Annotated in this window: 103 protein-coding genes, 1 tRNA gene and 1 pseudogene (1 of these 105 only partly in view); 45 read left to right on the forward strand and 60 right to left on the reverse strand. The window is 65.6% G+C overall.

Annotated elements, in window-relative coordinates:
- The 3 genes from ruvC to htpX all read left to right on the forward strand — a co-directional run.
- On the forward strand, window positions 1-318 hold the 3' portion of the coding sequence (gene ruvC / locus JL811_RS01310; RefSeq protein WP_202686415.1) for a crossover junction endodeoxyribonuclease RuvC. Its footprint begins 195 nt before the window's first position; the window shows 318 of its 513 coding nt (coding positions 196-513); the start codon falls outside the window, past its left edge; it ends in the stop codon at window positions 316-318.
- Complete coding sequence (gene ruvA / locus JL811_RS01315) at window positions 315-1,004, forward strand: Holliday junction branch migration protein RuvA (RefSeq protein WP_202686416.1); 690 nt, start codon at window positions 315-317, stop codon at window positions 1,002-1,004. The genes ruvC and ruvA overlap by 4 nt, the downstream gene beginning before the upstream one ends.
- A 71-nt stretch (window positions 1,005-1,075) precedes the next feature.
- Window positions 1,076-1,987, forward strand: a complete 912-nt coding sequence (gene htpX, locus JL811_RS01320) for a zinc metalloprotease HtpX (protein ID WP_202686417.1) — start codon at window positions 1,076-1,078, stop codon at window positions 1,985-1,987.
- 36 nt (window positions 1,988-2,023) lie between these two features.
- On the opposite strand, the gene JL811_RS01325 is transcribed toward htpX, so the two are convergent.
- Together JL811_RS01325 and JL811_RS01330 are read right to left on the reverse strand one after the other, a co-directional pair.
- Complete coding sequence (locus tag JL811_RS01325) at window positions 2,024-2,647, reverse strand: hypothetical protein (protein ID WP_202686418.1); 624 nt, start codon at window positions 2,645-2,647, stop codon at window positions 2,024-2,026.
- Window positions 2,648-2,651: 4 nt separating this feature from the next.
- On the reverse strand, window positions 2,652-3,413 hold the full coding sequence (locus tag JL811_RS01330; RefSeq protein WP_202686419.1) for a hypothetical protein: 762 nt from the start codon (window positions 3,411-3,413) through the stop codon (window positions 2,652-2,654).
- Between the two features lie 361 nt (window positions 3,414-3,774).
- Between JL811_RS01330 and ruvB the strand changes: the two genes are divergently transcribed.
- On the forward strand, window positions 3,775-4,803 hold the full coding sequence (ruvB, locus tag JL811_RS01335; protein WP_202686420.1) for a Holliday junction branch migration DNA helicase RuvB: 1,029 nt from the start codon (window positions 3,775-3,777) through the stop codon (window positions 4,801-4,803).
- 70 nt (window positions 4,804-4,873) lie between these two features.
- The gene (locus tag JL811_RS01340) at window positions 4,874-5,524 is read left to right on the forward strand and encodes a hypothetical protein (RefSeq protein WP_202686421.1); all 651 of its coding nucleotides are present in this window, start codon (window positions 4,874-4,876) and stop codon (window positions 5,522-5,524) included.
- On the opposite strand, the gene JL811_RS01345 is transcribed toward JL811_RS01340, so the two are convergent.
- Window positions 5,515-5,799: a hypothetical protein gene (locus JL811_RS01345; RefSeq protein ID WP_202686422.1), complete on the reverse strand. Its 285-nt coding sequence runs from the start codon at window positions 5,797-5,799 to the stop codon at window positions 5,515-5,517. The genes JL811_RS01340 and JL811_RS01345 overlap by 10 nt on opposite strands.
- Before the next feature lie 122 nt (window positions 5,800-5,921).
- Between JL811_RS01345 and ybgC the strand changes: the two genes are divergently transcribed.
- From ybgC to folD, 14 genes are all read left to right on the forward strand, one after another.
- Complete coding sequence (gene ybgC / locus JL811_RS01350; protein ID WP_202686423.1) at window positions 5,922-6,344, forward strand: tol-pal system-associated acyl-CoA thioesterase; 423 nt, start codon at window positions 5,922-5,924, stop codon at window positions 6,342-6,344.
- A 208-nt stretch (window positions 6,345-6,552) separates the two neighbouring features.
- A complete protein-coding gene (gene tolQ / locus JL811_RS01355) occupies window positions 6,553-7,248 on the forward strand; it encodes a protein TolQ (RefSeq protein WP_202686424.1) in 696 nt (231 codons plus the stop codon).
- 3 nt (window positions 7,249-7,251) lie between these two features.
- Entirely contained in the window at window positions 7,252-7,725 is a 474-nt protein-coding gene (tolR, locus tag JL811_RS01360) for a protein TolR (protein ID WP_202686425.1), read from the forward strand.
- Between the two features lie 7 nt (window positions 7,726-7,732).
- Window positions 7,733-8,890: a cell envelope biogenesis protein TolA gene (locus JL811_RS01365; protein ID WP_202686426.1), complete on the forward strand. Its 1,158-nt coding sequence runs from the start codon at window positions 7,733-7,735 to the stop codon at window positions 8,888-8,890.
- Window positions 8,887-10,221 carry a Tol-Pal system beta propeller repeat protein TolB gene (gene tolB / locus JL811_RS01370; RefSeq protein ID WP_202686427.1) on the forward strand — a complete coding sequence of 445 codons (1,335 nt, stop codon included), beginning with the start codon at window positions 8,887-8,889 and terminating at the stop codon, window positions 10,219-10,221. The genes JL811_RS01365 and tolB overlap by 4 nt, the downstream gene beginning before the upstream one ends.
- Window positions 10,222-10,308: 87 nt before the next feature.
- A complete protein-coding gene (gene pal, locus JL811_RS01375) occupies window positions 10,309-10,836 on the forward strand; it encodes a peptidoglycan-associated lipoprotein Pal (RefSeq protein WP_202686428.1) in 528 nt (175 codons plus the stop codon).
- Window positions 10,837-10,843: 7 nt separating this feature from the next.
- Complete coding sequence (ybgF, locus tag JL811_RS01380) at window positions 10,844-11,683, forward strand: tol-pal system protein YbgF (RefSeq protein ID WP_420496760.1); 840 nt, start codon at window positions 10,844-10,846, stop codon at window positions 11,681-11,683.
- On the forward strand, window positions 11,670-12,941 hold the full coding sequence (gene tilS, locus JL811_RS01385; RefSeq protein WP_237684720.1) for a tRNA lysidine(34) synthetase TilS: 1,272 nt from the start codon (window positions 11,670-11,672) through the stop codon (window positions 12,939-12,941). The genes ybgF and tilS overlap by 14 nt, the downstream gene beginning before the upstream one ends.
- Window positions 12,942-13,018: 77 nt before the next feature.
- Window positions 13,019-14,926 (forward strand): ATP-dependent zinc metalloprotease FtsH, encoded by a 1,908-nt coding sequence (gene ftsH / locus JL811_RS01390; protein WP_202686431.1) that lies wholly within the window; start codon window positions 13,019-13,021, stop codon window positions 14,924-14,926.
- Window positions 14,927-15,156: 230 nt separating this feature from the next.
- Window positions 15,157-15,930 (forward strand): methyltransferase domain-containing protein, encoded by a 774-nt coding sequence (locus JL811_RS01395; RefSeq protein ID WP_202686432.1) that lies wholly within the window; start codon window positions 15,157-15,159, stop codon window positions 15,928-15,930.
- Window positions 15,931-15,932: 2 nt separating this feature from the next.
- Window positions 15,933-16,526, forward strand: coding sequence for an MOSC domain-containing protein (locus JL811_RS01400; RefSeq protein WP_202686433.1), 594 nt, complete (start codon window positions 15,933-15,935; stop codon window positions 16,524-16,526).
- A 374-nt stretch (window positions 16,527-16,900) separates the two neighbouring features.
- Window positions 16,901-18,577 carry a formate--tetrahydrofolate ligase gene (locus JL811_RS01405; protein WP_202686434.1) on the forward strand — a complete coding sequence of 559 codons (1,677 nt, stop codon included), beginning with the start codon at window positions 16,901-16,903 and terminating at the stop codon, window positions 18,575-18,577.
- A gap of 69 nt (window positions 18,578-18,646) precedes the next feature.
- Window positions 18,647-18,958, forward strand: a complete 312-nt coding sequence (locus JL811_RS01410; RefSeq protein ID WP_202686435.1) for a chorismate mutase — start codon at window positions 18,647-18,649, stop codon at window positions 18,956-18,958.
- Between the two features lie 122 nt (window positions 18,959-19,080).
- Window positions 19,081-19,971, forward strand: a complete 891-nt coding sequence (folD, locus tag JL811_RS01415) for a bifunctional methylenetetrahydrofolate dehydrogenase/methenyltetrahydrofolate cyclohydrolase FolD (protein WP_202686437.1) — start codon at window positions 19,081-19,083, stop codon at window positions 19,969-19,971.
- 18 nt (window positions 19,972-19,989) lie between these two features.
- On the opposite strand, the gene JL811_RS01420 is transcribed toward folD, so the two are convergent.
- The 6 genes and pseudogenes from JL811_RS01420 to JL811_RS01445 all read right to left on the reverse strand — a co-directional run bounded on the left by JL811_RS01420 (window position 19,990) and on the right by JL811_RS01445 (window position 25,497).
- Window positions 19,990-20,406 carry a PaaI family thioesterase gene (locus tag JL811_RS01420; RefSeq protein ID WP_202686439.1) on the reverse strand — a complete coding sequence of 139 codons (417 nt, stop codon included), beginning with the start codon at window positions 20,404-20,406 and terminating at the stop codon, window positions 19,990-19,992.
- Window positions 20,407-20,414: 8 nt separating this feature from the next.
- Window positions 20,415-20,981: pseudogene (gene pdeM / locus JL811_RS01425) on the reverse strand (ligase-associated DNA damage response endonuclease PdeM); the annotation flags it as partial.
- Between the two features lie 161 nt (window positions 20,982-21,142).
- Entirely contained in the window at window positions 21,143-21,889 is a 747-nt protein-coding gene (locus JL811_RS01430; protein WP_202686443.1) for a YebC/PmpR family DNA-binding transcriptional regulator, read from the reverse strand.
- 82 nt (window positions 21,890-21,971) lie between these two features.
- Window positions 21,972-23,750 (reverse strand): SLC13 family permease, encoded by a 1,779-nt coding sequence (locus JL811_RS01435; protein ID WP_202686445.1) that lies wholly within the window; start codon window positions 23,748-23,750, stop codon window positions 21,972-21,974.
- 20 nt (window positions 23,751-23,770) lie between these two features.
- Window positions 23,771-24,688 (reverse strand): DMT family transporter, encoded by a 918-nt coding sequence (locus tag JL811_RS01440; RefSeq protein ID WP_237684721.1) that lies wholly within the window; start codon window positions 24,686-24,688, stop codon window positions 23,771-23,773.
- Complete coding sequence (locus JL811_RS01445; protein ID WP_202687150.1) at window positions 24,685-25,497, reverse strand: TIGR00282 family metallophosphoesterase; 813 nt, start codon at window positions 25,495-25,497, stop codon at window positions 24,685-24,687. Before JL811_RS01445 ends, JL811_RS01440 begins: the two co-directional genes overlap by 4 nt.
- A gap of 123 nt (window positions 25,498-25,620) precedes the next feature.
- On the opposite strand from JL811_RS01445, the gene JL811_RS01450 reads away from it, so the two are divergent.
- Window positions 25,621-28,041 carry a ligase-associated DNA damage response DEXH box helicase gene (locus tag JL811_RS01450; protein WP_202687151.1) on the forward strand — a complete coding sequence of 807 codons (2,421 nt, stop codon included), beginning with the start codon at window positions 25,621-25,623 and terminating at the stop codon, window positions 28,039-28,041.
- Window positions 28,042-28,061: 20 nt separating this feature from the next.
- Here the strand turns inward: JL811_RS01450 and JL811_RS01455 are convergent, their stop codons facing one another.
- Window positions 28,062-28,943 (reverse strand): LysR family transcriptional regulator ArgP, encoded by an 882-nt coding sequence (locus JL811_RS01455; protein ID WP_202686448.1) that lies wholly within the window; start codon window positions 28,941-28,943, stop codon window positions 28,062-28,064.
- Window positions 28,944-29,028: 85 nt separating this feature from the next.
- On the opposite strand from JL811_RS01455, the gene JL811_RS01460 reads away from it, so the two are divergent.
- Window positions 29,029-29,652 carry a LysE/ArgO family amino acid transporter gene (locus tag JL811_RS01460; protein WP_237684722.1) on the forward strand — a complete coding sequence of 208 codons (624 nt, stop codon included), beginning with the start codon at window positions 29,029-29,031 and terminating at the stop codon, window positions 29,650-29,652.
- 110 nt (window positions 29,653-29,762) lie between these two features.
- Here the strand turns inward: JL811_RS01460 and JL811_RS01465 are convergent, their stop codons facing one another.
- The gene (locus JL811_RS01465) at window positions 29,763-30,551 is read right to left on the reverse strand and encodes a 3-deoxy-manno-octulosonate cytidylyltransferase (RefSeq protein ID WP_202686454.1); all 789 of its coding nucleotides are present in this window, start codon (window positions 30,549-30,551) and stop codon (window positions 29,763-29,765) included.
- 10 nt (window positions 30,552-30,561) lie between these two features.
- Window positions 30,562-31,539 (reverse strand): KpsF/GutQ family sugar-phosphate isomerase, encoded by a 978-nt coding sequence (locus JL811_RS01470; RefSeq protein WP_202686457.1) that lies wholly within the window; start codon window positions 31,537-31,539, stop codon window positions 30,562-30,564.
- Window positions 31,540-31,752: 213 nt separating this feature from the next.
- On the opposite strand from JL811_RS01470, the gene galE reads away from it, so the two are divergent.
- The 5 genes from galE (at window position 31,753) to JL811_RS01495 (ending at window position 36,408) form a co-directional block, all read left to right on the forward strand.
- Entirely contained in the window at window positions 31,753-32,748 is a 996-nt protein-coding gene (gene galE / locus JL811_RS01475) for a UDP-glucose 4-epimerase GalE (protein WP_202686459.1), read from the forward strand.
- A 1-nt stretch (window position 32,749) separates the two neighbouring features.
- The gene (locus tag JL811_RS01480; protein ID WP_202686462.1) at window positions 32,750-33,754 is read left to right on the forward strand and encodes an NAD-dependent epimerase/dehydratase family protein; all 1,005 of its coding nucleotides are present in this window, start codon (window positions 32,750-32,752) and stop codon (window positions 33,752-33,754) included.
- 34 nt (window positions 33,755-33,788) lie between these two features.
- Window positions 33,789-34,679: a DMT family transporter gene (locus JL811_RS01485; RefSeq protein WP_273542477.1), complete on the forward strand. Its 891-nt coding sequence runs from the start codon at window positions 33,789-33,791 to the stop codon at window positions 34,677-34,679.
- 109 nt (window positions 34,680-34,788) lie between these two features.
- Window positions 34,789-35,376 (forward strand): heme NO-binding domain-containing protein, encoded by a 588-nt coding sequence (locus JL811_RS01490; RefSeq protein ID WP_202686465.1) that lies wholly within the window; start codon window positions 34,789-34,791, stop codon window positions 35,374-35,376.
- A 63-nt stretch (window positions 35,377-35,439) separates the two neighbouring features.
- Window positions 35,440-36,408, forward strand: coding sequence for a GGDEF domain-containing protein (locus JL811_RS01495; protein ID WP_202687153.1), 969 nt, complete (start codon window positions 35,440-35,442; stop codon window positions 36,406-36,408).
- A gap of 405 nt (window positions 36,409-36,813) precedes the next feature.
- Here JL811_RS01495 and JL811_RS01500 read toward each other — a convergent pair whose 3' ends face one another.
- The 12 genes from JL811_RS01500 to JL811_RS01555 all read right to left on the reverse strand — a co-directional run bounded on the left by JL811_RS01500 (window position 36,814) and on the right by JL811_RS01555 (window position 49,492).
- Window positions 36,814-37,020 (reverse strand): cold-shock protein, encoded by a 207-nt coding sequence (locus JL811_RS01500; protein ID WP_202686468.1) that lies wholly within the window; start codon window positions 37,018-37,020, stop codon window positions 36,814-36,816.
- Window positions 37,021-37,232: 212 nt separating this feature from the next.
- Window positions 37,233-37,691, reverse strand: coding sequence for a D-aminoacyl-tRNA deacylase (dtd, locus tag JL811_RS01505; protein WP_202686471.1), 459 nt, complete (start codon window positions 37,689-37,691; stop codon window positions 37,233-37,235).
- Window positions 37,688-38,608 (reverse strand): carbohydrate kinase family protein, encoded by a 921-nt coding sequence (locus JL811_RS01510; protein ID WP_202687154.1) that lies wholly within the window; start codon window positions 38,606-38,608, stop codon window positions 37,688-37,690. The genes dtd and JL811_RS01510 overlap by 4 nt, the downstream gene beginning before the upstream one ends.
- Window positions 38,609-38,675: 67 nt before the next feature.
- Entirely contained in the window at window positions 38,676-39,653 is a 978-nt protein-coding gene (locus tag JL811_RS01515; RefSeq protein WP_202686473.1) for a phosphoribosylaminoimidazolesuccinocarboxamide synthase, read from the reverse strand.
- Window positions 39,654-39,827: 174 nt separating this feature from the next.
- Window positions 39,828-40,928 carry a TFIIB-type zinc ribbon-containing protein gene (locus JL811_RS01520; protein ID WP_202686475.1) on the reverse strand — a complete coding sequence of 367 codons (1,101 nt, stop codon included), beginning with the start codon at window positions 40,926-40,928 and terminating at the stop codon, window positions 39,828-39,830.
- A 4-nt stretch (window positions 40,929-40,932) separates the two neighbouring features.
- Complete coding sequence (locus tag JL811_RS01525) at window positions 40,933-42,051, reverse strand: SPFH domain-containing protein (protein ID WP_202686477.1); 1,119 nt, start codon at window positions 42,049-42,051, stop codon at window positions 40,933-40,935.
- A 24-nt stretch (window positions 42,052-42,075) separates the two neighbouring features.
- The gene (locus JL811_RS01530; RefSeq protein ID WP_202687155.1) at window positions 42,076-42,993 is read right to left on the reverse strand and encodes a DUF2927 domain-containing protein; all 918 of its coding nucleotides are present in this window, start codon (window positions 42,991-42,993) and stop codon (window positions 42,076-42,078) included.
- 77 nt (window positions 42,994-43,070) lie between these two features.
- Entirely contained in the window at window positions 43,071-44,240 is a 1,170-nt protein-coding gene (locus JL811_RS01535; RefSeq protein WP_202686479.1) for a toxic anion resistance protein, read from the reverse strand.
- Window positions 44,241-44,294: 54 nt separating this feature from the next.
- The gene (locus JL811_RS01540; protein WP_202686481.1) at window positions 44,295-45,185 is read right to left on the reverse strand and encodes a 5-bromo-4-chloroindolyl phosphate hydrolysis family protein; all 891 of its coding nucleotides are present in this window, start codon (window positions 45,183-45,185) and stop codon (window positions 44,295-44,297) included.
- A 199-nt stretch (window positions 45,186-45,384) separates the two neighbouring features.
- Window positions 45,385-46,530 (reverse strand): pseudouridine synthase, encoded by a 1,146-nt coding sequence (locus JL811_RS01545; protein WP_202686483.1) that lies wholly within the window; start codon window positions 46,528-46,530, stop codon window positions 45,385-45,387.
- Window positions 46,531-46,888: 358 nt separating this feature from the next.
- Entirely contained in the window at window positions 46,889-47,629 is a 741-nt protein-coding gene (locus JL811_RS01550; protein WP_202686485.1) for an SDR family oxidoreductase, read from the reverse strand.
- Between the two features lie 81 nt (window positions 47,630-47,710).
- The gene (locus JL811_RS01555; RefSeq protein ID WP_202686487.1) at window positions 47,711-49,492 is read right to left on the reverse strand and encodes an IlvD/Edd family dehydratase; all 1,782 of its coding nucleotides are present in this window, start codon (window positions 49,490-49,492) and stop codon (window positions 47,711-47,713) included.
- Between the two features lie 171 nt (window positions 49,493-49,663).
- Here JL811_RS01555 and JL811_RS01560 point away from each other — a divergent pair, with 171 nt between their 5' ends.
- Window positions 49,664-50,383: an AzlC family ABC transporter permease gene (locus tag JL811_RS01560; RefSeq protein ID WP_202686489.1), complete on the forward strand. Its 720-nt coding sequence runs from the start codon at window positions 49,664-49,666 to the stop codon at window positions 50,381-50,383.
- Window positions 50,380-50,703, forward strand: coding sequence for an AzlD domain-containing protein (locus JL811_RS01565; protein WP_202686491.1), 324 nt, complete (start codon window positions 50,380-50,382; stop codon window positions 50,701-50,703). Before JL811_RS01560 ends, JL811_RS01565 begins: the two co-directional genes overlap by 4 nt.
- Here JL811_RS01565 and JL811_RS01570 read toward each other — a convergent pair.
- The 5 genes from JL811_RS01570 to JL811_RS01590 all read right to left on the reverse strand — a co-directional run bounded on the left by JL811_RS01570 (window position 50,685) and on the right by JL811_RS01590 (window position 65,162).
- Complete coding sequence (locus JL811_RS01570; RefSeq protein ID WP_202686493.1) at window positions 50,685-51,332, reverse strand: 4'-phosphopantetheinyl transferase family protein; 648 nt, start codon at window positions 51,330-51,332, stop codon at window positions 50,685-50,687. The genes JL811_RS01565 and JL811_RS01570 overlap by 19 nt on opposite strands.
- Window positions 51,325-55,926 carry a MupA/Atu3671 family FMN-dependent luciferase-like monooxygenase gene (locus JL811_RS01575; RefSeq protein WP_420496753.1) on the reverse strand — a complete coding sequence of 1,534 codons (4,602 nt, stop codon included), beginning with the start codon at window positions 55,924-55,926 and terminating at the stop codon, window positions 51,325-51,327. The genes JL811_RS01570 and JL811_RS01575 overlap by 8 nt, the downstream gene beginning before the upstream one ends.
- A gap of 1 nt (window position 55,927) precedes the next feature.
- On the reverse strand, window positions 55,928-56,944 hold the full coding sequence (locus tag JL811_RS01580; RefSeq protein ID WP_202686495.1) for a glycosyltransferase: 1,017 nt from the start codon (window positions 56,942-56,944) through the stop codon (window positions 55,928-55,930).
- 5 nt (window positions 56,945-56,949) lie between these two features.
- Entirely contained in the window at window positions 56,950-63,372 is a 6,423-nt protein-coding gene (locus tag JL811_RS01585; protein WP_202686497.1) for a type I polyketide synthase, read from the reverse strand.
- Between the two features lie 377 nt (window positions 63,373-63,749).
- A complete protein-coding gene (locus JL811_RS01590; protein ID WP_202686499.1) occupies window positions 63,750-65,162 on the reverse strand; it encodes a hypothetical protein in 1,413 nt (470 codons plus the stop codon).
- A gap of 379 nt (window positions 65,163-65,541) precedes the next feature.
- On the opposite strand from JL811_RS01590, the gene JL811_RS01595 reads away from it, so the two are divergent.
- Window positions 65,542-66,306: a WecB/TagA/CpsF family glycosyltransferase gene (locus JL811_RS01595; protein WP_420496754.1), complete on the forward strand. Its 765-nt coding sequence runs from the start codon at window positions 65,542-65,544 to the stop codon at window positions 66,304-66,306.
- Here JL811_RS01595 and JL811_RS01600 read toward each other — a convergent pair whose 3' ends face one another.
- Window positions 66,307-67,344 carry a glycosyltransferase family 2 protein gene (locus JL811_RS01600; protein WP_202686503.1) on the reverse strand — a complete coding sequence of 346 codons (1,038 nt, stop codon included), beginning with the start codon at window positions 67,342-67,344 and terminating at the stop codon, window positions 66,307-66,309.
- Window positions 67,345-67,689: 345 nt separating this feature from the next.
- On the opposite strand from JL811_RS01600, the gene JL811_RS01605 reads away from it, so the two are divergent.
- Together JL811_RS01605 and JL811_RS01610 are read left to right on the forward strand one after the other, a co-directional pair.
- Entirely contained in the window at window positions 67,690-68,640 is a 951-nt protein-coding gene (locus tag JL811_RS01605; RefSeq protein WP_202686505.1) for a CpsD/CapB family tyrosine-protein kinase, read from the forward strand.
- Window positions 68,641-68,643: 3 nt separating this feature from the next.
- Window positions 68,644-70,074 carry a GumC family protein gene (locus JL811_RS01610; protein ID WP_202686507.1) on the forward strand — a complete coding sequence of 477 codons (1,431 nt, stop codon included), beginning with the start codon at window positions 68,644-68,646 and terminating at the stop codon, window positions 70,072-70,074.
- Window positions 70,075-70,184: 110 nt separating this feature from the next.
- On the opposite strand, the gene JL811_RS01615 is transcribed toward JL811_RS01610, so the two are convergent.
- From JL811_RS01615 to JL811_RS01630, 4 genes are all read right to left on the reverse strand, one after another.
- Window positions 70,185-70,865 (reverse strand): sugar transferase, encoded by a 681-nt coding sequence (locus tag JL811_RS01615; RefSeq protein WP_202686509.1) that lies wholly within the window; start codon window positions 70,863-70,865, stop codon window positions 70,185-70,187.
- Window positions 70,846-71,019 carry a hypothetical protein gene (locus JL811_RS01620; RefSeq protein ID WP_202686511.1) on the reverse strand — a complete coding sequence of 58 codons (174 nt, stop codon included), beginning with the start codon at window positions 71,017-71,019 and terminating at the stop codon, window positions 70,846-70,848. Before JL811_RS01620 ends, JL811_RS01615 begins: the two co-directional genes overlap by 20 nt.
- Window positions 71,020-71,398: 379 nt before the next feature.
- Window positions 71,399-71,602 (reverse strand): hypothetical protein, encoded by a 204-nt coding sequence (locus JL811_RS01625; protein WP_202686513.1) that lies wholly within the window; start codon window positions 71,600-71,602, stop codon window positions 71,399-71,401.
- A 145-nt stretch (window positions 71,603-71,747) separates the two neighbouring features.
- A complete protein-coding gene (locus JL811_RS01630; protein WP_202686515.1) occupies window positions 71,748-73,094 on the reverse strand; it encodes an oligosaccharide flippase family protein in 1,347 nt (448 codons plus the stop codon).
- Between the two features lie 132 nt (window positions 73,095-73,226).
- Between JL811_RS01630 and JL811_RS01635 the strand changes: the two genes are divergently transcribed.
- Entirely contained in the window at window positions 73,227-74,393 is a 1,167-nt protein-coding gene (locus tag JL811_RS01635; protein ID WP_202686517.1) for a mandelate racemase/muconate lactonizing enzyme family protein, read from the forward strand.
- Between the two features lie 50 nt (window positions 74,394-74,443).
- Here the strand turns inward: JL811_RS01635 and JL811_RS01640 are convergent, their stop codons facing one another.
- The 7 genes from JL811_RS01640 to JL811_RS01670 form a co-directional block, all read right to left on the reverse strand.
- Window positions 74,444-76,336, reverse strand: coding sequence for an acyl-CoA synthetase (locus JL811_RS01640; protein ID WP_202686519.1), 1,893 nt, complete (start codon window positions 76,334-76,336; stop codon window positions 74,444-74,446).
- Between the two features lie 260 nt (window positions 76,337-76,596).
- Window positions 76,597-78,240 carry a chaperonin GroEL gene (gene groL, locus JL811_RS01645; protein ID WP_202686521.1) on the reverse strand — a complete coding sequence of 548 codons (1,644 nt, stop codon included), beginning with the start codon at window positions 78,238-78,240 and terminating at the stop codon, window positions 76,597-76,599.
- Window positions 78,241-78,309: 69 nt separating this feature from the next.
- On the reverse strand, window positions 78,310-78,597 hold the full coding sequence (locus JL811_RS01650) for a co-chaperone GroES (RefSeq protein WP_202686523.1): 288 nt from the start codon (window positions 78,595-78,597) through the stop codon (window positions 78,310-78,312).
- A gap of 184 nt (window positions 78,598-78,781) precedes the next feature.
- The gene (locus JL811_RS01655; protein ID WP_202686525.1) at window positions 78,782-79,441 is read right to left on the reverse strand and encodes a pseudouridine synthase; all 660 of its coding nucleotides are present in this window, start codon (window positions 79,439-79,441) and stop codon (window positions 78,782-78,784) included.
- Window positions 79,442-79,553: 112 nt separating this feature from the next.
- Window positions 79,554-79,630: transfer RNA gene (locus JL811_RS01660), tRNA-Arg, on the reverse strand.
- A gap of 47 nt (window positions 79,631-79,677) precedes the next feature.
- Window positions 79,678-80,139, reverse strand: a complete 462-nt coding sequence (locus JL811_RS01665; RefSeq protein WP_202686527.1) for a GNAT family N-acetyltransferase — start codon at window positions 80,137-80,139, stop codon at window positions 79,678-79,680.
- Between the two features lie 134 nt (window positions 80,140-80,273).
- Window positions 80,274-80,585 carry an ETC complex I subunit gene (locus JL811_RS01670; protein WP_202686529.1) on the reverse strand — a complete coding sequence of 104 codons (312 nt, stop codon included), beginning with the start codon at window positions 80,583-80,585 and terminating at the stop codon, window positions 80,274-80,276.
- 451 nt (window positions 80,586-81,036) lie between these two features.
- On the opposite strand from JL811_RS01670, the gene uvrB reads away from it, so the two are divergent.
- Window positions 81,037-83,217 (forward strand): excinuclease ABC subunit UvrB, encoded by a 2,181-nt coding sequence (gene uvrB / locus JL811_RS01675; protein ID WP_202686531.1) that lies wholly within the window; start codon window positions 81,037-81,039, stop codon window positions 83,215-83,217.
- 62 nt (window positions 83,218-83,279) lie between these two features.
- On the opposite strand, the gene carB is transcribed toward uvrB, so the two are convergent.
- Window positions 83,280-86,621 carry a carbamoyl-phosphate synthase large subunit gene (gene carB, locus JL811_RS01680; protein WP_202686534.1) on the reverse strand — a complete coding sequence of 1,114 codons (3,342 nt, stop codon included), beginning with the start codon at window positions 86,619-86,621 and terminating at the stop codon, window positions 83,280-83,282.
- A gap of 208 nt (window positions 86,622-86,829) precedes the next feature.
- On the opposite strand from carB, the gene JL811_RS01685 reads away from it, so the two are divergent.
- The gene (locus JL811_RS01685) at window positions 86,830-87,942 is read left to right on the forward strand and encodes an aminodeoxychorismate synthase component I (RefSeq protein WP_420496761.1); all 1,113 of its coding nucleotides are present in this window, start codon (window positions 86,830-86,832) and stop codon (window positions 87,940-87,942) included.
- Window positions 87,909-88,547: an aminotransferase class IV family protein gene (locus JL811_RS01690; RefSeq protein WP_420496755.1), complete on the forward strand. Its 639-nt coding sequence runs from the start codon at window positions 87,909-87,911 to the stop codon at window positions 88,545-88,547. Before JL811_RS01685 ends, JL811_RS01690 begins: the two co-directional genes overlap by 34 nt.
- 12 nt (window positions 88,548-88,559) lie before the next feature.
- Here the strand turns inward: JL811_RS01690 and JL811_RS01695 are convergent, their stop codons facing one another.
- From JL811_RS01695 to JL811_RS01705, 3 genes are all read right to left on the reverse strand, one after another.
- A complete protein-coding gene (locus tag JL811_RS01695; protein ID WP_202686540.1) occupies window positions 88,560-89,432 on the reverse strand; it encodes a DMT family transporter in 873 nt (290 codons plus the stop codon).
- Window positions 89,433-89,587: 155 nt separating this feature from the next.
- Complete coding sequence (locus JL811_RS01700; protein WP_237684724.1) at window positions 89,588-89,878, reverse strand: HU family DNA-binding protein; 291 nt, start codon at window positions 89,876-89,878, stop codon at window positions 89,588-89,590.
- Between the two features lie 200 nt (window positions 89,879-90,078).
- The gene (locus JL811_RS01705) at window positions 90,079-91,560 is read right to left on the reverse strand and encodes an AMP nucleosidase (RefSeq protein ID WP_202686542.1); all 1,482 of its coding nucleotides are present in this window, start codon (window positions 91,558-91,560) and stop codon (window positions 90,079-90,081) included.
- A gap of 212 nt (window positions 91,561-91,772) precedes the next feature.
- Between JL811_RS01705 and JL811_RS01710 the strand changes: the two genes are divergently transcribed.
- Window positions 91,773-92,615: an SDR family oxidoreductase gene (locus JL811_RS01710; protein WP_202686544.1), complete on the forward strand. Its 843-nt coding sequence runs from the start codon at window positions 91,773-91,775 to the stop codon at window positions 92,613-92,615.
- 45 nt (window positions 92,616-92,660) lie between these two features.
- On the opposite strand, the gene JL811_RS01715 is transcribed toward JL811_RS01710, so the two are convergent.
- Window positions 92,661-93,716, reverse strand: a complete 1,056-nt coding sequence (locus tag JL811_RS01715; RefSeq protein WP_202686546.1) for an NAD(P)/FAD-dependent oxidoreductase — start codon at window positions 93,714-93,716, stop codon at window positions 92,661-92,663.
- A gap of 47 nt (window positions 93,717-93,763) precedes the next feature.
- On the opposite strand from JL811_RS01715, the gene mnmC2 reads away from it, so the two are divergent.
- The 5 genes from mnmC2 (at window position 93,764) to JL811_RS01740 (ending at window position 98,547) form a co-directional block, all read left to right on the forward strand.
- The gene (mnmC2, locus tag JL811_RS01720) at window positions 93,764-94,450 is read left to right on the forward strand and encodes a tRNA (5-methylaminomethyl-2-thiouridine)(34)-methyltransferase MnmC2 (protein WP_202686548.1); all 687 of its coding nucleotides are present in this window, start codon (window positions 93,764-93,766) and stop codon (window positions 94,448-94,450) included.
- Window positions 94,447-95,343, forward strand: coding sequence for a DMT family transporter (locus tag JL811_RS01725; RefSeq protein WP_202686551.1), 897 nt, complete (start codon window positions 94,447-94,449; stop codon window positions 95,341-95,343). Before mnmC2 ends, JL811_RS01725 begins: the two co-directional genes overlap by 4 nt.
- Before the next feature lie 24 nt (window positions 95,344-95,367).
- Window positions 95,368-96,234, forward strand: a complete 867-nt coding sequence (locus JL811_RS01730) for a DMT family transporter (protein WP_202686553.1) — start codon at window positions 95,368-95,370, stop codon at window positions 96,232-96,234.
- Between the two features lie 78 nt (window positions 96,235-96,312).
- The gene (gene ccoS, locus JL811_RS20225) at window positions 96,313-96,471 is read left to right on the forward strand and encodes a cbb3-type cytochrome oxidase assembly protein CcoS (protein ID WP_202687158.1); all 159 of its coding nucleotides are present in this window, start codon (window positions 96,313-96,315) and stop codon (window positions 96,469-96,471) included.
- A gap of 66 nt (window positions 96,472-96,537) precedes the next feature.
- Window positions 96,538-98,547: an NADPH-dependent 2,4-dienoyl-CoA reductase gene (locus tag JL811_RS01740; protein WP_202686555.1), complete on the forward strand. Its 2,010-nt coding sequence runs from the start codon at window positions 96,538-96,540 to the stop codon at window positions 98,545-98,547.
- 60 nt (window positions 98,548-98,607) lie between these two features.
- Here the strand turns inward: JL811_RS01740 and JL811_RS01745 are convergent, their stop codons facing one another.
- A complete protein-coding gene (locus JL811_RS01745; protein ID WP_237684725.1) occupies window positions 98,608-98,853 on the reverse strand; it encodes an EF-hand domain-containing protein in 246 nt (81 codons plus the stop codon).
- A 364-nt stretch (window positions 98,854-99,217) separates the two neighbouring features.
- On the opposite strand from JL811_RS01745, the gene JL811_RS01750 reads away from it, so the two are divergent.
- Window positions 99,218-100,123 (forward strand): LysR family transcriptional regulator, encoded by a 906-nt coding sequence (locus JL811_RS01750; RefSeq protein WP_202686557.1) that lies wholly within the window; start codon window positions 99,218-99,220, stop codon window positions 100,121-100,123.
- Between the two features lie 130 nt (window positions 100,124-100,253).
- Here JL811_RS01750 and JL811_RS20230 read toward each other — a convergent pair whose 3' ends face one another.
- From JL811_RS20230 to JL811_RS01765, 3 genes are read right to left on the reverse strand one after another with little or no spacing between them, the layout of a single operon-like run.
- Window positions 100,254-101,330: an OmpA family protein gene (locus tag JL811_RS20230; RefSeq protein ID WP_202686559.1), complete on the reverse strand. Its 1,077-nt coding sequence runs from the start codon at window positions 101,328-101,330 to the stop codon at window positions 100,254-100,256.
- 37 nt (window positions 101,331-101,367) lie between these two features.
- Window positions 101,368-102,087, reverse strand: a complete 720-nt coding sequence (locus JL811_RS01760; protein WP_202686561.1) for a GNAT family N-acetyltransferase — start codon at window positions 102,085-102,087, stop codon at window positions 101,368-101,370.
- Window positions 102,084-102,806: a competence/damage-inducible protein A gene (locus tag JL811_RS01765; RefSeq protein ID WP_202686564.1), complete on the reverse strand. Its 723-nt coding sequence runs from the start codon at window positions 102,804-102,806 to the stop codon at window positions 102,084-102,086. The genes JL811_RS01760 and JL811_RS01765 overlap by 4 nt, the downstream gene beginning before the upstream one ends.
- 135 nt (window positions 102,807-102,941) lie before the next feature.
- On the opposite strand from JL811_RS01765, the gene map reads away from it, so the two are divergent.
- Complete coding sequence (gene map, locus JL811_RS01770) at window positions 102,942-103,748, forward strand: type I methionyl aminopeptidase (RefSeq protein WP_337924697.1); 807 nt, start codon at window positions 102,942-102,944, stop codon at window positions 103,746-103,748.
- A gap of 71 nt (window positions 103,749-103,819) precedes the next feature.
- Here the strand turns inward: map and JL811_RS01775 are convergent, their stop codons facing one another.
- From JL811_RS01775 to JL811_RS01790, 4 genes are read right to left on the reverse strand one after another with little or no spacing between them, the layout of a single operon-like run.
- A complete protein-coding gene (locus tag JL811_RS01775) occupies window positions 103,820-104,146 on the reverse strand; it encodes a hypothetical protein (protein WP_202686568.1) in 327 nt (108 codons plus the stop codon).
- A complete protein-coding gene (locus JL811_RS01780; RefSeq protein WP_202686570.1) occupies window positions 104,143-104,796 on the reverse strand; it encodes an HAD family hydrolase in 654 nt (217 codons plus the stop codon). The genes JL811_RS01775 and JL811_RS01780 overlap by 4 nt, the downstream gene beginning before the upstream one ends.
- Window positions 104,793-105,362, reverse strand: coding sequence for a 16S rRNA (guanine(966)-N(2))-methyltransferase RsmD (gene rsmD, locus JL811_RS01785; protein ID WP_202686572.1), 570 nt, complete (start codon window positions 105,360-105,362; stop codon window positions 104,793-104,795). Before rsmD ends, JL811_RS01780 begins: the two co-directional genes overlap by 4 nt.
- Window positions 105,362-106,600, reverse strand: coding sequence for an NAD(P)/FAD-dependent oxidoreductase (locus tag JL811_RS01790; protein WP_202686574.1), 1,239 nt, complete (start codon window positions 106,598-106,600; stop codon window positions 105,362-105,364). Before JL811_RS01790 ends, rsmD begins: the two co-directional genes overlap by 1 nt.
- A 133-nt stretch (window positions 106,601-106,733) precedes the next feature.
- Here JL811_RS01790 and JL811_RS01795 point away from each other — a divergent pair, with 133 nt between their 5' ends.
- Both JL811_RS01795 and rnd read left to right on the forward strand, forming a co-directional pair.
- The gene (locus tag JL811_RS01795; protein ID WP_202686576.1) at window positions 106,734-107,222 is read left to right on the forward strand and encodes a peroxiredoxin; all 489 of its coding nucleotides are present in this window, start codon (window positions 106,734-106,736) and stop codon (window positions 107,220-107,222) included.
- Window positions 107,223-107,370: 148 nt separating this feature from the next.
- On the forward strand, window positions 107,371-108,528 hold the full coding sequence (rnd, locus tag JL811_RS01800) for a ribonuclease D (RefSeq protein ID WP_202686578.1): 1,158 nt from the start codon (window positions 107,371-107,373) through the stop codon (window positions 108,526-108,528).
- A 135-nt stretch (window positions 108,529-108,663) separates the two neighbouring features.
- On the opposite strand, the gene JL811_RS01805 is transcribed toward rnd, so the two are convergent.
- The 6 genes from JL811_RS01805 to JL811_RS01830 form a co-directional block, all read right to left on the reverse strand.
- The gene (locus JL811_RS01805) at window positions 108,664-108,963 is read right to left on the reverse strand and encodes a 4a-hydroxytetrahydrobiopterin dehydratase (protein ID WP_202686580.1); all 300 of its coding nucleotides are present in this window, start codon (window positions 108,961-108,963) and stop codon (window positions 108,664-108,666) included.
- Window positions 108,960-109,562, reverse strand: coding sequence for a glutathione S-transferase family protein (locus tag JL811_RS01810; protein ID WP_202686582.1), 603 nt, complete (start codon window positions 109,560-109,562; stop codon window positions 108,960-108,962). The genes JL811_RS01805 and JL811_RS01810 overlap by 4 nt, the downstream gene beginning before the upstream one ends.
- 34 nt (window positions 109,563-109,596) lie before the next feature.
- On the reverse strand, window positions 109,597-110,778 hold the full coding sequence (locus JL811_RS01815) for a GNAT family N-acetyltransferase (protein WP_202686584.1): 1,182 nt from the start codon (window positions 110,776-110,778) through the stop codon (window positions 109,597-109,599).
- A gap of 156 nt (window positions 110,779-110,934) precedes the next feature.
- Window positions 110,935-111,705 carry a glycerophosphodiester phosphodiesterase family protein gene (locus JL811_RS01820; protein ID WP_202686586.1) on the reverse strand — a complete coding sequence of 257 codons (771 nt, stop codon included), beginning with the start codon at window positions 111,703-111,705 and terminating at the stop codon, window positions 110,935-110,937.
- A 41-nt stretch (window positions 111,706-111,746) separates the two neighbouring features.
- The gene (locus tag JL811_RS01825) at window positions 111,747-112,217 is read right to left on the reverse strand and encodes a RidA family protein (protein WP_202686588.1); all 471 of its coding nucleotides are present in this window, start codon (window positions 112,215-112,217) and stop codon (window positions 111,747-111,749) included.
- A 168-nt stretch (window positions 112,218-112,385) separates the two neighbouring features.
- Entirely contained in the window at window positions 112,386-114,590 is a 2,205-nt protein-coding gene (locus tag JL811_RS01830) for a transglycosylase domain-containing protein (RefSeq protein ID WP_202686590.1), read from the reverse strand.
- Window positions 114,591-114,848: the final 258 nt, after the last annotated feature.

The raw sequence follows: 114,848 nt of genomic DNA on the forward strand, positions 1-114,848 counted from the left end.
GCGGTTGAACATACATTCGTGAACAAGGATGCGGTGGCGACGCTGAAATTGGGGCAGGCGCGCGGCATCGCGCTGCTGGTTCCGGCGCAGGCGGGGCTTGTGGTGGGGGAATATGCGCCCAATGCGGTGAAGAAAACCGTGGTGGGGGTCGGCCATGCCGCCAAGGCGCAGGTCGATCACATGGTGCGGCTGCATCTGCCGGGGGTGACGATTGCCGGGCCGGATGCGGCGGATGCGCTGGCCATCGCGATCTGCCATGCGCATCACCTGCAATCGGCGGGCCGGTTGCAGGATGCGCTGCGGAGGGCGGCGGGATGATCGGCAGGATTGCGGGGCGGTTGGAGTATCGCGGCAGCGATCATGTGCTGATCGATGTACGCGGCGTGGGCTATATCGTGCATGTCTCGGACCGCACCCTTGCCGCAATGCCGGGGCCGGGAGAGGCGGTGGCGCTTTATACCGAGCTTCTGGTGCGTGAGGATCTGCTGCAGCTTTTCGGCTTCCCGACGCTGCTGGAAAAGGAATGGCACCGGCTGCTGGTCACGGTGCAGGGGGTCGGGGCCAAGGCCGCGATGGCCATTCTGGGCACGTTGGGGGCCGAGGGCGTGGCGCGCGCCATCGCGCTTGGTGATGCGCGGGCCGTGCAAGCCGCGCCGGGCATCGGCCCGAAGATCGCGCAGCGCGTGGTGCTGGAACTGAAATCGAAGGCGCCTGACGCCATGGCGCTGGCCGCCAATCCCGCCCTGACCACCAGCACCGCCGCCGGTGACGATGTGCTGGAACCCGTAACTGCCGCCGAACCGCCGCGCCGGACCAAAGCCGCCGCCCCGGTGGCCCCGACCCGTGCCGCCCATAGCGCCGAGGCGCTTTCGGCGCTGCTGAACCTTGGTTACGGGCAGGGCGATGCGGCGCAGGCGGTGGCACAGGCCGCGGGTGAGACGCCTGAGGCCGGAACGGCCGATCTGATCCGCGCAGCCCTGCGCCTGCTGGCCCCGAAGGGCTGAGCCCGCAACCGGCAGGTCTTGCAGCCCTGCCGCTGCCCGCCCATATCCTGCACCGTGCAAGGGAGTGTGCGATGACCGGATATGCCAAGACATTCATGCTGATGGCGGCGCTGACAGCGCTGTTCATGGGGATCGGCGCGCTGATCGGCGGGGCGGCGGGCGCGATGATCGCGCTGCTGGTCGCGGGCGGCATGAACCTTTACGGCTGGTGGAACTCCGACAAGGCCGTGCTGCGGATGCATGGCGCGCGTGAGGTGACCGAAGCGACCGCGCCCGATCTGGTGCAGATGGTCCATGGGCTGGCCGACAAGGCCGGAATGCCGCGCCCCAAAGTCTATGTCATCGACACTGATCAGCCCAATGCCTTTGCCACCGGGCGCAACCCCGAAAACGCCGCTGTCGCCGCGACCACTGGCCTTCTGCGCAGCCTGACGCCCGAAGAGGTGGCGGGCGTCATGGCGCATGAACTGGCCCATATCGCCAATCGCGACACGCTGATCATGACCATGACCGCCAGTTTCGCGGGGGCGATCTCTATGCTGGCGAATTTCGCGATGTTTTTCGGCAGCCGCGACCGGCCCGGCGGGATCATCGGCACATTGGCCCTGATGATCCTTGCCCCGCTTGCGGCGGCACTGGTGCAGATGGCGATTTCCCGGTCCCGCGAATATGAGGCCGACCGCGTGGGGGCCGAGATCTGCGGGCGGCCCGACTGGCTGGCTTCGGCGCTGGCCAAGATCTCGCAACTGGCCGCACGGGTCGAGAACCCGGCGGCCGAGCGGAACCCTGCCACTGCGCATATGTTCATCATCAACCCGCTGCATCCCGAAACGCATACGGCAGACAAGCTGTTCTCGACCCATCCCAATACCGCGAACCGCATTGCCGAACTGCGCAAGATGGCGCCTTCCGGGCCGGTCGCCGGTTCGATGCCCCGTTCCGGCACGCGATCAGGTGCTGCAAGGCCCGGGCCCTGGTCCTGAGCCCGGGTATCGCGCGGCGGTGCTGACCGGGTCCGGTCAGGTCGAACGCAGCAGAACCTTGGCCGAACCGACGGCACCCGCGATGCGGCGATAGCCTTCAATTGAGGGGGCGCCCCCGGAAGACCGCAGAAGCAGCGTTTCCGTACGTTCAAGGATCGCGGCAGCCTGCGATTTCACGGCGGCCTGCCGGGTCGGATTGACCGGCACCAGCGGGCGGCCGGTGGCGATGCCGCCGGGAATGCGCGCCCGGGCCGGGGGCAGGGCGCTGTCGGCATTGGCGCGGGCCAGATCCGACAATTCGCGCGACGCCTCTGCAAGCTGCGACCGGGCCTCGGCCAGATCGGCCGTCGCGGGCATATCGCGCGCTATGCGGTCCAGACGCTCGGCCATGCAATCCAGCGTATAGGCATCGCCGGGCAGGCTGGCGCAGAAACTGGTCGCGGCCTCGATCTGCGAGGCGACCTGTGCGGCATTGGCCGAGGTCGCCGCACTGCCCGTGCCGCCGGTCGTCGGATCGGGTGTCGGTGCAGGTGTGGGGATGACCGGCACGAAAACGGGAAAACCGCCAACGCCGCCGACCGGGGTCTTGCCCGCAAGGGCCGGTCCCGACAGGGCAAATGCTGCCGTCAGGCCAAGGATGATACGTGCTTGCGCGGCCATGGTCCTATCTCCCGAAAACATTGGCGACAGCCCAGGTGGCGGTCAGCGTGACACGGCGGCTGTCCCTGCGGTCGGTGACATCATTGACCGCGAAGGTGAAGTTCAGCCCCTCGACCCCCGGCGCCTTGACGCCGAGCCCCAGATCCAGCGCCTCACTGGTCCAGGCGGCGCTGGCGGCCAGATGCGGCGTCAGCCCGATCCCGACCCCCGCGAAGATCCCCGGATCATTGTCATTGTTGCGGATATGAGATCCGCCCCCGAGGGTCAGCATCAGCGGATGCACATCCGCGCCGATCCGCACCGAGGTGAAGCTGGTCAGCGCCACGGTGCCCGACACATCCTGCCCCTTCACATCGCCCCAGGGGGCAAGATAATCGGCGGACGCGCCCAGATAGGTGGTCCACTGGCCGGTGCCAATGCGGCGCGATGCCTTGATGCTGAAGGATCCCGCATCGCCGAAATCGCGGCTGAGCGAGGCGATGGAGGCGGTGACCTGAACACCGATACCGTCTTCGGCACTGCCCAGTCCGAAGCCAAGCGCAAGCGAGCCGTCATTGTCGCGGATCGCGGTGCCTGTGCGTCGGTCCGTCAGGGCAAGCGAGCCAAAGACCATGCCACCCGGTGCAACCGTGCCCGAGGGAATGCCGATCAGGGTCAGGTGTTTGCGACTGTCCTGTGCTGCAGCGGGCAGCGCCGTGGCGATCAGCGCCGTGGCGGCCAGCGTCAGCGCGGTAAGGGAAACGGGGCGTTTCGGGCCATGGGCCATGTTCTGCCTTTCAAAAATACTGAACCTGAATGGGCCGGGACCAGTGTGCCCTGGGATGCGCGGGAACGGCCGGGGTTCCGACCGTGGTATCAATGCTGCAAGGATTGCAAAGGAATGCGGGCCATATCAACCGTTGCTTGTGTGCCCGGCGCAATTCCGCCTGCCCTCTGTGGCAGCTTTGCAAAGGCTTTCGCTGCCGTGCAGGCAGGGGCGGGGTGCAAGGCGGGCGAGACAGCACCGCAAGCAAGCAGGCGCGACCGGGCTGCAACAGGCTGGGCTCCGGCGCGCGCGTCTGAAAGGCATGATCCGGCATCCCGTCCCCCACTGGACAAAGCCCGCGCGTTCCGCGATTGTTCCCGTCATGATCGCCTCTGACCCGACACTGCGCGCAGCACCCCTGCCCGAAGATACCGATCGTGCCCTGCGGCCGCAGGTGCTGGAGGATTTCGTCGGTCAGGCCGAAGCGCGGGCCAATCTGCGCATCTTCATCGAAAGCGCACGGATGCGGGGTGAGGCGATGGACCACACGCTGTTCCACGGTCCCCCCGGTCTGGGCAAGACGACGCTGGCGCAGATCATGGCGCGCGAACTGGGGGTCGGATTCCGCATGACCTCGGGCCCTGTTCTGGCCAAGGCGGGCGATCTGGCGGCGATCCTGACCAATCTGGAACCGCGCGATGTGCTGTTCATCGACGAGATCCACCGCCTGTCCCCGGTGGTCGAGGAGGTGCTGTATCCGGCGATGGAGGATTTCGCGCTGGATCTGGTGATCGGTGAGGGGCCCGCCGCGCGCACCGTGCGGATCGAGTTGCAGCCCTTCACGCTGGTCGGGGCGACCACCCGGCTGGGCCTGCTGACGACCCCGCTGCGCGACCGCTTCGGCATTCCCACGCGGCTGCAATTCTATACCGAGGATGAGCTTGACCTGATCGTGACGCGTGGCGCGCGGCTTCTGGGCGTTTCAAGTGTGCCGGAGGGCACGCGTGAGATCGCGCGCCGCGCCCGGGGCACGCCGCGTATCGCCGGGCGGTTGTTGCGGCGGGTCGTCGACTTCGTGACGGTTGAGGGCGATGGCTGCCTGACGCAAGAGATTGCCGACCGCGCCCTGACCCGTCTGGGCGTCGATCATCTGGGCCTTGACGGGGCGGACCGGCGATACCTCATGCTGCTGGCCGAACATTATGGTGGCGGGCCGGTGGGTGTGGAAACCATCGCCGCCGCCCTGTCCGAGGCGCGCGACGCGATCGAAGAGGTGATCGAGCCTTATCTTCTGCAACAGGGCCTGATCCAGCGCACGCCAAGGGGCCGGATGCTGGCGGCACGGGCGTGGCGGCATATCGGACTGGAGGCGCCGAAAGCGCCGGGGCAGTCGGATCTGTTCGGGGGGTGAAGGGGGAGCAATGGTTGAGTGCGGTTGGCGCAGCGGCTAAACAGGCGCCGCGAACCGAATGAGGCCCCCCATGACTCCCGCCGAGATCGAAGTCCGTTTCACCCGTTCCGACGGCCAGTTTTTGTTCGCCCGCTGGGGACGGCCCATCGTGCCGGTTGTCTTTGGCGTCGAGGATGAAACCCTGCGCATCGTCAAGGGCGCGGTTGAGGCGGTTGTCGCGCTGGCGGGGCACCGGATGGCGGAAACCGATCCCGAGCTTGGCGCGAACCTTATGGTGTTTTTCTGCCGTGACTGGGCGGAACTGCCGCAGGTGCCCAATCTGGACCGGATGATCCCCGATCTGGGGCCGCTTTGCGCGCGGCTTGAGGCGGCGGAGGCGAACCAGTATCGCATCTTCCGGTTTGATGAACGCGGTGCGATCCGGGCCTGTTTCGTCTTTCTGCGGATGGATGCGGCTCTGGCTGGGCTTCCGGCTGCGGATCTGGCGCTGGGGCAGGCGGCACAGATGATCCTGCTGTGGTCTGACCGGGCCTTTGCCGATACCCCGCCGCTGGCCCGGGCAGGGGATGTCGTGGTGCTGCATCCCGAGATCGGGGCGCTGATCCGGGCCGCCTATGATCCGGTCCTGCCGGCGGTTTCGCAGGATCCGGTGCATGCGCTGCGGCTGGCCGCGCGGGCCGGGCAGATTGCGGGCAGCGAACCCGACCCCGGTCAGAACTGACCGGCGGCGACCATGGCCATCAGCGTGACCAGCGTCAGCTTTGTGGCCAGAAACCCGACACGCGGCAGGCCCGACAGCGGCGCCTGCCCCAGCCGCAGCAGCGACACGTCAAGGGGCCGCGCGGCGACCGTCACCACCATCGGCAGCGCGGTCAGTGCCATCATCCAGGGCAGGGCCGCCGTCAGCAGCGGCGCAAGGGCCGGAGCGGCAGATTGCGCGGCAAGGGCCGCAAGGCCCGTCGTTGCACCAAGAAGAACAATCATTCCGGTCTGCATCGTTGCATCCTTTCCCGAAGGGTCGATCAGCCGAAGATCGCTGCACAATCTGGTGGTTTCAGGGTGCATTCCGGCCCGATCTATGGCCAATTGCGGCAAAAGCCGTTTCGCAGGGGGCAACAATGCAGGATAATCCGACCGGACCAGAGAGCACGACCGAAGGCCGGTTTCTTGCACGGGTCTATTACGAGGATACCGACCTTGCCGGCATCGTCTATCACGCCAATTACCTGAAATTCATCGAACGGGCCCGCAGTGAATGGTTGCGCGAGCGCGGCATCGACCAGATGGCGCTGAAGGCCGAAAGCGGCATCGTCTTTGCCGTCCGGCATCTTGAGGCGCTCTATCTGGCCCCTGCGCGCTTCGATGATATTCTGGAAATGCGCACGCGGCTGACCGCACTCTCGGGCGCGCGGATCGGACTGGATCAAAGCGTCTGGCGCGGGGATCAGTGCCTGTTCGAGGCGCGGGTGACGTTGGTCTGTCTGTCCGAACGGGGGGCCGTGCGCATCCCTGCGGCCTTGCGCGCGGCGCTGGCGCCCTGACCTCGCACGCGGCCCCGGCCGCCGGGCCAGACACGGGGCCGGACACCCATCCAGACCTCGAACCCCACCCGGCGCACCGCCCATTGTAACGCAATGTTTCAGCAAGGCCCCGCCTGTCCACGCAGATGTGTTGGCAAGGGGCCTTATTTCGCGATAGAATCACTGCTAACAGGCAGGCGATAATCGCCCCATAACAAGAGCAGGCGTAATGGAAACGGAAACCCTGGCGGCGGCGCGGGATATTGATTTCTCGCTTCTCGCCCTATTTGCACGCGCAACCCTGACGGTCAAACTGGTCATGCTGCTATTGCTGGTCATGTCCTTCTGGTCATGGGCCATCATCATCCGCAAGCATATCGCCTATAAACTGGCGCGCCGCGAGGCGGCGGTGTTCGACGCGGCCTTCTGGTCGGGCGAACCGCTGGATGAGTTGTTCGAGAAGATCGGACCCGATCCGCAAGGCGCCTCCGAACGGATCTTTGCCAGCGGCATGACCGAATGGCGCCGCAGCCACCGGCAGGATGGCGGGCTGATTGCGGGCGCACAGGCGCGCATCGACCGCAGCATGGACGTGGCCATCGCCAAGGAAAGCGAAAAGCTGACCAACAGCCTGTCCTTCCTTGCGACGACCGGTTCGACCGCGCCTTTCATCGGGCTGTTCGGCACGGTCTGGGGCATCAAACATGCCTTTGAGCAGATCGCGATCTCGCAGAATACCAACCTTGCCGTTGTGGCCCCGGGCATCGCCGAGGCGCTGCTGGCCACGGGGATCGGCCTTGTCGCCGCAATCCCGGCGGTGGTTTTCTACAACAAACTTACCGCCGACAGCGAGCGGATCACCGGCGGTTATGAGGCGTTTGCCGACGAATTCGCCACGATCCTGTCGCGCCAGCTGGACAGCTGAGCCATGGCAGGCAGTGTCATCCAGAAATCGGGCGGAGGCGGCGGGCGCGGACGGCGCAAGCGCAAATCCGCCCCGATGAGCGAAATCAACGTGACACCCTTTGTGGATGTGATGCTGGTGCTGCTGATCATCTTCATGGTGGCGGCCCCGCTGCTGACGGTGGGGGTGCCGATCGAATTGCCGCGCACCGCCGCCTCGGCCATGCCGACCGAGCAGGAGGAACCGCTGGCCATCACCATGGCCGCCGATGGGCGGCTGTTGATCCAGACGCAGGAAGTGGCCGAAAATGAGCTGATCCCGCGCCTGCAGGCGGTTGCTGCCGAACGCAGCACGGACAAGATTTTCCTGCGGGCCGATGGCGCCATTCCCTATGCGCGGGTCGCGCAGGTGATGGGGGCGCTGAATGCGGCGGGATTCCGCAATATCGGACTTGTGACCGACACGGACGGCCCCGGTTTCGGGGCCACTGGCGGCTAGGCGGACCATGGACAAGGGCGTTATCATTTCCGGGGCAGGGCATGCGGGCCTGATCCTCTGGGTTCTCGTCGGGGGCTTCTTTCAGCGCCCGGACGACGCGCTTGCCGTGCCGGTGACCGAGGTGTCCCTGATGTCGGGGTCCGAGTTCGAGGCGCTGCTGGCCAATGCGCCGACCGCCCCCGCCCCCGAACCGGCCCAGACCGAGATTGCGGCCCCCGCGCCGTCCGAGCCGGACCCCGAACCCGCACCACCTCCGGCGCCTGAACAGGAGACGCGACCGGAACCGGCCCCGCCGCCGCCTGCGCCGCTGCCGGAACCCGAGCCTGCCCCCGCAGTGCAGCCCGATCCCGCGCCGCCTGCCCCGGAACCTGAACCCGCACCCCCTGCGCCGGTGGCCGAGGATCTGCCGCCCGTCGAGGCACCGCTGATTGCGGCCCGCCCGCGTCCGCGCCCCGCCGACCGTGTGGCCCCGACCCCGACCGAGGCGCCGCCGCCCGAGGCGCTGCCCGATCCCGCGCCGCCGACACCTGCCGTGACCCCCGATCCGTCGCCCGAGCCGCAGGTGGTCGAGGAAGAGCGCCCCGAAACCGCGCCTGAGGAGGCCGGGACCGAGCTTGCGACCGAGGCGAACCAGCCCGAACCGCTGGCGCCCGCCGCATCCGCCCGTCCGCGCGCGCGGCCCCCGCAGGCCGCGCAGCCGCCCGTGCAGACCGCGACGCCCGCCGATCCCGCGCCGCAGCCCCCTGCGGCCAGTTCCGATGCGGTGGCCGATGCCGTAGCCGACGCTGTTGCAGCGGCGGTCGGCGGGGCGGCCGATCCGGCCCCTGCCGCAGCCGCAGGTCCGCCGATGACGGCAGGTGAAAAGGACGCGCTGCGCGTCGCGGTGCAGCAATGCTGGAATGTCGGATCGCTGTCCTCCGAGGCGCTGATGGTCACGGTGACGGTCGCGGTAACGGTGGCGCAGACCGGCGTGCCCGATGCGGGATCCATCCGCATGATCGAATTCGAAGGCGGATCAGAAGGCGCCGCAAGACAGGCCTTCGAGGCCGCACGGCGGGCGATCATCCGCTGCGGGGCAAACGGTTTCGCGCTTCCCCCTGAAAAATACGACCAGTGGCGTGATATAGAAATGGTGTTCAACCCGGAGAGAATGAGGATCAGATGACCCTAATGAAAGCCCTCCGCCCGCTGCTGATCGCAGCGCTTGCCTTGTTCGGTGCCACCGCACCGGCCTTCACGCAATCCGGTCCGCTGCGGATCGAGATCACCGAAGGCGTGATCGAACCGCTGCCCTTTGCCGTGCCCGATTTCGTGGCTGAAAACGGGGCGGCGGCGGATCATGCGCGCAATATCGCGCGGGTCGTTGCGGCGGATCTGGCGGGCACGGGCCTGTTCCGGGAAATCCCGTCCAGCGCGCATATCAGCCGGGTCAGCAGTTTTGATGCGCCGGTGGCCTATGGCGACTGGCGGGCGATCAATGCACAGGCGCTGATCACCGGTGCGGTCAGCGCCAGCGGCGACCGGATCGTGGTGAAGTTCCGGCTGTTCGACATCTTCTCGGGTCAGCAGATGGGCGAGGGGCTGCAATTCGCAGGCACACCGCAAAGCTGGCGCCGCATGGCGCATAAGGTGGCCGATGCGGTCTACAGCCGGATCACCGGCGAAGGCGGCTATTTCGACAGCCGCGTTGTGTTTGTGTCCGAGGCCGGCCCAAAGAATGCCCGGCAGAAGCGGCTGGCGGTAATGGATTATGACGGCGCGAATGTGCAGTACCTGACCGACAGTTCGTCGATCGTGCTGGCCCCGCGCTTTTCCCCGACCGGGGACCGCATCCTGTATACCTCCTATGTTTCGGGCTTTCCGCGGATCTATGTGATGGATGTGGCCTCGGTCCAGTCGCGCGCGCTGGATGAACAGCCCGGCACGATGACCTTTGCGCCGCGTTTCGGCCCGGACGGGCGGATGGTGGTTTTCAGTCTGGAACAGGGCGGCAATACCGATATCTACATGCTGGACACCTCCAGCGGTTCGCGCAGCCGCCTGACCAATTCCCCCGCCATCGAGACCGCCCCCAGCTTCAGCCCTGACGGGAGGCAGATCGTGTTCGAAAGTGACCGTTCGGGCACCCAGCAGCTTTACATCATGCCCGCAGGTGGCGGAGAGCCGCGCCGGATTTCGAACGGGGCAGGGCGCTATGGCACCCCGGTCTGGTCGCCGCGCGGCGATCTGATCGCCTTCACCAAGCAGCATCAGGGCCGGTTCCATATCGGCGTGATGCGCTCTGATGGCAGCGAAGAGCGGCTTCTGACCTCGTCTTTCCTTGATGAGGGGCCGACATGGGCGCCCAATGGCCGGGTCATCATGTTCACCCGCGAAACCGCCGGTGAGGGCGGGCAGCCCGCGCTGTTCTCGGTCGACATTTCGGGGCGCAACCTGCGCCGCGTGACGACCGAAGGCTCGGCCTCGGACCCGGCATGGTCGCCGCTCTTGCCGTGACATTCGTGATCCGCGCCCGATTCACAGGGCGCGTCAAAGCTGATACTGTGGCCGCCAGACCGGCCGGAAATAGAGAAGGGCGACAGAATGGGACATCTTGGCAAGGCGCTGCTGGTGGTTGCGGCTTTCGGGCTGGCGGCCTGTAACAACCCCGACCGGTTCGGGGCGGGTGGTGCCGGCGGTCCGGGCGGACCGGGGGGCATGGGCGGGATTGACAGTTCCGGTCTTGGCGGGCCGAACGATCCGCAATCGGTGGCCTATTTCCAGCAGACGCTGGGGGATCGCGTCTTTTTCGCCGTGGATCAGAGCACGCTGTCGGATGCAGCGCGCGGCACCCTGAGCGGGCAGGCGCAATGGCTGAACAGCAATACGCAATATGCGATCATCGTCGAAGGCCATGCCGATGAGCAGGGCACCCGCGAATACAACCTTGCGCTGGGTGCGCGCCGCGCCTCGGCGGCCCAGAATTTCCTGATCTCGCAGGGGATCGCGCCGAACCGCGTGCGCACCGTCAGCTATGGCAAGGAACGCCCCGTCGAGGTCTGCTCGACCGAGGAATGCTATTCGCGCAACCGCCGCGCCGTCACGGTGCTGTCGGCCGGCGCGGGGAGCTGATCGGATGATCCGGCGCCTTGCAGGCACGGTCTGTCTTGTGCTGCTGCCGCTGGCCTTGCCGCTGGCGGCGCAGGACCGAGGGCAGACGCTGGCCGATATCCGGCAGGAAATGGCCATTCTGAACACCGCCGTGACGGAATTACGCCGTGAGCTTTCGACAACCGGCGCGCCGGGACTGGCGATGCCCGGTGGCGACTTCCTGAGCCGCGTCGACACGATCGAGGCGGCGCTGGCGCAACTGACGGCCCAGACCGAACAGCTTCAGATCCGCGTCGACCGGATCGTGGCCGACGGCACCAACCGTTTGGGCGATATAGACTTTCGCCTGACCGAACTGGAAGGCGGCGATCTGGGGCAGGCGGGGCAGGTGGCCCCGCTTGGAGGGGCCGAACCCGGCGCCACCCCGCCCCCCTTGCCCGCGCCTGCGCCGGGTGCCCCTGCCGCCCCGGGTGGCGGCTCCATGGCTGTGGCCGAACAATCCGACTTTGACCGGGCCCGGGAGGTGCTCGGTCAAGGTGACTTTCGCACCGCCGCGGAAAAGTTTGCGACCTATGCCGAGACCTATCCGGGTGGCGCCCTGACGCAGGAGGCACTGTTTCTGCGCGGTGAGGCGCTGGAGCAGTTGGGAGAGACCAGCGCCGCGGCGCGGTCATGGCTGGATGCGTTTTCAAGCGATATGGACGGCACCCGCGCGCCCGAGGCCCTGCTGAAGGTCGGGCAGGCGCTGGCCACGCTGGGGCAGGGCCCCGAGGCCTGCGTGACGCTGGCCGAGGTCAGCCTGCGCTATGGCGGCACGCCTTCGGCCAGCGATGCCGCGATGGCGGCGCAGGCGCTTGGCTGCCAATAGACAGGGGCCGGGGCGCGACGGGCCCGATGGCCGGTTGCGGCAGGCTTTGGCGGCGGCCCTTGCGGCAGAGCCGCCGGGTGCGGTCGGGATTGCCGTATCGGGCGGCAGCGATTCGCTGGCCTTGCTGTGCCTTGCGGCGGAACTTGCGCCCGGCACCGGACGGCGCATCGCGGCGGCAACGGTGGATCACGGGCTGCGACCTGAAGCCTTGGATGAGGCCGCAAGGGTCGGCGCGATCTGTCGGGGCCTTGGTCTGAGCCACCACATTCTGACATGGGATCACGGCCCCGTCCGTGGCAATCTGATGCAGGCCGCCCGCGCCGCGCGCTATGATCTGCTGGCCGATTGGGCGCGACATGAAGGGCTGACTTCGGTTCTGGTCGCCCATACCGCCGATGATCAGGCCGAGACCTTCCTGATGGAACTGGCGCGGTCTGCGGGGCTGGACGGGCTGACGGGGATGCGACCGGGTTGGGTGCAGGGCGGAATCCGCTTCCTGCGGCCCTTGCTGGGGGCCAGCCGGGCCGAACTGCGCGCCGTTCTGACCGCGCGGGGGCAGGTCTGGATCGAGGACCCGTCCAATGCCGATCCGCGCTATGCCCGGGTCCGGGCGCGCCGTGCGCTGCCGGAACTGGCGCCCCTTGGCATTGATGCCGCAGGGATTACGGCCAGCATGGCGCATTTGCAAAGCGCGCAGGCGGCCTTGCGGCAGATCACCGGGCGAGAGGCCGCGCGCCTGTCGCGCCACGTTGCGGGCATGGTTCAGATCGACCGGCAGGGCTGGTCGGACCTGCCCGCCGAGATCCGCCGCCGGATGCTGCTGGCCGCGATGCAGGAGGTGACGGGCGCCGAATATGCGCCCCGTGCCGCCGCCCTTGGCCGGGTGATCGCGCGCGCCGTTGAGGGCGGCGAGGCCACGCTGGCCGGGTGCCGGATCCGCGCGAAAGGCGACAGTCTGCTGATCCTGCGTGAGGCGAAGGCCGTTTCGGGGCTGATTGCCCGCCCCGGCGCGCTGTGGGACGGGCGCTGGCAGGTCTGCGGTCCTTTTGCCGCCGATATGGAAATCCGCGCCCTTGGCGCTGCTGGACTGACCGGATGCCGCGACTGGCGTGAAACCGGCCTGCCGCGTGAGGCGCTGCTTGTCACGCCTGCAATCTGGCAAGGCCCGGCGCTGGTTGCAGCACCGCTGGCCGGTCAGGACGCGGGATTTTCCGCCCGAATCCTGCCTGCACCCGGGCCATTTGCGTTATCGCATTGAACCCGGCCCCTGAATGTCTATCTTACGCCCAAGCCCTGCGCCGCGACCTGCGGCGCGGCACCTGAGGGAGAGACTTCGTGGGCAATGCACGAAACATCGCGTTCTGGGTCGTACTGTTCGTCCTGATCCTGGCGCTTTTCAATATGTTCAGTGGCGGGTCGAATACGATGTCGTCGCGATCGATTTCCTATTCCGACTTTCTGACCCGCGTCGATGAGGGCGCGGTGGCCAGTGTTGTGCTGGATGGCGAACAGGTGTTGATCCGCACCAAGGACGGTTCGCAGCTTGTAACGATCCGGCCCGAGGGCGACGATATCACTGAACGGCTGATTGCGCAGAATGTCGAGGTCCGGGCCGAGGCACAGGCGCAATCGGGCTTCATGTCGCTGATTTCGCTGTGGTTGCCGTTCCTTGTGCTGATCGGGATCTGGATCTTCTTCATGAACCGGATGCAGGGCGGCGGCAAAGGCGGGGCGATGGGCTTTGGCAAAAGCCGTGCCAAGCTGTTGACCGAAAAGCATGGCCGCGTGACCTTTGACGATGTCGCGGGCATCGACGAGGCCAAGGAAGAACTGGAAGAAATCGTCGAATTCCTGCGCAACCCGCAGAAGTTCAGCCGTCTGGGCGGCAAGATCCCGAAAGGCGCGCTGCTGGTCGGCCCGCCCGGCACCGGGAAAACCCTGCTGGCCCGCGCGATTGCCGGTGAGGCGGGCGTGCCCTTCTTCACCATCTCGGGGTCCGATTTTGTGGAAATGTTTGTCGGCGTCGGCGCAAGCCGTGTGCGGGACATGTTCGAACAGGCCAAGAAGAACGCCCCCTGCATCGTGTTCATCGACGAGATCGACGCCGTGGGCCGGGCCCGTGGCGTGGGCATCGGCGGCGGCAATGATGAACGCGAACAGACGCTGAACCAGCTGCTGGTCGAGATGGACGGATTCGAGGCCAATGAGGGCGTGATCATCGTCGCCGCGACCAACCGCAAGGATGTGCTGGACCCGGCCTTGCTGCGCCCCGGCCGCTTTGACCGACAGATCCATGTGCCCAACCCCGATATCAAGGGGCGTGAAAAGATCCTGAACGTCCATGCCCGCAAGATCCCGCTGGGCCCCGATGTGGACCTGCGCATCATTGCGCGCGGGTGCCCCGGATTCTCGGGTGCAGACCTTGCGAACCTTGTGAATGAGGCCGCGCTGATGGCTGCACGGGTGGGGCGCTCTGTCGTGAAGATGGAGGATTTCGAACACGCCAAGGACAAGGTGATGATGGGCGCGGAACGCCGTTCGATGGTTCTGACCGCCGATCAGAAGGAAAAGACCGCCTATCACGAGGCCGGTCACGCCATTGTCGGCATGACGCTGCCGAAATGCGATCCGGTCTACAAGGCCACGATCATTCCGCGGGGCGGGGCGCTTGGCATGGTGGTCAGCCTGCCCGAAATGGACCGCCTTCAGATGCACAAGGACGAGGCCAAGCAGCGCATCGCGATGACCATGGCCGGGAAAGCCGCCGAGATCATCAAATATGGCGAAGAGGGCGTTTCCTCGGGCCCTGTGGGCGATATCCAGCAGGCGTCGGGTCTGGCCCGCGCGATGGTGATGCGCTGGGGCATGTCCGACAAGATCGGCAATATCGACTATGCCGAGGCGCATGAGGGCTATCAGGGCAATACGGCGGGCTTCTCGGTTTCTGCCGAAACCAAGAAAACCATCGAGGCCGAGGTGAAGGCGCTGATCGACGAGGGCTATGAGGCCGCGCGTCAGATTCTGCTGGAAAAGCCTGAGGAATTCGAGCGTCTGGCCAAGGGTCTGCTGGAATATGAGACGCTGACCGGGGATGAGATCCGCAAGGTTGTTGCGGGCGAACCGCTGGACGGTGACGATGCCGATGACAGCCCTGCGGGCGGTCCGCCCTCATCCGTCATCGCCATTCCCAAGACCCGGCCCCGCAACCCCAAGGGCGGATTGGAACCGGAACCCTCGGCCTGAACGGGGCGGCCTGAACGGGCGATCAGATCTGAACAGCAATGCACCGCGCGGGAAAATCCCCGCGCGGTGTTCGTATGTCATGGCTGGGCCGATGCCCGCCGACAACTTTCGTGCCTGACGATCACCGGTTGCCAAAAGGCGCGGCGCAGACGGATAACGGGCGCGTGAGGCCTGCCCCTGAATGACGGGGCGGCGAGGCAGTTGACCGACCGCATGCAGGGAGACATGACGTGACAGCACCCGACTGGAACCCGGAAAGCTATGCCCGCTATGCCGATCTGCGCCTGCGCCCTGCCACGGATCTGCTGGCGCAGGTCGGGGCGCTGCCGCCCGGTGATCTGGTTGATCTGGGATGCGGCACCGGGGCGGCGGCGGCTGCGCTGCGCGCGCGCTATTTGGATCGGGCGCTGCTGGGGCTCGATGCCTCATCTGCGATGCTGGAACGGGCGGCGGAAACAGGGGCCTATGTGGCGCTGATCGAGGCAGATTTGCGGGACTGGGCGCCGGAACGCCCACCGGCGTTGATCTTTTCCAATGCAGCACTGCAATGGCTGGGTGATCATGCCGCGTTGATGCCGCGCCTTGCCGCCATGCTAGCCCCCGGCGGCGTGCTGGCGGTGCAGATGCCACGCCAATGGGGCGCGCCCTCGCACCGGTTTCTGCGCGATATTGCGGCGGCGCATTTTCCCGGACGCTTTGAACCCGACTCGTCTTCGCCTGTCGCCACGGCGGCGGAGTATTGGCGGATGCTGTCCGGACTGGGCCGGATAAAGGCTTGGGAAACCGACTATGTGCAGTATCTGGGCCCAGTGACCGAAGGCCATCCGGTGCGTCATTTTACCCAGTCGACCGCGATGCGCCCGGTGGCCGAACGTCTGGACGCGGCGGAACTGGCGCAGTTTCTGACCGCCTATGACACGGCCCTTGCCGCCGCCTATCCGATTTTGCCTGATGGGGGGGCGCTGATGCCCTTCCGCCGGGTCTTTTTCGTGCTGGAGGTCTGATCGTGGCGGCCTTGCGCAAGACCGGTCTGACCGGGCGGATCGTCTGGCTGGGGTTGGTCCGCGATCGCAGCACTGCCCTGCCATCTGCCGCGGTGGATCGGATCGAGGCCCGGTTTTCTGGCCCGGAGGGTGAGGCCCATGGCGGGCTGACGCGCCCCTCTTGTTCGCGCGTGCTGGCGCAATATCCGCGCGACACCGAGATCCGCAACACGCGGCAATTCTCGGTCCTGTCGGCAGAAGAACTGGATGAGATCGCGGCCGGGATGGGCCTTGCAACGCTGGACCCTGCCTTGCTGGGCGCAACGATGGTGATCGCCGGACTGCCGGATTTCACGCATCTGCCGCCCTCAAGCCGCCTTCAGGGCGCGGGTGGGGCGACACTTGTGGTCGATATGGAAAACCGCCCCTGCCAGTTGCCTGCCCCCTTTATCGAGCGGGCCCATCCGGGGCAGGGGGCTGCGTTCAAATCGGCGGCCAAGGGGCGGCGAGGCGTGACCGCATGGGTGGAGCGCGAAGGGCTGTTCCGGCTGGATGAACCGATCAGCCTGCATATCCCCGATCAACGCCCCTGGGCGGGGCCGGGCATGTTCGCGTGAAATCAAGGGTCAGATCAGGGCCAGCACGGCGCCTGACAGCGCAAAGCTGAAACCGAGGGCGGTGGTAAAGAGAATCCTTGCCGGATGCATGGTCGTTCCTTTCCGTTCGCCTGTCAACGCGCCGTCCCCCGGATCCGTTCCGTTATAGGGTGGCATCGGACGGCATCGTTTCGCGTGGCAGACCGGCGGTCGCGGGGCCGGATGCGCAGCGGGGCCAGAGGCCGGGCAACAGGGCCAAGGCGAATTTGGCGGGGTTTGGGTCGCAATCGCGCCCTTCCGGGGGCTTCGGGGCCGTTACATCTTGGCTCAACGAATCGTGGCACGGGACCGGAAGGCCCGTTGCCGGACGCAAAATGCCAAGGAGGGCCAACCAGATGGGATTCAGGACCGATATCGAGATCGCCCGCGACGCGAAGAAGAAACCGATCATGGAAATCGGCGCGAAACTGGGCATCCCGGCCGAGCATCTGCTGCCTTACGGCCATGACAAGGCCAAGGTCGGGCAGGATTTCATTCGCAGCATCGCCGACCGCCCGGATGGCAAGCTGATCCTTGTCACCGCGATCAACCCGACCCCCGCGGGTGAAGGCAAGACCACCACCACGGTCGGTCTGGGCGACGGTCTGAACCGCATCGGCAAGAAGGCTGTGATCTGCATCCGCGAAGCCAGCCTTGGCCCGAATTTCGGGATGAAAGGCGGGGCCGCAGGCGGCGGCATGTCGCAGGTCGTTCCGATGGAAGAGATGAACCTGCATTTCACCGGCGATTTCCATGCGATCACCTCGGCGCATAACCTGCTGTCGGCGATGATCGACAATCACATCTACTGGGGCAATGAACTGGCCATCGACGAACGTCGCATCGTCTGGCGCCGCGTCATGGACATGAATGACCGTGCGCTGCGCGACATGGTGGTGAACCTTGGCGGCGTCGCCAACGGCTTTCCGCGCCAGACCGGGTTTGACATCACGGTGGCCTCCGAGGTCATGGCGATCCTGTGCCTTTCCAACGATCTTGAGGATCTGCAAAAGCGCCTCGGCGATATCGTCGTCGCCTACACGCGTGAGAAAAAGCCGATCTATGCCCGCGACATCAAGGCCGACGGCGCGATGACGGTGCTGCTGAAGGACGCGATGCAGCCCAACCTTGTGCAGACGCTGGAAAACAACCCGGCCTTCGTGCATGGCGGTCCGTTTGCCAATATCGCCCATGGCTGCAACTCGGTCATCGCGACGAAAACCGCGCTGAAACTGGGTGACTATGTCGTGACCGAGGCCGGTTTCGGCGCCGATCTGGGGGCCGAGAAGTTCTTTGACATCAAATGCCGCAAGGCGGGTCTGAAACCGGCAGCGGCGGTGATCGTGGCCACGGTGCGCGCGATGAAGATGAACGGCGGTGTCGCCAAGGCCGATCTGGGCGCGGAAAATGTCGATGCCGTGAAAAAGGGCTGCCCGAACCTTGGCCGCCACATCTCCAACGTGAAATCCTTTGGTGTGCCGGTTGTCGTCGCGATCAACCATTTCCATTCCGACACCGATGCCGAGATCGAGGCCGTGAAGGCCTATGTCACGGCGCAGGGCTCCGAGGCGGTGCTGTGCAAGCATTGGGCGCAGGGGTCGGCCGGAGTCGAGGATCTGGCCAATACCGTGGTTCGTATGGCGGAATCCGGTTCCTCCAGCTTCGCGCCGCTTTATCCCGATGACATGCCGCTGTTCCAGAAGATCGAGACCGTCGCCAAGCGCATCTATCACGCGGATGAGGTTCTGGCCGACAAATCGGTGCGTGATCAGCTCAAGGCATGGGAGGCGGCGGGCTATGGCCATCTGCCGGTCTGCATGGCCAAGACGCAATATTCCTTTACGACTGATCCGAACGTCCGTGGTGCGCCCACGGGCCATTCCGTGCCGGTGCGCGAGGTGCGTCTTTCGGCGGGGGCAGGGTTCATCGTGGTGATCTGCGGGGAAATCATGACCATGCCGGGCCTGCCGCGCGTGCCCTCGGCCGAGGTGATCCGACTGAATGATGCGGGGCAGGTCGAGGGCCTGTTCTGAGGCAAAACCCCGCGTTGCGCTTTTCCCCCCGGCCCCTTAACTGGGGCCGGACTGGAAAGGGGAAAGCCGATGCGTAAACCTGCCGAATGTCGATCCATGGCCGATATCCGCGCCGAGATCGACCGGATCGACGAAAGCCTTGTGCGGCTGCTGGCAGAGCGCGCGACCTATATCGACCGCGCCGCCGAGATCAAGTCCGAGGCCGATCTTCCGGCACGGATCGAGGACCGGGTCGAACAGGTGGTCGCCAATGTCCGGGCCCATGCCGGGGCCCGGGGCCTTTCGCCCGAACTGGTCGAGATGCTGTGGCGCGGCTTGATCGACTGGTCCATCGCGCGGGAGGAAAACCGGCTGGGCCCCGACAGTTTGCGCAAGGTGTGACGGGGCTTCGCAATGCGTGACAGGGCTGACGCCGGGCGGCCAGGACCAGCGCGGGCAAGTTGATTTCTGGCGGTTTCGGTATGGGCCGGAACCTAGAACGAACCGAAACAGGGAGTGACGGCATGACGGCCAAGGTGATCGACGGCAAGGCCTTCGCGGCTGAAGTGCGGGCGCAGGTGGCCCGGCATGTGACACGGCTGAAACAGGAAAACGGCCTGACGCCCGGCCTTGCCGTGGTGCTGGTGGGCGAAGATCCGGCCTCCGAGGTCTATGTCCGCAACAAGGGCAAGCAGACCGTCGAATGCGGTATGACCAGCTTTGAGCACAAGCTGGAGGCCGATACGTCCGAGGGTGATCTTCTGGACCTGATCGCGCGGCTGAATGCCGATTCGGCGGTGCATGGCATTCTTGTGCAACTGCCGCTGCCGGGGCATCTGAATTCCGATCTGGTCATCAATTCCATCGACCCTGCCAAGGATGTGGACGGCTTCCACATCTCGAATGTGGGCCTGCTGGGCACAGGGCAGAAATCCATGGTGCCCTGCACGCCGCTGGGATGCCTGATGATGCTGCGCGATCATCACGGATCGCTTTCGGGGCTGAATGCCGTGGTCGTGGGCCGGTCGAACATCGTCGGCAAGCCGATGGCGCAGCTTCTGCTGGGGGACAGCTGCACCGTGACCATCGCGCATAGCCGCACCAAGGATCTGGCCGAGGTCTGCCGCCGCGCCGATATTCTGGTCGCCGCCGTGGGCCGGGCCGAGATGATCCCGGGCGACTGGGTGAAACCGGGGGCGACTGTCATTGATGTGGGCATCAACCGCGTGGAACGGGACGGCAAGACGCGGCTGCTGGGTGATGTCGCCTATGACGGCGCGGCGGCGGTCGCCGGGGCGATCACGCCGGTTCCGGGCGGGGTGGGGCCGATGACCATTGCCTGCCTGCTGGCCAATACGCTGACGGCCTGCTGCCGCGCCAATGGCCTGCCCGAGCCTGAGGGCCTGACGGCCTGAAGCGGGGCGTCCTCCGGTCTAGCGGGGGCCCCCGTCTACCGGGATCATCGTGCCCTGCAGGATCGCGATACAGGTCTCGCGCTCCCCGGCGCGGGCAAACACCTCGGCTGTCACCACGCTCAGCCTGCGGCCCGCCTTTACCACGCGGCCGCGCGCGATCAGCGCCTCCCCCAAGGCCGGGGCCAGCAGGTTGATCTTGGCCTCGACCGTCATCACCTCGCGGTCCTCGGGCATCAGGCTCAGCGCGGCAAAGCCCGCCGCCGTATCGGCCAGCGCGAAAGTGACCCCGGCATGGCCCGCACCCTGCTGCTGCCGCCCGCCCGGCAGGATCGGCGCGGTGATCTCCACCCTCCCCGGTTCCAGCGCGGTGATCCGCGCCTGAAGTGTCTCCATCAGGCTTTGTGCGGCGAAACTCTGGCGGATGCGGTCGGACATGCGGGGCCTCAAAGCGGGAAGGGGATCGGCTGCTGCCCGGTCAGAATGGCCATGGCGGGTCGCGCCAGCAAGCCTGAAAAGACCGGATCGCGGCAGTCCATCCCGCCGGTATAGGTGCCGAAAGCGGGCAGGATCACCCGGTTTGCATCGGTCAGGAAACATGGGCGCAGGCGTCCGGCCAGCCGCGCCTTGGGGTGGTAATGGCCCGAAACCTCCCCTGTCGCGCCCGGTTCGGCATTATGGCGAAAGACCAGCGGCCCGATCTGCACATCCGCGCGCAGACTGCCTGCCAGACCGCCCGGCCCCGGATCGTGATTGCCGGTGATCCAGATCCAGTCGCGCCCCGCCATCATCCGTAACAGCCAGTCGCGATGCGCCTCTGCCAGTTCCCCGGCTGCCGCATCATCGTCGAAACTGTCACCCAGACAGATTACCCGCGCGGGGTTCCGTGCTGAAACCTCTGCCTCCAGTCGTTCCAGCGTGGCCTCGGTCTCATAGGGGGGCAGCAGCGCGCCCCCGCGCCGCGCGAACCGCCCCGAGCGGCCCAGATGCAGGTCTGACACCACCAGCACACGCGGCCCCGGCCACCAGAGCGCCCCCGACCCAAGGGCCTCCAGCGCCTCGCCCTGCAGCCGCAGCGCATAACCGGGCACGATGCGGCCTCCCTTTCATCCTTGTGAAAAAACCTCGGGGGGGCAGGGGGGCAGCGCCCCCCGCCCGGCGGGCATCCGGCGCGTCAGGCGTCCAGCTGCGCCGCGACATCTTCGGGGATGTCGAAATTATGGGTGACGGTTTGCACATCGTCATCCTCTTCCAGAAGGTCGATCAGCCGCATCAGCTTCTGCGCGGTGTCCAGATCCACCTCGGTGCGGCTTTGCGGGCGCCAGACCAGTTTCGATTCGGTCGATTCCCCCAGAGCCGTTTCCAGCGCGTCCGAGACATCCGACAGATCCTCGACCTTGCAATAGATCCAGTGGCCGTCTTCGTCGCTTTCGACATCCTCGGCACCGGCCTCAAGTGCGGCCATCATCACCGTATCGGCATCCCCCGCCGTGGCGGGATAGGAAATTTCCCCCACCCGGTCGAAGCTGTGCGCGACCGACCCGGTGGTGCCCAGATTGCCGCCTGCCTTGGTGAAATAGCTGCGCACATTCGACGCCGTGCGGTTCAGGTTGTCCGTCATCGCCTCGACGATGATCGCGATCCCGTTGACGCCGTAGCCTTCATAGCGGATCTCGGTGTAATCTTCGGCATCGCCGCCCTGGCTTTTCTTGATCGCGCGGTCGATCACATCCTTGGGCATGGATTGCGCTTTGGCGGCCTTCACGGCCAGTCGCAGGCGCGGATTTTTTTCAGGATCGGGGTCGCCCATCTTGGCGGCCACGGTGATCTCCTTGGCGAATTTGGAGAACATCTTGGAGCGCAGCTTGTCCTGCTTGCCCTTGCGGTGCTGGATATTCGCCCATTTGGAATGGCCTGCCATGACGCTTTCTCCGATCCGGTCGCTGGTTGTCGCCTTGCCTATACATGCCGCAAAGCCCTTCCCGCAAGGCGTGGGCTGCCCTTCAGAACGGGAAAAAGAACGGGATCAGCAGGCTCATCACCACCATTAGCAGAATGTTCAGCGGCACCCCGATGCGCAGGAAATCGGTAAAGCGGTATCCGCCCGGCCCGTAGACCAGCGTATTGGTCTGGTATCCGATGGGGGTCGAGAAACTGGCCGAGGCCCCGAACATCACCGCCACGATCAGGGGGCGCGGATCGACACCCAGTGACAGGCCCAGCCCGATGGCGATGGGGGTCAGGATCACGGCCACGGCATTGTTGGACACAAGCTCGGTCAGGATCGAGGCCAGGCTGTAGACCGCAAAAATCATGACCCATGGCGGCAGTCCGGCAAGAGAGGGGGCAATCGCATTGACGATCAGTTGCACCGCGCCGGAATGGTCCAGCCCGGTGCCGACCGCCAGCATGGCAAAGATCATCGCCAGCAGCCGCCCCTCGATGAATCCGAATGCCTCATCCGCGTCGATGCAGCGCGTGACCAGAATGACCGCGACGCCCAGCAATGACAGGATCACGATCGGCGCGAGATTGAGCGCGGAAAGTCCGACCACCGCGACCAGAACCCCGATCACGATGGGCGCATGGCCGCGCCGATAGGCGCGTTCGGACGGGGCCGAGATATCGACCATATCCATATCGACCGACAGCCGCTGGATATCCGCCCCCGCGCCTTCCAGCAGCAGTGTGTCACCGACCTGCACCACCAGATCATCCAGTTGCCGCCCGATGTTCTGGTTGCGCCGGTGCACGGCCAGCGGATAGACGCCATAGCGCCGCCGCAGGCGCATCGACCCAAGGGATCGCCCGACCATCCGGCAGCCCGGGGTAATCAGCACCTCGACGGTCGTCGTCTGCACCGAGGACAGTTTGTCCACCAGCCGCAATTCCTTGTTCGACTGCAGCGCCAGCACCTCGGACATGGGTGTGCGCAGCACGACCCGGTCGCCCGGCTCCAGCACGACCGAGCCCATGTCTCGCCGAAGGCTTGCATCGCCGCGCAGCACATCCACCACCCGCATACTGTCGCGGCGGAACAGTTCCACCTCATCCACCTTGCGACCGATCAGGGCGGAATCGTCGGGAATCGCGACCTCGGTGAAGAATTTCATCTTGGAGCGGTCGCCCAGAATCATGCCCATGCTGTCGCGGTCGGGCAGGGCGCGGCGCGCGAACAGGAACAGATAGGCAATCCCGATCAGCGACAGTACGATACCCAAGGGTGTGATCTCGAATATCCCGAACGGTTCCAGCCCCTGCGCGCGCACCACCCCGTCAACCAGCAGGTTGGTCGAGGTGCCGATCAGCGTGACTGTGCCCCCGAAAATCGCAAGATAGCTGAGCGGGATCATGACCTTGGAGGCCGACAGCCGCATCTGGCGGGCCAGTTGCATGAAGACCGGGATCATGACCACCACGATGGGGGTGTTGTTCATGAAGGCCGACATGAAGATGATTGCGAAGGTCAGCCCGGTCAGGGTGATGACGGGCCGCGCCTCGACATTGCGGGCGGCGAGTTGTGTCACCCAGTCCAGTGCGCCCGTGCGCACCAGCCCGCCCACGATGACGAACATTGCCGCAATCGTCCAGGGTGCATGATTCGACAGAACGCGCAGCGCGTCATCCTGCGGCAGGATGCCAAGGATCAGCATGACTGCCGCCCCGGCCAGGGCCGTCACTTCAACCGGGAAGGTTTCCCGCACGAACAGGGTCAGCATGGCCAGCACGATGGCGATGGCCGCCCAGGCCTGCATGGTTCCGCTCAGGTCAATGCCGAACATGGCCCCTCTCTTTTCACCCCTTAAACGACCGGCGAGGCGGCCGGTGCACCCGTCAATGCGGCCCGGCGGGGCCGGACCAGCGACAATCCCGCCAGCATCACCGCCATTGCCGCCCAAAGGAAGGGCGAAAACCGTTCGCCCAGCAGGATCATGGCCCAGATCACGCCGGACGCGGTCACGATGTAGGAACATTGGGCAGCAAAGACCGCCCCTGCCCGCGCGGCAAGCCAGACATAACCGACATAGGCCAGCGCATGGATCGCGGCCGAGCCGATCAGCGCGGCCTCGGCCAGCCCATAGCTGCGGACCGGAGAGATGAACTGTCCCGAGCCAAGCGCCAGCGGCAGCGAGATCACCATGCCGATGACCGAGGCCAGAAACATCGCCTGCACCGCGTCCAGACCCGCCGTGCCCTTCAGCGCGACATAATTGCCTTCCATCGCGTAGAAAAGCGGCGCGATTAGCGCCAGCGGCAGAAAGGCCACCATGGCGGGGTCGGGCAGGCTTGTCCCCGGCAGCGCGATCAGCGCGACCGCCCCCAGCCCCAGCAGCAGCCCGATCACCCGCCGCGCGCTGAAGCGGTCCATGCCAAGCGCCAGCGCCATCGGGAAGGACAGCAGCGGCACCATCGAAATCAGGATCGACATGACGCCCGAGGGCAGGCGCGCGATGGACAGATAGAAGGTGGTATTGGGCACGATGGTGCCCAGAACCGCCACGACCAGTGCGAATTTCAGCCCGGCCCGGGTGATCGGCAGGGGGCGGCCCTGCGCCAGCGCCAGAAACCCCAGAACGACCGTGCAGACCACGGTATGCCAGAAGATCAGGCCGAAATGCCCATGCCCGGTCGAGACCGCAATCTTGCCCAGTGGCTGCGTCAACCCCCAGCCAAAGCCGGTGACCAGCAGGACCATGGCGAACAGGCCGCGCTGGTTCAAGGCCGCGCTTCCTGCAGCCGCCCGCCAAGGCGCACCATGGCGATCCGGCTGGCGCGCCCGGTGCGGTCATCGGTCTCGACATAGACACCCGAAATCGTTGCGGGACCTGCGGCGGGTTCGAACCGCGCCTTGGGCATGCCGGTCACGAAACGGCGCAACGGCTCCAGCTTTTCCATGCCGATCACGCTGTCATAATCGCCGCACATGCCCGCATCGGTCAGATAGGCGCAGCCGCCTTGCAGGATCTGCGCATCGGCGGTTGGCACATGGGTATGGGTGCCGACGACAAGGCTGGCGCGCCCGTCGCACCAATGGCCCATGGCCATTTTTTCCGATGTCGCCTCGCAATGCATGTCGACAATCACCGCCTGCGCCGCCCCGCCCAAGGGATGTGCTTTCAGCACAGGCTCAATGGCGGAAAACGGATCGTCAAAGGGCCGTTTCATGAAGACCTGACCCAGCACCTGCGTGACCAGAACCTTGCGGCCCTGTGTCGCCTCATAAAGCCGCGCACCCTTGCCCGGCGCGCCCTTGGCATAGTTCAGGGGGCGCAGGATGCGCGGTTCGGTCTCGATGAATTGCAGCATGTCCTTCTGGTCGAAGGCATGGTCGCCCAATGTGACGCAATCGGCCCCCGCCGCCAGCAGGATCCTGGCATGGGCCGGTGTCAGGCCCGCGCCGGAACTGGCATTCTCGCCATTCACAACGACGAAATCGAGCCCCCATTCGGCGCGCAGCGCGGGCAGCCGCTCGGTCAGGGCCGACCGCCCCGAACGCCCCATAACATCGCCAAGAAACAACAGCTTCATGCCGTTTCGATAGGCGGCAGCGCGGCCAAGGGCAAGGAAAATCGCGTGGTGGCGCGCCTGTCGGGGCCGCACTGCCTGCGACGGACCATTGCAGCGACGCCCGGGGCGACTATCTTCGCGACTATGACCGCTTTGCCCGCCGCTTTGACCGATTGGATGACCGCCCGGGGCTGGCGGCTGCATCCGCATCAGACCGCGATGCTGGACCGCGCAGCGGATGCGGCGACCTTGCTGATCGCGCCCACCGGGGGCGGCAAGACGCTGGCGGGGTTCCTGCCGACGCTGGCTGAGTTGGGGGCAGAACAGGCCTTGGCCCCCGACGGGCGGCCTGCACCCGGTCTGCATACGCTCTATGTCTCGCCGCTCAAGGCGCTGACAGCGGATATCCGGCGCAATCTGCGCAGCCCGGTCGAAGGGGCGGGACTTGCGATCCGGATCGAGGACCGCACCGGCGATACCGGACAGCACCAGCGCCGCCGCCAGCGCGCCGATCCGCCGCATATCCTGCTGACCACGCCCGAAAGCCTCGCGCTGATGCTGAGCTATCAGGATGCGCCACGCATCTTTGCAGGCCTCAAACGGGTGATCGTCGATGAGATCCATGCGCTGGCCGAAAGCAAGCGGGGCGATCAGCTGATGCTGGGGCTGGCACGCCTGGAGCGGCTTGCGCCCGGAATGCGCCGGGTCGGGCTGTCGGCCACGGTTGAGGATCCCCCTGCCCTTGCGCGCTTTCTGGCGCCCGGCGGGGCAGGGCTTCTGATGGCCGATCCCGGGCCAGAGCCCGACATTGCCATGCTGCCGACCGCGATCCCGCCGCCCTGGGCCGGGGGCGGGGCGCATCATGCCATCCCCGAGATTCTGGAACAGGTGCGCAGCCATCGCACGACCTTGATCTTTCACAACACCCGTGCGCAGGCCGAGCTGTTTTTTCATGCGGTCTGGTTGCAGAATTCGGACAATCTGCCGATCGCGATCCATCACGGATCGCTTGCGCGCGACCAGCGCGAAAGGGTCGAGGCTGCGATGACGGCGGGGGCCCTGCGCGCCGTGGTCTGCACCGGAACGCTGGATCTGGGCATCGACTGGGGCGATGTCGATCTGGTCATTCAGGTCGGCGCGCCCAAGAACGTCAAACGTCTGGTGCAGCGGATCGGCCGCGCAAACCACCGCTATAACGCGCCCTCCAAGGCGCTGCTGGTGCCCGCGAACCGCTTTGAGGTGGTGGAATGTCACGCCGCACTTGAGGCCGTGCGCGCCCGTGATCTGGATGGTGAACCACGCGGACCTGGCCCGCTGGACGTTCTGTGCCAGCATATCCTTGCCACCGCTGCCGCCGGTCCTTTCGACGCCTCCGCCCTTTATGATGAGGTCCGTCAGGCCGGTCCCTATGCTGCGCTGTCCCGCGCCGATTTCGATGCCTGTCTCGATTTCGCGGCCACGGGCGGCTATGCGCTGCGCGCCTATGACCGCTGGCAAAGGCTGATGCTGCGCGACGGGTGCTGGCAGTTGCGCGATCCGCGCAGCGCCGCGGTGATCCGGCAGAATCTGGGCACGATCATCGGCACGGAAACCCTGAAGGTGCGGATGCGCAACCGCGCAGGCGGCGCGCCGCTGGGGGAGGTCGAGGAAAGTTTTGCCGCGACCCTGACCCCCGGCGATACCTTCCTGATCGGCGGACAGGTCGTGCGCTATGAGGGCCTGCGCGAGATGGTGGTGGAAGTGTCGCGCCAGCCCGGGCGCGATCCGAAGGTCGCGGTGTTCGGCGGCACGAAATTCGCCACCTCGACCAAGCTGACCGAGCGCATTCTTGCGCTATTCGCCTCGGGTGACTGGTCGGGCCTGCCCCCGGCCACTGCCGGTTGGCTGGACCTTCAACAGCAGGTCAGCCAATTGCCGCAGGCAGGCCGGCTGCTGATCGAAGGCTTCCCGCATGAGGGGCGCGACCATCTGTGCCTTTACGGGTTCGCGGGCCGCAATGCACAGCAGACGCTGGGTCTGCTGGTCACCAAGCGGATGGAAGAGGAAGGCCTTGCGCCGCTGGGATTTGTCGCCACGGATTATGCGACGCTGATCTGGGGGCTGGAGCCGGTTCACGATCCGGCACCATTGCTCGACGCCGCGCGGCTGCGCGATGGGCTGGAGCAGTGGCTGGGTGGCAATGCGGTGATGAAACGCACCTTCCGCGCCTCGGCGATCATTGCCGGGCTGATCGAGCGCAGCCATCAGGGGCGGCGGAAATCGGGGCGGCAGGCGACATTCTCCTCGGATATCCTTTATGACACCTTGCGTCGCTATGACCCTGATCACCTGCTGCTGCGCATCACGCGGGATGAGGCGATGCGCGGCCTTGTCGATTTCGAGCGGATCGAACAGATGCTGGCCCGCACCGAAGGGCGCATCGACTGGCGCCAGCCGGGCCGGGTGACACCGCTGGCGGCGCCGCTGTTTCTGGAACCGGGCAAGGTTCCGGTCGATGGCGCAGGGCGGGAGCGTCTGATGCAGGAGGCATCCCGCCGGTTGCTGGAGGCGGCGGGGCTGGCTTGACCTTTGCCCACGTGACTCAGTCAGGCAGGCGCGATCAGCACCTGCGCTGCGGCGGCCCGGATGGCCCGTGTCAGCGGCGCAAGCGTCCTTCGCCCCAGACGCGTTGCCTGCCAGTAAAGCGGCACATCCAGCGGATGATCGGGAGAAAGGTCGCACAATTCCCCCTGCATCAGCAAATCTGCAATCAGTGCTTCGGGATTCATGCCCCAGCCCATGCCCAGCCGGGCCGCCTCGACAAAGCCCTGACTTGAGGCCAGCCTATGGGTGGGTGGGGTCAGGCGCGCGCCGGTCCGGGCAAAGATCCAGTCGCGCTGCAGGCGGTCCTTGTCGGAAAAGGTGATGGCGGGTGCCCGTGCCAGTGTCGCGGCATCCGCGCCCCCCGGCATCCAGCGGGCCATGAAGTCCGGGCTGGCCGTCGCACGATAGCGCAGCGCCCCCAGCGGGATCGTGTCGCAGCCCTGCAACGGGCCGGGATGGCCGGTGATCGCCGCCGCGACCTCACCCCGCCGCAGCCAATCCTGCGAATGGTCCTGATCGTCGATCACCAGATCGAACAGCATGTCGGGAAACGCTGCCAGCGCGGGCAGAACCCATGTCGCCAGACTGTCGGCATTGACGGCGATGCGCAGCACCGGCAGATCCCCGGTGGCCAGCGGCAGATCCTGCGCCAGCGCGGTCTCCATCAACGCCACCTCTTCCAGATGGCGGATCAGGCGCAGCCCCGGTTCGGTGGCGCGGCATGGCTGACCGCGCCGGACCAGCAGCGTGCCCAGACGTTCCTCCAGCGCCTTGATGCGCTGCGATACGGCCGAGGGGGTGATGGCCAGCGCCGCGGCGGCATGCTCGAACGAGCCGCGGCGGTGCACGGCGGCAAGGGTTGCAAGCTGGGCATAGTCGAGCATTAGGAAAACTTAATCAGCCTGATTTAAATTTATTTTACTTCATCAGATCAGCCATGCCAAGTCGGGGCGCAGGATGGAGGTCGGCATGACGGCATTGCAGGCAGGACTGGCGGGATACGGGCTGGCGCTCGGGCTGATTGCGGCGATCGGGGCGCAGAATGCCTTTGTGCTGCGGCAGGGGCTGCGGCGTGAACATATCGGCTGGGTGGTGTTTGTCTGCGCGACCTCGGATGCGGCGCTGATCGCGGCGGGGGTTGCCGGGTTCGGGCGGATCTCGGCGGCGCTGCCCTGGTTCGGGTCGGCGATGCTCTGGCTGGGCGTGGTGTTCCTGACCGTCTATGGCGCGCTGCGGTTCCGGGCTGCCCTGCGCGGCGGAGAGGCGCTGCGCCCGGCGGAAAGCGCCCCGGCGCACCTGTCTTCAGTGCTGGCGACCTGCCTTTTGCTGACATGGGCCAATCCGCATGTCTATCTGGATACGGTCGTGCTGATCGGGGCGGTTTCGGCGCAATATGCGCCGCAGGGGCTGGCCTTCGGGCTGGGCGCGATGCTGGCCTCGGCCAGTTTCTTTACCGTGCTGGGTTACGGTGCGCGGCTGCTGGCCCCGGTCATGGCGCGGCCCCGGGCCTGGGTCGTGCTGGAGGCGCTGGTCGGGCTGGTGATGTGGGCGATTGCCGCCAGCCTTGCGCTGCGCGGACTGGGCGCGGATTAGCCCGGGTCTGGTCGTCGCCCGACTGCGCGATCCGCCCCCTCGTTTTTCTGTCCAAAAATATCCCCCGGGGGGGGGAATGCCACAATCGGGCCTGTCAGAATCTTCGAGGCTCAGCCCATCCGCGCCAGCGCCTCTTCGATCCGGGCCACGTCGACGGGGTTGTTGAGTTCCCAGAACACGCGCCCCCGCGCCTCGACCTCGACACAGGCCATGGGCACGCCGTTTTCCAGAAAACGCAGCTGCTCCAGCCCTTCATTGCGTTCCAGTGGTCCGGCCTGCCAGCCCTGATAGGCGGCCAGCGCCGAAGGGCGATAGGCGTAGATGCCGACATGATGAAAGACCGGGATCGGCAATTCGTGGTTTTCCGGCGTGTAGGGGATCACTTCCTTCGAGAAATAAAGCGCGCGCATGTCGCGGCCGAAAACTGCCGTGGTGCCGCCCACCCGGCCCGCATGGCGGTCGGCGCGGAAATGGTCGACCGTATGGGCATCGCAGCGGATCACCGGGGTTGCACATTGGAAATCGGGCGCGTCGTGCATTGCATCGACCAGCGCCTCGACAAACCAGGGCGGGGTCAGCGGCGCATCGCCCTGCAGATTGACGATCAGATCGGCATCAAGCCCCGCCCGCGTCACCGCATCGGCGCAGCGCATCGTGCCGTTTTCGCATTGGTCCGAGGTCATGATGACCGAGGCGCCGAAAGCCTCTGATGCTTCGCGGATGCGTTCATCATCGGTCACGACATGCACGGCGTCGATGCCGCGCGCCTGCATCGCGGCCTCCCAGCTGCGCTGGATCAGCGATTTCGTCACCCCGTCCGGCCCGCGCAGGCCCACAAGCGGCTTGCCCGGATAGCGGGAGGAGGCATAGCGGGCAGGAATGAGGATGACGGTTTTCATGGAGATCCCTTCAATGGACGCCTGCGCGCAGGCAGTCATGGATATGCAGAAGGCCCAGCGGGCGGCCCTCGGGGTCGGTCACCACCAGAAGGGTGATCTTGCGCGCATTCATCAGCGCCACCGCCTCGGCGGCCAGCATTTCGGGTGGCGCGGTCAGCGGGCTGCGGGTTGCGACCTCCCCGGCCGTGCGGGTCATCAGGCCAGTCATGTTGCGGCGCAGGTCGCCATCGGTGATGACCCCGGCAAGGCGGCCGTCCTGCACCACGGCTGCGGTGCCGAACCCCTTTTGCGTCATGACCAGCAGCGTTTCGGCCATGGGCGTATCGCGGGCGACCAGCGGCAGGTCGTCACCGCCGCGCATCAACTGTCCCACCCGCGCCAGTCTTGCCCCCAGCCGCCCGCCGGGATGGAAGGTGCGGAAATGCTCCGGCTCGAATCCCCGCCGCTCCATCAGCGCCACGGCCAGCGCATCGCCAAGCGCCAGCGCCATGGTGGTCGAGGTGGTGGGGGCAAGCCCCATCGAACAGGCCTCGGGGGCGGGGGGCAGGATCAGCCGCAGATCGGCGGCCATGGCCAGCGTGCTGCCGGGCCGCCCGCAAAGCGCCACCAGCACGATGCCGAAGCGGCGGGTATGGGCAATCAGATCGCCCAGTTCGGTCGTCTCGCCCGAATTGGACAGCGCGATGACCAGATCGGCCCCGGTGATGGCGCCAAGGTCACCATGGCTCGCCTCTCCGGCATGGATGAAATGGGCCGGCGTTCCGGTGGAGGAAAGCGTTGCCGCGATCTTGCGCGCGATATGGCCGGATTTCCCGATGCCCGACAGGATGACCCGGCCCGGCGTTTCAAGAATACGTTCCACCACCGCCGGAAAGTCGCCGGGCAGCGCGCCTGCCAGTGTCAGCAGCGCCTCGGCCTCGATCCGCAGCACACGGGCGGCGGTCTCGGGCACGCCCTCGGGGGGGATCGGCGGCGGTGTCTGGGTCATGCGGCGGGCCTTTGCGGGCGATGGGATTTCGGTTCTGCCAGCGGACCCCGGGGGCCCCTTGCGCTTTCTCCCCCGAAGCTGCCGCGGATGCAAGCGCGGCCCGGATGGGGAGCAGGTCAGGGCGTCGACATGGGGCGCGGCGCGGGGGATTGCAACTTTGCCCCGCGCGGGACAGTTTGCAAGGCGACAGGAAGCCAGAACAGAGGCAGCGGGATGAACGGATCGGGGCGGGCCATACTGGTGACGGGCGGGGCGGGATATATCGGCGCCCATGCCTGCAAGGTTCTGGCCCGGGCGGGCTATGTCCCCGTTACCTATGACAATCTGGAAACCGGCTGGCGTGAGGCGGTCCGCTTTGGCCCGTTCGAACAGGGCGATGTGCAGGACCGCGCCCGTCTGGATGAGGTGTTTTCGCGCTGGCAGCCTGCGGCGGTGATGCATTTCGCCGCCCTCAGTCAGGTCGGTGAGGCGATGCGCGATCCGGGCCGCTACTGGCGCGTCAATGTCGCGGGCTCGCTGACACTGGTTGAGGCGGCACTGGCGGCGGGCTGCCGCGATATGGTGTTTTCCTCGACCTGTGCCACCTATGGCGATCAGGACGGGGTCGATGTGGATGAGGACACACCACAGGCCCCGATCAATGCCTATGGCGCCTCGAAACGCGCGATTGAGGACATGCTGCGCGATTTCGGGGCCAGCCGGGGGCTGCGTTCGGTGATCTTTCGCTATTTCAATGTGGCAGGGGCGGATCCCGAGGCCGAGGTTGGCGAATGGCATCAGCCCGAGACCCATCTGGTGCCGCTGATGCTGCAGGCCATCGAGGGGCTTCGGCCCGCGCTGACCCTGCATGGCACGGATTACCCCACGCCCGACGGCACCTGCATCCGCGATTATGTGCATGTGATGGATCTGGTCGATGCGCATGTTCTGGGCCTGCGCTGGCTTGAGGCCGGAAAGGACAGCCGGGTGTTCTGCCTGGGAACGGGCAAGGGCTTTTCCGTGCGGGAGGTGATCGACGCCTCGCGCGCGGTGACCAATCGCGAGGTGCCCATGATCGAGGGGGCAAGGCGCGAGGGCGATGCCGTGCGGCTGGTCTGCGGCAGCAGGCGGGCCATGGCCGAACTGGGCTGGCAGCCCGGACGGTCAACCATGGCGCAGATGATTTCCGATGCCTGGACCTGGCATCGCAAGGGTGGTTTTGGAGTGTGACATGCGGGTATTGATTACCGGAACGGCCGGGTTCATCGGCTTTCATCTGGCGCGGCTGATGCTGGAGGAAGGCCATCAGGTTCTGGGCTATGACGGGATGACCGACTATTACGATGTCGGTTTGAAGGAGCGCCGCCATGCGATCCTGAAGGGCATGCCGGGCTTTCGCGCGGTTGAGGGGATGCTGGAGGATCAGGCCCTGTTCGATCGTGTCGCCGATGACTTCGCGCCCGAGATCATCGTGCATCTGGCCGCCCAGGCGGGGGTGCGCTATTCCATAGACAATCCGCGCGCCTATCTCGACAGCAATATCACCGGCACCTTCACGGTGATGGAGGCGGCGCGGAGGATCGGGGTGCGGCATCTGATGCTGGCCTCGACCTCTTCGGTCTATGGCGCGAATGAAACCATGCCCTATGCCGAGACCGACAAGGCCGATACGCCGATGTCCTTCTATGCCGCAACCAAGAAGGCCGGTGAGGCGATGAGCCATGCCTTTGCCCATATCCACGGGTTGCCGACCACCTGTTTCCGTTTCTTCACCGTCTATGGCCCCTGGGGCCGCCCTGACATGGCGCTATTCAAATTCGTGAAGGCGATGCGCGCGGGGGAGCCGATCGACATCTACAATCAGGGCGAAATGTATCGCGACTTCACCTATGTAACCGATCTGGTGCGCGGGATCCGGTTGTTGATGGATACAGTTCCGGTCCGGCCCGAGGGGCCGGTGCCCGAAGGTGACAGCCTGTCGCCCGTCGCCCCCTGGCGCGTCGTCAATATCGGCAATTCCGACAAGGTGCGGCTTCTGGATTTCATCGAGGCCATCGAGGAGACACTCGGTCTGAAGGCGCGGCGCAACTATCTGCCGATGCAGGCGGGCGATGTGCCCGCGACATGGGCGGATGCGTCCTTGCTGCAGCGGCTGACCGGCTATCGGCCCGCCACGGATTACCGTGAGGGCGTGGCCCGTTTCGTCGACTGGTATCGTGATCATGGCGGCAACTGACAGGCCCGGTGCAGCCCTTCCGGGCCTGTCCCCCATGGCCGCCCGGCCCTTGATTGGCATCCTGTGGATGCTGGGCTCGGGGCTGGCCTTTGTGGGCGTGACCGGCTCGGTGCGCTGGCTGGGAACGGATCTGCCTGCGGTGCAATCGGCCTTTCTGCGCTTTGCCTGGGGGGTCGTGTTCCTGCTGCCCGCGCTTTGGACGGTGCTGCGTGCGGGGATGCCTGCGCAGGTCTGGAAACTCAACCTGGGGCGCGGGCTGATCCATACGGGCGCGGTTGTGCTGTGGTTCTATGCGATGGCGCGCCTGCCGGTGGCCGAGGTCACGGCCATCGGCTTTCTCAATCCCGTTCTGGTGACGGTCGGGGCGGCGCTGATGTTCGGCGAGGGTCTGGCGCTGCGGCGGATTCTGGCCATCGGTGTCGCGATCCTGGGCGCGCTGATCGTGTTGCGGCCCGGGTTCCGCGAGATCGGCGAGGGCCATTTCGCCCAGATCGGCGCGGCCTTCTGTTTCGCGGGTTCCTATCTGTTCGCCAAGCGTCTGACGCAGGTGCTGGATGCGGGGGCGGTGGTCGCGGTGCTGTCGGGGCTGGTGACGCTTGGACTGGCGCCCTTTGCCCTTGCGGTCTGGGTTCCGGTGACATGGGGGCAGCTTGTCCTGCTGGCCTTTGTCGCCCTTTTCGCCACGGCGGGCCATTACTGCATGACACGCGCCTTCGCTGCAGCCCCAATGGCCGTGACCCAGCCGGTGGTCTTTCTGCAACTGGTCTGGGCGACGCTGCTGGGGGCGCTGGTCTTTTCCGAAGGCGTGGACGGCTTTGTCATCCTTGGCGGCGGCGTCATTATCGCCTCGGTCAGCTATATGGCATGGCGCGAACACCGCCTGCGCCGTCGCGTGACACCTGCGCCGGGGGCCGGACAGTTGTGATGCGGGCCTGATCGGCCCTCCGCGCAGCAATCCGCGACCTGCAGGGGCATCTTCGGTCTTTGTTAAGGCATCGGCGGCATGATCCGGCCCAGACGAGGGAGATCTGGCGATGCATGGCCTCATCAACAGGGCGGTCCAGTGCTATCTGCGTGATACGTTCGGCGCGGGCCGCTGGCGCGATATCGCGCGCGAATCGCGGATCGGGGTCGAGAATTTCGAACCGATGCTTCTCTATCCGCCCGGGACGACCGAGGCGCTTATCACTGCGGCATCGCGGGTGATGGGACGCCCCCGCGATGCCTTGCTTGAGGATATGGGGACCTATCTCGTCTCCAACCCGCAGCTGGAGGCGCTGCGGCGGCTGCTGCGTTTCGGTGGCAGCGATTTTGAGGAGTTTCTGCATTCGCTTGAGGATCTTCCGGGACGTGGCCGACTGGCGCTGCCCGATCTTGCACTGCCCGACCTGGTGCTGACCGCGCGGGAGGCGGGCAGATATCGGCTGCGCTGCCGGTCGGACCTGCCGGGCACGGGTTATGTGATGATAGGACTGCTGCGCGCCATGGCAGATGATTACGGGGCGCTGGCACTGCTGGACTATCTGGGCGCTGCGGGCGATTGTGAGGATATCGGCATCGAATTGCTGGAGACCGGCTTTGCCGAAGGGCGGGCCTTCGATCTGGCATTCCGGACGGGGTAGGGCGTGGCACGGGACGAAGACGATCTGACTGTCGGGCTGGGCAGGGCGGCGCTGGACCGCCTGATGCCGATGCATCTGTACCTGTCCGCCGGGGGCACAATCCTTTCGGCAGGCCCGACCATCGCCCGGCTTTACGGAAAGAACGGTCTGATCGGGCTGGATTTCTTCGCCACATTCGAGATCCGCCGCCCCGTGGGCATTTCCGGCCCTGCGGATCTGGCCCGGGTGGCGGGGGCGCGGCTGATCATGCTGCCGCTGCAGACGGATGGTCTGTCATTGCGCGGGGTTGCGCTGCCCCTTGCCGGGGCAGGGGGGGGGATGCTGCTCAACCTGTCCTTCGGCATCGGCGTGGTCGAGGCGGTCGCGCATTACCGGCTGACGGATGCGGATTTCGCGGTGACCGATCTGGCGATGGAACTGCTTTACCTTATGGAAGCGAAAGCCGCCGTTACCGATGAATTGCGGCAGTTGAACCTGCGGCTGCAGGGCGCGCGGGACGCGGCCGAGGAACAGGCGCTGACCGATACGCTGACCGGGCTGCGCAACCGCCGCGCGCTGGACATGACATTGGACCGCGTGATCGCCGAAGGGCAGTCCTTCGGGCTGATGCATATTGATCTCGATTATTTCAAGGCGGTGAACGACACTTACGGCCATGCCGCAGGCGACCATGTGCTGCGGGAGGTCGGGCAGGCCCTGATGTCGGAAACCCGCAAGATGGATACCGTGGCCCGGGTTGGTGGCGATGAATTCGTTATCGTTTTCAAAGATCTGGCCGATCCCGGGCGACTGTCGCGCATCGCCGACCGGATCGTGGCGCGGCTGAGCCTGCCGATCAGTTTTGAGGATCATTCCTGCATGATTTCCGCAAGTATCGGCATTTCCATCTCAACCGATTACGACCCGCCCGACCCGGAGCGGATGCTGGATGATGCCGATCAGGCGCTTTACGCCTCAAAGAAGGCCGGACGGGGCCGGGCGCAACTGCACCACCCCGCGCCCCGTGGTGACGGTGACCCCTGTCTGAACTAGACCTGCCGTCACGCTGGACCGTCCCGAGGCCGATGGTCGCAAGCGCAGCCTGACCGTCGTCAGGGCCGACGCCTTTGACGGTCTGGAAGCGGCGCATTGTGGTGACTGGGCTGGAGGTGGTGATACACGCCTTCCTCCTCGCGCCATTCTCCTTGCAGGATGCAGGATTTCCCGCTGCAAAGCGTCGCCTTAATCGAATTGCGGGTGCCGGCCTTGGTGGTCCCGCGCGGCGCGGATTTCGAACCTGCGATGCGCCCCTGCCTGACCTGGCCACTGGCTGAGTGGGCTGGTGCCTGACCGCCGCGCCGGGGCCCGAAAATCGGATCTGTCAAACGCAAAAAGGCGGGCCATGGCCCGCCTTTCGCTTATTCGCAATCGCCCGGGGAAAATCCCCGACGCCTGAAATCAGGCGATGGCGAGATTGGTCGCGGATTCACGTCCGTCGCGGCCAGCTTCGATGTCGAAGGTCACAGCCTGACCATCGGCGAGGCTGCGCAGACCGGCACGCTCCAGCGCGGTGATGTGCACGAACACGTCCTTGCGGCCGCCTTCGGGTGCAATGAAGCCGTAGCCTTTAGTTTCGTTGAACCATTTCACGGTGCCCTTGGCCATCGTGAGATCTCCTGTCTTGTCGCCACCCACGGAACTGCGGTGGCCCGGCATCGTCAACTTGTCATCGAGTGCCGTAGCCGAAAGCCGTAGACAGGGGTCGATAGAGATAACGTCGCAGAGCGCACTATCGGCTTTCTGCCACGGAAAGGCAAGGTGAATCTCAGGACCCTGCACCAAGGTGCAGCTGCGCGCGCCACAGGACGGGCCAAGGTTCAGCCAGTCGCGGCCCGGTCCTGCGTGTCCAGCCAGATCGTCACGGGGCCGGAATTGACCAGTTCCACCGCCATATCGGCCCCGAAAACGCCCTGCGCGGTGGGGATGCCCAGATCGGCCAGCGCAAGGGTGAAGCGTTCATAGAGGGCGCGCCCCTGATCGGGCGGGGCGGCGGCAGAAAACCCGGGCCGGTTGCCGCGTGACGTATCGGCGGCAAGGGTGAACTGGCTGACCACCAGCGCCGCACCCCCCGTTTCCGTCAGCGCGCGGTTCATCTTGCCCGCCGCATCGCGGAAGATGCGCAGCTTGGCGATCCGTGCAGCCAGCGCCAGCGCCTCGGCCTCGGTATCGCCCTGCATCGCGCAGACAAGGATCAGCAGCCCCTCACCGATTTCGCCTGTGATCTGCCCTTCGACGGTGACACGGGCGCGGGTGACGCGCTGGACCAGTGCCCTCATATTTCATGCGCCCATGGCGGGTTCGCGCCGGGGCGTGAGACGGTGACGGCGGCAGCACGGGTGCCAAGCTGCAGCGCCGCGTCCAGCGTTGCATCGGACAGGTCTGCCAGTGCGGGTTTGGTCAGAACGCCCACCCGATGCAGGGCGGCCAGCGCGCCCGCATTGAACGTGTCGCCCGCCCCGACCGTATCGGCCACAGTGACGCGGGTTGCGGCCACGAAACGGTCCTGCGTTGCGGTGACGGCGCGTGCGCCTGCGGCCCCTTCAGTGATGAAAACCAGTCGGGGCCCCTCGGCCACCATCGCCCGGGCCAGCGTGCCGACATCCCCGGGCCCGCGCAGCCAGTGCAGATCCTCATCCGACAGCTTCACGATGTCGGCCCGGGCGATCATCGCGTCGATCCGGGCGCGATAGGCCGGGATATCGGTGATGAATCCGGGGCGGATATTGGGGTCGAGCATGGTCACGCGGCTGGCCGAGGCGCGCGCCTGCAGCGCGGCGCAGGCACTGGCGGCGGGGTCATTCACAAGGCTGATCCCGCCAAAGAACAGCGCCTGCACATCCTCGGGCAGATCGGGCAGATCGGCCTCTGACAACAGCCGCCCGGCGGTGTTTTCGTCGTAAAAGGCATAGCTGGCCTGTCCTTCGACCAGCCTGACAAAGGCCAGCGTCGTGGGCCGGGCCGACCGCGCGGCAAGGCCGCTGTCGACATTCGAGGCCCGCAGCACATCGGTCAGCATTTCCCCGAAAAGATCGGTTGAAAGCCCCCAGAAAAACCCCGTGGGCACCCCAAGCCGCCCCAGTGCGATGGCCGTGTTGAACACCGCCCCACCGGCATGGGGGGCAAAGGCGGCCTCACCCCTGTCTGTGCTGCGCGGCAGCATGTCGATCAGGGCCTCGCCACAGCACAGGATCATTCCGGCCTCCCCCTTGGTCACCTTGTCGCGATCATAAACCGGAACGCGGTGTTAGCGCAAACATGGATTAAGCGCCGCGCGTGAACCAGGGCGCAAGATTGCTGCGCACCCGGTCCAGAACCGAGGCCCCGGACAGGTCGGGCACGAAACTCTGGCCGGTGATGCGCGTGTAGGCGTCAATATAGACCTGTGCGGTCTGCGCGATCATTTCGGCAGGAATTTCGGGGATCGGATCATGATAGGGGTCACAGCGCGCCGCGACCCATGACCGGATCACATCCTTGTCGAAACTGGGCGGGCGGGTTCCGGCCTCGAACGCCGCCTCATAGCCCTCGGCCAGCCAGTAGCGTGAACTGTCGGGGGTATGGACCTCATCGGCCAGAAGGATAGTGCCCGCAGCATCGGTGCCGAATTCATATTTCGTATCGACAAGGATCAGCCCGCGTTCGGCGGCCATGCGCTGCCCGCGTTCGAACAGCGCCAGCGCGATTTCGGACACGCGGGCCCATTGTGCCGGGGTCAGCAGCCCCGATGCGGTGATCTGATCGGGGGTCAGCGGTTCATCATGGCCGCCATCGAAGGCTTTCGATGTCGGGGTGATGATCGGGGCGGGCAGGGCCTGATTGTCGCGCAGCCCCTCGGGCAGGCGATGGCCATACATGTCCCGCGCGCCCTTGCGATACAGCGTCAGGATCGAGGTGCCGGTCGTGCCCGCCAGATAGCCGCGCACGACCACCTCAACCGGGAGAATCGTGACATGCCGCCCGATCACCACATTCGGATCGGGATAGGCGATGACATGGTTGGGGCAGATATCGGCGGTGTGGTCGAACCAGAACCGCGCGGTCTGGGTCAGGACCTGCCCCTTGCAGGGAATGGCGGCAAGGATGCGGTCAAAGGCCGAAATCCGGTCCGACGAGATCAGGATGCGCTGCGCGCCTTGCCCCCGGTCGGGCAGGTCATAGCAGTCGCGCACCTTGCCGAAATAGGGATTGGGCAACTCGTCGATACGCGCATGGGCAAGCGTTCGGGTCAGGTCGATCATGGGGGCCTCCGGCGGTTGGGGATCTATCCCGCCTTGCCGGGGCAGAGTCAATCCGGCGGCTCTGGGGCGGACCCGTGGCCCCTGTGGGCCGAGGGGGCGCTGCCACCCTCGGGGCCGGTGGCCCCTCACCCCCCGAGGCATTTGGGCCATGATGAAAGGGCAGGAAGCCCGCGATCACATTTCGCTGGCAAGGACCACGCCGGCAATGAGGGCGACAAGGACCAGCACGGCAAGGGCGATCTTCCAGACCGACCAGGGCCGTTCGCCCTGCACCTTGCCGGTCTGGCCGTTCACCACGAAACGATAGGTCTTGCCGTTGTACTTATAGGCCGCCATCCAGACCGGCAGCAGCACATGCTTGAAGGTCTCGGCGCTGTAATCGGTCGCGACAGAGGTGACGCGCTGTTCATCCCCGCCAATATCGAGGCGCACATCGCCGTGGATCACCTGCGCCATGATCTGTTGGGCCATCCCATGCCCCTCGGCCAGCGCGACGGTGTAGCCTTCGGCGGTGAACCCGGCTAGGTAATCGGCGCGGTAGGGTTCCAGCGCGGTCAGGTCCCAGGGTTGCAGCCCGTCGGTATAGCCGCGCTGCAGGCTGCGCGAAGCCAGCACCAGAATATCGTCAAAGGCGCGGGCGACGCGGCCCGTCACGGATTGCCAGCGGGTTTTTCGCACCTGTTCCTGCCGCTGCTGCGTCTTGCCATCGACCTGCACCGTGACCGTCCGGGTCTCATAGTAATACGTTCCGCGCTGACCGCTGTAGCGCGAGCGGGTCGCGGCATCAAAGGTCCAGAAGGGCACATAAAGCCCCGACAGCGCGCGCCCCTTGCGGGCATAATCCACCAGCCCGTTCGGCGCGAACCAGAGCCGCCCCAGCCATTTCGTCATCGCGGCCCGGGCCTCGGTCTGGGTCAGGCGGAAGGGCAGCACGGCCTGTGGCTTGATCTGGCGGTTGGTGCCGGTGCCGACCACCACCGGCGTGGCGCAGAAGGGGCACTCGGCGGCGTGATCCGCGCCCTGAAATTCGACCAGCGCCCCGCAGGAGGGGCAGGGCGTGGTGCGCGGCTCTTCCATCGCGGTTTCGGGAATGTCGAGGGCAAGGCCGCGCGCCAGATCCAGTTCGCCAAGCGCTTTCGTCCGGACAGGCAGGGGCGCGTCAGGGATGGGCTGGACATGGCCGCAATGATCGCAACGCAATTCCGCCGCCCCGGGGCTGAAGCGCAGATCCGCGCCGCAGGCCGCGCAGGGCCAGCGATATTCGCCCTCGGCCATCGGGTCAGGCGCCCGGCGGGGCCATGGGCGGCGGCGGCGGCGGCGGGGCGACGGTGAACAGTTGCGCAAGGTCGCGGATTTCGCCTGCCGGTTTCCAGCCATCCTGCCCGGCGGTCCAGACAAGGGTGTCACGGCTGAAGCGGCCTTCGGTGATCAACCGGCCCAGATGGCTGCGGGAATAGGGGCCCTCGGTCGCGCCATTGACCGCCAGATGCCACAGCGTTTCGGGCGCGGGCGGAGGGGGCGGCGGCGCATTTGATGCTGCGGCGGGCGCAGCGCCCCATGGTCCGACTTGCTGCGCCATGCCCAGACCCATGCCTGCCGCCATCCCGGCGGCCATGGTGGCGCCTGCGCCCGAAGCGGGATTGGCCATTGCCTCGGCGGCATTGAACTGCATGTAGCGGTTCAGATCGCCGACGATCCCCATCGATGTGCGCTTGTCCAGCGCCTTTTCCACCTCTTCGGGGAGGGAGATGTTCTCGATATACAGCTCGGGCAGGGTCAGGCCGTATTCGGCCACGGTGGGGGCAATGGCCTTGGTCACCAGCTTGCCCAGATCGGCGGTATTGGCGGCCATGTCCAGCACCGGAATCGTCGATCCGGCCAGAACGCGGCTCATCTCCTGCAGGATCACGTTGCGGATCTGGAAACTGATCTCATCGGCGGTGAATTCGCCATCGGTGCCCACGATTTCAACCATGAATTTCGCAGGGTCCGAGACGCGCATCGAATAGCTGCCAAAGGCGCGGATCCGCACCGGGCCGAATTCGGGATCGCGCGTCATGATCGGGTTCTTGGTGCCCCATTTCAGATCGTTGAACCGCGTTGTGTTGATGAAATAGATCTCGGATTTGAAGGGCGAGTTGAAGCCGTGATCCCAATGCTGCAGCGTGGTCATCACCGGCATGTTGTTGGTTTCAAGCATGTAAAGCCCGGGGCCGAAGACATCGGCCAACTGCCCCTCATGCACGAAAACCGCCGCCTGCCCTTCGCGCACGGTCAGTTTGGCACCGTATTTGATTTCGTTGCCATGGCGCTGAAAGCGCCAGACCATCGTGTCACGCGTGTCATCCGTCCATTCGATGACGTCGATGAACTGGCCCTTGATGAAACCGAAAACCATGGTCTGATCCTTTCCAGCGCGGGGTCAGCTTGAGCCGCCCAGCAATTCCTCGGCGATTGTCTCGATGATCGGGCGTGCCTCGGCGATGGACATGCCCGGGCGCAGCCTTGCATCATAGAGCATACGCAGCATCAGTTCATCCATCGGCGTCAAGAGCGCAAATTCCTGATCGTCATTGAAGATCGAGGGGCGCGCCTGCGGGCTGTCATTCGGCAGGCCCATGCCTTGGGCGATTTCCTCATGCAGGCAGGCCAGATGCAGAAGGTCGGGATGTTCTGTTCGCAGCACGGCAAAGGCGCGGCGATATTCCGAGGTCGCATTGTCCACCATGGCCGAGACCTGACAATAGGTCGCGGTGGGCATCTGCGTGAAGGCTGCGATTTCCGACGCACTCATCCCCGGCATGGCGGCGGCAATGGCGGGGCCAAGCGCGCGGCGTTCATCCTCATCCACGATATGCAGGTGGAAATTTGCGTCCCCGTCCGCCAGACGGATCGAATGGCCCGTCACCCGCGACAGCCGCGCAAGGAGGGACGCGACGCGGGCGCGTTCGGTGCCGCGCCGCGCCTCGGGGACCGAAGGCCCGAAATGCAGCGCCATCCGCACCGGAGCATTCCAGCGGCGCAACCGGCTTTCGGTTTCGCGCGCGACAAGCCGGCCCGAACTGTTGTCGAATTCATCATGCATCGCGATACGGATGAAATTCGCAACCAGCATCCGCGCGTTGAAGGGCGCGTCGCGCCGCCCGTCATCGCTGCGCATCAACCCGCGCGCCAGCAGGTCCGATTGCAGCCTTGCGTAATAGGTCCGCAAGGCCGCACTTTCGGTCGAGCGTTCATAGGCAGGGCTTTCCTGCGCTGGCGGGGCCTCGGGGGCGCGGGGCGGCACGGGGGCTGCGACATCGCAGGACGCAAGGGACAACGCGCCCCCCGCCGCAAGCATCCAGAACCGCAGCCGGGCGGGCAGGGAACGCCCGGGCGGGCAGGCAAGGCGGCGGGCGGCGGGCATCGCGGTCCGGTTCAGCTTTGCGCGGGCGCGGGGGGGCGCGCCCGGGCCGAGGCCAGCGTGTCGCGCAGTTCGGCCTCCATCTTCACCAGATCCTCTTCGGCGGCGGCGCGTTTGGCCTTGCCCTCTTCGGCGATCTGCAGACTGTCATTGATCGTGGCGATCAGGGTTGCATTGGCCTTCTTCACCGCCTCGATGTCAAAGACGCCGCGTTCCATTTCGGTGCGCACGACGCGGTTGGTTTCCCGCAGGTTTTCGGCATTGGCGGTCAGTAGATCATTGGTCAGATCATTGGCCGCCCGGATCGATTCTGCCGCCTCACGCGAGCGCTGGATCGTCACCGCCTGCGCAAGCTGCGTTTCCCACAGCGGCACGGTGTTCACGAGGGTAGAGTTGATCTTGGTCACAAGGCTTTTGTCGTTTTCCTGCACCAGCCGGATCGAGGGCAGCGACTGCATGGTGACCTGACGGGTCAGTTTCAGGTCATGCACCCGGCGTTCCAGATCGTCGCGGGCGGACCGGATATCGCGCAATTCCTGCGCGGCCATGACCTGCTTTTCCTCGGGCGCGGCCTTCACCTCGGCCTCTTTGGCCGGGATCACGGTCGCGTCGATCTCTTTCAGCTTGGCCTCACCGGCGGCGATGTAGATCGCCAGTTCGTCATAGAAGGCCAGCGTCTTTTCATAGAGCAGATCCAGCGACTTGATGTCTTTCAGCAGCTTGTGCTCATGGCTCAGCAATTCCTCGGTGATCTTGTCGATCTGGCCTTGGACATTCTCGAACTTGGCGACGAAATTCGCAAAGGGGGCTGCGCGGCCAAGCAGCTTTTCCCACCAGCTGCGCTCACGCCGGACATCGAGTTCGGAAACCGAAAATCCCCGGATGGTTGACACCATGTTGCGCAGGCTGTCGCCCGCCGGGCCGACATCCTTGTTTTTCACATCCACCAGCATTTCCTGACTGATGACCTGCAGTTCGGATTGGGCGCGCGAGCCGAAGGAAATGATCGACTGCGTGCTGCCAAGGTCGATCTCGGCCATGCGGCGGCTGATTTCCTCGGCCTGCGGGGCAGGGGCTGCTTCCAGTGGCACGATCTCACGGCCCGGTTCGGGCAGGACGATGGCCGTGACCTTCTCGACCTCGGCAAGGGCGGTTTCGGCAGCTTTGCGGGTGGCGTCGGACATGGGACAAACCTTCAATGAAACGGCCGGGGCGCTGAAACGGCCCCGAGGCGCGGGTTAACGGTTTTCGAACTCGAGACGTTCCCGAAGAACCTCAATCTCGACATTCAGATCGGAATTGTTGTTGGACAGAAGATCGGTGGTGCGGCGGGCAAAGGTGGTTTCCAGATCGTCCAGCAGCGCCTCATACGCGGCGCGCTGCGCAGGGTTGCGGCCATCGGCGTAAAGATCGGCAAATTTCACCGTCGCGTCGCGCGCGCCCTCAAGATAGACGCCCAGATAGCGCCGTGCGGCGGTCAGGTCGCGCGGATCGCCCTCGACCGTGCGGAACAGGCCCCGGGCTGTGGTGATGAACCGCTCCACCCGCGCCTCCAATGCGCGGTCGCGGGCGCGCAGGATCGCGTCGCGCATCGCGGCCAGATGCTGTTCGGCCCCGTCCACGGCGCGGGCAACGCGGTCGGTCTGGAACTGGTCCACACCCTCGGCCCCCTTGTCCTTAAGGGGGTCGGCCCCAAAGGCCCCCAGATGCAGCGCGGCACCGATCAGACCCAGAAGGCCCGCGATCACCACGCCCTGTCCGGCCATGACAACACCCAATCCCAGCCCCGCCCCGGTCAGGACCGAGGCGAAGATCTTGCGCGGAAAGGCCGGGCGGCGGGCGATGCGGCGCGATTCGTAGGCTTCCTCGGCCACAAGCCCCTCACGCGTCAGCCATGCGGCGGCCATCAGCAGGGCAAAGACCCCCAGACCAAGGATCAGATCACCCGGATCGCCGCGAAAGGCGCGGATCGCGAAGAGGAAAGGCATCAGAAACAGCAGGTTGGACCGGAACCCGACCCGCGTGGGCCGTTTGCCCCTGAACCCGCCTTGCGGGGGTGCGCTGCCCGGTGCCGCCGCCGGGGGGCGGGCGCTGTCGGAGCTGAATTTTCCGCCAAAACGCTGCGCCATCAGACCGCCCCCAGCCCAGCGACATAGACCGTCAGCGCCAGCAGCAGCAGGAAGGACAGGGTGGAAAGGCTTTTGCCGGACATGGGCGATCCTGGTGAACAGAGAAACCTTGCGACGCATGCGCCACAAGACGGACTATAGGCAGGCGGGATTGCCCGATAAAGGGTGTTCGCGGGGAAATGGGTGCCTTTATTCCCCACTATTCCCCACGGGGGCGGGGTTTTGCCGGCCCGGGGCCGCCGCTGGCGCGCGTCGGGCGGCCGCCGGTTGCGGGTTTTGCGCGGGGCAGGGCGGTTCCGCCGACCCGGGGTTTTGGACCTGCGGCCGGTTTCGTACTTGTCCCCGGTTTTTGCCCGGTGCCCGTTTTGGCTCCGGTGCCCGTCTTCGCCCCTGCGCCCGTCTTTGCCCTTGTGCCGGTTTCCGGTCTTGGGGCGCGGCCGCCGGGTTTGGCCGTGGCCTGTCCGGGGCGTTTGCGGGCGGGTTTTTCCGCCTCGTCAGGTTCGGACAGCCCAAGCTGATCGCGCAGCACACGGGGGCGGATCTCTTCGACATCGCCGGGCTTGAGCTCATTGAGCCGGAACGGGCCATAGCTGACCCGGATCAGCCGGTTCACCGTCAGTTTGATTGCCGTCATGGCGCGGCGGATCTCGCGATTGCGCCCTTCGCGCAGGCCCACGGTCAACCACGCATTCGCGCCTTGAATCCTGTCCAGCGTCACGGTCATGGGCTGGAAATCCTCACCTTCCACCGTGATGCCCCGGCGCAGGGGTTCCAGATCGGCATCGGCCGGATTGCCCTTCACCCGCACCCGATACTTGCGCAGCCACCCGGTTGAGGGAAGTTCCAGACGGCGCTTGAGTTCGCCATCATTGGTCAACAGCAGCAGCCCCTCGGAATTAAGATCCAGCCGCCCGACCGACATCACACGCGGCAGATCCTCGGGCAGATGGTCGAAGATCGTCTCACGCCCCTTTTCGTCCGAGGCCGAGGTGACCAGACCCTCGGGTTTGTAGTAAAGCCAGAGCCGCGCGGGTTCGGGCGCGCCGACGGGTTTGCCATTCACGGTGATGCGGTCCTTGGGGCTGACATTCAGCGCGGGACTGTCGATCACGCGGCCATTCACCGCGACCTCCCCCAGCTGGATCATCCGTTCCGCCTCACGCCGCGATGCGACGCCTGCGCGGGACAGGACCTTGGCGATGCGTTCACCCTCCGCCGTCTTTGCGGCGATCTTTCCGGCCTCTTTCGCCACGGCTGGGGCCGGGCGGCGGATCACGCGGGTCGCGGGGCGCGACTGTATGCGCGCATCGCCATCGAAGGCGGGGGATTTCGGGGGTTTGGTCATTGCGGACCTCCTGTTGCGACGTCCTCGCGACGTGGCTGGGCGTTAGGGGCCCGTTGCCCCCGAGGCCTGGAGGATAGAGGCGGAAGGCTTGCGGTGCAAGATCGGTTGATGAAGTGGTCGGGGTGGGGCGGGCGGAGTAGGAAAATCATCGCTTTTCTCCGCCCGCATCGCAACCTTTGCCCCGGGATCGGCAGTCAAGCGCAATCACAAAGGACAGCGCCTCCCCGGGCGGGGGCGAAGCACCCGCCATGGGGCGGGTGGGTGCTGTCCGGCGGCCTTGGGGCCACCAGACGGCAGATGGATACCGTTTCGCATGGCCGGGGCGATGGCCCCGACCAAGGAAAGTTCGAACCCAGCCTCAGCCGCGCCCGACGAAGGGCATATTGGTCGCCATGATCGTCAGCGTCTGGATATTGGTGTCCAGCGGCAGCCCGGCCATATGCCAGACCGCGCGGGCGACTTCCCTTGCATCCATCACCGGCTCAATCGCGTTGGTGCCATTGGCCTGCGGCACGCCTTTGGTCATCGCCACCGCCATATCGGTCAGTGCATTGCCGATGTCGATTTGGCCGCAGGCGATGTTGAAGGGCCGCCCGTCCAGACTGATCGTCTTGGTCAGGCCCGAAACCGCATGTTTCGACGCGGTATAGGGCACTGACCCCGGGCGCGGCGCATGGGCCGAGATGGAGCCGTTATTGATGATGCGCCCGCCCTTGGGATCCTGATTGCGCATCACGCGGAAGGCCGCGCGGGCGCACAGGAACATGCCGGTGATGTTCACATCCGTCACCCGTTTCCAGTCGGCGACCTTGATCTCGTCGATCAGGGTCGCGGGCAGAACGGCACCGGCATTGTTGAAGATCGCGTCCAGATGGCCCCATTCGGCGGTGGCCTTGTCGAAGGTGGCATCGACCTGCCCCTCATCGGTCACGTCACAGGGCAGGATCAGCGCCTCGGCATGGCCTGCCGCGGTTTCCTCCAGCGCATCGGCGCGGCGGCCGACAAGCCCGACCTTCCAGCCGTTTTCCAGAAAATGCCGCGTCGTGGCGCGGCCGATGCCGGATCCGGCACCGGTGATGATGATGGTATTTGCAGACATGGGGACTCTCCTCCCGTCAGGGGCGCGGCCGATGCCGCAAGGCAAGGGCCGCGCCGCAAGGGCACGGCCCTGAAAGCGGGGTCAGTGGTTGTCGCGCGGCAGGTCGCGGCAGACCTTGTGATAGGCGGTCGCAAGCTCGATACAGCCACCATCGGCCAGTTGCCCGACCGTCTTGCGATAGATCTCCTGCCAGGGGGTCTGGCTGCGGATATCGGGCGCGGTCCAGGCATCCTTGCGGGCCTGCCATTCGGCATCGTCGACAAGGGCGTTCAGCGTGCTGTCATTGAGGTTCAGACGCACCCGGTCCCCGGTTTTCAGATAGGCAAGCCCGCCGCCCACCACCGATTCCGGTGAGGCGTTGAGGATCGAGGGGCTTTCGGATGTGCCCGATTGCCTCCCGTCGCCCACCGTGGGCAGATGGTTGATGCCTGCCCGGATCAGCGCATCCGGTGGCTGCATGTTCACCACCTCGGCCGAACCGGGATAGCCCACGCAACCGACGCCGCGAATGAACAGGATGTCATTCTCGTTGATGTCGAGTTCCGGATCGTTGATGCGGTCGTGATAGTCCTCGGGGCCCTCAAACACGATGGCGCGCGCCTCATAGATGCCTTCCTTGCCGGGATCCGACAGGAAACGGGCGCGGAAATCGGCAGAGATCACCGAGGTTTTCATCAGGGCGGAGTCGAAGAGGTTGCCCGACAGCACAAGGAAGCCCGCATTCGGGCGCATCGGCTCGGCATAGGTCTTGATGACCTCGGTATCGCGGCTGGCCCAGCCCTGCAGGTTTTCGGCCATGGTCTTGCCGGTCACCGTCATCGCGCCGCCATGCAGACGGCCCGCCGAGGCCAGTTCGCCCATCACCGCCGGAACGCCGCCCGCACGGTAGAAGGATTCGCCCAGATATTTGCCCGCAGGCTGCATGTTCACCAGAAGAGGCACCTCGAACCCGACCTTCTGCCAGTCGGTCACATGCAGATCGACACCCGCATGACGGGCGACCGCCTGAAGATGCGGCGGGGCATTGGTCGATCCGCCGATGGCAGAATTGACGATGATCGCGTTTTCAAACGCTTCCCGCGTCAGGATGTCCGAGGGTTTCAGATCCTCTTCCACCATGGCGACGATGCGGCGCCCGGTTTCATAGGCCATGTTCATCCGTTCGCGGAAGGGCGCGGGGATCGCGGAACAGGAGGTCAGGCTCATGCCAAGCGCCTCGGCCATGGCGTTCATCGTGCTGGCTGTGCCCATCGAGTTGCAATGGCCAAGGCTGGGGGCCGAGGCCGCGACGCGGGACATGAATTCCTCGACATCAATCTTGCCTTCCGACAGCAGGCGGCGGCTTTCCCAGACCACAGTGCCGGATCCGACAAGCCGCCCGTTCCACCAGCCATCCAGCATTGGCCCGCCATTCAGCGCGATGGCCGGAAGATCCGCCGTGGCGGCCCCCATCAGCATCGCAGGCGTGGTCTTGTCGCAGCCGGTGGTCAGCACCACCCCGTCGATCGGATAGCCGTGCAGCACCTCGACAAGGCTCAGATAGGCAAGGTTGCGGTCCAGCGCCGCCGTGGGGCGCTTGCCGGTTTCCTGAATCGGATGGACAGGAAATTCCATCGGAACCCCGCCCGCATCGCGGATGCCCGCCTTGATGCGGTCCATCAGGAAGACGTGGATCTTGTTGCAGGGCGAGATGTCGCTGCCGGTCTGGGCGATGCCGATGATCGGGCGCTCGCCCTGAAGTTCGCCGCGCGTGTATTCCTGATTCAGATAGCGCTCCATATAAAGCGCGGTCATGCCGGGGTTATTCGGGTTGTCGAACCATTCCTGGGAACGGTATTTCCTGTTCGCACGCGTATCGGACATGTTTTGGCTTCCGGCTGTTGGATGGGGATTGCACTCTGCCCGTATATTGCGTTTTGGTATACCAGATCGCAACAGAAAAACGGCAAAAGTGAAATTCATGTGCCCAGATTTGCCCCCGCTCCCGCCCGTCCTGCCATCCGGCAGGGTCCTGACAGGCAGGAGAAGCCATCGATGAGCACCCGTCAGCGTCAGGTTTTCTGGCAGGGCTTCCGCGATTGCAGCCCTTTCATCGTCATCGTGATTCCCTTCTCGCTGCTGTTCGGCGTGGTGGCGCGGGATGCGGGGCTGGATGTGTTTCAGGTCGTGGCCATGTCGGCCATGGTCATTGCGGGCGCCTCACAGTTCACCGCGCTCAGCCTGCTGGCCGATCAGGCGCCGGTCTTTGTGGTGCTGCTGGCGTCTTTGGCGGTCAATCTGCGCATGGCGATGTATTCGGCGGCGCTGGTGCCGCATCTGGGGGCCGCGCCCATGCGGCTGCGGGTGTTGATGGCCTATGTCATGGTGGACCAGACCTATGCGGTCGCCTCGAACAAGTTCGAGGTGGAACCGCAGATGCCGCTGGCCGAAAAGATCGCCTATTATTTCGGCTCGATCACCGTGGTCTGTATCCCGTGGTATCTGTGCACCTTTCTGGGCGCGGTGATCGGACAGGCGATTCCCCCCGCGCTGTCGGCCGATTTTGCGGTGCCGGTCTGCTTCATCGCGCTTTTCGCGCCGATGCTGCGCAGTGCGGCCCATATCATCGGGGCTTTCGTTTCGGTTCTGGCCTCGATCCTGTTTCAGGCCGTGCCGTGGAATTTCGGCGTGATCCTTGCGGCGATGCTGGCGATTGCCGTGGCGGCACAGGTTGAATTCTGGCAGCGCCGCCGCGCGCAAAGGAAAGCATCATGATCGACACGGGCACATTCTGGCTGGTCACGATCCTTCTGGGGGTTCTGACATGGCTGATCCGGTTTTCCTTTCTGGGCCTTCTGGGGGGGCGGGAATTGCCGGACTGGCTGCTGGTGCATCTGCGCTATGTCGGGGTGGGCGTGCTGCCCGCGATGGTGGTGCCGATGGTGCTCTGGCCCGCCGCGACCGGTGGCGCGGCTGATCCGATGCGGATTTTCGCGGCGGCGGCAGCCCTTTATGCAGGCTGGCGCTTTGGCGTGATCGCGGCGCTGGCGGCGGGGATGATGACGCTCTGGCTGCTTCAGGCGCTGACGGGCTGATCCGTGGCGACCAGCGCCGCGATATGCCCGGCGGCCCGGATGATCCGCCCCTCCAGCATCGAGCCTAGGGCGAAACCCGGCACGGCGGCCCGAAAACAGGCGGTGAAGCGGTCGTCGGACAGCGAGATTTCCAGCGTCTGAAAATCGAAAAGATGGCGGGTCCGGGGGTATTGCGCTTTATAGGCGGCTTCCTTGGCACAAAAGACGGCCATGGCATGCCGGGGGTCCGGGGTTCGCGCGGCCTCTTCGTCGCGCAGCACCATCGGCCAGAGATCGCGGGCCAGATCCGCCTCGGGTTCCAGATCCAGCCCCAGCAGCAGGGGACGCGTCGTGACCACGGCAAGGCAGGCGGTGGCACTGTGGGAGATGGAGCCCACAATCCCCCCGGGCCAGAGCGGCGCACGGTCGCGGCCCATGGGAATCGCGGCAGAGGCAAGGCCCAGGGCCGCCATGGCCTGCCGTGCCGCCCGGCGACCGGCGGCGAATTCGCGCAGTCTTGTTTCGGTGGCGCTGATCGCCTCACCGGGCAGGAGGCCGCTGGCTTCCTGCCCCGGATCGGCGGCGGCCAGCGCACAGCCCGGCGGCAACAGCGCCGAGACCGCAGCCGCAAGGGCGGTAAGGTCAGGCATCCACGCCGGTCCGGCCTGCCCGTCCCGCCCGCATCGCGCGCCGCCGTTCCATCGCCTCGGCCCGCGCATCGGCCCGGTCCGAAATGCCCCGCAGCGGACCGTGTGTCGCACCAGCAGGCGCAAGGGGCGCGGAGGGGGGGGGCTGCCGTGGGGCAGCCGGGCGCAGGGCCCCCGACGCCGTGCTGCCCTCAAGATGCGCGGCAAGGGCGGCGAGCGTCGGAAAGCGGAAGATATCGGTGATCGACAACCGTGCCGCCGCCGCCCCCAGTTCAGCCCGGATTTCGCGATGCGCCTGCACCGCCAGCAGCGAATGACCACCCAAACCAAAGAAATTGTCCTTCGCGCCCACCTTCGGCAAGCCAAGGATGCGGGCCCAGATCGCGGCAATCCGGCCCTCCAGCCCGGCGGGGGCCACGAAATCCGGCGCTGTGGCAACGGGTGCATTGGCCGAAGGCGGGGGCAGGGCCTTGCGATCCACTTTGCGGTTCGGGGTCAGGGGGAAGCTGTCCAGCGTGACGAAATGCTGCGGCACCATATGGTCAGGCAGCACCGCCGCCAGCGCGGCGCGCAGGCTGGCCCCGGTCGCGGCGCCGCGCAGATAGGCCACCAGCCGCAGATCGCCGGGGCTGTCCTCGCGCGCCATGACGACGGCCTGCGCCACACCGGGCTGCGCCTCAAGCACCGTCTCGATCTCTCCCAGCTCGATCCGGTAGCCGCGCAGTTTGACCTGATGATCGGCGCGGCCCAGAAAATCCAGCCTGCCATCGGCGCGCAGGCGCACCAGATCGCCGGTGCGATACATCCGCCCGGCATGGAACGGGTTGGGGCGGAACCGCTCCGCCGTCAGATCCTCGCGCTGCCAATAGCCGCGCGTAACACCCTCGCCGCCGATCCACAATTCCCCGGCAATGCCGCGCGGCACGGGTTGTAGCGCCTCATCCAGCACATAGACCTGCGTATTGGCGATGGGGGTGCCGATATTCACGATGCCGTCACCCGGCATGGCCTCCTCGACCGTAGACCAGATCGTGGTCTCGGTCGGGCCATACATGTTCAGGATCCGCGCCTGTGTCGTGTCCTGCAGGTCGCGCACAAGGGCCGAGGGCAGCGCCTCGCCGCCCAGCATCAGGGTTTTCACCCCGGCAAGGGCCGCGCGGCTTTGGTCATTCATCGCGATCATCCGCGCCATCGAGGGCGTGCATTGCAGATGTGTCACCCGGTGACGGAGCAGTTGCGCGGCAATCGACCAGTCGCCTTCCTCGGGGCCCGCCCCGGCATTGGACCGCCGCAGCACCTCGGCCAGCGGGGTCAGCCCTTCCAGCACCATTTCGGGGGCGATGCCGTAGTCAATCAGGCAGGCCACCTCATTGACCCCGATCCGCTTGAGACTTTCGACACGGTCCAGACAATCCCCGATCGTGCCGAACAGCCCTGAATCCTCAAAATACCGCTGGAAGGCGAAATCGAGGATCGCCGCATTTTCCTCATCCGACAGGCTGCGCAGGTCGATCTGCATCGGGTTCGTCACGCCCTGCGGTTTCTTGAAGGCCGGAAAGGCCCAGGCATATTGCTTCACCAGCCCCACGGCTGCGGCCAGATAGGCCTTCATCGGACCCTCTGCCACGCGGCGCACGGTGTCGCGGTCGGGGCCGACATAGGTATGCAGCATCAGCGTCACCTTGTGGTCCGCCGGATCATGGCCCGCCGCGCGCAGCGCCTCGTGATAGAACCCGATTTTCTCGGCCACTTCATCAACTGACTGGCCCAGAAGATGCGTCAGCACATTGGCGCCAAGCGCGCCCGCCTCACGCCATGTATCGGGATTGCCTGCGGTGGTGACCCAGAGCGGCAGTTCCTTGGAAACCGGACGCGGCTGGGTGACGACCGGCAGCATGGTGCCATCGGCCTTGGGAAACTCCACCGCCTCACCGCGCCACAGACGCCGCACCTGATCGGCGGCGGCATACATCGCGGCCTTGTTCGCAGGCGGCGTGTTTTCGGGGCGCAGCACGAAATCCTCGGGTTGCCAGCCCGAGGCGATGGCCATGCCCACCCGCCCGTTGGTCAGATTGTCGATCACGGCCCATTCCTCGGCAATCCGTGCCGGATGGTGCAGCGGCACAACGCAGGACCCGGCCCGCACGGCAAGGTTTTTCGTCACTGCCGCAACCGCCGCGCCCGTCACTGACGGGTTGGGATAGGGGCCTCCGAAAGCGTGGAAATGCCGCTCGGGCGTCCAGAGCGCGACAAAGCCGTTGGCATCGGCGAATTTCGCGCCTTCCAGCAGCAATTCGTATTTCTTCGGGCCAACGCCATCATCATTGCCCCAGTAATAAAGCGAAAACTCCATTCCCTGCCCCGTGGCGATCCGCCCCGAGGACACCAGCGCCCGGTTCTCATCCGAAGAAATCACCACCTTGAAGCCGCGCGCCAGCGTCCAGAACAGTTCCAGCACCGAAATGTCGAAAGACAGTGAGGTGACGGCCAGCCAGACACCCGGTTCGGTGCCGATACGGGCATCCATGCCGGTAAAGAAATTTGTGACATTGCGGTGTTCGACCATCACGCCCTTGGGCCTGCCGGTCGAGCCTGAGGTGTAGATCATATAGGCCAGATCATCGGGGCCTGCGCCAGCATCGGGATCGGTGGTCGCCGCCGTGGCAAGGCGCGGATCGCGGTCAATCTCAAGCACCTGTGCCGTGCCGGTGGTAAGCGTGGTCGCAAGACCCGATTGCGTGACAATCACCGGGGCGGCGCTGTCCTCGATATAAAGCGCGATGCGTTCGGCGGGATAGGCCGGGTCCATCGGAACGTAAGCCCCGCCCGCCTTCTGGATCGCCAGCGCGCCCACCAGCAGATCGACCGAGCGTGTGACGCAAAGCCCGACCAGCGTGCCGGGCCGCACACCCATGTCACGCAGCACATGCGCCGCCCGATTGGCGCGGGCGTTCAGCGCAGCATAGGTCAGCGCCGTGCCTTCAAAGACCAGCGCGATGGCCTCGGGCGTCCGCGCGACCTGCGCCTCAAACGCGCGATGAACGGTCAGGCTGCGGTCGTGACCGGTTTCGGTGGCGTTCAGTCGTTGCAGGATCTCTTCGGCCTCGGCTGGCGGCAGGATCGGCAGGGTGGCAATCTCGGCCTCCCCGCTGAACCCGGCTGCAAAGGTCGCGATACGGGCGGCAAGGGCGGTTGCCTCTGCGTCGGGCAGGCGGGAGCGGTCGTAATGCAGCGCCCCGGCGGTCAGGGTAATGACACTGCCCAGAAGCGGGGCATCGGCTTCATTCAGCGCTACCTGCGGCATCCGCAATCCGGCCAGCGCCGGGTCGCGCAGCGGCAGATCGGTGGCAAATCCCACACGGCCAAGGGCACGCTTCCGCGCCACGTCAAAGGCGGTCTGTGCCTCAGTGGCACTGCCTGTCACGGTCACGGTCAGCGGCGACCACGGGCTGACATATCCCGGTGCGGGATCCGCGCCGTTGGAATGGGCATGATCCGCCGCCGTCAGGCCCAGTGCCCGCAACGCACCAAAGGCCTTGGCGGCCCAAGCGCCCGGCAGATCCAGCCGCTGCCAATCCGCCGCGCCGGTGGTTTGCGTGCCTGCAATCGCGGCAGGCTCCATCCCCGCCAGCGCGCGGCGCATCTGTGCCTCTTGCGCTGCGACCCCGGCAAGGGCAGCAGTCAGATGCGCGGCCTCCTTCGCATCGGGGGAGGGGAGACGATCCACGCCCAGACTGCGCGGGCAGACCGCGTTGCCGCCCATGTCGCGCAGCGACATCAGGCGCAACGCCCCGGAGCTGCAGGCAACCACCAGCCCGGCCTCGGTCGCCTCCAGCACAGCGCCGGGGGCGCCCGCGCCAGTCTCCAGCGCCGCCTTGCCCACGGCCAGCACGCGGTCCTGGACCGCGATCTTGGCGCAGGTCAGCGGGTTCAGATAGCTGCCATGATCCAGCGCGCGGACCAGCCGCAGCGCCTCCTCCGCCGTGCCGGTAAAGTCGATTCGCCCTGCTGCTGCCGGTCTGTCCGACCGCAGATGCAGGCTGCGGTCGGACAGATCCTGCGCGATACCCTGCGCATCGCCGCTTTCCAGCCGGTCCAAGAGGGCGGGAAAACTGTCGATTGCCGCCTCGAAACAGCGCGTATTCAGCGTCAGCGCGGTGTCATCGGGGTGGATGTCGAAGATCCGCTGTTCAAGAATCGCGCCTTCATCCACGCCGCCGGTCATCCGGTGCCATGTGATGCCGTGCTGCGCCTCGCCCGCCAGCAACGCCCAGACCGGGGCGTTCAGACCCGCATGACGGGGCAGGGGGCCATCGTGGAAATTTACCGCCCCCCGACGCGCGCAGGTCAGAACCGGTTCGGGAATGACATTGAGATTGGCAACCGACAGCAGCCAGTCCACCGTCAGCCCCCCCAGCCGGGCGACAGCATCCGGTCCCTGCGCCACGGCCCGCAGCCCGCGCCCTTCGGCCCAATGCCGCACTTCGGCGCTGCGTGTCACCACGGCGGCAATGCCATGCCCGCGCGCCAATGCCATTTCCCCGCATTGGATGGTCAGGGATTCATTGCCGATCAGCAAAAGGCGCAGCATGGTCATCTCAGGCTCCTTCCCGCCCGGGGGCGGTATGGCTTGGCGGGGCGGCGGGCCGTCCTTTGCCCCGCAATAGGGCTGCCCGCAGCGAATGGGCGATCAGATCACGCAGGAACATCGGCGGGTCCTGCCGGTCCTTGCGCTGGACCAACAGGCGCGCCCGCCACAGCGCCGCCCCCGCGATCAGCGCAAGCGTGGCCAGCGCTGCATAGGCACGGCCATGGACCTTTGTGAAATAATGCAGCCGGCTGTCGAACCAATAGCCGGGCATTCGGCGCCAGCCCTTCATCCCGGTCGAGACTGATCCGATATGCACAACCTCACTGGTCCGCACATAGTCGATGGCCATACCGGCATCGGCGACACGGTGGCAAAGCTCGGTTTCCTCAAAATAGAGAAAGAAGCGTTCATCGAACAATCCGATCCGGTCCAGCAGATCCTGCCGCATCATCATGCTGGCCCCGGCCAGCCAGTCCACGGCTTGCGTTGCCTCGGGGATGGGGAAGGCGACGATCCGGCGGCGCAGCAGTCGGGACACCGGGCCAAAGCGGACCGCGCCTTCAAATTCGGATGCGACCGAGGGGAAGCGGAAGGCCGTGCGATGCGACACGCCGTCCTCGCCCTTGATGAAACTGCCTGCAAATCCGGTGCCGGGATGGGTTTCCAGCCGGTCGAACAGCGCGCGGATCGCATCCGGTTCGGGGAAGGCGTCGGAATTCAGGATATAGATATAATCAGGCCGCGCCCCGCCGGGCAGTCCGGCCCGGATGCCAAAATTGTTGCCCGCGCCAAAGCCGCCATTGCGCCCCGATTGCAGCACCCGCACCGGCACGGCGCCCTTGTCCCAGCCGCGCAAGGCGACCGCCTCGGTCAGGGCCTCGAAGGAGTCATCGCCGCTGTCATTGTCGACGATGGTGATGGCGCCGGTTAGCCCCTCCATCGCGCGCAGGGCGGCCTCGGCCGCGCGCAGCGTCATTGGTGCTGTGCGCCAGTTCAGGATCACGGTCAGGATGCTGCGCGCCATGCCGGTCATTCCGCCGCCCGTGAAAACGACGGCTGCCCCGGGGCCGCGCCTGCAGGTTCGATGCGGGCGATGACCCGGCGCAGTCGCGCGGCCAGTGTGCGGACATCGGGTTCCAGCACCATGCTGTCATGATCGCCGGGCACCTCGATCACCTCCAGCGCGGGGGCAAAGCGGGTCAGGTCATTGTCGGCATAGACATATTCCCGCGCGGCGCTGACCCAGTTGCCCGAAGTGACCTGCCAATGCAGATCCAGCGGTGGGCGGAAGAGGACGGTTTCCCCCTCGCGTCGTGGAAGTTCATAATCAACGATGGCCTGCCGGAACGCCGCCTCGATCGCGGCATTGTGGAAGGCGCCCTCGGCCTCATGCGCGGCATGTGGCTGGCGCTTGCGCATTTCCCAGTCCCAGCGGGCACGGGCCCAGTCGACCAGATAGCCGGGGCCGCGCTTGCACAGTTCGGCCAGCTTTATCATGGCCTTGTCGGCGCGGGTCAGGGCAGGGCGCATCGGCAGGGGCGTGTCCAGCAGGACCAGCGCCGAAACCGTTTCGCCCGCGGATTCCAGTTGATGCGCCATTTCCCATGCGGTCAGCCCGCCGCCCGAAAACCCGCCCAAGAGATAGGGACCATGCGGCTGCACCTGCCGCAATTCGGCAATGTAATCGGCGGCGGCTTCGGGGATGGTGCGATGCGGCTCGGCATCGCCGTAAAGCCCGCGCGCCTGCAGCCCGTAAAACGGCCGGTCGCCCCCGATCAGTTGCGCCAGATGCCGCAGGTTCAGCACATTGCCGAACATTCCCGCGACAAGGAAGAAGGGCGTTTTCGACCCGCCCTCGCGTTCATGCATGGCGACCAGATGGATGAAGCGGCGGGCAGGTGCCTGCAGTGCCGTGGCTTCGCCATCCTCCTGCGGGCCGATGCGCTCCTCGATGAGCGCGGCACAGGCGGCAATCGTCGGGGCCTCGAACAGCACCGAGATCGGGAAATCGACCGACCATGTCTTGCGCACCATCGCAAACAGCCGCACCGCGATCAGGCTGTGCCCGCCAAGCGCAAAGAAGTCATCCTCGACCCCCACCTGCGCCACGCCCAGCAGATCCTGCCAGAAGGCGACAAGACGGCGCTCGATCTCATTGCGCGGCTCAAGATAATCGCTGTCCAGATCGGGGCGTTCAAAGGCCTGTCCCTCGGGGCGCACGGCCTCAACCCGGTCGGCCTGCGCGATCAGCGCGGGCAGATCCAGTGAGGAAACCACGATTTGCGGCAGCCCCGTGGCCAGCGCGCGGGCGAAAGCCTCGGCCCCTTCCTCGGCCCGGATGCCTTGCGTCAGGGTCCAGGCAAAGCGTTCCTCGGCTGGGGACAGGTTGCGCGCGCCGGGGGTTTCGTCAAAGTCCAGGTCGCGCGGGCCGGGGGGGGACAGGACCAGCCCGCCCTCAAGCCTGCGGAGGGTGAAGCCGGTGATGTCGACGCAGATATGCCCCTCGGCATCGGCCAGCGTGATGTCGAAAGCGGCCACCGGCCCCTCGGCGCGGTTCGTGCCCGCATTGCGCACCCAGCTGACCACCGTGGCGGGCAGGGGCGCATGAACGCGGACGGATCCATAGCTGACCGGCACCCAGAGATGCGAGGGCTGGTAACCCCCAATCAGCCCCATTGCCCAGCCGGTTGCCAGATCCATCAGCGCGGGATGCAGCGGCCAGTCGCCGGCCTCCGCCGCGAATTCGTCGGGCAGGGACAGCGTTGCGATCCCCTCATCCTGCGACAGCGCGCGGGACCGGATCACCCGCCAGCGCGGGCCGAACTCCAGATGCTCTTCTTGCGGCGAGCGCAGCCCCTCACCGGTTTCGGGCGCATTGCAGCGCGCGGCAATTGCGGCGGGGTCGATCCGCCCCTGATCAGGCGCGCGCGGGATCAGCCGGGCGGTGGCGTTCATCTGCCAGCCCGTGCGGCCCTGCACCGGCACGGATGAGCGCAGTTCGAACCCGTACCCCTCATCGCTGCGGATCAGTTTCGCGCGGATGTCGCGCCTTTCGCCATCCGGCACATCCAGCGGGCGGAAGAAGTAAAGATCACGAATTTCGAACCCGTCCACGCCCTCGGCGGCCAGCGCCTCAGCGGCCAGTTCCAGATAGCCCGTGCCGGGGATCAGCGCCGCGCCCGCCCCGCTGTGCTGCCCGTCGCGGATGCGGTGCCCGTCAAGGATCCAGTGATCAGTGCCAAGGGGCGCGGTAAAGACGCGGTTGCCGTCGCGGTCGAACCCGACCTCATCCAGCAGCGGCGCCTTGACCGGCAGGCGCGGGGCCTCGGGCCTTTTTCCCAGACGGTCGGCCAGCGCCTCGGCAGCCATGCCGACGCCCTGCCAGATGCCCCAGTTCAGCGCCACAACCCGCGTGCGCCCTCCGGCGCGCGACTGCGCATAGGCGTTCAGATATTCATTGGCAGCCACATAATCGACCTGCCCCGCCGGACCGGTCAGGGTCGAGGTTGAGGCGAACAGAACCAACAGGTCAAGCGCGCCATCGGGAAACAGCGCGTCCAGCACCTGCGTGCCATGCAGTTTCGGGGCCAGAACCGCCTCGACCGTCGCCGGGGTCCTGGACAGGATCGGACCATCATCCACCACCCCCGCCGCATGGATCACGGCGCGGATCGGACCCAGTTCGGCGGCGGCGCGGGCAATCGCCCCGGCCATTTCGCTGCGGTCGCAGACATCGGCGACCAGAACCGACACCTGTCCGCCAATCGCCTCAAGGCGTTTCAGGGCCATGATGCGGCGCGCGGCGGGGGTTTGCCCCTCGATCTCGGCCTCCCAATCGGCGCGGGGGGGCAGGGGGCGGCGGGCGATCAGGGCGATCTTCGCGCCATGGCGGCGGATCAGATCCTCGGCAAGGGTCAGGCCGATGCCGCCGAAGCCGCCCGTCACCAGAACCGTGGCCCCCCGGGGCAGGTCCAGCCCTGCCCCCGGGCCAGTTTCGGGCAGGGCGACCGGGGCGATGCCGCGTTCCAGCCGCCGCGTGCCGCGCAGCGCCACCAACGCATTGGCAGGCGGCGACAGCAGATCCTCCAGCAATTGCAGGGCCAGCGGCGCATGATCCGCCCGGCCCCGGCGCGGGGTCCGGGGCAGAACCACGTCGATCTGTGCCGCCGTCATGCCCGGCAATTCATGCGGGATCACCCGCAAAGGCCCGGCCACGGTGGCCTTTTCGGGATGGGGCAATGCCTCATTCCGCACCCTGACCGCGCCATTTGTCACGGAGGTCAGGTGGATCGGGCCGGGCAGCCCCTCCCCCCCGATGGCCTGCGCAAGGAACATCAACGCGTAGAATCCCTGCTCGATATTGCGGTGCAGGAAGCTTGATCCGGGGCGGAAGGTCTCCCGGTCCGTGACCTGCCAGAAATGCGCGATCCGGGTCGGCACCTGATCGGACAGGACCAGATCGCGGATCAGTGCGTCATAGCCTTCGCGCCCGCGTTCGGGGGCGAGGGTATAGCCGTCAGCCCCCTTGCGGAACCCATCCCCCGCCCGGACCGTGACCACCCGATGCCCTGCACGGCGCAGCAGATCGGCAGTGGCGCGGCCCAGCCCCGCCTCATCCAGAAACAGCAGCCATGTCTGCGGGGTCGATCCCTCCAGCCCGGCCTCGACATCAATTTCGCAGTCCGCAGCGCGGGGCCGCCAATGGGGTTTCCAGCCCCATCGGGCAATATCGTCGATGCGGGCGGGCAGGGCCTCGGCCTCTATCGCCGCGGCCTTGCCCGGTTCGATGAAATAGGGTTTGCGCTGAAAGGCATAGGTCGGCAGCGATACGCGGCGCCGCCGCGCCCCGCCCCAGATGGGCGCCCAGTCCACCGGCACGCCGCAGGCCCATAGCCGCGCGATGGTTGCCACATGCCACATGTCATCGGGCATCTTCTGTTCGGGATGGCGCAGGGCAGACACGATCTGCCCCTGCGCCACGCCATTGGCCTGCGCCAGCGATGACATCGCGCGCCCGGGGCCCATTTCCAGATAGACCCGCCCCGGTTCGGCGCGGAGGCAGTCCATGCAGGCGGCAAAGCGCACGGTGTTGCGCAGATGCGCGACCCAGTATTCGGGATCGGTCGCCTCGGCCGCCGTCAGCGGCTGGCCGGTTCGGTTCGAGATCACGGGGATCTGCGGCGGATTCAGGCTGATCGACCGCAGGTAATCGCCGAAACGGTGCAGGATCGGCTCCAGCATCCGGCTATGGGCGGCGATGTCGATGGCGATGCGCTGGGTTTCCACCCCGTCGGCCGCCAGCCGTTCGGCCAGCCCCGCCAGTGCCGCATCCGGGCCTGACACCACGCACAACCCCGGAGCATTGACGGATGCCATGTCCAGATCATCCGTCAGGTAAGGCGCCAGCTCCGCCTCCTCCAGCGGGACCGACAGCATCCCGCCGGGCGGAACCGTGTCGAACAGCGTGCCGCGCAGATGCACCAGACCGATGCAATCCTCGAAACCCATCACCCCGGCCAGACAGGCGGCGGTGTTTTCGCCCATCGAATGACCGACAAGGGCGACGGGCTCCACCCCCCAGCTTTGATAAAGCTTCGCCAGCGCATATTCGACGATCAGGATCAGCGGCAATTGCACCGAGGGGCGTTTCAGCCGCGCATCCGCCGCCGCCTCGGCCCCCTGATCCGGCAGCCACAGCGCGCGGATATCGTAATCAAGCATCGGCTGCAGCACGGCCAGCCCGCGATCCATCCAGTCGGCGAATTCGGGTTCCGTTTCATACAGATCCCGCGCCATGCCTGCATATTGCGCGCCGCCGCCGGGGAACATGAACACAACCTCGGGCGCGTCCCCCAGATGGTCATGCGACCAGACCCGGCGCGGATCGGCGCCTTCCAGCAGGCGCGCGGCGTCCTCATGGGTTTCGGCCACGATCACGCGGCGTTTTTCGAACGCGCGGCGGCCTTCCTTCAGCGTCCATGCCACATCGGCAAGCGATTGTTCGGGGTGCGCGCGCAGATGGGCGGCAAGCCTTGTGGCCTGACCGTCAAGTGCGGCCTTGCTGCGGGCCGAGATCACCAGCGGCTGAAACGGCCAGTCCGAAACCTCGGGTGCGGGCCGGTCGGGGGCTTCCTCCAGCACGGCATGGGCATTGGTGCCGCCGACGCCAAGAGAATTGACGCCCGCGCGGCGCGGATGATCGCCACGCGGCCAGTCGGTCAACTGGTCATTGACCATGAAGGGGCTGCCCTCAAAGGCGATGGCGGGGTTCGGGGCCTCATAATTCAGGCTGGGCGGCATCTGGCGGTGATAGAGCGCCAGCGTGGCCTTGATCAGGCTGGCCACCCCGGCCGCCGTATCCAGATGGCCGATATTGGTTTTCACCGATCCGATGCGGCAAAACGCTTCCGCATCCGTGGTCTGGCGAAACGCCTCGGTCAGGGCCGAAACCTCGATCGGGTCGCCCAGATAGGTGCCGGTGCCGTGACATTCGACATACTCGACGCTGCGCGCATCGACCCCGGCAATTGCCTGCGCCTCGGCAATGGCGCGGGCCTGCCCGTCCACCGAAGGGGCCAGATACCCCGCCTTGGCCGCCCCGTCATTATTGACCGCCGTACCCCTGATGATGCCCCAGATATGATCGCCGTCGCGGACCGCATCGACCGCGCGGCGCAGCACCACACAACCCGCGCCCGAGCCGAACACCGTGCCTTGCGCGCGATGGTCGAAAGCATGGCAATGGCCGTCGGGCGACAGGATTTCCCCGTCGTTGAAGATGTATCCCCGCCCCTGCGGCAGTTCGATGGTGACACCGCCCGCCAGCGCCATGTCGCATTCGCCATTGAGCAGCGCCTGAACCGCGTAATGCACCGCGACCAGCGAGGTGGAACAGGCGGTCTGGATGTTGATGCTGGGTCCGCGCAGATCAAAGACATGGCTGACGCGGGTGGACAGGAAATCCTTGTCATTTCCGGTATGGCGCAGCAGGAACATGCCGGTGCTGTCGACCAGATCGGGGTTCGAACACAGGTTGAAGTAGAAATAGCTCCCCATCCCGCAGCCCGCAAAGACGCCGATGGCGCCGGGGAAGGCTTCAGGCGGGTGGCCCGCATCCTCCAGCGCCTCCCATGCCACTTCCAGAAACTGCCGGTGCTGGGGGTCAAGGATTGCGGCCTCTTTCGGGGAAAAGCCAAAGAATTCCGCGTCGAACCGTTCAAATCCATCCAGCGGTGCTGCGGCGCGGACGTAATTGGAATTGCGCAACCGGGCCGGGCTTTCGCCTGCGGCCAGAAGCTCTGCCTCGGTCAACTGGCGGATGGATTCGACCCCGGCCTTCAGATTGGCCCAATAGTCCGCAACCGACCCCGCCCCCGGCAGATGCGCCGCCATGCCGACAATGGCAATGTCGGTCTCACCCGGCAGGCGGGGGGGGGATTCAATATCCTTCATGCGTCACTGGCCCTTATGCAGCCTTCAGATGGGGATCAGCGCGCCAGCGGCCAAGCCCCGTCCGGTTGCCCATGGAAGGTTAAAAATAGCTTAAAGTGGCCCCGGGCGATACCCGCCCTGCCACCGCTGCGCGATCGGTGCGACAGGGGCAACAATGACAAACCTTTGCCACATTTTCGACAGAAAGCCGGGCGGATCGTGGCGGGAAGGCCTTTGCGGACCGGTGCGGAGCAGATCCCCTGGGCGCATTGGTCTGCGTTCTGAAACAATGGTTTGTGGCAGGACGGGAAGGGCCCCGGCCCGAAGGCTCGAATCGACGTTAACCTTTTCAGCGCCAGGCGGGTTTCAGCGTCGGGCGGGCCGCGTCGTCGCCGGGATCACAGCACCGTGCGCGGTCCGCTGCGGATCGCCAGAGCGTCGCGCCATTGCTGTTCGCGGCGCTCGGCCCGGGCGCGGGCCAGCATCTCGGCATGGCCAAGGATCGCGCCCGCCATCAGCCAGCTGAAAGGGATCAGCGTCGCATTGGGCAGAAGATCGGCCAGATTGGCGGCATAGATCAGCGCGATCAGCGTGACAAAGGGTGACAGATCCGCCGCCCGGCCCAGAACCGCCTCACGCGCCAGCAGGAACAGCGGCAGGGTCAGCAGCCCGAATTCTGCGACATAGCCCGCCCAGCCATAGGTGCCCAGAACGATGATCCACTGCCCGTCCGGCACCGAGAGGATCCGCCCGGTGATCGGATCAAGGATCAGCGCCCGACCATAGCCGCCCCAGCCGAACCACGGCTTTTCCTGCGCGCGGGCCAGAAGCTGTTCCTCATTCACGATGCGGTATTCCAGCGACTGATGCCGCGCCTCGCTATAGGACAGCGCCAGATCGAGGATCACATCCAGCGGGATCAGATGCGCCCCGCGCAGCAGCGGATAGGTGATGACCACCACCGCCAGCAGCCCCGCAAGGATAACCTGCAAGCGTTTCGGCGCAAACAGGATCAGCGGGATCAGCCCCAGCGCATAGACCATCGGCCCGGTGCTGCGGCAGAGCACCAGAAGGATCATCAGATAGACCCAGACCACCAACCGCTTTGGCCGCTCATCGGGTGGTGCCAGACGCAGCAGCAGCAGCGCCGACATCGCCGCCATCAGCGCGAAAAAGGCCACCCACAGCCCATGCGGCATGAAGACCATCGGACGGAACCCGCCGCCGCGCATGGATTGTGAAAAGTCATGCTGGAAAAACCCATAGACCCAGACATTGATCTGCGGCGAAAGCCGCGATTCCAGCGCCATCGGGACCGAATAGATCAGCCCCGCGATGACCAGAGCCTGCACCATCACCTTCATGCCATCGGCGGTGGCAAGCAGGCGGCGGGCCAGAAAGAACGGGATCAGCGCGATGATCTGATAACTGACCGAGGCCAGCGAATCATAGATGCGCAGCGCGGGCACATCGCCCGCCATGATCGGGATCACATCGGGATTGGTCAGCGCGGTCGCAAAGGGGCTGGCCACGAACAGCACCATCAGCGCCTTGCCGACAAGGTTTCCGGGCAGAAAGCCCGGCCTTTCGCCCAGCACCCAGACCGTGAGGCCCAGCGCGCAGAGGTTCGAGATGGTGAACTTGTCCATATCCGGGATTGCGGGCAGGTTGAAGCTGGCCAGCGGCGGCAGCAGCATATATGCGCCAAGGATCGACCAGACCAGCGCCTGTTCCCGCGGCAGCCGCCTGAACAGGACGGTCGCAAGGACCGGCCAGAGCAGCAGCATCAGGTAGGCAATCGCGTTGGGCATCGGTTCAGGGGCCGGACTGGGGTGCTGGAAATGCGGACGATACCGGATCTGGCGCGCAGGGTTAACATGAATGGGGCGGGCCTTCCAATGCCGCCCCCGCGCCCCAGCCCCGGTCTTGCGCTCCCGGGGGGCCGGAAGGAGCGCGAAAGGCCGTGAAAGTGACGACCGCAAGCGGGTGCCTGATCTGACACAACATCCGGCAAACAGGCGTAAATCCCGGCGTCAGGCGCTGATGGACGATCACCGCCCCCTTGCCGGATCGGAAACAGTCCGTTGCCGGATCGGCCCCGTCCTGACAGCCCCTGACAGGCCCTGTCAGCGTCGCATCGGCCCGGGATCCGTGCTAGAAGGCCGCAACTCCGTCAGGCAGGCCGATCCTTTGGAATTCACCTTTCACGACACGACCCTGACCGTCACCCATCCCGATGCCGGGGCGCTTTTGCGCGCTGCGGGGGCGCGGCTGACGGCAGGGCAGGGCTTTGCGCTGGCCACGATCAATCTGGACCATCTGGTGAAACTGCGCCGCGATGCGGCCTTCTGCCGGGCCTATGCGGCACAGGATTTCGTTGTCGCCGATGGCAATCCGGTTGTCTGGCTGTCACGGTTGGCGCGGCGTCCGGTCGGGCTGGTGCCCGGGTCGGATCTGGTGATCCCGCTGGCGCGGCTGGCGCGGGATGCCGGGCGGCCTGTTGTCTTGCTGGGCAGCAGCGATGCCGCGCTGGCCGGGGCTGCCGATCACCTGCGCGCCGTGCTGCCGGGGGTCACCATCGCCGCCAGCATCGCGCCGCCCTACGGCTTTGATCCTGCGGGTGACGACGCCCGCGCGATCCTGTCGCGGCTGGCGGAGATCGGGCCGGGACTGTGCCTGATCGCGCTTGGTGCGCCGAAACAGGAACGGCTGGCCGCGCTGGGCCGCGTGCTGGCGCCGCAAATGGGGTTCGCATCCATCGGGGCGGGGCTGGATTTCCTGTCGGGCCATCAGATGCGGGCCCCGCATTGGGCGCGGGCCATGGCGATGGAATGGCTGTGGCGGGCGCTGCAAAGCCCGCGCCGCCTGCTGCCGCGTTATGCCGCCTGCGCGGCGATCCTGCCGGGGCAGGCCATGGCGGCGTTGCGCCTGCGAAGGCAGGGTCCACGATCCTGACTACTTGTATTCGATCAGCCCCGCCTGCCGCCGCCGCATCCGGCCCAGCCAATAGCCGATCACGCCCTGCGCCTCGGGGATCTTGCCCAGAACGGTGAACAGGGCCGCCTCCCAGCCCGCCCGCCCCTCGGCTCGCCAGCGCCAGCCCAGCCGTGCCATTTGCGCGGGCCAGAGCAGCAGCAACGCCAGTGCGGCAGGATGCAGGGCAGCGCCCGACAGGGCGGCCAGCGGCAGACCCGCCCCCCAGATCAGCGCGCGCCGTGTTTCGGCCACCCAATGCCGTTCCGGCCCGGCCCCATGTCGCGCGGCCCCTTCGGCAAAGGCATGGCCCGCGCGCCGCGTCCGGTTCCACCATTGCCCAAAGCGGGTCATCGCCGCGTCATGCAGCGTCATTTCCGCATTGATACGCCAGATCTCGCCGCCCTTGCGCGCAAGGCGCAGGCACAGGTCCGGCTCTTCCCCCGCAATCAGGCTGGCATCATATCCCCCCACGGCGCGCAGCGCGGAAAGCCGGATCAGCGCATCGCCGCCACAGGCGGTTGCCTGTCCGATGGGCGTGTTCCATTCCCGGTCACACAGCCGGTTGTAGACGGATGCCTGCGCAAAGCGTTCCCGCCTGCGCCCGCAAATCACAACTGCCTGCGGATGACCGGCTGCAAAGGCGGTCGCGGCACCGATCCAGCCCGGGTCAAGACTGCAATCGCCGTCGATCATCTGCACCCAGCCATCGCCCTGCAGCCGCGCCAGCCCGGCATTGCGCGCCCGGGCGGCGGTGAAAGGAAGATCCATGTCCAGCGCCACCACCTCGGCCCCCGCGCGGGCCGCCGCCTCAACGCTGCCATCGGTCGAGCCGCTGTCGATATAGATGATGCGGCGCACCTGTCCTTGCAGCGAGGCCAGACAGGCCAGCAGGCGCGCGCCCTCATTGCGGCCGATCACCACCGCATCAACGGGGGTGTTTCCCGCAAGTGCAGACGCGGCATCGCCTCGGGGCGCGGCCCCGGTCCTTCCGGTTTCAGATGCCTTTGCCTGCCGCATCCGGCCACCCCCGGTGGTTCAAGATTACTCCTGCCATGGCTGCACCTTGGCAGGGTCGGACCGGCGGTTGATCCACCGCGATCCGGGGCGCAGACTAGGCGCTGCGGGCGGGCTTGACCATGCCCTCTGCCCGCTCTGCCCACGGGGCACAGCCCTTTCATTTTTCGCCATTCTCTGCTAAATGAGTTGTCCGGGCGGGGGCTCGGTCAATGCTGCAGACAGCCACGCCTTGAATCGTGGCTGCTGAACGGTTTGTCCGGGCGTTGCCTGCTGCGTGGCGGGTATTTGGATGTCAGTCAGGGCCGAAGCCTTCGGGCTTCATGGCAGCAGGAACCGGAAGACCCCATGTCCAGACGCGAAATGTTGATGGTATCGGCCCCGGAACCTGCCGATTTTGAGCAATCTCCGATGGATGAGGAGATCTTCCACAGGGTCGCGGAAGAGCGTGGCCGCGCGCTGCCGGTGGGTCGTTCGGTGTTCCGGTCTGACCGCCGGGCGCCGCAGACCGGCCTGACCCTGCCCGAAACTCCGCTGGTTATCGGTCAGTCCGGGCCGCTGGATCTGGCCCCGCCGCGCCCGCACCGGGTGTGGGAATCGCTGAATGCAGTCGTGCCGGATGACGCCTTTCTGGCGCGAAACGGTCTGTTCACGAATTCGGCACAGAACGCGGTGACCAATGAATTCGACCTGCTGCGCACCCGCATCCTGCAGCCGATGCAGGAGCGCGGCTGGCGCAGGCTGGCGGTCACATCGCCCACCCATGGCTGCGGCAAAAGCCTTGTCGCGGGCAATCTGGCCCTGTCGCTGTCGCGCCGTCCCGAAAGCCGCACCCTGCTGCTGGATCTGGAGCTGCGCGCGCCGGGGCTTGCGGCCCTTTTCGGCATGACCGGACTGGACCCCTTGCGCGAGGTTCTGACCGGGGATCAACCCTTCGAGGGCCATCTGCGCCGTCTGGGGCGGACGCTGGCGCTGGGGTTGAACCCGGTGCCGGTGCCGGATGCGGCGGAATTGCTGCACAGCCCGTCCCTGGCGGCCAGCATCGCCGCGATGATCGAGGGGCTGGATCCGCAGATCGCGATGTTCGATCTGCCCCCCGTGCTGTTGTCGGATGATGTGCTGGCGCTGTCGCCGCTGCTGGATGCGGTGATGCTGGTGATCGATGGCACGCGCAGCACCGCCGCCGAGATGCGCGACTGCGAAAAACTGCTGGACGGTCAGATCCCGATCCTCGGGGTTGTGCTGAACCGCGCGCAGGACCGGGGGCTGGCGCGGTTGCGCTATGGCCGGAGGGGGTAGGGCATGGGGCCGATCCAGTCGCTGGATGAACTGATCGGGCTGCTGATCCGCCGCCGCCTTCTGATCGGGGCGGTCGCGGTTTTCGGCACTGTGCTGACGCTTTTGCATGTGATGTCGCGGCCCGATGTCTTTGAAAGTGCCGCCGTCATTCAGGTGCAAAGCCCGATTGTCACCGACCCGATCTCGGGCGCGCAGGTGCCCAGCCAGTCGGCGCAGCGCCTGCAGGCGATTGAACAGCGCCTGACCACGCGCGACAATCTGCTGGCGGTGATCGACCGGCACGGGCTGTATCAGGATCTGGCGCTCAGCGAAGATGAAATGATCCATCTGCTGCGGATGTCGCTGCGGTTTGAGCGCGTGGCCAGTGCGGCCTCGCCGCAATTCGGCGCCCCGCCGCAGGTCGCGGCGATGATCGTTTTTGCGCAGGCCGACACGCGGGACCGCGCGGCGCGGATCGCCAATGATTTTGCGCAAAGCATTCTGGATGCCGGGGCCGAGGGGCAGACCGGGCGGGCGCGGGAATCGGTGCAGTTCTTCTCACGCCAACTGGAAGAGTTGCGCGCCGAGATTGTCCGCACCGAGACCGAGCTTGCGGGTTTCAAGACCGAGAATGCCATGGCCCTGCCCGCGCAGCGCGCGCTTCGGGAGCAGGAACTGGTGGGGCTGGAATCCGATCTGCGGGCGGTCGAACAGGATCTGAGTGCGGCCAGAAGCGAGCGCGATACGGTTCTGGCCCGGAATTCGCAGCGCGCGACCGACCGGCGTCAGATGGACGTGCTGGAGGAACAGATCGCACGACTGACGGCGCAAAGCGCGGTGCTGCAGGAGGGGCGGGCCGAGATCCGCGGCCTGCTGGTGCAGGCCCCCGAGGTGGATCGCAGATTGCTGACCTTCGAACGCAACCTCTCCCAGTTGCAGGAACAGTTCGATCTGACCACACGGCGGCTGGCCGAGGCACGGACGGCGATGGATGTCGAACAGCATCAGCAGGGGGAAACCTTCGCCCTGCTGGAACGCGCGATGGAACCGGATTACCCGGTCAGCGGCGGACGGCGGAAATTGGCATTGGCGGGGGGGCTGGGCAGTCTGATGCTGGGCTTTGGCCTTGCCTTTCTGCTGGACCTGAGGCGGCCGGTGCTGCGCACCCGCGCGCAGGTAGCGCGGGAGCTTGACCTGCAACCCATAGTTGCGATTCCGCCAATCCGGGGCATTGGCAGAGGGCGGCGGGGATTTCTGGCGCGGATGCTGTTGGGCAGCCCGCCTGCGGCGCGCAGCGCCCTGCCTGCGCCGGCCCCTGCAACCGCGCAGCCCAAGGCGATGGCGCGCCTGTTTGGGGCGGCAAAGGGACATGCCGGGCTGACGCCTATCGGCAGCGGGCTGGCTGGATCGGCGGTGCTGCTGCTGGTGATGATCGGTGTCGCGGTCACGACCTGAGCGGCGGGCCGGTAAGACTGAACGGCTGCGGAGGCGCTGCCTGCGCCTGCGGGGAAATTCCGGCCCGCGATGTCGGCGGTCCTGCATCCGGCCCCCGATGGGGGGTCAAGTCAGTATCCGGTGCAGCGCATCACCACGCCGATGGTCCTGAACATCAGCCGCATATCGGTGCCGAAGGACAGGCTGTGTTCATAGTCGGTGTCGAATTCCGCGCGTGAGCCAAAGCTGGTATCGTTGCGCCCCGAGGTCTGCCAGGGCCCGGTAATGCCGGGGCGCAGCCGGTAATAGGCGTTGCCGGGATAAAGCGCTTGCTGGTTCAGCATCATCGGGCGGGGGCCGACAAGGCTCATATCCCCGGTCAGCACATTCCACAGTTGCGGCAGTTCATCCAGCGAGGAGCGGCGCAGGAACTGCCCGAAGCGGGTGATGCGCGGGTCGCGTTTCAGCTTCTGCGTCTCTTCCCATTCCCGCCGCGCCTCGGGATGCGCGGCAAGGTAATCGGCCATGCGGGCATCGGCATCGCTGACCATGCTGCGCAATTTCCACATGCGGAAATGCCGCCCGTCCTTGCCGACCCGTTGCTGGGTATAGAAAACGCTGCCGCCATCGCGCCGCACTGCCAGCCCCAGTCCAAGAACCAGCGGCAGCACGATAGGCGCTGCCAGCAGCACCGCCGTCACGTCGAATATCCGTTTCAGCCTGTCGCGATACAGGCCCGAGGGCGGCTTGCCCGCCGTGTCGTCAGGGCCGGGTTTCGCCGGTCCGACCCGTTCAATCCTGTTCGGTGCCATTTTCCGGCGTGGCGGGAATTCGGGAAATGAAATCGTCATTGTCCACGCCCCGGCAACAAACAGCGCTGGCATGCGCTTTGGAACCGGCGATCTGATTTGTCAGATTCACAGAAACAGCAGTCAAGCGCAGCCCATGGGCCGCGTTTTCCAACACTCCACAATCCCATGACACACACCCGGCAGTAACGCCCCCAAGTCAGATTTTAACCTATTCTCAGAGGGTCTTGCGAGGAAGAAGCAGACTTGGCAGAGCCGATCCTGACAAGTTTACCGACCGGTTCTGACACAGGCTCGCCTTAGTCTTGCCTTAAAATTTGATATGCAATCCTGGGTTGCATAAAGTTCAGACCGTCAGGGTCAGCGCCTGTGTGGCGACGAATCATCATTCTGGTGAAGGATGGACTAATCAGCCGGATGCGCCGCGATTGCGCGGCGGTTCTGGCACCGGTTCGATTGTTTCTTCAAACGGAAATATGACGCGGCTTGCCGCGTTGGAGGGTCTTAGGGCTGCGCTGTGAAGAATGCCGGGTCTGTCAGGCCTCGGCCTGCATCGCGCCGGGTTCTTCCCCGCCGGTGGATCGCGCGCCCGTCACAAAAGCGACAAGCAGGGCCACGGCGATCAGGCCTGTCAAGGGATAGACCAGAAGCACAACCCAGAGCGGAGCGCCGAACAGCAAGGCTGCGATGGCAGACGCCAGCCCACCCAACAAACCCAGAAGAATTACTGCTGCGGCCATGGTATGCTCCCTTCTCTGACAGCTTCCAATACAACCATAGGTTAAGTCAAGCTGCAGTTCCGATCCTTCCGGCCAAGTAAGGCGAAACTGGGGCAGAAAGCGTATATTCAGCGGGCGGTCCGGCGAAAATGCGCGGGGGATTTGATTAAAGCGCCGCGATTTCCGCCCGGTGAAGCGCAAGTGCTGCCAGAATCAGGGTCAGGGCAACGCCTGACCACAGCAGGTCATGGCGGGGATCCCAGACCTGATGACGCCGCGCCAGCCAGATCACCAGCGGATGCATGGCGGCAAGGGCAAGCCCCTGACCGGCCAGCGCGCCGACCAATCCCCCCAGCTCGGCGCCAAGGATGAAGGCAAAGGTCTGGATCAGCGCCTTGGCCAGAAGCACGAAGAAGAAATTCCGCGAATCCCCCGCCGCCAGTGCCGCCTGATCATAAGTCATGCCGATCACGGCGGGCATCTGCAGGCAGGCGACCAGCACGACGACGGCCCCCGCCATCGTATAGCGGTCGTCATAAAGCAGGCCGACAAGCGGCACGCCGATCAGCGCCAGCACCCCCAGCAAGCCCAGCAATCCCCCCGTCATCGCCATGCGCATCCGGCGCAGGCGCGGGGCATTGGCCGCCTTCGCCCCGGGCGGATCGTCGCGATAAAGCGGGATCATCACCTTCATCACCACCGCCCCGCCCAGAAGCCACGGGAAGGAGGCCAGAAAATAGCCGATATTATAGACGCCCAGCCTGTCGATGGGCAGATAGGCCCCAAGGATCAGCCGGTCGCCCTGCGCCATCACGAAGCCGCAGGCGGTAGACAGGAAGATCCATTTGCCGAAATGCACCAGTTCACGCCCCGCCGCCGGTTCCCAGCGAAAGCGGTTCGCGGCACCGGGCAGGAAATGATGCATCAGGATCAGCTTGGCCAATGCCGTCAGCACCGCGCCCAGCACCAGCGCCCAGACCGACCCCGACAGCGCGGCAAACAGCACCATCGCGGCAATGCCGATGGTCTGCGCGGCAAGGTCCAGCGCCGTCACGCGGCCCAGCATTAGATGGCGGCTGGCGCTGTCGATCCGCGTCGGATTGAACCCCGCGATCAACAGCGAAAGCCCCGCGACCGGGATCAGCACAGACAGGTCCGGCGCCTGATAGGCCCAGGCCAGCAGCGGCCCCAGCCCCAGTGTCGCCAGCCACAGGATGCCACCACGCAGGACCTGCAGACTCCATGCCGTGTTCAGGAAATCGGGATCATCGCCGCGCGGGCTGCGCGAAATCGCCGGGCCGATCCCGACATCGGAAAACATCGTCAGCCCGACAAGGACCACCGTGACCAGCGCCATCAGGCCAAATGCCTCGGGGAACAGCAGCCGCGCCAGCACAAGGTTCGAGGCCAGCCGCAAACCCTGCGCAAGCGCATAGCTGCCCGCCGTGAAGGCCGAGCCGCGCAGCGCGCGGGCGAAAAGCGCCTGCCCACGAAAAGCGCCGAACAAGGTCATGAAACGCTCCGCTGCTGGGGTTGCGGGACGGTAGGGCGCAGGGGGGCAGAGGTCAATCGCGGGTGTCTTGGCGGGTCGGGGCCTTGCGGCCCGGAGATTTTGGTATACCATTTTTGCACAACAGGGAGGAAGATGATGCGGGACGCTTTGGGCGCGGTGACAATCACGAATGTCGTGGCGGCGGGACTGGTGGGGGAAAGCCCGCCGGGCGGATGGTCCACCGAGATCCGCCCCGAGGATTCGGTGCATACGCTGGTGGCGGTGCATACCGATGCCGGCATCACCGGTTTCGGATCCGTCTTTGCGCCCGGTCCGCTGGTCGTGGCGGCGGTCGATCAGCTGCGCAGCTTCTGCATCGGGGAAACGGCGCTGGAGCCGGAACGGATCAGCGAGAAACTGCATCAGAACACCTTCTGGTTCGGGCGCGGCGGCACGATCACCCATGCCATCAGCGGCATCGACCTTGCACTGTGGGACATTCTGGGCAAGGCGGCAGGACTGCCGGTGTCAATCCTTGCGGGCGGGCGGCATCGCGCCCGCGTGCGGCCGTATTGTTCGCTGCTGATGGAGGAACCGGGCCGGATGGCCGAGGTGATCACGCGCTACCGCGAACAGGGTTACCGCGCCTTCAAGATCGGCTGGGGGCCGTTCGGGCGGCGCGATGATCCGCGGCTGGATGCGGCGATTGTGGCCGATGCGATGCGCGAACTTCCCGAGGGCGGGCAGTTGTTCGTCGATGCGGGCGCGTCGGATGCCTATTGGCCCAATGGTCTGAAATGGGCGCTGCGCACCGCCGATATGCTGGCCGATCACGGCGTAGGCTGGTTCGAAGAGGCGCTGGTGCCCGACGCGCTGGAGGATTTCGTGACATTACGCAAGGTGTCACGCCTGCCGATCACCGGGGGGGAGGTGTTGACGCGCCGCCAGTCCTTCCTGCCGTTCCTGAGTGCCGGGGCCTTTGACATCATCCAGCCTGATGTCACCAAGGTCGGCGGCTTTTCCGAACAGCGCCGGATCGCGCGCATGGCGCAGGATTTCGGCGTGCGTTACGTCGGGCATGGCTGGAATACCGCGATGGGGCTTGCGGCCGATCTGCAGATGGCCGCCGCCCTGCCGGGGGTCGATCTGGTCGAATATATCGGCGGCAGCCCCTATGTTGATGAACTGACAGTCGAGGGGTTCCGGCTGGACGGCGACGGGATGATTGAGATCCCGGCCAGCCCGGGCTGGGGTGTCACGCCCGACCGGGACCGGATCGCGCGCTTTTGCCCGGATGTGGCACGGCTGTTCGGGGAATAGGGTCGGGCCGGGCGTCCCGGGGGGGCATGCCCCCTCCGGGGGGTCAGTCGTCAGGTCCAGTCCCAGGGCGTGATAAAATTGCCAAGGGCATTCTTGATGGCGGTTTCATCCACGCCTTCGGCGCGGCTGATCCGGGCGACCAGCCCGCGCTTCTTGTCCTCGATCACCGAATCGACCCGGACGGGCAGGCCCGCCCCGGACAAGGCGGCATCATAGACGCGGGTGATCGCCAGCCGCCGCAGATCGGGTTTGAACACCTTGCCCACGGCGGTTTTCGGCAGTTCCGGCAGGATCTCCACCCGCTTGGGCACGGCGGCGCGTTCATGGATATGGGAGGCCGCGAATTCAAGCAGATCCGCCTCGCTGGCGGTCGCGCCCTTGACCAGTTCGACATAGGCGCAGGGCAGTTCACCGGAATGCGCATCGGGCTGGCCGATCGCGCCGACAAAGGCCACGGCCTCATGGCCCATCAGCGCCTCTTCGATGATCGCGGGGTCGATATTATGCCCACCCCGGATGATCAGGTCCTTGGCCCGGCCGGTGATGTAAAGATAGCCCTCGGCATCCATACGGCCCAGATCGCCGGTGCGCAGATAGATCCCTTCGGCAAACAGGCTGCGGTTCTTGTCGACCTCGGTATAGGTCGAGCCGGGGAAGACCCCGGGGTTTGAAACGCAGATCTCGCCCACCTCATCGGGGCCGCATTCATGCGTCACCTCACCATCCGCCCCGACATGCAGGATGCGCACCGTCGTATAGGGCAGGGGAATGCCGACCGATCCGATCTTCTTGCTGCCCTCGGGCGGGTTGCAGGACACCAGGCAGGTGCATTCCGTCAGCCCGTAGCCTTCGATGATCTGCACGCCGGTTGCCTGTTCAAAGCGGCGGTAAAGTTCCAGCGGCAGGGGGGCCGAACCTGAAAACGCGCCGCGCAGGCTGCTGACATCGGCGGTGACGGGGCGCTGCATCAGCGCCGAAAGCGCGGTCGGCACCGTGATCATATAGGTGACCTTCCAGCGCTCGACCAAGGCCCAGAAATTGTCGAACACCCCGTCACCGCGATAGCCCGCAGGGGTCGGAAAGACGACATGCGCGCCCGAGGCGATCATCGACATCAGGATCGGATAGACCGCAAAGACATGGAACATCGGCAGCGGGCAGATCACGACATCCGATGATTTGAACATCAGCCGCGCGCCCAGCCAGCCGTTATAGACCATGCCCGAAACCTTGTGCTGCGCAACTTTCGGCATTCCGGTCGTGCCGCCGGTATGGAAATAGGCCGCCACGCGGTCCTCGACCGTATCTGCAAAGGTCAGGCGGTCCGCCGGGTGCTTGGCGCATTCAGCATTGAAATCCTTGACATTCGCGGTGTGCCCGATCGGGTTTTTCGGGCGGATCAGCGGGACGATCCAGCTTTTGGGTGGGGACAGATAGCGGTTGAGGTCGATCTCAAGCACCGTCTTGACGCCGGGCGCATGGCGGACTGCCTCGGCCACTTTCTGCGCAACTTCGGTCTTGGGGAAGGCGCGCAGCGTCACCACCACCTTGGCCTTGGTTTCCCGCAGGATCGCGCTGATCTGGTCGGCCTCCAGCAGCGGATTGACCGGATTGACGATACCCGCGACCGAGCCACCCAGCATGACCGCCGCCGTTTCCAGACAGTTTGGCAACACATAGGCCACGACATCCCCCGGGCCGACCCCCAGACTGCGGAACAGGTTTGCGGCCTGCGTCGCCTTGCCATGCAGTTCGGACCAGCTGAGCGTTTCGGATTTGTCTGCGGGGCCCGACATGAGCTGAAACGAGATCGCCGGACGGCTGCCATGGGCATCGCGCGCGCGGCTCAGGAACTGATAGATGGATCGCGCCTCGTCGCGCTCGGCCCAGGGGCCCTCTGCCTCGATGGCGTCCCGGTCAGCAATGGATGCGAATGCCCCCATGATCGTCAGTCCTCCCTGAAATTGCCGGCCGCTCCTCCGCCGGTTCGATTTATCATGCCGCAGGATGCGAATTTTTCCAAAATCCCGCAACCCGGCGCAGATGGGGATACGCAACGTCAGAACAGGGTCACAACGGGATTGCAGCAGGGAAGGCGGGCCGACATGGCCCCGAAAAGCAAAAAACCCCGCCCGGTAAGGGGCGGGGTTTTCCGGTCGGGAGGCGCAGCAGGCCCCCCGGGATCATTGGCCCATGGGCAGGATTACATCATCCCGTCCATGCCGCCCATTCCACCCATGCCGCCGCCGCCAGCGGAGCCTTTCGGCTCGGGCTTGTCGGCGATCATGGCTTCGGTGGTGATCAGAAGCGAAGCGACCGAGGCCGCATCTTCCAGTGCCGTCCGCGTCACCTTGGCCGGGTCGATCACGCCGAACTTGAACATGTCGCCATATTCTTCGGTCTGAGCGTTGAAGCCAAAGTTCTTGTCGGTCGACTCGCGCACCTTGCCGGCCACGACAGCGCCATCGACGCCGGCGTTTTCAGCGATCTGACGCAGCGGCGCTTCCAATGCGCGGCGCACGATGGCGATCCCGGCATTCTGGTCGCTGTTCTCACCGGTGACGCCGTCAAGCGACTTGCCAGCCTGAACGAGGGCCACGCCGCCGCCGACAACGATGCCTTCCTGCACGGCCGCACGGGTCGCGTTCAGGGCGTCATCGACACGGTCCTTGCGCTCTTTCACTTCGACTTCGGTCATGCCGCCGACGCGGATCACCGCAACTCCGCCTGCCAGTTTGGCAACGCGTTCCTGCAGTTTTTCCTTGTCGTAATCCGAGGTGGTTTCCTCGATCTGGGTGCGGATCTGGGACACGCGGGCCTGAATTTCGGCCTTGTCGCCAGCACCATCCACGATGGTGGTGTTGTCCTTGTTGATCTGCACTTTCTTGGCGGTGCCGAGCATGTCGATGCCGACATTTTCCAGCTTCATGCCCAGATCGTCCGAGATCACCTGACCACCGGTCAGGATCGCGATGTCCTGCAGCATGGCCTTGCGACGATCACCGAAGCCCGGAGCCTTGACGGCAGCGATCTTCAGGCCACCACGCAGCTTGTTGACGACCAGCGTGGCCAGAGCCTCGCCTTCCACATCTTCCGCGATGATGATCAGCGGACGCTGCGACTGGATCACGGCCTCCAGCAGCGGAACCATCGGCTGCAGCGACGAAAGTTTTTTCTCGTGCAGCAGGATATAGGCGTCTTCCAGTTCCGCGATCATCTTGTCGGGATTGGTGACGAAATAGGGCGACAGGTAACCGCGGTCGAACTGCATGCCTTCGACGACTTCGGTTTCCGTTTCCAGACCCTTGTTTTCCTCGACGGTGATGACACCCTCATTGCCGACCTTCTGCATCGCATCGGCGATCTGGCGGCCGATTTCGGCCTCGCCATTGGCCGAGATGGTGCCGACCTGTGCAACTTCGGCGCTGTCCTTGACGGGGCGCGAAGCGGCCTTGATGGCAGCGACAACCTTGATCACGGCGAGGTCGATGCCGCGCTTCAGATCCATCGGGTTCATGCCGGCGGCAACGGCCTTCAGGCCGTCCTTGATGATCGCCTGCGCCAGAACGGTCGCGGTGGTGGTGCCGTCGCCCGCTTCGTCATTGGTGCGGGAAGCGACTTCCTTCACCATCTGCGCGCCCATGTTCTCGAACTTGTCGGAAAGTTCGATCTCCTTGGCGACCGTCACACCGTCCTTGGTGATGCGCGGCGAGCCGAAGCTCTTGTCGATCACGACATTGCGGCCTTTCGGGCCCAGGGTGACCTTCACGGCATCGGCGAGGATGTTCACGCCGCGCAACATGCGGTCGCGGGCATCGGTATCGAATTTGACGTCCTTAGCAGCCATTTTGCTTGCTCCAGTTTGTCTTGTATTTCAGGGAAGGAATTGGCGCCCGGTTCAGCGGGCAGCGCGATCTCAGGAAATGATCCCGAGGATATCGCTTTCCTTCATGATCAGCAGTTCCTTGCCGTCGAGCGTGACTTCGGTGCCCGACCATTTGCCGAACAGGATGCGATCACCGGCCTTGACGGAGGGCGCGATCAGCTCGCCCGAATCCTTGCGCGCGCCTTCGCCGACCGAGATGATCTCGCCTTCAGCGGGCTTTTCTTTCGCGGTGTCGGGGATGATCAGTCCGCCCTTGGTCTTTTCCTCGCCTTCGATGCGACGGACCAGCACGCGGTCATGCAGCGGTTTGAATGCCATCTGGTAACACTCCCTTGAGTTCCAGGTTTGTCTCGTGTTGGCACTCACCTCTTGTGAGTGCTAACGGTGCGCTAGTTAGGCACAGGCCACGCGACTGTCAAGCATTCTGCGTGGGGTTTGCGTTCTTCCGACTGCCAGAACGCAAGGCCTGATGCCGCAAGTTCTTGTGCCGCACGGGCGCGGCTCAGCGGCGGCGACGGCCGGGGGAGGGGCCGTCCGGTTTCGTGCCGGGCTTTCTGCCTGATTCCGCGCCGGGATGCCACCCGGTTTTTTTCGCGATGCGTCGGGGCGGGGCAGAGGGAAGGTCGATTTCACGCCATTCGCCGGGGGCCAGCCCCTCCAGCGTCCAGTCGCCGACGCGCCAGCGCACGAGCCGCAACGTCGGATGCCCCACCGCCGCCGTCATGCGCCGCACCTGCCGGTTGCGCCCTTCGGTGATCGTCAGTTGCAGCCAGCAATCGGGAATGCTGGGGCGATGGCGGATCGGTGGGTCACGGGCCCAAAGGTCGGGCGGAGTGATCCGTTCGGCCTGCGCGGGCGCGGTCAGGCCGTCCTTCAGCGCCACGCCCCGGGTAAGGGTCTGCAAGGCGGCATCATCCGGCAGCCCCTCGACCTGCACCAGATAGGTCTTTTCCTGCCGGTAGGCGGGGTCTGCGATCCGTGCCTGCAGTGCGCCATCATCGGTCAGCAGCAAAAGTCCCTCACTGTCGCGGTCAAGGCGGCCCGCCGGATAAACCTCCGGCACCGGCACGAATTCCCGCAAGGGCCGCCGCCCTTCGGCACTGTCGCCCGAGAATTGCGACAGGACCCCCCAGGGCTTGTTGAAGAGGATGAGCCTTGCCATCGCATCCTTCCCGAATCGTCGCTGCAGGACACCTGTTCCCTGCCTGCAGCCGGTTGCGAAAGGTCCGGATCCAGTTCCGTGGCAGGGCGTGATCCGCCCCCTGCCGTCGCATTGGCGATCGCGGGAGGACTCGAACCCCCGACCCGCTGCTTAGAAGGCAGCTGCTCTATCCAGCTGAGCTACGCGACCGCATGCCCCCTTTCTGATGCAGAGCGCGCGGGCGTGCAAGCCCGGGATCAGAGCACACGTGTCAGGAATACGCTGTTGGGGTCCTCGACATAGGTGCCGAAGGGCGGACATTCGCGAAACCCGGCGGACAGATAAAGCCGCCGGGCAGGTTCGAACATCGCCTGAGTGCCGGTCTCAAGGCTCAGCCGGGCAAGGCCAGCCGACCGTGCCTCGGCGATCAGATGTTCCAGAATCCGCCGCGACAGGCCCTGACCGCGCCGTTCGGCCAGAACATGCATCGACTTGATTTCGGCATGATCCGGCGCGATGCGCTTGAAGGCGCCCATGCCCACCGGCAGGGCCCCGTCGCGCATCACGAAAAAGGCGATGCCCGGTTCGGCGGCCATATGGGCGGCATCCATCATATGAATGCTTTCGGGCGGTGTATCGGCATGCATTTCAAGACTGTGGCGCGCCATCAGATCGGCAAGATCGGGCGCAAGGGGCGTGTCGCGGGCAATGCTGGGCATATCGGGAAAACCGTCGGAAGGAAGGAACTGACAGCAGAGTGGCGCAAAGCCTGCAGCGCTTCAATGGTCGCAATGACGGGGGGCCGAAGTGACAGGGGGCGTTTCACCCGCGGGCCTTGGCCCGGTTCACAGCCTCAATGCGTCCAGACGCCGCGACGGTTGGTCGCGAAGTTTTCGCCATAGCCGCCCTGACGGATCACCGGCTTGCGCGGTTTCGGTTCGGTCACGGTAAAATCAATGCCCTGTGCCTTGGCATAGGTTTCGGCCGCCTCGCGGCTGTCGAACCGCAGGCGGACCTGACTGGCCATATCATCCGAGGACGTCCAGCCCATCAACGGATCGACCTCACGCGCGCTGGCCGGGGCGAATTCCAGAATCCATTCATGGGTCTTGGCACTGCCGGATTGCATCGCGGTGCGGGCGGGCTGATAGATGCGGGCGCGCATGGGCGTGGCTCCTTTGCTGGACTGGAGCCATATGGGGGAAAACCATCCGGCTTGGCAAGCCCGGCACGCAGGAACATCCGCCCTGAAGCCCCCGGGGGGGGGGTGCTGTCGGCTGGTCACGGGGAGTGTGGGGTGGGGTGTGTGGTGCGGCCAGCCGACAGGCTTTGCTGCTTGCCTGTTCATCCTGGCAGAAGTCAGACCAATTTACAACCAAAAGATGAGTTTGTTTAAAATTAAGTTCTTTAAAATTGTTTTCGCTTTGACTGGCAAGCCCGGGGCCTTTGCCGGATGTGCCGGGCTTGCCGACCCTTCCAACCCGCCGAATCGCGGAGAGGGGCGGCGCGGGCTGTCGCATTGGCGGAACGTGCCCCTTGGTCCGGGGGGCCTTGAAATGGAACAAAAACAGATCAAATTGGGGGTCTGACAGGGAATCGCCTCCGAAGGAACCGGGATGCCGCACAACAACACCAACGCCCCGGCCGAACGCCCCGAGGTTCTGACCCGTCCCAAGCTTGAGGGCGGGCGCCCCTTCGTGCTGTCCACCCCGTTTCAGCCCGCCGGGGATCAGCCGACCGCGATTGCCGAACTGGCCGAAGGCGTGCGCAGCGGTGAACGCAATCAGGTGCTGCTGGGGGCGACCGGAACCGGCAAGACCTTCACCATGGCCAAGATCATCGAGGAAACCCAGCGCCCCGCGATCATTCTTGCGCCCAACAAGACGCTGGCCGCGCAGCTATATGGTGAATTCAAGGGATTTTTTCCCGACAATGCGGTGGAATATTTCGTCAGCTACTACGACTACTACCAGCCCGAAGCCTATGTCGCGCGGTCTGACACCTATATCGAGAAGGAAAGCCAGATCAACGAACAGATCGACCGGATGCGCCATTCGGCGACAAGGGCGCTTCTGGAACGCGATGACGTGATCATCGTGGCCTCGGTCTCCTGTATCTACGGCATCGGCTCGGTCGAGACCTATTCGGCAATGACACAGGATCTGGTCACCGGGCAGAATTACGACCAGCGACAGGTGATCGCCGAACTGGTGGCCCAGCAATTCCGCCGCAACGATCAGGCGTTTCAGCGCGGGTCCTTCCGGGTGCGCGGCGATTCGCTTGAGGTCTGGCCAGCCCACCTTGAGGACCGCGCCTGGCGTTTCAGCTTCTTCGGGGAAGAACTGGAAAGCATTGTCGAGTTCGATCCGCTGACCGGCGCCAAGACCGACACATTCAAGCAGATCCGCATCTATGCCAATTCGCATTACGTCACGCCGCGCCCAACGATGCAGCAGGCCATTCAGGGCATCAAACGCGAATTGCGTCAGCGGCTGGATCAGTTGGTGAATGAAGGCAAGCTCTTGGAGGCGCAGCGGCTGGAACAGCGCTGCAATTTCGATCTGGAGATGCTGGAGGCGACGGGCGTCTGCAACGGGATCGAGAATTATTCCCGCTATCTGACGGGGCGCGCGCCGGGGGAGCCGCCGCCGACCCTGTTCGAATTCATTCCCGACAATGCGATTGTCTTTGCCGATGAAAGCCATGTTTCGGTCCCGCAGATCGGCGGCATGTATAAAGGCGACTACCGGCGCAAATTCACGCTGGCCGAACACGGGTTCCGCCTGCCCTCCTGCATGGACAACCGGCCTCTGAAGTTTGAGGAATGGGACGCGATGCGCCCGCAATCGGTGTTCGTCTCGGCCACGCCCTCGGCATGGGAGATCGAACAGGCCGGTGGCGTCTTTGCCGAACAGGTGATCCGTCCCACCGGCCTTCTGGACCCGATGGTCGAGATCCGCCCCGTCGAATCCCAGGTCGATGACCTGCTGGATGAGATCCGCCGCGTGGCACTCGCCGGGTTGCGCGTGCTGGTCACCGTGCTGACGAAGCGCATGGCCGAGGATCTGACCGAATATTTCCACGAACAGGGCATCCGCATCCGCTACATGCATTCGGATATCGACACCATTGAACGCATTGAAATCCTGCGCGATCTGCGGCTGGGGGCGTTCGATGTGCTGGTGGGCATCAACCTGCTGCGCGAAGGCCTCGATATTCCCGAATGTGGCCTTGTGGCAATTCTGGATGCCGACAAGGAGGGGTTCCTGCGCTCGGAAACCAGCCTGATCCAGACCATCGGCCGGGCGGCGCGCAATTCCGATGGCCGCGTCATCATGTATGCCGACCGCATCACCGGCTCGATGGAGCGTGCCATCGGCGAAACCAACCGCCGCCGCGAAAAGCAGATCGCCTATAACGAGTTGCACGGCATCACGCCCCAGACGGTGCGCAAGAATGTCGAGGATGTTCTGGCGGGCCTCTGGCAGGGCGATACCGACATGTCCCGCGTCACCGCCAAGGTGGACAAGCCGCTTGTCGGCCAGAACCTGGCCGCCCATCTGGATGCGCTGCGGATCCAGATGCGCAAGGCCGCCGAAAATCTGGAATTCGAAGAGGCCGCACGCCTGCGCGATGAGGTCAAGCGCCTTGAGGCGGTGGAACTGGCGATTTCCGACGATCCGCTGGCGCGTCAGTCAGCGGTCGAGGACGCGGTGGAGGATGCTGTGAAAATGTCGGGACGGTCCACCGCCGGACGCGCCGGACAACGCGGCGGCAAGGCGCGGCGCCGGAAATAGCGGCCGGGCCGGGTGCGGGCAAGCGGGGAAAAGCGCGCCCCAAGACTGGGGCGCGCGCGCCCTTATCCCTGCAGCGTCCGCACCCCATACCCCTCACCCCGGGCCTTCATCGCCGCGACGGCGGCGATGCTGGCGGCGGCGGTGGTGAAATAGGGGATCTTGTCCATCAGTGCTACACGGCGGATGTCGCGGCTGTCTGCGATGGCCTGACTGCCCTCGGTCGTGTTCAGCACCAGTGCTATATCGGTGTTCTTCAGCCGGTCCACGATATTCGGGCGGCCTTCATAGACCTTGTTGACAAGGGTCGCCGTCACGCCTTCGACGGCCAGCCAGCTGGCAGTGCCCTTGGTCGCCACCAGTTCAAACCCCATGGCGACCAGATCGCGCGCGGCAACGGCCAGCGCTGCGGTCTTGTCCATATCCTTGACCGACAGGAAAACGCGCCCCGCCTCGGGCAGATGCGTGCCCGCCCCCATCTGCGCCTTGAGGAAGGCCAGCGCGAAGCTGCGGTCCCAGCCCATCACCTCCCCGGTAGAGCGCATTTCCGGCCCCAGCATCGGATCGACACCGGGGAAGCGGGCGAAGGGCAGAACCGCCTCCTTGACCGAGAACCACGGCGTGATCGGATTGGCCAGCGTCAGCGGATCGGCCAGCGGCAGATCGGTATCCGGGCCGACGCCCTCGGCATAGGGCGCGCGCATCGGGAAATTAGCCAGCGGTTCGCCAGCCATCAGCCGCGCAGCGATGGACGCAATCGCGCTGTCGGTGGCCTTGGCGACGAACGGCACGGTGCGGCTGGCACGCGGGTTGACCTCCAGCACGAAAATCTCACCATCCTTGATGGCGAATTGCACATTCATCAGGCCGACCACATTCAGCGCGCGGGCCATGGCGACGGTCTGATCCTTCAGCGCCGCAATGGTTTCAGGCGTCAGCGAATGGGGCGGCAGGCAGCAGGCGCTGTCCCCGGAATGGACGCCCGCCTCTTCGATATGTTCCATGATGCCCGCAACATGAACGTTGTGACCGTCCGACAGCGCATCGACATCCACCTCGATCGCGCCCGAAAGATAGCTGTCCAGCAGGACCGGGTTCTTGCCCGACACCTGCACGGCCTCGCGGATATAGCGTTCAAGCTGCGCGTCATCGCGGATGATCTCCATCGCGCGGCCCCCCAGCACGAAGGAGGGGCGGATCACCAGCGGATAGCCGACTTCGGCGGCAACGGCGAAGGCCTCGTCCCGGCTGCGCGCGGTGCCGTTGACGGGTTGCCTGAGGTTCAGGCTGTGCAGCAGTTTCTGGAACCGCTCCCGGTCCTCGGCCAGATCAATAGCATCGGGCGTGGTGCCAAGGATCGGGATGCCTTCCTCATGCAGCGCATTGGCCAGTTTCAGCGGGGTCTGTCCGCCGAACTGCACGATCACGCCATGCAGGGTGCCGTTATCCTGTTCAACCCGCAGAATCTCCAGCACATGTTCCAGTGTCAGAGGTTCGAAATACAACCGGTCCGATGTGTCATAGTCAGTGGAAACCGTTTCCGGGTTGCAGTTGACCATGATGGTCTCATAGCCCGCCTCGGTCAGCGCATAGCAGGCATGACAGCAGCAGTAATCAAACTCGATCCCCTGACCGATGCGGTTGGGGCCACCGCCAAGGATAACCACCTTTTTCGCGCCCGAAGGCCGCGCCTCGCATTCCGCCTCACCCATCACGGGGGTTTCATAGGTCGAATACATATAGGGCGTCTGTGCCTCGAACTCGGCAGCACAGGTGTCGATGCGCTTGAACACGGCATTGACGCCCAGATTGCGCCGGGCGCGGCGCACCTGACCCTCCTCGCGGCCGGTCAGTTTTGCCAGTCGGGCATCGGTGAAACCCAGCATCTTGACGCGGCGCAGACCATCCGCCGAAACGGGCAGGCCATCGTGGCGGATCTTGGCCTCGGCCTCGATGATCTCACGGATGCGGGCAAGGAACCACGGATCGAAGGCGGTCGCGCCGTTGATCTCCTCATCCGTCAGCCCGTGGCGCATCGCTTGCGCGATGACGCGGATCCGGTCGGGGGTCTGCAGCGACAGCGCCTTGAAGATCGGGGCGCGGTCGCCCGATTTCTCATCCAGACCGGGGATCGCGATTTCGTCAAAGCCCGAAAGCCCGGTCTCCATCGAGGCCAGCGCCTTCTGCATCGATTCGTGGATCGTGCGGCCGATGGCCATGACCTCACCCACCGATTTCATTGCCGTGGTCAGATGCGGCTCGGATCCGGGGAATTTTTCAAAGGCGAAACGCGGGATCTTGGTCACGACATAGTCGATGGAGGGCTCGAAACTGGCGGGCGTGACCTTGGTGATGTCATTGTCCAGCTCATCCAGCGTGTAGCCGACGGCCAGTTTTGCGGCGATCTTGGCGATGGGAAAGCCCGTGGCTTTTGACGCCAGCGCCGAGGAGCGCGACACGCGCGGGTTCATCTCGATCACGACCATGCGCCCATCGGCGGGGTTGATCGCCCATTGCACATTGGATCCGCCGGTTTCGACCCCGATTTCACGCAGCACGGCAATACTGCCGTTGCGCATGATCTGATATTCCTTGTCGGTCAGGGTCAGCGCCGGGGCCACGGTGATCGAATCGCCGGTATGCACGCCCATCGGGTCCACATTCTCGATGGAACAGATGATGATGGCATTGTCGGCAGTGTCGCGCACCACCTCCATCTCATATTCCTTCCAGCCCAGAAGGGATTCGTCGACAAGGATCTGCGCCATGGGCGAGGCTTCCAGCCCCGAACGGCAGATCGCCTCGTAATCGTCGCGGTTATAGGCAACTCCGCCCCCGGTGCCGCCAAGGGTGAAGGCCGGGCGGATGATCGCGGGCAGGCCGACATAGTCCAGCGCCGCAACAGCCTCGGCCACCCCGGCACTGATGTCATATTTGCCATTGTCGCGTTTCGGCGCGGCGATGATGGTCGCCTTGGGGTTTTCCAGCCCGATCCGGTCCATCGCCTCGCGGAACAATTTGCGATCTTCTGCCATTTCAATGGCCGCCCGCTTGGCACCGATCAGTTCAACATTATACTTTTCCAACACTCCCAGATCGGCCAGTGCCAGCGCGGTGTTCAGACCCGTCTGCCCGCCCATCGTCGGCAGCAGCGCATCGGGCCGTTCCTTTTCGATGATCTTGGCCACAACCTCAGGCGTGATAGGTTCGATATAGGTGGCATCGGCCAGACCCGGATCGGTCATGATCGTCGCAGGGTTCGAGTTGACGAGGATGACGCGATAGCCTTCCTCACGCAGGGCCTTGCAGGCCTGTGCACCGGAATAGTCGAACTCGCAGGCCTGACCGATGATGATGGGTCCCGCACCGATGATCATGATGGATTTGATGTCGGTTCTTTTCGGCATGGTCGGCCTCGCATAAGGGTAACCGGACCCTCGACAGGGCCGGGCAGTTGGATCGCAAGCATCGCGCAAATTGGCGTGGGTTTAAGGTGCAAGGCCGGGGGGCGCAACCCTGATCCGATGCGTCGTTCGGCACCTCGCGGCGGGCGGGGGGACGTGCTACATGCCCGGGCAGCAGGAAGCGGGGGACTATGAAGCGGGGGACTGTGGCGTGATCCTGTGCGAGAACGGGCCCGATGGGCGTTTCGCCCGTTTCAACCCGCGCGACGTCGTGGTGGCGCGGGCGGCGGATGAGGTCGCGCCGGCGCTGGCGCGGCTGGATGCGGCGCGGGCGGCGGGTGCTTGGGTCGCGGGCTGGATGGCCTATGAGGCGGGCTATGCGCTGGAGCCACGGCTTGCGCGGCTGATGCCCGCCGATCCCGGGCCGCTGCTGGCCTTCGGAATCTGCGATGCGCCGTCGGACGCGGTCCTGCCGGACGGCGCGGGAAAGATGAGCATGCCCCGGCCGGTGGTGACGCGCGACACCTATGACGCGGCCTTTGCGCAAGTGGCGGCCTTTATCGCGGCAGGGGATTGCTACCAGATCAACCTGACCTTTCCGATGACCGCGACGCTGACAAGCGGCTCGGCGCTGGGGCTTTATGCAGCACTGCGCGGCAGGCAGGCGGTCGGCCATGGCGGCTTTGCCGATTTCGGGGCGGCGGCGGATCTGCCGGTGATGATTTCGCGCAGTCCGGAGCTGTTTTTCCGCACCGATGCCGCAGGCCGTATCGTCGCGCGCCCCATGAAGGGCACCGCGCCGCGCCATCCCGATCCGGTGCGCGATCAGGCCATTATTCAGGAATTGTCCGAAAGTGAAAAGGTCCGTGCCGAAAATCTGATGATTGTGGATTTGCTGCGCAATGATATTGGCAGGATTTCACAAATCGGTTCGGTCCGCGTGCCCGAGTTGTATGCCGTGGAAAGCTTTGCCACCCTGCATCAGATGTCCAGCCGGGTAGAGGGGGTTCTGACCGGCCCGCCGCTGCTGTCGCAACTGATGCCCGCGCTGTTTCCCTGCGGATCGGTCACCGGCGCGCCGAAGATCCGCGCGATGGAGATCATCCATGAGCTGGAACCCTTCCCGCGTGGCCTCTATTGCGGTGCCTTCGGCTGGATGGGGCCGGACGGGGCTTCGTCCTTTAATGTGACGATCCGCACGCTGTCGCTTTGGGGTGACCGGATCACCATGAATGTGGGCGGCGGTGTCGTGGCCGATAGCACCGCACAAGGGGAATGGGAGGAGGCGCTGTGGAAAGCGCGTTTCGCGATGCCGCAGATGTAAGCCTGATCGAGACGCTGGGCTGGACCGGGCAGGATTTCCCGCGGCTGGCCCTGCATCTGGGCCGTCTGTCCCGCTCGGCCGCCCGGATGGGGCGTCCCTGCAATCCTGCCATGGCCGAAGCCGCATTGCGCAACGCGGCTCCGCCGGGGCCTGCCCGCATGCGCCTTCTGCTGGATGCGGTGGGGCGGGTGACGGTCACCGCCGCAGATTTTACGCCCGCCCCGGCGGTCTGGCGCGTCGGGCTGGCCGACACGCGGCTGGACCCGGACGATCCCTGGCTGACGCTGAAATCCACCCGCCGCGCGGTCTATGACACGGCCCGGGCCGCGCTGCCCGCAGGGTTGGATGAGGTGATCTTCCTCAATCACCGCGATGAGGTCTGCGAGGGCACGATCACATCGCTGTTCTTCGACCGGGGACAGGGCTGGCGCACGCCGCCGCTGCAATCGGGGCTGTTGCCGGGTGTCCTGCGCGCCGAATTGCTGGCGGCAGGAACGCTGCGTGAGGAAGTGCTGACTGCCGCGGATCTGCCGCTTGTGCGCTTGCGGCTTGGCAATTCCCTGCGCGGGCTGGCCCCGGCAGAGCTTTGCCCCCCGGAAATTTAGCCCTGAAACGCTTCAGGCGCGGCTCAACTGCACCGCCAGAATCCCCAGGGCGGTGATGGCGACACCAACCAGATCCCAGGGGCCCAGCGTCTCCCCCAGAAGGACGGCCGCGATCGCCACCCCGAAGGCGGGGTTGAGAAAGTGGAAGGTCGCCGCCCGCACCGCACCGATCCGCCCCACCAGCGCGAACCACAGAAGTGTCGCGGCAAGGCCCGGGATCAGACATTGATAGACAAAGGCGATGATCCAGCGGGCAGAAAGTGTGATCTCGGGCGTTTCGGTCAGGGCCGAGACAAGGCCAAGCGCGCCCGCGCCCACCAGCATCTGCAGCCCCACGATCATCAGCAGATTGCCGCTGCCCGATGCGCCGCGCACCGACAGCGTGGCAATCGCCAGCGCCAGCGCACCCAGAATGCAGATCGCGACACCCAGCGGATCAGCCCCGCCCGACAGCCGCGTCCCCATGATCAGCAGCACCCCCGCCATGCCCGTCACCAGCCCCAATAGGCCAAGCGGTGAACTGCGCTGCCCCAGGAAGGCCCAGCCCAGCCCCGCCACGATCAGCGGCATGGATGAGGCGATGATCGCGGCCAGCGATCCGTCGATCCATTGCATCGCGACGAAGTAAAGCCCGAGATACAGCGCGTTCTGGCAAAGCCCGAAGATCAGGACCGCGCGGGCCTGCGTGCCGCGAAAGCCGCCCGGCAGGTGCCAGCTTTGCCCCATGGCGCGGGCCAGTGCGACAGCAATCAACCCCGTCACCAGAAAGCGCGCGGCCAGCGACATCAGCGGCGGCGCATCGGCCACGATGATCTTGGCTGTGGCAAAGGCCGAGGACCACATCAGCACGAAGCCGATACCCATGAGGATGGCGCGCAGGTCCAAGGCGGTGCCCCTTTTTTCATCGCAAAGGCCGCCCGGGCGGGGCGGCCCCTGTCAGTCCGGAATGCGGGCGGGCGATTGCCCTGCCAGCGCCCCCGGCGGTGATCGGTCTGTCGGGGCCCGGTCGCGGCGATCCGCCGGTCCGGGCGCTTCCGCGATCAGCCGTTCACGCTGTCTTTCAGAACCTTGGCGATGGTGAATTTCACCTGCTTGTCGGCGGCCTTGGTCATGGTCTCGCCGGTCGCGGGATTGCGAACCTGACGCTCGGGGCGGGCGCGGCAGGCAACCTTGCCCAGACCCGGCAGGGTAACGGCACCACCTGCGGCGACTTCACGCGCAACAACGGCGGCAATGGCATCCATCGCGGCACCGGCGGATTTCTTGTCGCCGCCCATTTCTTCGGCAACGGCGGCAATCAACTGGGTTTTGGTCATCGGTTTCACGGTCATGTCGGATCTCCTGTTCCTGCCCCCTGCAACCGGGGCGATCTCTTGCTGCCCAAGGGCGACCAAGCCGCTACACAGGTTTTTGCGGCCCAGTTCAAGCAGAATTTCCCTCTGCGTGGGTTTTTCCCGCCTTGCCGCCGCGTTCGGCGCCTTGTCCGCCCCGTGCGGCCGCTGACATCGGCAAGGCTCCGCCCATATCCGCGTCACAGAAAGGCGGTTTCCTCAAAACTGCGCAGCTTGCGGCTGTGGATGCGTTCCAGCGGCATGTCGCGCAGCCGTTCCATCGCGCGGATGCCGATCTGCAGATGCCGCGCGACCTGTGTGCGGTAAAAATCCGAGGCCATTCCGGGCAGCTTCAGTTCCCCGTGCAGCGGCTTGTCGGACACGCAAAGCAGCGTGCCATAGGGCACGCGGAAGCGAAACCCGTTGGCGGCGATGGTGGCGCTTTCCATGTCCAGCGCAATGGCGCGCGACTGGCTGAGCCGCTTGACCGGGCCAGACTGGTCGCGCAACTCCCAGTTGCGATTGTCGATTGTGGCCACCGTGCCGGTGCGCATGATGCGCTTCAGCTCATACCCGTCAAGCTGCGTGACATCGGCCACGGCCTCTTGCAGCGCGATCTGGATTTCCGCCAGCGCCGGGATCGGCACCCAGATCGGCAGATCGTCATCCAGCACATGATCCTCGCGCAGATAGGCATGGGCCAGCACGAAATCGCCAAGGCTCTGACTGTTTCTGAGACCTGCGCAATGGCCCACCATCAGCCAGGCATGGGGACGCAGCACAGCGATATGGTCGGTCGCGGTCTTGGCGTTTGAGGGGCCGACCCCGATATTGACCAGCGTGATGCCCTGACTGTCGGCGCGTTTCAGGTGGTATGCCGGCATCTGCGGCATCTTCATCGGGCCGAAGGCCGGGGCGTCGGCGCGGGTGATGATCTGGTTTCCGGGCGCGACAAAGGCGGTATAGCCGCTTTTCGGATCGGCGAGCGCGGCGCGGGCGAAGGCCTCGAACTCATCAACATAGAACTGATAGTTGGTGAACAGCACATGGTTCTGGAAATGGTCGGGGTCGGTGGCGGTGTAATGGGCCAGCCGCGCCAGCGAGTAATCCACCCTTTGCGCCGAAAAGGCCGCCAGCGGAAAGGATCCGTCGGCAAAGACCGTGCGCGTGCCGTTGACGATATCATCATTGGTTGTCGACAGGTCGGGCACGTCGAAGATGTCGCGCAGCGAGAAGTCCAGAACCCCTTCTTGCGGGATCGCGACCTCGGGGCTGCCGGCCAGCGCGAAATGCAGCGGGATCGGCGTATCCGACAGGCCGATCTGCACCGGCACGCGATGGTTCTGCATCAAGAGACCAAGCTGCTGGATCAGGTAATGACGGAACAGGTCGGGCCGGGTGACGGTTGTCGAATAGATCCCGGGCCGGGCGACATGGCCAAAGCTCAGCCTGCTGTCAGTCTTGTCGAAGGAGGTCGTGGCCAGCCGGATCTCGGGATAAAACGCGCGGATGCGGCTGGTCGGGCGGGTTCCGGCCACAGCGGCGCCGAAATGGCGGGCCAGAAATCCGGTTGCGGTGGCGTAAAGCTCTTCCAGCCGCGCCACGGCCTTGGCGGGGTCGGTGAAGGTCGCGGTTCCGGGCATTTCCGGGGTCTGGAAGGATGGATTCAGATCGTCATGCATCGCAGGGGTCTTTCAATTGATCCGGCATCTAACCCGAAACCGGGGGCAGGGGGCAAGCCCCCCGCGTGCAGGGCGCATCTGCGGGTATCCGGGGTCGTGGCCCTGCCGCCGCCCGCAGCTTTGCGTGACAATGTGACAGGGCGGTATCGTGCGCCCCTGATCTGCGCGGGGCGGGCCTTGCGCTGGCCGGGGCCTGCGGGAATACTGCCCGGATGACGGTGCTTCTTTCCCTTGGTCACGGCTATTCGGCGCAGGCGCTGGCACGGCTTCTGCTGCCGCAGGGCTGGCAGGTCATCGGCACGACGCGCAGCGCCGTGAAGGCCGCCGATCTGGCGGCAACCGGGGTGGAGCCCTTAATCTGGCCGGGCGAACCCATCGCCCCGGCGCTGGCGCGTGCCACGCATATCCTGTCCTCCATCGCGCCCGGGGCCGGGGGCGATCCGCTGCTGGCAGCACATCGTGACGAGATCGCGGCCGCCGCGCCGCGCTGGGCGGGCTATCTGTCGACCACCGGGGTTTACGGCGACCATCAGGGCAGCTGGGTGGATGAGACAACGCCCCTGACCGCCGGAACGCAGCGCGGCAAATGGCGCATCAAGGCCGAGGCGGAATGGCAGGCGCTGGGTCTGCCGCTGCATATCTTCCGCCTTGCCGGCATCTACGGCCCCGGGCGCGGCCCGTTCGCCAAGCTGCGGGAAGGCAGCGCAAGGCGGATCGTGAAGCCGGGGCAGGTCTTTTCCCGCATCCATGTCGAGGATATTGCGCAGGTGCTGGCCGCCTCGATCGCGCGGCCCGATCCGGGGGCGGTCTATAATCTGTGCGATGACGACCCCGCCCCGCCCGAGGATGTGATCGACCATGCAGCCCATCTGCTGGGCCTGCCCTCCCCCCCGGCCGAGGACTGGGACAGCGCCGAGATGACGCCGATGGCCCGCAGTTTCTATGCTGAAAGCAAGCGGGTGCGGAATGACCGCATCAAGCGTGATCTGGGCATCCGTCTGCTTTACCCCGATTACCGCAGCGGTCTGGCCGCCCTTTTGCGACAGGGAGACTGATCCGTGCGACTGATCTGCCCGCGCCGGGGTGTTTGCGAGGTGCGGTCACAGGCAGGTTTCGGGGCGGAAACCGGGCGGAATCGCGCTGTCCCGCCCGTCCAGCACAAGGTCGATCACGGTTTCGGCCAGAAGTGGCGCCATGCCGAACCCGATTTTGAACCCACCATTCAGGATGAAATGCCCGGGCCGGTCTGGCCAAGGCCCGATGATGGGCGCGCGGCTGCGCGCGCGGGGGCGCAGCCCGGCCCAGCGGTCGACCACAGGGGCGGTGATCAGACAGGGCAGCGCGTTCCGGGCACGGTCGATCAGGGTATCAAGGCGGGAATCGGTTGCGGCGGGATCGTCCCACTCGTTTTCCGAGGTTGAGCCGATGGCAACCGTGCCATCGGAATGGGGCACGATATGCAGCCCGTCCACGAAAAGCTGCGGGGCGTCGCGCGCGTCATGGCGCAGAAGCGCGGCCTGTCCTTTGACACCCACTCCGGCAGGGCGGCCCGCCGCATTGGTCAGCGCGCCAAGCCCCGCAACACCGGTGGCCCAGATCTGCGGGCCGCCGGATTGTGCTGGCGCAGATCCCGGGCCGGACAGGATTTCGGCCCCCGCCGCCTGCAACGCGGCAATCAGCGCCGCCAGCGCCGCACGCGGCTGCAGGCGGGCCGACAGCGTGTCGCGGATCAGCCAGCCCGAGGCGCTGAAGGGTTCCCATGGCGCGCCGGTTGCCGGGATCACCGCCCAAGTCGCGCGGCCCTGCCACAGGGTCCGCGCCGTTGCGGCGCGGATATGGGCCAGCGCAAGAGCCGCGTCATCGGCCACGGGTTGCAGGCGTCCGGTCCGGGCATAGCCCGGATCGCGCCCGCCTGCCGCTGTGACCGCCTGCCACCAGTCCCCGGCCATCAGCAGGCTGTGCAACTGAAACGCCTTCTTGTCGTTCCAGGTCTCGGGAACATGCGGCGACAGCGCGCCCACCGTGCCGCCGCTGGAGCCCGCGCCGGGGCGGTCCATCTCGATCACCCGCACCTTGACCCCGCGCCGCACTGCCGCCCATGCAGCGGAAAGGCCGAGGATTCCCGCGCCATGCACGGTCAGATCCGGCGTTGCCATTTCCCCTCTCCTGTGATCCTTGGTCGGGCAATATTGGTTTAGGCGAAATGACCCCTCCCGACCAGAGCGTGCTGCCCGGACAGGTGGCAGAAATCGAATGGCAGGCGGGCGGCGTGCCTGTCGCAAGCCGCTTTGACGATCCCTATTTCAGCCTTGCCGACGGGCTGGCGGAAACGCGGCATGTATTTTTGGCGGGCAATGACCTGCCAGCGCGGTTTCGCCCCGGGTTCCATATCGCCGAACTGGGCTTTGGCACCGGGCTGAACATGCTGGCCACGCTGATCGCGGCGGGGGATGTGCCGCTGCGCTATACCTCTTTCGAGGCCTGGCCGATGGCGGCACAGGATATTGCCCGCGCGCTTGCGGCCTTCCCCGAGGCGGCTGCGGTGGCGGGGCCGTTTCTGGATCACTGGGCCGCGGGGCGGCGGCATTTCAGCCTTGGTTCGCTGCAGGTCGAGGTGATCGTGGGCGATGCGCGCGAGACCCTGCCACGCTGGCAGGGCCGGGCCGATGCATGGTATCTGGACGGGTTTTCGCCTGCCAAGAACCCTGAACTGTGGTCCGGGGACCTGATGGCCGAGGTCGCGCGCCACAGCGCGCCGGGCGGCACCTTCGCCACCTATGCGGCGGCAGGGTTCGTGCGGCGCGGCCTTGCAGCGGCTGGGTTCGCGGTGGAACGGCGCAAGGGCCACGGCGCCAAGCGCCATATGAGCGTTGGAGTGCTGCGACCATGACCCAGCAGAACACCCGTCTGGGCATCTTCCTGATGATCGCGACGGTTTTCGTCTTTTCGCTTCAGGACGCATTCGCGCGCTATCTGGGCTTTGGCTATTCGGTGCTCATGATCATCATGGTGCGCTACTGGTTCTTTCTGGGCTTCGTGATGGTGCAGGCCGCGCTGAAGCGTGAAGGTTTCCGCGCCGCGATCCGCACCCGGCATCCCTGGCTGCATCTGGCGCGTTCGGTCGTGTTGATTACCGAGATCTGCCTGATGGTGCTGGCCTTCAGCCGGATCGGGCTGATCAATTCCCATGCGATCTTTGCCGTCTGTCCGCTGCTGATAGCGGCGCTTGCCGTGCCGGTGCTGGGGGAAAAGGTCGGCTGGCGGCGCTGGCTGGCGATTTTTGCCGGGATGGTCGGGGTCTGGATCATCCTGTCGCCGACCAGCGGGGTGTTCACCACGGATGCGCTGCTGCCGCTGATCTCGGCGCTGCTGTTCGCGGTCTATTCGCTGCTGACGCGGCTGGCGACGCGGGATGAAAGCGCGTTTGTGTCCTTCTTCTGGTCGGGTGTGATGGGGGCGGTGATGATGACCATGGTGGGGCTGCCCTTCTGGGAATGGATGCCGCCCTTCGACTGGCTGATGCTGGGGATCTATTCGGCGCTGGCCTTGTTCGCGCATTACCTGCTGATCCGCTGCTATGACGTGGCAGAGGCCTCGGCGGTGCAGCCCTTCGCCTATTTCCAGATCTTCTTCATCGCGGTGATCGGCATCGCGGTCTATGATGAGGAACTGCGATCAAACGTCGTGATCGGCGGCGGCATCGTCATAGCGGCGGGCCTGTTCACCGTGATCCGCAGCCGCGCCAAGGCACAGGGCAAGGCGCAAAGGGTCGCGCAGCGATGACCGGTGCAAGATGATCGGGAAAAGATGACCGAACAGAATACCCGCCTTGGCATCATCCTGATGCTGATTGCCACCGTTGTCTTTGCCGTGCAGGACATGCTGTCGCGCCATCTGGCGGGCAATTACAATGTCATCATGGTTGTGATGGTCCGCTACTGGTTCTTTGCGGCCTTCGTCATCGTGGTGGCGGGCCGCAAGGCGGGGGGGCTGCGCGCCGCGGTGAAGACGGCGCATCCAGTGCTGCAACCCTTCCGCGGCGTGCTGCTGGCGGTTGAGATCTGTGTACTGGTCGTGGGCTTCGTCATGCTGGGACTGGTCGAGGCCCATGCGATCTTTGCCTGCTACCCGCTGCTGGTGGCCGCGCTTTCGGGTCCGGTCTTGGGCGAAAGCGTGGGCTGGCGGCGCTGGGCGGCGATCGGGGTCGGGTTTATCGGCGTTCTCATCATCCTGCAGCCGGGGTTCCGGGTGTTTTCACCCTGGGCGCTGGTCTCGCTGACGGCGGCGTTCATGTTCGCGCTTTATGCGCTGCTGACGCGCTATGTCGGCTTGCGCGACAGTGCGGCGGTGTCCTTTTTCTGGACCGGCACGGCGGGCGCGGTCGCGATGACGCTGGCCGGGATCTGGTTCTGGGAACCGATGAGCTCGCCCGACTGGGGCTGGATGGCGCTGCTTTGCGTCACCGGGGCGCTGGGGCATTATCTGCTGATCCGGGTTTTCGAGGTGGCCGAAGCCTCGGCCGTGCAGCCCTTTGCCTATTTCCAGCTGGTCTTCGGCGCGATGGGCGGCATGATCGTCTTTGGTGAAACGCTTCGGCCGAATGTCGCCCTTGGCGCGGCCGTGGTGATCGGGGCGGGGCTGTTCACGCTCTGGCGGCAGCGTGTGAAGGGCTGAAGGGCGGGCGGCATCGGATGCGCTGCCTGCGGGCCGCGACAGGCTGTTTTTGCCGGATGCGGTGCATATCGCGCGGCAATCGGCAAAACGGGCCACCAAACGGATCAGGAAACGCATCACCGGAAATTTCGGGCGTGCAGCCTTTTCCGGGCTTTGAAATCGCGGCAATTCGACGATCCGCAGGGCGATGCCGCGCGCGTCCTGCGCCGCGATCAGGGCGACCGGCCCAGACCGTGACGCCGCGTTTGCCGTGACTTCGCCCGCAGGGCACGGCAGGATCGCGGGCGAAACGGGGAGGGCCGCATGACCGATTATCCGCATCTTCTGGCGCCGCTGGATCTGGGTTTTGTCACCCTGCCGAACCGGGTGTTGATGGGGTCCATGCATACCGGGCTGGAGGAAACCGGTGACTGGGGCCGGGTGGCAGAATTCTATGCCGCAAGGGCGCGGGGGGGCGTGGCCCTGATCGTGACCGGGGGCATAGCACCCAATCCTGAAGGGGGCGTTTTTCCCGGTGCGGCGGGGCTTTATACGGATCGCGATATCGCCAATCACCGCATCGTCACCGATGCTGTCCATACGGCGGGCGGACGCATTGCAATGCAGATCCTGCATGCCGGGCGCTATGCCTATGGCAAGGAATGCGTGTCGGCCTCGGCAATCAAATCCCCGATTTCCCCCTTCCTGCCGCGCGAACTGGATGAGGCGGGGATCGAAAAGCAGATCGCCGATATCGTCACCGCCGCCACCCGCGCCAAAGAGGCGGGCTATGACGGGGTGGAGGTGATGGGGTCCGAGGGCTATTTCCTCAACCAGTTTCTGGTGCGCCATACCAATCACCGCAGCGACCGCTGGGGCGGTGCCTATGAAAACCGGATGCGCCTGCCGGTCGAGGTTGTGTCCCGTGTGCGCGCTGCCGTCGGCCCGGATTTCATCCTGATCTACCGCATCAGCCTGATTGATCTCGTGCCCGATGGCTCCACCTGGGAGGAGGTCGTGCAGCTGGCAAAGGCCATTGAGAGCGCGGGGGCCACTATCCTGAATACCGGGATCGGCTGGCATGAGGCGCGGGTGCCGACAATTGCGACATCGGTTCCGCGCGCGGCCTTCACATGGCTGACCGGGCGGCTGCGCCCCGAGGTCGGAATTCCGGTCATCGCCTCGAACCGCATCAACATGCCCGATGTGGCCGAGGGCGTGCTGGCCTCGGGGCAGGCTGACATGGTGTCGATGGCGCGGCCCTTCCTTGCCGATCCCGATTTCGTGGCCAAGGCGGCATCGGGGCGCGCGGCGGAAATCACGCCCTGCATCGCCTGCAATCAGGCCTGTCTGGACCATACATTCAGCGGCAAGCTGACCTCGTGCCTTGTCAATCCGCGTGCCTGTTCGGAAACCGAACTGCGCTATGACCCTGCGGCCGTGCCGAAATCGGTGGCTGTGGTGGGGGCCGGGGCCGCGGGCATGTTCTGCGCGCTGGTGGCGGCGGAGCGGGGGCATCGCGTGACATTGTTCGAGGCGGATGCCCTTATCGGCGGACAACTGAACCTTGCAGCGCAAGTGCCGGGGAAAGAGGAATTTCACGGGCTGTTGCGCTGGTTTTCCACGATGCTGGAGCGATCAGACATCACGCTGCGGCTGGAAACGCGGGCAGGCGCGGACACCCTGCGCGGCTTTGACGAGGTGGTGATCGCCACCGGCATCCTGCCCCGCGATCCCGGCATCGAAGGGCAGGCACATGCGCTGAGCTATATAGACGTGCTGCGCGGTGCGCCGGTGGGGCCGCGCGTGGCGGTCATCGGGGCGGGCGGCATCGGGTTCGACGTGGCGGAATATCTGGTCCATTCCGGCCCCAGCCCGACCGAAGACATCGCGCTCTGGCGCCGGGAATGGGGCGTTGGCGATCCGGCCCAACAGGCGGGCGGGCTGGCACCACAGGGGCCGCAACCCGAACCGCCGGCCCGCCGCGTGCATCTGTTGCAGCGCAAGCCCGGCAAACCGGGCCGCAGCCTTGGCAAGACCACCGGCTGGATCCACCGGGCGGCGCTGGCAATGAAGGATGTGACCATGCGCGGGGGCGTCACCTATGACGCGATCACCGCCGACGGGCTGCAGATCACCACGCCCGAGGGGGCGGAACTGCTGCAGGTCGATACGGTCGTGCTCTGCGCGGGTCAGGTTTCCGACAGGCGTCTGTCGGAGGACCTGACCCGCGCAGGCATCGCCCATCATGTCATCGGCGGGGCCGATGTGGCGGCCGAACTGGATGCCAAACGGGCGATAGAACAGGGAGCAAGACTTGCCGCGCGGTTGTAAACCGTTCGGCGCAAGAGGGTGGAGGTGGCCCCGGGGCGGCAGCCACCTCCGTGCCGGGCCTTACTGGCCCAGCAGACCGGCGGTCACGGCGGCCTCATATTCCGCCATATCCACCTGCCCGTCGCCGGATGTGTCGATCTGGCCAAAGCTTTCATCGGTCAGGGAGGGATAGGCCGCCTGCAACTCCTCCATCGACCACAGCCCGTTGCCATCCACATCGGGGATTTCGGGGGCTGCGGTCTGTGCCAGCGCGGGACCGGCCAGCAGCGCGGTGGCAAAGGCAAGCGTCGGAATCATGCGTTTCATCGTCTTTCCTTCCATAGTGAAGGCGAACGTGCTGTCCGCTGGGATTTGAGCTAAGGAAAGACAGAATGATTTTCCATCCCAATGCCAATACTGGCATTTCTGTGGGCTTCATGCTGCCGATGTGACCTTGCTGCGGAACATTTTCCCGCGCATCGTGCCGCCCTGACCATTTTTCCGCCTGTGTGTCGCGATGGATTTGGCATCAGGCAGCCGACAGACCGGCCCCCCTGGAACCGCTGGTTGTTTCGCTGCCATGAACGATCCCTCAGAATACCCCGGACTGGTCGCGCCTTCGCCCCTTTCCTGCCCGATTTGCCCCGCAGGAAGAAAGCCAGAGGCTGCTGCCAGTGCATTGGGGACAAGAATGGACCGACTGACCGAAATGGAAGCGTTCGCCACCGTGGTGGATCAGGGTGGGTTCACGGATGCCGCCAAGAAGATGGGCATCTCGAAATCTGCGGTGTCCAAGCATGTTTCGGCGCTGGAGGCCCGACTGGGCGCGCGCCTTCTGAATCGCACGACACGGCGCGTAAGCCCCACGGAAATCGGCCTTGCCTATTATGACCGAGCGCGCCGCGTGCTGAATGACGCAGGTGAGGCGGATGCGCTGGTCACCTCGATGCAATCGGCCCCCTCGGGGCTGCTGCGCATTTCGGTCGCGACCGATTTCGGCGTCAATCTGCTCTCGCCGATTCTGGGGGATTTCCTGCTGGAATATCCCGACATCACCGTGAACATGGTGCTGAACAACCGCTATGTCGAACTGATCTCGGAAGGGTTCGACATGGCCGTGCGGATCGGGGAACTGGAAGACAGCAGCCTGCGCGCGCGCAAACTGACCGAAACGACGAAGCGGATGATCGCCTCACCCGCCTATTTCCAGCGCTATGGACGGCCCATGCGCATCGACGATCTGAATGAACACAAACTGCTGCATTATTCCAATCAGGCCAGCGGCAATGTCTGGAAAATCCCGGCGCCCTCCGGCGAAAAGCGGCAGGTGCGCACGGCGGGCTGGCTGACGGTGAATGATGGGCAATCGCTGCTGAATGCCGCGATCTCGGGGCTTGGCATCGCCTATCTGCCCTCTTTCCTTTACGCTCAGGCGATGAAAGAGGGGCAGATCGAAGAGGCGATCCCCGGTCTGCCGGTGGAAACGCTGGGCATCTATGCCGTCTATCCGCCGGGGCGCTTTACCCAGCCCAAGGTACGGGCCTTTATCGACTTTCTAGCCCGGCGCTATTCCGATAAGGGGCCAGACATCTGGTAATGCAAAGCGCATCGCGCAAGACAAACATCGTCCGCAGGGGGCCTTATATCAGGGCCATGACGGTGAAAGCGCACTGACGACGGAAAGGTGGGACGGCCGGTATCCCTCCCGGCCCAACGACAGACTTCCGTCACCGGGTCGAGGTCACGATGGCCTCGACCCGTCTGTTTCGCATCCGGCCCTGCTCGGTCCGGTTATCGTCGCGCGGGGACAGATACCCCACACCCTCTGCCGCGATCCGGCCCGCGCTGATGCCATATTGCTGCACAAGCGTATCGCGCACCGCCTCGGCCCGGCGTCGGGACAGAATGACATTTCCCTGCAGCGCGCCCGAGGCATCGGTATGGCCGACCAGCGTGACACTGCGTCCGGCATCGGCGCGCAGCCAGTCGGCAAGCCGCTTCAGCGCCGTGTCATCGCCGCCGGTCAACCGCGCCTCACCCGATGCGAATTCCAATCCCTCAAGGACCAGCCGCCCCGCATCATCCAGCGCCTCTGCCGGGGCAGCGCCCCCGGGGGGCAGAGCCGTTGCGCTGCGATTGGCGGTCGAAAGCGTGGTGGCGACGCCGGATCCGTTCGGGGGGGCTGATGCGCCTGTCGGGCGCGGCGGGGGTCTGTCCGGAGTCTGCCCATCGGCTGACGCGGCCCCGGCCATGGGCGGCGAAACCTGCACGATCTGCACATGACCTGTCCGCACCGAACGGCTGACCAGCACAGTCACCGCCTCATCCCGGCCGCGTGTCGCGGCCAGAAAGCGGTAATCGCCCAGATCCACATGCATGTCGGGTTCGGGCAGAATTTCGGTTGCAAAGCGGAAATCGAAACCACCGCAGGCGGTGGCTGCGCATTCAAGGCCGATGTCATATCCTGCCGCGCGCAACTGGTCACGCAGCGGGGCGATCAGACCCAGCGTTCCCTCGGTATTGTCCTCGATGCGATAGGCGCGGCGAAGGATCTGGCCCTCACGCTGTTCGACGGGCAGGATACCGTTCTGCCAGATGCCGGTCGGCAGTGCATAGCTGGACAGAGCGGCCATTTCGGCGCGGGTCTCGGTCGTGGATGGCGGAAGGATCAGGGAAAGGTCGGAGGCAGCGACAGGGCGCAGCGCGCCCATGGCCACAAGGCAGACCGTGCCGCAGGCCATGGCCTGCCGCCAGTTGCGGCCCCGATATCCGGTCCCGGCCTGCCCGGGCCTTTTGCGCCTCACGCCTGTGATCCTGTCAAACTGCTTCAACTGGCCTGCATCATCCGGCCTGCCTCAGCCGGTAATGATACTGTCCCACAAGCGTCATTCCGAGGGAAGCATAGAGCGCGCGGGCCGGGCTGTTTGATTCGGTCACAACCAGACTTAGCCCTTTTGCCCCATTATCCAGTGCCCATTGGGCTGCCATCCGCAAGATGTTGTTGGCGGAACCCTGCCGACGCATCGCGGGCAGCACCTCCAACGCATGCAGCATCGCCGTGTCTTCGTGAATTGCGGCAAAGGCGACACCCGCCGCGCGGTCATGCCTGCGGCCCAGCAGGGCGCATTTCGGGCCATGGACCCGATCCATCACCGCAAGGCGGCCCGGTCCGATCCCGGCCTCGGCCCAGATATCGCGGGCAATTTCCAGGGGCGGCCAATGGGCAAAGGCCGTCATCGGATCGGGGGCGGGGCTGGCGATCGTTGCGGCGTCGCCGTGATAGGCCACAACGGGGTCTTTGACGACATAGCCGCGCGCATCCAGCGCTGCGTCCAGCGCATCATCGCCTGCGCGGATCATGAACAGCGCAGGCTGGCCAAGTGCCGCCATTGCATGTTCGGCCAGTGCGATGTCATCCGGCACCCAGCCGCCCTCGGCCGTTGCGGCAGATACGCGCTGCCCGCCGCCCTGACCCTCGCGGATTGCCCAGGGGCCGACGCGGTGACGGAAGGCCGGAGGCCATGACGCCTCCAGCAGATCATAAAGCGCCTGCGGCGTCATTCCCCGAACAAAGCCGCCAGCCGCGTCATCGCGGCATCGACCTGCGCGCCATCCGTGCCCCGGATCACCAGATTGGTGCCATAGGCGCCATTGGCCTGAAACGGATAGGACCCCATTGAAAGGTCGGGAAACTCCGCCGCCAGCGCGCCGAAGGGGGCCGCGACCTCGCCCTCACCGCGCATCACGCGCAAGGACTGGCTGAGCAGCGGCGCACCACCCGTCAGCGTGGGCAGGACCGTCGCAACCATCGCCTGAAAGACATTGGGAACGCCCGCCATCACATGCACATTGCCGAGGGTGAAGCCGGGGGCGATGGAAACCGGATTGTCGATCAGGGTCGCGCCATCGGGAATGCGCGCCATGCGTTTGCGCGCCTCGTTGAACTCCATCCCCTGCCGGTCGTAATGCGCCTGCATCAGCGCCATTGCATCGGCGCGATGAGAGATGGCCACGCCAAAGGCCGCCGCGACCGCATCGGCGGTGATATCGTCATGGGTCGGCCCGATCCCGCCCGAGGTGAACACCGTGTCATACCGCTCGCGCAGGGCGTTCAGTGCCTCTATGATGCGCGGCGCCTCATCGGGGACGGCGCGCATCTCGGAGAGGGTGACGCCGATGCGCGTCAGTTCTCCGGCGAGGTGATGGGTATTGCCGTCGCGCGTGCGGCCCGACAGGATTTCATCGCCAATGACCAGCATGGCGGCGGTGGGATTGGGCATCGGGATCTTCCTTGCGGTTTCTGCCTTTGGTATAAGACTGCCGCCCCCCCGTTTCAAATGGCAAACCGCCCCTCTGGCCATTTGCGGCAGGGCGTCCTATCTAGGGCGCAGGAAAAAACGGACGGAACGGGACCGGTGGACGACACGCGCGGACGCATCACGAAAGACGGGATCCGCATCCATGAGGATGCCGATTTTGCGGGAATGCTGGCGGCCGGCGAGGTCGCGGCCGGGATCCTTGACGATGTCGGGGCATTGGTAGTGCCGGGTGTGACAACGGCGGAATTGGATGATTTCATCACCGCCGAAGTGACGCGGCGCGGTGTTGTGTCCGCCACGATCGGTTACAAGGGCTATCGTCACGCCTCGTGCATTTCGGTCAATCATGTGGTCTGCCACGGTATTCCGGGCGGCAAGGTTATCAAGGATGGCGATATCCTGAATATCGACGTCACGGTCATCAAGGATGGCTGGTTCGGCGATACCAGCCGGATGTTTGTGGCCGGAGCCGCATCGCGCAAGGCGGCGCGGCTGATCGAGGTCACGCATGACGCGCTGATGCGCGGGATCGAGGCGGTGCGCCCGGGTAATACCTTTGGTGATATCGGGGCGGCGATCCAGTCCTATGTCGAGGCGCAACGCATGAGTGTGGTGCGCGATTTCTGCGGGCACGGGCTGGGCCGGGTGTTCCATGCGCCCCCCAATGTGCTGCATTTCGGCCGCCCCGATACCGGGCCCGTGCTGGAGGAAGGCATGTTCTTCACGATCGAGCCGATGGTCAATCTGGGGCGGCCCGAAACCAAGGTTCTGGCCGATGACTGGACGGCGGTGACGCGGGACAAGTCACTGTCGGCGCAGTTTGAACATTCGGTCGGCGTGACGGCTACGGGATGCGAGATTTTCACCCTGTCGCCTGCCGGGAAATTCCTGACCGGGGTCTGACGCTGTGGTTTCCCGGTCGTCCTTGCGGATCGCAGGGATCAACCGGCCCCAGTCAGATTACCCCGGTCAGATCACCCAGTCAGATCGGTCTGCCCGCGCGGGCGCGGCAGTGCATCGCTGTCGGCGGGCAGGGCGACCAGACCGCCGAACCGCGCGCCATGCACGGCGGCGGGTCTGCCCGCGATCAGGCACAGAACGATTGCCGCCGCCTGCCAGCCGCTTTCCCCCTCACGCCGCCAGCCGATGCCCGCGCGCAGATCTTCGACCAGTTGCAGGCGCGCGCCGGTGCCATCTGTCGCGCGCAGGCTCAGGCAATCATCGCAGAACCGCCCCGGATAGCGCGGGTTCGGCACGACGTCCGCGCCGCAGCCCGGGCAGGGGGCGGCGGCAGGGGTCATATCCCCAGCTTGCCCGGAATCTCGCGCAGCGACCGGATCACCTCGGCCCCCACCGCCGCAAGCGCCGCACCGTCATCATGTTCGGCCAGCCCGAAACAGCGGATGCCCGCGCGCTGCGCCCCAAGGCATCCTGTAGGGCTGTCATCAACCACGACACAGGCTGCAGGATCGGCCCCAAGGGCGGCAGCGGCATGCAGCCAGAGACCGGGATCGGGTTTCGGACAACCCAGCGTCTGCCCGGAATAAAGATGCCCGCGAAACCGCGCCAAGATGTCAGGATGCTGGCCCAGCGTGATGCCCATTTTCCGGTCCGACCCGTTGGATCCCACGGCATAGGGAATGCCCGCCGCGTCCAGCCGGTCCAGCACCTCGGTCACACCGTCGATCAACCCGGTGCCCTGTTCCAGTTTCGCGTAGAGTTTTTCGTAGAAATCCGCGACCCAGCTTGGCGGCAGATCGGCACCAAGCGCGCGGGCCTTGTCGTAAAGCCCCTGCATCGTGCCGCCCAGAAACTGCACTTCCATCTCGGCCCGGGGCATCCGCAGGCCATGCCCGGCCAGATCCACGGCCAGAAGGTCAAAGGTCAGGCTTTCGCTGTCGACAAGCACGCCGTCACAATCGAACAGCACGGCACGGATCGGCGGGGTCATGGCAGGGCTTTCATCAGGGTTATCACCGTCTCGCCATAGCGGCGCTGGTCCAGAAGGTCAAAGCCGGGGGGCGGTGCGGGCGCGGTGCTTTCCTCCCAGACGATCCGCGCGCCGGGGGCGATCCAGCCGCCCACAAGGGCCGAGGCCAGCGCGGCCTCACCCAGCCCCTTGCCATAGGGCGGGTCCAGAAAGACCAGATCGAAGCCCGGGCCGCGATGCTCCCCCAGCCGTGTTGCGTCACGCCGGTAGACATCCGTGACCCCCATGGCTCGCAGGATCTCGATATTGCGCCGCAAAAGAGCGCGTGCCGTGATGCCGTCATCGACAAAGGTGACATGGGCGGCACCGCGTGACAGGGCCTCAAGCCCCAGCGCGCCGGTTCCGGCGAAAAGATCCAGCACTCGCGCGGCCGTCACCGGGTCACCGCCGACGGCCGCGCCATTCACCAGCAGGTTGAACACCGCCTCGCGCACCCGGTCGGATGTCGGGCGCAGATGGGCGCGGGCATCGCCCTCGCCCACCGGGGCCAGATGGGTGCCGCGAAATTTTCCGCCGATGATCCGCATCAGCGCAGCAGCGTCTTGAGATCGGTGGCCGGGTCGGCAACCAGTGCCGGATCGGGGGAGCGCCCCGCCTCGATCAGCCGTTTGGCGACCATGAAGCCGCGCGGATCATTCATCGCATCCACCGCCAGCAGACGGTCCCCGGCATAATACCAATGCGACAGCGCGCCCTCAGTGGCCCGCACCACGATCCGGTCATGGCCCGCATTCAGCCCCGCGATCTGCAGTTTCACATCATATTGGTCCGACCAGAACCACGGCATCGGCAGATAGGGCCGGTTCGCTCCGGTCAGGTTTGCGGCCACCGCCTCGGCCTGATCTATCGCGTTCTGCACCGATTCCAGCCGCATCCGGCCCCCGCCCACCACTGGGAATGACGCACAATCGCCCGCCGCCCAGACATGCGGGGCAGAGGTGCGGCCAAATTCATCCGTGGCGATGCCATTCTCCAGCGTCAGGCCCGCTGCCCCGGCCAGCGCGGTTTCCGGCGCAATGCCGATGCCGACGATCACCACATCCGCCGCGATCTCGCGCCCGTCCGACAGCACCGCACCTGTCACACGGTCAGTGCCGGTCAGGCGCTGCAATCCGGTCGATTCCAGCAGTGTTACGCCATGGCCGTGATGCAGGTCGCGGAAGAAATCCGAGGTTTCGCGGCAGGCCACCCGTTGCAGGATGCGCGGCGCCATTTCCAGCACCGTGACCTCAAGCCCCAGTTTGCGCGCCACCGCCGCCCCTTCCAGCCCGATATAGCCGCCGCCCACGACCAAGGCCCGCGCACCGGCATGCAGATGCGGGCGCATCGCATCCACATCGGCCAGATCGCGCAGCGTAAACACCCCCGGCAGCACACCTCCGATGGTCGCAGGCAGGCGGCGCGGCACCGAACCGGTGGTCAGCACCAGATCGTCATAGGCCAGCCGCCCGCCGCCCGACAGCGTGATCTGGCGCGCGGCGCAATCGATGGCTGTTACCGCCTCACCCATGCGCAGCGCGATATCGTTCTGCTGGTAGAACTCGACGGGGCGCAGGAACAGCCGTTCGGCGGGCACATCGCCCAAGAGATAGGCCTTGGACAAAGGCGGGCGCTGATAGGGGGGCACGGGTTCCGCCCCGACAAGGGTGACAGCACCGGTATGACCCAGTGCGCGCAGCCTTGCGGCCAGCGCCGCCCCCGCCTGACCGGCACCCACGATGACGATGCCCGCCTCTGTCCCAGCCTGTGCCGCGCGATCCGACATTTTCGCTGTCCTTTCCTGCCGCGCCGGCCTGATGGCGCCTTTTTCCGGCCTCGGCCCCGCCCGGGGCTGGTCTGAAACCGCGCCAGAGCCTATATCCGGCTTCAGAGGAAACGCAACCGAGAGGGACCGAGAGATGACCATTTCCACCGGCGACCGCCTGCCCGATGCAACCTTCGTGCGGATCGGCGCGAATGGCCCCGAGGAGGTGAGCGTCGAAACCCTCACCAAAGGCCGCAAGGTCGTGATTTTCGCCGTGCCGGGCGCCTTCACCCCGACCTGCCATTCGGCCCATGTGCCCAGCTTCATCCGCGCCAAGGACGGTCTGGACGGCAAGGGTGTCGAAGAGATCATCTGCGTTTCGGTCAATGACCCTTTCGTGATGAAGGCATGGGGTGAGGCGACAGGCGCCAGCGAGGCCGGGATTTCCCTGCTGGCCGATGGCAGCGGCGCTTTCGCCTCGGCCATGGGCCTGACCTTCGACGCGCCCGCCGTGGGTCTGGTCGGCCGCTCCAAGCGCTATGCGCTGATGGCCGAGGACGGCGTCGTGAAAGTCCTGCATCTGGAAGAATCCCCTGGCACCTGCGAACGCTCGGGCGGTGAGGCGCTTCTGGCTGCGATCTGACCTCAGTCCGGGCCGCATTCCGGGGAGTCCCGGGACATTGACAAGGCAAGGCCCCGCGCGCCAGTCCGCGCGGGGCTTTCCATTTTGATCCATGGCTCCTATAGCGGTTGGGCGGGATGACCCCGCCGAAGCTCCTGACAGGATCACGATGCGAACGATCACCACGACCGACGATCTTGCCGCCTTCTGCGAGGCCGCGAAATCCCAGCCCTATGTCACCATTGACACCGAGTTCCTGCGCGAACGGACCTATTGGGCAAAGCTTTGCCTGATCCAGATGGCGCTGCCGGGCAAGACCGGTGAGGCGGTTCTGGTCGATCCGGTCGAAGGCGCGGAGATGTCGTTGGAACCGCTTTACGACCTGTTCCGCCACAAGGCGACGGTCAAGGTCTTTCACGCGGCGCGGCAGGATCTGGAGATCTTTTTCGTCGAGGGCAATGTCTTTCCCGAACCGCTGTTTGACACGCAGGTTGCCGCCATGGTTTGCGGGTTCGGCGAACAGGTCGGCTATGAAACGCTGGTCCGCAAGATCGCGCATCAGCCGCTGGACAAGACCTCGCGCTTCACCGACTGGTCACGCCGTCCGCTGTCGGAGGCACAGCAGGTCTATGCGCTGGCCGATGTGACCCATCTGCGCGTGATCTATGAAAGCCTTGCCGCGCAGATCGCCAAAAGCGGGCGGCAGAAATGGGTCGAGGAGGAACTGGACGTTCTGACCGATCCGGCCACCTATACGACCACGCCCGATGAGGCATGGCAAAGGATCAAGACGCGCACCACTTCGGGCCGGTTTCTGGCCGTGGTGAAGGAACTTGCGCGCTTCCGTGAGGATTACGCGCAGAAAAACAACGTGCCGCGCAGCCGGGTCATCAAGGATGATGCGCTCCTGGAGCTGGCCTCGACCCGACCCGTGAATTCCGAGGAACTGGGCCGTTCCCGCCTGCTGCTGCGTGAGGCGCGGCGCGGGGATATTGCCGATGGTCTGATCGCCGCCGTGAAGGCCGGGCTGGAGGCCAAGCCCGAAGACCTGCCGAAGGTCGATGACAGCCGGGAACAGTTGCAGGTCAATCCGGCGCTGGCCGATCTGCTGCGCGTGTTGCTGAAGGCCAAGTCCGAGGATCTGGGCGTGGCGGCCCGGCTGATCGCCTCGGCCTCGGAACTGGACCTGATCGCGGCGGGGCAGCGCGATGTGCCCGCGCTGTCGGGCTGGCGGCGCGAAGCCTTTGGCGAGGATGCGCTGCGGCTGTGCAAGGGTGAGATCGCGCTGACGGCCAAGGGCAACAACATCAAGGTGTTGCGGCTCTGACGGCAGGGCCGCCGTCCGGAAACCGCCGCCCCTTTTTCTGTCCCGAAATATCCCGGGGGGTGAATTTGGCGCGAGCCAAAGAGGGGGGCAGCGCCCCCTTGTCTCCGGCTGGCAGCAGACGCCCCGGCGTGCCTTTCAGATCCCTGCCAGCCGGTCCATGCGCTCTGCCAGCAGGATATCCAGATCGCTCAGCCCGGCAATGGCATGGGTCGTCAGCGTCACCTCGACCCGGTGATAGGTATTGGACCATTCGGGATGATGGTTCAGCTTTTCGGCCCAGATCGCCGCGCGCATCATGAAACCCATCGCCTCAGCAAAATCGGCAAAACGATAGCTGCGGGTGATGGCCTCGCGCTCTGGCACAAGGGCCCAGCCCTTGGCCAGCAGGGCCTCCAGCGCGGCAGGATCGGGGGCTGCGTAGTCGGGCTGTTTCATGCCTTGGCCACCAGCGCATCATCCAGCGCCGTTGCCCGGATATAGGCCGGGCGGGCCACCAGCCGGTCGCGCCATGCCAGAAAGGCCGGGCGGTCGGGCAGGGTGCCGAATTGCAGCCCCCAGATCACCTGCGCGCCAACATAAAGATCCACCGCCGAAAAGGCCGAACCGCCCAGCCAGTCGTGGCCTTCAAGCGCGCCCTCCAGCGTGTCAACGGCGCGCTCGAAACTGCCATAGCCGACGAACCCGGATTTTCCGGGCGGTACCACAACCTCCAGCGCGCGATTGGTGACGGCGGCCTCAAGCGGGCCTGCGGCAAAGAACATCCAGCGTAGGAAAGAGGCGCGGTCATCGCCCTGCAAGCCTGCCTCGGGATAGGCCTCGGCCAGCCATGCGCAGATCGCGGCGCATTCGGTGACGACATGGCCCTCTTTCACCACGGCGGGCACTTTGCCCATCGGGTTGATCGCCAGATAATCGGGGCTGTTCATCGCCGGGCCATAGTCCAGCACCACCGTGTCATAGGGCTGGCCCACTTCTTCCAGCATCCAGCGCACGATCCGCCCCCGTGATTGCGGATTGGTGTAGAAGGTCAGCATTCCGGTCGCTCCGATTGATCCATCCTGCCAAAGCCTAGCCGCTTTGGTCGATTCGGCGGAAGGGTCCATAGCTGGTCATCACCTCGATCTCTTCATCCACGGCGCGGCGCTCGGCCTCAAGATAGCGCGCCACGGACTCGGAAAAAGAGGGTTCAGCCAGCCAGTGCAGCGAATGGACCGGGCGGGGCAGATAGCCGCGCGCCAGTTTGTGTTCGCCCTGCGCGCCCGCCTCGACCCGCGCTAGCCCCTGCTCGATGGCCCAGTCGATGGCGCGGTAATAGCAGAGTTCGAAATGCAGGCAGGGATGATCCTCGATACAGCCCCAATAGCGACCGTAAAGCGTATCGCGCCCGATGAAATTCAGCGCCCCCGCCACGGGCCGCGCGCCGTCAAAGGCCATGACCAGCAGGATGTCATCGCGCATCGCCTCGTGAAAGGCGGTGAAGGCCGCGCGGGTCAGATAGGGGTGGCCCCATTTGCGGTTGCCGGTATCCTGATAGAAGATCCAGAACGCGTCCCAATGTTCCGGCAGGATTTCATCGCCCGTCAGCGCCCGGATGGTCAGGCCTGCGGCGGCGGCGGTCTGGCGTTCCTTGCGGATCGCCTTGCGCTTGCGTGAGGACAGATCGGCCAGAAAGTCGTCAAACCCGTCATAGCCCCGGTTTTCCCAATGAAATTGCTGCGTGACGCGATGCAAAAGGCCCATCTCGGCCCCGCGTTCGGCCTCATCCCCGGTGCAGAAGGTGACATGCAGAGAGGACAGGCTGTTGGCCTCGGCGATCTGCATCGCGGCGGCAAGGATGGCGGCGGTGCCGGTCGCCTCCACCCCCGGAAGGGTCAGGAAGCGGCGGCCTGTGGCCGGGGTGAAGGGCACCGCGACCTGCAGTTTGGGGTAATAGCGCCCGCCCGCCCGTTCGTAAGCATCGGCCCAGGAATGGTCGAAGACATATTCGCCCTGACTGTGGGATTTGAGGTAAAGCGGGCAGGCCGCGATCAGCCGTCCGGCATCGCGCACCAGCAGCGCCTGTGTCTGCCAGCCGGTACCGGGCCCTGTGGAGCCTGACCCGTCCAGCGCCGCCAGAAAGCGATGGGTGGTGAACGGATCGCGCGGACGCCCGCCATCGGCCGCCTCTGGACAGGCCAGCGCATCCCAGTTCTGCGCCGGGATATCGGCGAAATCCTTGTGCAAGGTGATCTGGAATTCGGGATCGGTCATTCTGGCTTTCGCATCTGAAGGGGCGGAACGGGCTGAGAGTGCGGGACGGGGGCTGTCTGCCCCCGGCCTGCGGCAGCGCCGCAGTCTCCCCCGAGGATATTTTCAACAGGTGAAGATCGCAGGCATGGGCAGAGGGTGGCGCGCGGCGTCGCGGCGTCAAGGGCGAGGGGCGGGTCTGTAGCCTTCGAAGGTCACATTCGCGGCAATGCGGCGGGCCTTGTCCTCGTCTGCCTGCGATCTGATCGTCCAGCACAGGATCGCCGCCCCCTGCCGGGCCAGTTCGGCGACACGGGGGCGGCCCAGATCGGCGGCCTCATGCGACAGGAAGGACGCATCGCAGCGGTCATAATCGGGAATGGCGCACAATTCATCGCAGCGCGCGGGCGGCACGGGCGCCCAATCCGCCGGATCCCAGGCGGCGGTTGTCAGCCCACGCGGCAGATGCGGGGCAAGGGCTGCCAGAAGTGCCACCGAATGCGGGTTGAAGGACATCAGCGCCACGGGCCCCGCATAGCCCGCAAGGGCCGCCACGGTCGCGGCCTCAAGCCGTCCGTCGGTCGGGCCCATGCAGCCGGTCTGGTCTTTCAACTCAATCAGCAGCGCCGCCCGGCCCGCGACCAGCGCCAGCACTTCGGCAAAGGTCGGGATGCCTTCCTGCCCGCCGGACAGCGTGATGCGGCCCAGACGTTCTGCGGGCAGGTCGCTGATCAGCCCCTGATGCCCCGTCAGCCGTTCGAGCGCCTCGTCATGAAAGACCATCGCCACCCCGTCCGAGGACAGTTGCAGGTCGATCTCGATGCCGTAACCCCGGTCTATGGCCGCCGCGATGGCGGCGCGGCTGTTTTCGGGGCGGCCTGCCGCGCGATCATGAAAGGCGCGATGCGCGATCGGTGCCGCCAGAAAGGCCGGGGGGAGGGGAGGGGACATTCCGGGCACCGGGCCAGAGGGATCGGGGATTGGGGACAGGATCAGGCGATCTCGAAAATCGCCTCGATCTCGACCGCGACGCCGAAGGGCAGCGAGGCGGCAGAGACGGCAGAACGCGCGTGACGGCCCCGGTCACCCAAGGCGGCGACAAGGAAATCCGACGCGCCGTTGATGACCTTGGGCTGATCGGTGAAATCGGCGGTGGAATTGACGAAACCGGTCAGTTTCACGACCCGCACCAGACGTTCGATATCACCGCCGCAGGCCGCGCGCAGCTGCGCCAGCAGGCTGATCGCGCAGCATTTCGCGGCCTCGGCACCCTGTTCGACGGCCATGGTTTCCCCCAGACGACCCTTGAGCATGGCACCGTCCTTCTGGCTGATCTGGCCCGAGACATGCACAAGATTGCCGGTCACGACATAGGGCACATAATTCGCGGCAGGGGCCGGGGCATCGGGCAGGGTGACGCCAAGCTCGGCAAGGCGGGATTCGATGCGGGTGGCTGCGGTCATGGTCTTGTCCTTCATTGGCTTCGTCCTGCCATGTGGAGCCTGCGGGCGCAGGGCGCCATCGCAGGTTTACCCGTGGCAGGGCGGTTCGGGACGAGCCTATCCGCGCCGCCCCGCCGCCGCAAGGCAGGGCGGGCAAGGCTGTCGACACTGGCAAGGGCGCGCTGTGGATCAGTTGCCGAAGATACCCAGAACCTCTTGCAGGATGCGTTCGGCCAGATCGCCGCCCCCACCACTTGGAGCGGGGGCCTGCTGCTGGCGCTGGTCCGGGTAATAGGGCTGCTGTGCGTATTCGTCCTGCATGACGCTGCCATCGGCATTCATCACCGGCGGCAGGCGCGGCTCGGGGATCAGCATGGGCAGCGGGCGGGCGGGCAGGCCCTCATGCACGCGGATCATCACCTCCCGCCAGATCTCGGCCGGGATGCCGCCGCCGGTGACGCCCGACAGCGGGGTATTGTCGTCATAGCCCATCCAGACGCCCGCGACGTAATCGGCGGTGAAGCCCAGAAACCATGCGTCCCGCGCCGCCGAGGTGGTGCCGGTCTTGCCTGCCGCCTCACGCCCCGGAAGGCGCGCGCGCTGGCCGGTGCCTTCCTCGATCACGCGCGACATCATATAGGTCAGATATTGCGCGCTTTCCTCGGATATCACCCGTTCGCCGATACCGCCTGCCTGCCCGATCAGGGGCGTGTCATCGCCGCGCAGCCGCAGGTCGATCAGGCCGAAGGGCCGCACGGCGGATCCGCCGTTCAGGATGCCCGCATAGGCCCCGGTCATTTCCAGCAAGGTCGATTCCGATGCGCCAAGCGCAAGGGCCGGGCCATCGGCAAGGCTGCTTTCGACGCCGAAATCGGTGGCCACCGCGCGCACCAGATCACGGCCCATCGCCTCAGAAATCCGCACCGCCGAGGTGTTGACCGATTCTTCAAGCGCCTTGGTCAGGGTGATGACCCCGAGATATTTCCGCGTGTAGTTCTGCGGCGACCACGGCCCCGAACCGGGAATGTCGATGGTCAGCGGTTCATCCTGCACATAGTCCGCCGGACTGTAGCCGAAATCCAGTGCTGCGGCATAAAGGAAGGGCTTGAAGGCCGAACCTGTCTGCCGTTTGGCCATGGTGGCGCGGTTGAAACTGCCCGGCGGTTGCGGCTTGCGCCCGCCCACCATGGCGCGCACGGCGCCATCGGCCGACATCACCACCACGGCGGCCTCTGCGGTGGATCCTTCGCGCACCTTGGCCGCGAACACATCCGCCAGCGCCGATTCGGCTGCCGCCTGCAGGCGCTGGTCCAGCGTCGTGCGCATGGTGACATCTTCGGTCGTGGTGCTGGTCAGGAAATCGGGGCCTTCCGACATGACCCAGTCGGCGAAATATCCGCCGGTCTGCGATTCGGCGGCCTCGGACAGCGAGGCGGGGTTCTGGCGCGCGGCCTCGGCCTCGGCCATGGTCAGATAGCCCTGTTCCTGCATCAGACCGATCACCACGCCGGCGCGTTCGCGGGCGCGCTGCATATTGTTGGTGGGGGCGAAATAGGACGGCGCCTTCAGCAGACCGGCCAGCATGGCGGCCTCGGCAGCATCGACCTGATTGGCCGATTTGCCGAAATAGCGCTGTGCTGCCGCCTCGAACCCGCGCGCGCCTGCACCCAGATAAGCACGGTTCAGATAGATCGTCAGGATATCGGCCTTGGAATACTTGGCCTCCAGCGCCAGCGCATAGGGCACTTCGCGGATCTTGCGCCAGAGGCCGCCGCGGCGGCAGTCGCTTTCGTATTCGGCCTCGGATTTCCATTCGGCGGTGTCATAAGGCACGCCAAGGCACAGCAGCTTTGCCGTCTGCTGCGTGATGGTGGAGCCGCCATTGCCCTCAAGCGGGCCGCGCCCCTCGCGCAGGTTGATGCGGATGGCCGAGGCGATGCCGCGCGGGCTGATCCCCAGATGCCAGTAGAAACGCTTATCCTCGGTCGCGACCACCGCATTATGCAGGTGTTGCGACACTTTTCCGGCGTTGATCTGTCCGCCGAAACTTTCGCCGCGCCAGGCAAAGACGCGATCCTCGCGGTCCAGCAGCGTGACAGACCCGCGCGCTCGCCCGTCCAGCATCGCCTCAAGCGGGGGCAGGGTCGTGTAGAAATAGAACACCACCCCGGCAAGGATCATCGCGGAGACCGCGCCGACGCGCCAGGTGAAGCCCCACAGGATGCGGAACACGAATCGCACGAATGCCGCAATCCAGCCCAGAGGCCCGCGCGGACCCCGTGGCGGGCGCGGCGCGGATTTGCGCGCCGGTTTGGTGGCGCGGGGCTTTGCCGGTGCCGCCGCTCGTCTGCGATCCGCCACAAGGGGGGATCGACCATTGCCATTTCTGCTCATGCCTGTCTGCCGCCGTCTTGATGCCGCGCCCTTGATGCCGCGTCCCGCTCTTGCCGCGTAACATAGACCGGATGGGGCGGTTTGTGGAGGGTCAAGGCGAACGATTCGAATTGTTGATCTGCCTATTTTTTAATCTGATGGCCAAGTAAGTGCAAAAAATGTGCAAAAAGCCGGTTTTCACCCTGCGGATGTAGGGCGCTTTCCTTGTGCCGCAGCTTGGCGGCCCGCCTTCTGTCCTCGTTGGCCCCGCAAGAAAGG

The organism is Szabonella alba (assembly GCF_016765775.1).
GTDB lineage: Bacteria > Pseudomonadota > Alphaproteobacteria > Rhodobacterales > Rhodobacteraceae > Szabonella > Szabonella alba.

Coding starts and splice junctions, on each gene's coding strand:
- JL811_RS01585 (WP_202686497.1), bottom strand. CDS start 63,372: ATGAAGGATATTGAATCCCCCCCCCGCCTGCCGGGTGAGACCGACATT.
- JL811_RS01570 (WP_202686493.1), bottom strand. CDS start 51,332: ATGCCTGACCTTACCGCCCTTGCGGCTGCGGTCTCGGCGCTGTTGCCG.
- JL811_RS01365 (WP_202686426.1), top strand. CDS start 7,733: ATGGACAAGGGCGTTATCATTTCCGGGGCAGGGCATGCGGGCCTGATC.
- JL811_RS01435 (WP_202686445.1), bottom strand. CDS start 23,750: ATGTTCGGCATTGACCTGAGCGGAACCATGCAGGCCTGGGCGGCCATC.
- JL811_RS01345 (WP_202686422.1), bottom strand. CDS start 5,799: ATGCAGACCGGAATGATTGTTCTTCTTGGTGCAACGACGGGCCTTGCG.
- dtd (WP_202686471.1), bottom strand. CDS start 37,691: ATGAGGGCACTGGTCCAGCGCGTCACCCGCGCCCGTGTCACCGTCGAA.
- JL811_RS01520 (WP_202686475.1), bottom strand. CDS start 40,928: ATGGCCGAGGGCGAATATCGCTGGCCCTGCGCGGCCTGCGGCGCGGAT.
- JL811_RS01575 (WP_420496753.1), bottom strand. CDS start 55,926: ATGACCATGCTGCGCCTTTTGCTGATCGGCAATGAATCCCTGACCATC.
- JL811_RS01765 (WP_202686564.1), bottom strand. CDS start 102,806: ATGCCCAATCCCACCGCCGCCATGCTGGTCATTGGCGATGAAATCCTG.
- JL811_RS01450 (WP_202687151.1), top strand. CDS start 25,621: ATGACCGCTTTGCCCGCCGCTTTGACCGATTGGATGACCGCCCGGGGC.
- rnd (WP_202686578.1), top strand. CDS start 107,371: ATGCGAACGATCACCACGACCGACGATCTTGCCGCCTTCTGCGAGGCC.
- JL811_RS01665 (WP_202686527.1), bottom strand. CDS start 80,139: ATGCCCAGCATTGCCCGCGACACGCCCCTTGCGCCCGATCTTGCCGAT.
- JL811_RS01535 (WP_202686479.1), bottom strand. CDS start 44,240: ATGTCCGACGCCACCCGCAAAGCTGCCGAAACCGCCCTTGCCGAGGTC.
- JL811_RS01490 (WP_202686465.1), top strand. CDS start 34,789: ATGCATGGCCTCATCAACAGGGCGGTCCAGTGCTATCTGCGTGATACG.
- JL811_RS01500 (WP_202686468.1), bottom strand. CDS start 37,020: ATGGCCAAGGGCACCGTGAAATGGTTCAACGAAACTAAAGGCTACGGC.
- JL811_RS01820 (WP_202686586.1), bottom strand. CDS start 111,705: ATGTCCCCTCCCCTCCCCCCGGCCTTTCTGGCGGCACCGATCGCGCAT.
- uvrB (WP_202686531.1), top strand. CDS start 81,037: ATGCCGCACAACAACACCAACGCCCCGGCCGAACGCCCCGAGGTTCTG.
- groL (WP_202686521.1), bottom strand. CDS start 78,240: ATGGCTGCTAAGGACGTCAAATTCGATACCGATGCCCGCGACCGCATG.
- JL811_RS01340 (WP_202686421.1), top strand. CDS start 4,874: ATGACTCCCGCCGAGATCGAAGTCCGTTTCACCCGTTCCGACGGCCAG.
- mnmC2 (WP_202686548.1), top strand. CDS start 93,764: ATGACCCCTCCCGACCAGAGCGTGCTGCCCGGACAGGTGGCAGAAATC.
- JL811_RS01625 (WP_202686513.1), bottom strand. CDS start 71,602: ATGGCCGCAGCAGTAATTCTTCTGGGTTTGTTGGGTGGGCTGGCGTCT.
- JL811_RS01670 (WP_202686529.1), bottom strand. CDS start 80,585: ATGCGCGCCCGCATCTATCAGCCCGCCCGCACCGCGATGCAATCCGGC.
- JL811_RS01560 (WP_202686489.1), top strand. CDS start 49,664: ATGAGCACCCGTCAGCGTCAGGTTTTCTGGCAGGGCTTCCGCGATTGC.
- JL811_RS01555 (WP_202686487.1), bottom strand. CDS start 49,492: ATGTCCGATACGCGTGCGAACAGGAAATACCGTTCCCAGGAATGGTTC.
- JL811_RS01330 (WP_202686419.1), bottom strand. CDS start 3,413: ATGGCCCATGGCCCGAAACGCCCCGTTTCCCTTACCGCGCTGACGCTG.
- ybgC (WP_202686423.1), top strand. CDS start 5,922: ATGCAGGATAATCCGACCGGACCAGAGAGCACGACCGAAGGCCGGTTT.
- JL811_RS01830 (WP_202686590.1), bottom strand. CDS start 114,590: ATGAGCAGAAATGGCAATGGTCGATCCCCCCTTGTGGCGGATCGCAGA.
- JL811_RS01810 (WP_202686582.1), bottom strand. CDS start 109,562: ATGCTGACCTTCTACACCAATCCGCAATCACGGGGGCGGATCGTGCGC.
- JL811_RS01780 (WP_202686570.1), bottom strand. CDS start 104,796: ATGACCCCGCCGATCCGTGCCGTGCTGTTCGATTGTGACGGCGTGCTT.
- JL811_RS01455 (WP_202686448.1), bottom strand. CDS start 28,943: ATGCTCGACTATGCCCAGCTTGCAACCCTTGCCGCCGTGCACCGCCGC.
- JL811_RS01740 (WP_202686555.1), top strand. CDS start 96,538: ATGACCGATTATCCGCATCTTCTGGCGCCGCTGGATCTGGGTTTTGTC.
- JL811_RS01730 (WP_202686553.1), top strand. CDS start 95,368: ATGACCGAACAGAATACCCGCCTTGGCATCATCCTGATGCTGATTGCC.
- JL811_RS01510 (WP_202687154.1), bottom strand. CDS start 38,608: ATGATCCTGTGCTGTGGCGAGGCCCTGATCGACATGCTGCCGCGCAGC.
- JL811_RS01650 (WP_202686523.1), bottom strand. CDS start 78,597: ATGGCATTCAAACCGCTGCATGACCGCGTGCTGGTCCGTCGCATCGAA.
- tolB (WP_202686427.1), top strand. CDS start 8,887: ATGACCCTAATGAAAGCCCTCCGCCCGCTGCTGATCGCAGCGCTTGCC.
- JL811_RS01545 (WP_202686483.1), bottom strand. CDS start 46,530: ATGACCAAACCCCCGAAATCCCCCGCCTTCGATGGCGATGCGCGCATA.
- JL811_RS01725 (WP_202686551.1), top strand. CDS start 94,447: ATGACCCAGCAGAACACCCGTCTGGGCATCTTCCTGATGATCGCGACG.
- JL811_RS01795 (WP_202686576.1), top strand. CDS start 106,734: ATGACCATTTCCACCGGCGACCGCCTGCCCGATGCAACCTTCGTGCGG.
- JL811_RS01655 (WP_202686525.1), bottom strand. CDS start 79,441: ATGGCAAGGCTCATCCTCTTCAACAAGCCCTGGGGGGTCCTGTCGCAA.
- JL811_RS01405 (WP_202686434.1), top strand. CDS start 16,901: ATGGGATTCAGGACCGATATCGAGATCGCCCGCGACGCGAAGAAGAAA.
- JL811_RS01465 (WP_202686454.1), bottom strand. CDS start 30,551: ATGAAAACCGTCATCCTCATTCCTGCCCGCTATGCCTCCTCCCGCTAT.
- JL811_RS01485 (WP_273542477.1), top strand. CDS start 33,789: ATGGCCGCCCGGCCCTTGATTGGCATCCTGTGGATGCTGGGCTCGGGG.
- JL811_RS01515 (WP_202686473.1), bottom strand. CDS start 39,653: ATGATCGACCTGACCCGAACGCTTGCCCATGCGCGTATCGACGAGTTG.
- JL811_RS01590 (WP_202686499.1), bottom strand. CDS start 65,162: ATGCCCAACGCGATTGCCTACCTGATGCTGCTGCTCTGGCCGGTCCTT.
- JL811_RS01600 (WP_202686503.1), bottom strand. CDS start 67,344: ATGCGGCAGGCAAAGGCATCTGAAACCGGAAGGACCGGGGCCGCGCCC.
- JL811_RS01715 (WP_202686546.1), bottom strand. CDS start 93,716: ATGGCAACGCCGGATCTGACCGTGCATGGCGCGGGAATCCTCGGCCTT.
- JL811_RS01775 (WP_202686568.1), bottom strand. CDS start 104,146: ATGACCCCTGCCGCCGCCCCCTGCCCGGGCTGCGGCGCGGACGTCGTG.
- JL811_RS01445 (WP_202687150.1), bottom strand. CDS start 25,497: ATGAAGCTGTTGTTTCTTGGCGATGTTATGGGGCGTTCGGGGCGGTCG.
- JL811_RS01430 (WP_202686443.1), bottom strand. CDS start 21,889: ATGGCAGGCCATTCCAAATGGGCGAATATCCAGCACCGCAAGGGCAAG.
- JL811_RS01460 (WP_237684722.1), top strand. CDS start 29,029: ATGACGGCATTGCAGGCAGGACTGGCGGGATACGGGCTGGCGCTCGGG.
- JL811_RS01605 (WP_202686505.1), top strand. CDS start 67,690: ATGTCCAGACGCGAAATGTTGATGGTATCGGCCCCGGAACCTGCCGAT.
- ruvA (WP_202686416.1), top strand. CDS start 315: ATGATCGGCAGGATTGCGGGGCGGTTGGAGTATCGCGGCAGCGATCAT.
- JL811_RS01700 (WP_237684724.1), bottom strand. CDS start 89,878: ATGACCGTGAAACCGATGACCAAAACCCAGTTGATTGCCGCCGTTGCC.
- folD (WP_202686437.1), top strand. CDS start 19,081: ATGACGGCCAAGGTGATCGACGGCAAGGCCTTCGCGGCTGAAGTGCGG.
- JL811_RS01565 (WP_202686491.1), top strand. CDS start 50,380: ATGATCGACACGGGCACATTCTGGCTGGTCACGATCCTTCTGGGGGTT.
- JL811_RS01530 (WP_202687155.1), bottom strand. CDS start 42,993: ATGCTTGCGGCGGGGGGCGCGTTGTCCCTTGCGTCCTGCGATGTCGCA.
- JL811_RS01615 (WP_202686509.1), bottom strand. CDS start 70,865: ATGGCACCGAACAGGATTGAACGGGTCGGACCGGCGAAACCCGGCCCT.
- JL811_RS01525 (WP_202686477.1), bottom strand. CDS start 42,051: ATGGTTTTCGGTTTCATCAAGGGCCAGTTCATCGACGTCATCGAATGG.
- galE (WP_202686459.1), top strand. CDS start 31,753: ATGAACGGATCGGGGCGGGCCATACTGGTGACGGGCGGGGCGGGATAT.
- JL811_RS01580 (WP_202686495.1), bottom strand. CDS start 56,944: ATGGCGCGCAGCATCCTGACCGTGATCCTGAACTGGCGCACAGCACCA.
- JL811_RS01420 (WP_202686439.1), bottom strand. CDS start 20,406: ATGTCCGACCGCATCCGCCAGAGTTTCGCCGCACAAAGCCTGATGGAG.
- JL811_RS01325 (WP_202686418.1), bottom strand. CDS start 2,647: ATGGCCGCGCAAGCACGTATCATCCTTGGCCTGACGGCAGCATTTGCC.
- JL811_RS01745 (WP_237684725.1), bottom strand. CDS start 98,853: ATGAAACGCATGATTCCGACGCTTGCCTTTGCCACCGCGCTGCTGGCC.
- JL811_RS01480 (WP_202686462.1), top strand. CDS start 32,750: ATGCGGGTATTGATTACCGGAACGGCCGGGTTCATCGGCTTTCATCTG.
- ruvB (WP_202686420.1), top strand. CDS start 3,775: ATGATCGCCTCTGACCCGACACTGCGCGCAGCACCCCTGCCCGAAGAT.
- JL811_RS01710 (WP_202686544.1), top strand. CDS start 91,773: ATGACGGTGCTTCTTTCCCTTGGTCACGGCTATTCGGCGCAGGCGCTG.
- JL811_RS01495 (WP_202687153.1), top strand. CDS start 35,440: ATGCCGATGCATCTGTACCTGTCCGCCGGGGGCACAATCCTTTCGGCA.
- rsmD (WP_202686572.1), bottom strand. CDS start 105,362: ATGCGGATCATCGGCGGAAAATTTCGCGGCACCCATCTGGCCCCGGTG.
- JL811_RS01705 (WP_202686542.1), bottom strand. CDS start 91,560: ATGCATGACGATCTGAATCCATCCTTCCAGACCCCGGAAATGCCCGGA.
- JL811_RS01550 (WP_202686485.1), bottom strand. CDS start 47,629: ATGTCTGCAAATACCATCATCATCACCGGTGCCGGATCCGGCATCGGC.
- JL811_RS01470 (WP_202686457.1), bottom strand. CDS start 31,539: ATGACCCAGACACCGCCGCCGATCCCCCCCGAGGGCGTGCCCGAGACC.
- JL811_RS01410 (WP_202686435.1), top strand. CDS start 18,647: ATGCGTAAACCTGCCGAATGTCGATCCATGGCCGATATCCGCGCCGAG.
- JL811_RS01760 (WP_202686561.1), bottom strand. CDS start 102,087: ATGACGCCGCAGGCGCTTTATGATCTGCTGGAGGCGTCATGGCCTCCG.
- JL811_RS01540 (WP_202686481.1), bottom strand. CDS start 45,185: ATGGCGCAGCGTTTTGGCGGAAAATTCAGCTCCGACAGCGCCCGCCCC.
- JL811_RS01610 (WP_202686507.1), top strand. CDS start 68,644: ATGGGGCCGATCCAGTCGCTGGATGAACTGATCGGGCTGCTGATCCGC.
- JL811_RS01825 (WP_202686588.1), bottom strand. CDS start 112,217: ATGACCGCAGCCACCCGCATCGAATCCCGCCTTGCCGAGCTTGGCGTC.
- carB (WP_202686534.1), bottom strand. CDS start 86,621: ATGCCGAAAAGAACCGACATCAAATCCATCATGATCATCGGTGCGGGA.
- htpX (WP_202686417.1), top strand. CDS start 1,076: ATGACCGGATATGCCAAGACATTCATGCTGATGGCGGCGCTGACAGCG.
- JL811_RS01640 (WP_202686519.1), bottom strand. CDS start 76,336: ATGGGGGCATTCGCATCCATTGCTGACCGGGACGCCATCGAGGCAGAG.
- JL811_RS01790 (WP_202686574.1), bottom strand. CDS start 106,600: ATGTCGGATCGCGCGGCACAGGCTGGGACAGAGGCGGGCATCGTCATC.
- JL811_RS01750 (WP_202686557.1), top strand. CDS start 99,218: ATGGACCGACTGACCGAAATGGAAGCGTTCGCCACCGTGGTGGATCAG.
- tolR (WP_202686425.1), top strand. CDS start 7,252: ATGGCAGGCAGTGTCATCCAGAAATCGGGCGGAGGCGGCGGGCGCGGA.
- pal (WP_202686428.1), top strand. CDS start 10,309: ATGGGACATCTTGGCAAGGCGCTGCTGGTGGTTGCGGCTTTCGGGCTG.
- JL811_RS01805 (WP_202686580.1), bottom strand. CDS start 108,963: ATGAAACAGCCCGACTACGCAGCCCCCGATCCTGCCGCGCTGGAGGCC.
- JL811_RS01635 (WP_202686517.1), top strand. CDS start 73,227: ATGATGCGGGACGCTTTGGGCGCGGTGACAATCACGAATGTCGTGGCG.
- JL811_RS01815 (WP_202686584.1), bottom strand. CDS start 110,778: ATGACCGATCCCGAATTCCAGATCACCTTGCACAAGGATTTCGCCGAT.
- JL811_RS01630 (WP_202686515.1), bottom strand. CDS start 73,094: ATGACCTTGTTCGGCGCTTTTCGTGGGCAGGCGCTTTTCGCCCGCGCG.
- tolQ (WP_202686424.1), top strand. CDS start 6,553: ATGGAAACGGAAACCCTGGCGGCGGCGCGGGATATTGATTTCTCGCTT.